This is a genomic window from Nocardioides immobilis (genome assembly GCF_003515065.1).
Lineage (GTDB): Bacteria > Actinomycetota > Actinomycetes > Propionibacteriales > Nocardioidaceae > Nocardioides > Nocardioides immobilis.
This window is the reverse complement of record NZ_QXGH01000010.1, coordinates 165,855-278,625: the sequence shown is the minus strand read 5'-3', so window position 1 is coordinate 278,625 and position 112,771 is coordinate 165,855. Positions and strand designations below refer to the sequence as shown.

The 112,771-nt window shown below is 68.9% G+C and carries 107 protein-coding genes and 1 pseudogene (2 of these 108 only partly in view); 34 read left to right on the top strand and 74 right to left on the bottom strand.

Annotated features, from left to right (window positions below; all coding sequences use genetic code 11):
- The 3 genes from D0Z08_RS31925 to D0Z08_RS05050 form a co-directional block, all read right to left on the bottom strand.
- Positions 1 to 14, bottom strand: partial view of a hypothetical protein gene (locus D0Z08_RS31925; protein WP_182481156.1) — the beginning only. It extends 160 nt beyond the left edge of the window; only the first 14 of its 174 coding nucleotides appear in the window; its start codon is at positions 12 to 14; its stop codon lies off the left edge, out of view.
- A gap of 94 nt (positions 15 to 108) precedes the next feature.
- Positions 109 to 1,221 (bottom strand): acyl-CoA dehydrogenase family protein, encoded by a 1,113-nt coding sequence (locus D0Z08_RS05055; protein WP_245993653.1) that lies wholly within the window; start codon positions 1,219 to 1,221, stop codon positions 109 to 111.
- A complete protein-coding gene (locus tag D0Z08_RS05050; protein WP_281271707.1) occupies positions 1,218 to 2,423 on the bottom strand; it encodes an acyl-CoA dehydrogenase family protein in 1,206 nt (401 codons plus the stop codon). The genes D0Z08_RS05055 and D0Z08_RS05050 overlap by 4 nt, the downstream gene beginning before the upstream one ends.
- Positions 2,424 to 2,546: 123 nt before the next feature.
- On the opposite strand from D0Z08_RS05050, the gene D0Z08_RS05045 reads away from it, so the two are divergent.
- The 3 genes from D0Z08_RS05045 to D0Z08_RS05035 are packed head-to-tail and all read left to right on the top strand — an operon-like array spanning position 2,547 to position 5,342.
- On the top strand, positions 2,547 to 3,680 hold the full coding sequence (locus D0Z08_RS05045) for a beta-ketoacyl-[acyl-carrier-protein] synthase family protein (RefSeq protein ID WP_118923272.1): 1,134 nt from the start codon (positions 2,547 to 2,549) through the stop codon (positions 3,678 to 3,680).
- Positions 3,680 to 4,861 (top strand): thiolase C-terminal domain-containing protein, encoded by a 1,182-nt coding sequence (locus D0Z08_RS05040; protein WP_118923270.1) that lies wholly within the window; start codon positions 3,680 to 3,682, stop codon positions 4,859 to 4,861. The genes D0Z08_RS05045 and D0Z08_RS05040 overlap by 1 nt, the downstream gene beginning before the upstream one ends.
- 1 nt (position 4,862) lies before the next feature.
- Positions 4,863 to 5,342: a Zn-ribbon domain-containing OB-fold protein gene (locus tag D0Z08_RS05035; RefSeq protein ID WP_118923268.1), complete on the top strand. Its 480-nt coding sequence runs from the start codon at positions 4,863 to 4,865 to the stop codon at positions 5,340 to 5,342.
- 67 nt (positions 5,343 to 5,409) lie between these two features.
- On the opposite strand, the gene D0Z08_RS05030 is transcribed toward D0Z08_RS05035, so the two are convergent.
- The 7 genes from D0Z08_RS05030 to D0Z08_RS05000 form a co-directional block, all read right to left on the bottom strand.
- A complete protein-coding gene (locus D0Z08_RS05030) occupies positions 5,410 to 6,150 on the bottom strand; it encodes an SDR family oxidoreductase (protein WP_118923266.1) in 741 nt (246 codons plus the stop codon).
- Positions 6,147 to 7,334 (bottom strand): thiolase family protein, encoded by a 1,188-nt coding sequence (locus D0Z08_RS05025; protein ID WP_118923264.1) that lies wholly within the window; start codon positions 7,332 to 7,334, stop codon positions 6,147 to 6,149. Before D0Z08_RS05025 ends, D0Z08_RS05030 begins: the two co-directional genes overlap by 4 nt.
- Positions 7,335 to 7,432: 98 nt before the next feature.
- Positions 7,433 to 8,167, bottom strand: coding sequence for an SDR family NAD(P)-dependent oxidoreductase (locus D0Z08_RS05020; RefSeq protein WP_118923262.1), 735 nt, complete (start codon positions 8,165 to 8,167; stop codon positions 7,433 to 7,435).
- Positions 8,164 to 8,928 carry an SDR family NAD(P)-dependent oxidoreductase gene (locus D0Z08_RS05015; protein WP_118923260.1) on the bottom strand — a complete coding sequence of 255 codons (765 nt, stop codon included), beginning with the start codon at positions 8,926 to 8,928 and terminating at the stop codon, positions 8,164 to 8,166. Before D0Z08_RS05015 ends, D0Z08_RS05020 begins: the two co-directional genes overlap by 4 nt.
- 481 nt (positions 8,929 to 9,409) lie before the next feature.
- Positions 9,410 to 9,724: a putative quinol monooxygenase gene (locus D0Z08_RS05010; RefSeq protein ID WP_182481155.1), complete on the bottom strand. Its 315-nt coding sequence runs from the start codon at positions 9,722 to 9,724 to the stop codon at positions 9,410 to 9,412.
- 161 nt (positions 9,725 to 9,885) lie between these two features.
- Complete coding sequence (locus D0Z08_RS05005; RefSeq protein ID WP_118923256.1) at positions 9,886 to 10,992, bottom strand: acyl-CoA dehydrogenase family protein; 1,107 nt, start codon at positions 10,990 to 10,992, stop codon at positions 9,886 to 9,888.
- Positions 10,989 to 12,218 (bottom strand): acyl-CoA dehydrogenase family protein, encoded by a 1,230-nt coding sequence (locus D0Z08_RS05000; protein ID WP_118923518.1) that lies wholly within the window; start codon positions 12,216 to 12,218, stop codon positions 10,989 to 10,991. Before D0Z08_RS05000 ends, D0Z08_RS05005 begins: the two co-directional genes overlap by 4 nt.
- Positions 12,219 to 12,700: 482 nt before the next feature.
- Here D0Z08_RS05000 and D0Z08_RS04995 point away from each other — a divergent pair, with 482 nt between their 5' ends.
- The 7 genes and pseudogenes from D0Z08_RS04995 to D0Z08_RS04970 all read left to right on the top strand — a co-directional run bounded on the left by D0Z08_RS04995 (position 12,701) and on the right by D0Z08_RS04970 (position 21,302).
- On the top strand, positions 12,701 to 14,239 hold the full coding sequence (locus tag D0Z08_RS04995) for an AMP-binding protein (protein ID WP_118923254.1): 1,539 nt from the start codon (positions 12,701 to 12,703) through the stop codon (positions 14,237 to 14,239).
- 61 nt (positions 14,240 to 14,300) lie between these two features.
- Positions 14,301 to 15,203, top strand: coding sequence for an enoyl-CoA hydratase (locus D0Z08_RS04990; RefSeq protein ID WP_118923252.1), 903 nt, complete (start codon positions 14,301 to 14,303; stop codon positions 15,201 to 15,203).
- 289 nt (positions 15,204 to 15,492) lie between these two features.
- Complete coding sequence (locus tag D0Z08_RS04985; protein ID WP_118923250.1) at positions 15,493 to 17,283, top strand: sigma-54-dependent Fis family transcriptional regulator; 1,791 nt, start codon at positions 15,493 to 15,495, stop codon at positions 17,281 to 17,283.
- A 33-nt stretch (positions 17,284 to 17,316) separates the two neighbouring features.
- The gene (locus D0Z08_RS04980) at positions 17,317 to 18,252 is read left to right on the top strand and encodes an NADP-dependent oxidoreductase (protein WP_118923248.1); all 936 of its coding nucleotides are present in this window, start codon (positions 17,317 to 17,319) and stop codon (positions 18,250 to 18,252) included.
- Positions 18,253 to 18,314: 62 nt separating this feature from the next.
- Entirely contained in the window at positions 18,315 to 18,911 is a 597-nt protein-coding gene (locus tag D0Z08_RS04975; RefSeq protein ID WP_220454045.1) for a TetR/AcrR family transcriptional regulator, read from the top strand.
- 117 nt (positions 18,912 to 19,028) lie between these two features.
- A pseudogene (locus D0Z08_RS33820) lies at positions 19,029 to 19,403 on the top strand (AAA family ATPase); the annotation flags it as partial.
- Between the two features lie 141 nt (positions 19,404 to 19,544).
- Positions 19,545 to 21,302 carry an ATP-binding protein gene (locus tag D0Z08_RS04970; RefSeq protein ID WP_484203134.1) on the top strand — a complete coding sequence of 586 codons (1,758 nt, stop codon included), beginning with the start codon at positions 19,545 to 19,547 and terminating at the stop codon, positions 21,300 to 21,302.
- A gap of 162 nt (positions 21,303 to 21,464) precedes the next feature.
- Here D0Z08_RS04970 and D0Z08_RS33655 read toward each other — a convergent pair whose 3' ends face one another.
- Positions 21,465 to 21,935 carry a group II intron maturase-specific domain-containing protein gene (locus D0Z08_RS33655; protein WP_220454043.1) on the bottom strand — a complete coding sequence of 157 codons (471 nt, stop codon included), beginning with the start codon at positions 21,933 to 21,935 and terminating at the stop codon, positions 21,465 to 21,467.
- Positions 21,936 to 22,341: 406 nt separating this feature from the next.
- Between D0Z08_RS33655 and D0Z08_RS04960 the strand changes: the two genes are divergently transcribed.
- Both D0Z08_RS04960 and D0Z08_RS04955 read left to right on the top strand, forming a co-directional pair.
- Positions 22,342 to 23,286, top strand: coding sequence for a mycofactocin-coupled SDR family oxidoreductase (locus D0Z08_RS04960; RefSeq protein WP_281271706.1), 945 nt, complete (start codon positions 22,342 to 22,344; stop codon positions 23,284 to 23,286).
- Between the two features lie 110 nt (positions 23,287 to 23,396).
- Positions 23,397 to 24,470: an alkene reductase gene (locus D0Z08_RS04955; RefSeq protein ID WP_118923242.1), complete on the top strand. Its 1,074-nt coding sequence runs from the start codon at positions 23,397 to 23,399 to the stop codon at positions 24,468 to 24,470.
- 1,454 nt (positions 24,471 to 25,924) lie between these two features.
- Here D0Z08_RS04955 and D0Z08_RS33355 read toward each other — a convergent pair.
- From D0Z08_RS33355 to D0Z08_RS04925, 7 genes are all read right to left on the bottom strand, one after another.
- On the bottom strand, positions 25,925 to 26,047 hold the full coding sequence (locus D0Z08_RS33355; protein WP_281271705.1) for a hypothetical protein: 123 nt from the start codon (positions 26,045 to 26,047) through the stop codon (positions 25,925 to 25,927).
- 57 nt (positions 26,048 to 26,104) lie between these two features.
- A complete protein-coding gene (locus D0Z08_RS04945) occupies positions 26,105 to 26,287 on the bottom strand; it encodes a hypothetical protein (protein WP_118923238.1) in 183 nt (60 codons plus the stop codon).
- A 31-nt stretch (positions 26,288 to 26,318) separates the two neighbouring features.
- Positions 26,319 to 27,419: a DUF4192 domain-containing protein gene (locus D0Z08_RS04940; RefSeq protein WP_147381323.1), complete on the bottom strand. Its 1,101-nt coding sequence runs from the start codon at positions 27,417 to 27,419 to the stop codon at positions 26,319 to 26,321.
- Positions 27,420 to 27,483: 64 nt separating this feature from the next.
- Positions 27,484 to 27,927: a hypothetical protein gene (locus D0Z08_RS04935; RefSeq protein WP_245993651.1), complete on the bottom strand. Its 444-nt coding sequence runs from the start codon at positions 27,925 to 27,927 to the stop codon at positions 27,484 to 27,486.
- 100 nt (positions 27,928 to 28,027) lie between these two features.
- Entirely contained in the window at positions 28,028 to 28,159 is a 132-nt protein-coding gene (locus D0Z08_RS33350; RefSeq protein ID WP_281271704.1) for a hypothetical protein, read from the bottom strand.
- Between the two features lie 107 nt (positions 28,160 to 28,266).
- A complete protein-coding gene (locus D0Z08_RS04930; protein WP_118923234.1) occupies positions 28,267 to 28,632 on the bottom strand; it encodes a hypothetical protein in 366 nt (121 codons plus the stop codon).
- Positions 28,629 to 29,006 carry an IS110 family transposase gene (locus D0Z08_RS04925; protein ID WP_220454042.1) on the bottom strand — a complete coding sequence of 126 codons (378 nt, stop codon included), beginning with the start codon at positions 29,004 to 29,006 and terminating at the stop codon, positions 28,629 to 28,631. The genes D0Z08_RS04930 and D0Z08_RS04925 overlap by 4 nt, the downstream gene beginning before the upstream one ends.
- Before the next feature lie 331 nt (positions 29,007 to 29,337).
- Between D0Z08_RS04925 and mobF the strand changes: the two genes are divergently transcribed.
- Entirely contained in the window at positions 29,338 to 35,178 is a 5,841-nt protein-coding gene (mobF, locus tag D0Z08_RS04920; RefSeq protein WP_118923512.1) for a MobF family relaxase, read from the top strand.
- 829 nt (positions 35,179 to 36,007) lie between these two features.
- Here mobF and D0Z08_RS04915 read toward each other — a convergent pair.
- Complete coding sequence (locus tag D0Z08_RS04915) at positions 36,008 to 36,481, bottom strand: hypothetical protein (protein ID WP_118923232.1); 474 nt, start codon at positions 36,479 to 36,481, stop codon at positions 36,008 to 36,010.
- 107 nt (positions 36,482 to 36,588) lie between these two features.
- Here D0Z08_RS04915 and D0Z08_RS04910 point away from each other — a divergent pair, with 107 nt between their 5' ends.
- Together D0Z08_RS04910 and D0Z08_RS04905 are read left to right on the top strand one after the other, a co-directional pair.
- Positions 36,589 to 37,722 (top strand): sensor histidine kinase, encoded by a 1,134-nt coding sequence (locus D0Z08_RS04910; protein WP_118923231.1) that lies wholly within the window; start codon positions 36,589 to 36,591, stop codon positions 37,720 to 37,722.
- Positions 37,723 to 37,732: 10 nt separating this feature from the next.
- Positions 37,733 to 38,386, top strand: coding sequence for a response regulator (locus tag D0Z08_RS04905; protein WP_118923229.1), 654 nt, complete (start codon positions 37,733 to 37,735; stop codon positions 38,384 to 38,386).
- A 264-nt stretch (positions 38,387 to 38,650) separates the two neighbouring features.
- Here the strand turns inward: D0Z08_RS04905 and D0Z08_RS04900 are convergent, their stop codons facing one another.
- Entirely contained in the window at positions 38,651 to 39,547 is an 897-nt protein-coding gene (locus tag D0Z08_RS04900) for an HIRAN domain-containing protein (RefSeq protein WP_118923227.1), read from the bottom strand.
- A gap of 683 nt (positions 39,548 to 40,230) precedes the next feature.
- Between D0Z08_RS04900 and D0Z08_RS04890 the strand changes: the two genes are divergently transcribed.
- Entirely contained in the window at positions 40,231 to 40,671 is a 441-nt protein-coding gene (locus tag D0Z08_RS04890) for an ester cyclase (RefSeq protein WP_118923223.1), read from the top strand.
- Positions 40,672 to 41,029: 358 nt separating this feature from the next.
- Here D0Z08_RS04890 and D0Z08_RS04885 read toward each other — a convergent pair whose 3' ends face one another.
- The 8 genes from D0Z08_RS04885 to D0Z08_RS04855 form a co-directional block, all read right to left on the bottom strand.
- The gene (locus D0Z08_RS04885) at positions 41,030 to 41,527 is read right to left on the bottom strand and encodes a P-loop nucleotide/nucleoside kinase family protein (protein WP_118923221.1); all 498 of its coding nucleotides are present in this window, start codon (positions 41,525 to 41,527) and stop codon (positions 41,030 to 41,032) included.
- Positions 41,528 to 41,775: 248 nt separating this feature from the next.
- Positions 41,776 to 42,156, bottom strand: coding sequence for an ACT domain-containing protein (locus D0Z08_RS04880; protein WP_118923219.1), 381 nt, complete (start codon positions 42,154 to 42,156; stop codon positions 41,776 to 41,778).
- Positions 42,157 to 42,333: 177 nt separating this feature from the next.
- Positions 42,334 to 43,854 (bottom strand): FAD-dependent monooxygenase, encoded by a 1,521-nt coding sequence (locus D0Z08_RS04875; protein ID WP_118923217.1) that lies wholly within the window; start codon positions 43,852 to 43,854, stop codon positions 42,334 to 42,336.
- Between the two features lie 328 nt (positions 43,855 to 44,182).
- Positions 44,183 to 44,437 carry a DUF1272 domain-containing protein gene (locus tag D0Z08_RS33650; protein ID WP_118923215.1) on the bottom strand — a complete coding sequence of 85 codons (255 nt, stop codon included), beginning with the start codon at positions 44,435 to 44,437 and terminating at the stop codon, positions 44,183 to 44,185.
- 204 nt (positions 44,438 to 44,641) lie between these two features.
- Positions 44,642 to 46,234, bottom strand: a complete 1,593-nt coding sequence (locus tag D0Z08_RS04865) for an AlbA family DNA-binding domain-containing protein (protein ID WP_182481154.1) — start codon at positions 46,232 to 46,234, stop codon at positions 44,642 to 44,644.
- 173 nt (positions 46,235 to 46,407) lie between these two features.
- Positions 46,408 to 46,764: a hypothetical protein gene (locus D0Z08_RS04860; RefSeq protein WP_147381322.1), complete on the bottom strand. Its 357-nt coding sequence runs from the start codon at positions 46,762 to 46,764 to the stop codon at positions 46,408 to 46,410.
- Positions 46,765 to 46,863: 99 nt separating this feature from the next.
- Entirely contained in the window at positions 46,864 to 47,040 is a 177-nt protein-coding gene (locus D0Z08_RS31915) for a hypothetical protein (protein ID WP_182481153.1), read from the bottom strand.
- Positions 47,041 to 47,525: 485 nt separating this feature from the next.
- The gene (locus D0Z08_RS04855) at positions 47,526 to 47,861 is read right to left on the bottom strand and encodes a hypothetical protein (RefSeq protein WP_147381321.1); all 336 of its coding nucleotides are present in this window, start codon (positions 47,859 to 47,861) and stop codon (positions 47,526 to 47,528) included.
- Positions 47,862 to 48,188: 327 nt separating this feature from the next.
- Here D0Z08_RS04855 and D0Z08_RS04850 point away from each other — a divergent pair, with 327 nt between their 5' ends.
- Positions 48,189 to 49,157, top strand: a complete 969-nt coding sequence (locus D0Z08_RS04850; protein WP_118923207.1) for a hypothetical protein — start codon at positions 48,189 to 48,191, stop codon at positions 49,155 to 49,157.
- Positions 49,158 to 49,319: 162 nt separating this feature from the next.
- Here D0Z08_RS04850 and D0Z08_RS04845 read toward each other — a convergent pair whose 3' ends face one another.
- Positions 49,320 to 50,324: a hypothetical protein gene (locus tag D0Z08_RS04845; RefSeq protein WP_147381320.1), complete on the bottom strand. Its 1,005-nt coding sequence runs from the start codon at positions 50,322 to 50,324 to the stop codon at positions 49,320 to 49,322.
- Positions 50,325 to 50,682: 358 nt separating this feature from the next.
- Here D0Z08_RS04845 and D0Z08_RS04835 point away from each other — a divergent pair, with 358 nt between their 5' ends.
- Together D0Z08_RS04835 and D0Z08_RS04830 are read left to right on the top strand one after the other, a co-directional pair.
- On the top strand, positions 50,683 to 51,438 hold the full coding sequence (locus D0Z08_RS04835) for a hypothetical protein (protein WP_147381319.1): 756 nt from the start codon (positions 50,683 to 50,685) through the stop codon (positions 51,436 to 51,438).
- A gap of 158 nt (positions 51,439 to 51,596) precedes the next feature.
- On the top strand, positions 51,597 to 52,976 hold the full coding sequence (locus tag D0Z08_RS04830; RefSeq protein ID WP_118923199.1) for an IS110 family RNA-guided transposase: 1,380 nt from the start codon (positions 51,597 to 51,599) through the stop codon (positions 52,974 to 52,976).
- A gap of 340 nt (positions 52,977 to 53,316) precedes the next feature.
- Here D0Z08_RS04830 and D0Z08_RS31610 read toward each other — a convergent pair whose 3' ends face one another.
- Both D0Z08_RS31610 and D0Z08_RS04820 read right to left on the bottom strand, forming a co-directional pair.
- The gene (locus tag D0Z08_RS31610; protein ID WP_147381318.1) at positions 53,317 to 53,874 is read right to left on the bottom strand and encodes a hypothetical protein; all 558 of its coding nucleotides are present in this window, start codon (positions 53,872 to 53,874) and stop codon (positions 53,317 to 53,319) included.
- A gap of 410 nt (positions 53,875 to 54,284) precedes the next feature.
- Complete coding sequence (locus tag D0Z08_RS04820; RefSeq protein ID WP_182481152.1) at positions 54,285 to 54,686, bottom strand: Lsr2 family DNA-binding protein; 402 nt, start codon at positions 54,684 to 54,686, stop codon at positions 54,285 to 54,287.
- 300 nt (positions 54,687 to 54,986) lie between these two features.
- Here D0Z08_RS04820 and D0Z08_RS04815 point away from each other — a divergent pair, with 300 nt between their 5' ends.
- Complete coding sequence (locus tag D0Z08_RS04815) at positions 54,987 to 55,370, top strand: VOC family protein (protein ID WP_220454040.1); 384 nt, start codon at positions 54,987 to 54,989, stop codon at positions 55,368 to 55,370.
- A gap of 969 nt (positions 55,371 to 56,339) precedes the next feature.
- On the opposite strand, the gene D0Z08_RS04810 is transcribed toward D0Z08_RS04815, so the two are convergent.
- The 28 genes from D0Z08_RS04810 to D0Z08_RS04675 all read right to left on the bottom strand — a co-directional run bounded on the left by D0Z08_RS04810 (position 56,340) and on the right by D0Z08_RS04675 (position 85,393).
- A complete protein-coding gene (locus D0Z08_RS04810; protein WP_118923193.1) occupies positions 56,340 to 57,041 on the bottom strand; it encodes a hypothetical protein in 702 nt (233 codons plus the stop codon).
- Positions 57,038 to 58,504 carry a type IV secretory system conjugative DNA transfer family protein gene (locus tag D0Z08_RS04805; protein WP_118923191.1) on the bottom strand — a complete coding sequence of 489 codons (1,467 nt, stop codon included), beginning with the start codon at positions 58,502 to 58,504 and terminating at the stop codon, positions 57,038 to 57,040. The genes D0Z08_RS04810 and D0Z08_RS04805 overlap by 4 nt, the downstream gene beginning before the upstream one ends.
- A complete protein-coding gene (locus tag D0Z08_RS04800) occupies positions 58,501 to 59,121 on the bottom strand; it encodes a hypothetical protein (RefSeq protein WP_118923189.1) in 621 nt (206 codons plus the stop codon). The genes D0Z08_RS04805 and D0Z08_RS04800 overlap by 4 nt, the downstream gene beginning before the upstream one ends.
- A gap of 47 nt (positions 59,122 to 59,168) precedes the next feature.
- Entirely contained in the window at positions 59,169 to 61,571 is a 2,403-nt protein-coding gene (locus tag D0Z08_RS04795) for a VldE C-terminal domain-containing protein (RefSeq protein ID WP_118923187.1), read from the bottom strand.
- A 16-nt stretch (positions 61,572 to 61,587) separates the two neighbouring features.
- Positions 61,588 to 63,081 carry an ATP-binding protein gene (locus D0Z08_RS04790; protein WP_245993649.1) on the bottom strand — a complete coding sequence of 498 codons (1,494 nt, stop codon included), beginning with the start codon at positions 63,079 to 63,081 and terminating at the stop codon, positions 61,588 to 61,590.
- Between the two features lie 56 nt (positions 63,082 to 63,137).
- Entirely contained in the window at positions 63,138 to 64,646 is a 1,509-nt protein-coding gene (locus tag D0Z08_RS04785) for an SCO6880 family protein (protein WP_118923183.1), read from the bottom strand.
- A 24-nt stretch (positions 64,647 to 64,670) separates the two neighbouring features.
- Entirely contained in the window at positions 64,671 to 66,635 is a 1,965-nt protein-coding gene (locus D0Z08_RS04780) for a type IV secretion system protein (RefSeq protein WP_118923181.1), read from the bottom strand.
- Positions 66,632 to 67,393: a hypothetical protein gene (locus D0Z08_RS04775; protein ID WP_118923179.1), complete on the bottom strand. Its 762-nt coding sequence runs from the start codon at positions 67,391 to 67,393 to the stop codon at positions 66,632 to 66,634. Before D0Z08_RS04775 ends, D0Z08_RS04780 begins: the two co-directional genes overlap by 4 nt.
- 1 nt (position 67,394) lies before the next feature.
- On the bottom strand, positions 67,395 to 68,261 hold the full coding sequence (locus D0Z08_RS04770; protein WP_118923177.1) for a hypothetical protein: 867 nt from the start codon (positions 68,259 to 68,261) through the stop codon (positions 67,395 to 67,397).
- A 1-nt stretch (position 68,262) separates the two neighbouring features.
- On the bottom strand, positions 68,263 to 68,541 hold the full coding sequence (locus D0Z08_RS04765; protein WP_245993670.1) for a hypothetical protein: 279 nt from the start codon (positions 68,539 to 68,541) through the stop codon (positions 68,263 to 68,265).
- A gap of 40 nt (positions 68,542 to 68,581) precedes the next feature.
- Positions 68,582 to 69,199, bottom strand: a complete 618-nt coding sequence (locus D0Z08_RS04760) for a hypothetical protein (protein ID WP_118923173.1) — start codon at positions 69,197 to 69,199, stop codon at positions 68,582 to 68,584.
- Between the two features lie 233 nt (positions 69,200 to 69,432).
- Positions 69,433 to 69,663 carry a hypothetical protein gene (locus tag D0Z08_RS04755; RefSeq protein WP_147381317.1) on the bottom strand — a complete coding sequence of 77 codons (231 nt, stop codon included), beginning with the start codon at positions 69,661 to 69,663 and terminating at the stop codon, positions 69,433 to 69,435.
- Positions 69,664 to 69,712: 49 nt separating this feature from the next.
- Positions 69,713 to 70,708 carry a hypothetical protein gene (locus tag D0Z08_RS04750; protein ID WP_147381316.1) on the bottom strand — a complete coding sequence of 332 codons (996 nt, stop codon included), beginning with the start codon at positions 70,706 to 70,708 and terminating at the stop codon, positions 69,713 to 69,715.
- 432 nt (positions 70,709 to 71,140) lie between these two features.
- Complete coding sequence (locus tag D0Z08_RS04745; RefSeq protein WP_118923167.1) at positions 71,141 to 72,295, bottom strand: hypothetical protein; 1,155 nt, start codon at positions 72,293 to 72,295, stop codon at positions 71,141 to 71,143.
- Between the two features lie 306 nt (positions 72,296 to 72,601).
- A complete protein-coding gene (locus tag D0Z08_RS33645; RefSeq protein ID WP_425454039.1) occupies positions 72,602 to 72,847 on the bottom strand; it encodes a phospholipase D-like domain-containing protein in 246 nt (81 codons plus the stop codon).
- Positions 72,848 to 73,009: 162 nt separating this feature from the next.
- Positions 73,010 to 76,219, bottom strand: coding sequence for a LysM peptidoglycan-binding domain-containing protein (locus D0Z08_RS04735; protein WP_118923163.1), 3,210 nt, complete (start codon positions 76,217 to 76,219; stop codon positions 73,010 to 73,012).
- Between the two features lie 17 nt (positions 76,220 to 76,236).
- On the bottom strand, positions 76,237 to 76,698 hold the full coding sequence (locus D0Z08_RS04730) for a hypothetical protein (RefSeq protein ID WP_220454038.1): 462 nt from the start codon (positions 76,696 to 76,698) through the stop codon (positions 76,237 to 76,239).
- Positions 76,695 to 77,165, bottom strand: a complete 471-nt coding sequence (locus D0Z08_RS04725) for an ATP/GTP-binding protein (RefSeq protein ID WP_182481151.1) — start codon at positions 77,163 to 77,165, stop codon at positions 76,695 to 76,697. The genes D0Z08_RS04730 and D0Z08_RS04725 overlap by 4 nt, the downstream gene beginning before the upstream one ends.
- On the bottom strand, positions 77,155 to 77,613 hold the full coding sequence (locus D0Z08_RS04720) for a TadE family protein (protein ID WP_118923161.1): 459 nt from the start codon (positions 77,611 to 77,613) through the stop codon (positions 77,155 to 77,157). The genes D0Z08_RS04725 and D0Z08_RS04720 overlap by 11 nt, the downstream gene beginning before the upstream one ends.
- A 49-nt stretch (positions 77,614 to 77,662) precedes the next feature.
- Complete coding sequence (locus D0Z08_RS04715; RefSeq protein WP_118923159.1) at positions 77,663 to 77,857, bottom strand: hypothetical protein; 195 nt, start codon at positions 77,855 to 77,857, stop codon at positions 77,663 to 77,665.
- A gap of 33 nt (positions 77,858 to 77,890) precedes the next feature.
- Complete coding sequence (locus D0Z08_RS04710; RefSeq protein ID WP_118923157.1) at positions 77,891 to 78,796, bottom strand: hypothetical protein; 906 nt, start codon at positions 78,794 to 78,796, stop codon at positions 77,891 to 77,893.
- Entirely contained in the window at positions 78,793 to 79,674 is an 882-nt protein-coding gene (locus D0Z08_RS04705) for a type II secretion system F family protein (RefSeq protein WP_220454037.1), read from the bottom strand. The genes D0Z08_RS04710 and D0Z08_RS04705 overlap by 4 nt, the downstream gene beginning before the upstream one ends.
- Before the next feature lies 1 nt (position 79,675).
- Complete coding sequence (locus D0Z08_RS04700; RefSeq protein ID WP_220454036.1) at positions 79,676 to 80,896, bottom strand: TadA family conjugal transfer-associated ATPase; 1,221 nt, start codon at positions 80,894 to 80,896, stop codon at positions 79,676 to 79,678.
- A 101-nt stretch (positions 80,897 to 80,997) separates the two neighbouring features.
- The gene (locus D0Z08_RS04695) at positions 80,998 to 82,074 is read right to left on the bottom strand and encodes a hypothetical protein (protein ID WP_118923153.1); all 1,077 of its coding nucleotides are present in this window, start codon (positions 82,072 to 82,074) and stop codon (positions 80,998 to 81,000) included.
- Positions 82,075 to 82,078: 4 nt separating this feature from the next.
- Positions 82,079 to 82,774 (bottom strand): SAF domain-containing protein, encoded by a 696-nt coding sequence (locus D0Z08_RS04690; protein ID WP_118923151.1) that lies wholly within the window; start codon positions 82,772 to 82,774, stop codon positions 82,079 to 82,081.
- Entirely contained in the window at positions 82,771 to 83,700 is a 930-nt protein-coding gene (locus D0Z08_RS04685; protein ID WP_147381315.1) for a hypothetical protein, read from the bottom strand. The genes D0Z08_RS04690 and D0Z08_RS04685 overlap by 4 nt, the downstream gene beginning before the upstream one ends.
- Positions 83,688 to 84,275 carry a hypothetical protein gene (locus D0Z08_RS04680; protein ID WP_220454035.1) on the bottom strand — a complete coding sequence of 196 codons (588 nt, stop codon included), beginning with the start codon at positions 84,273 to 84,275 and terminating at the stop codon, positions 83,688 to 83,690. The genes D0Z08_RS04685 and D0Z08_RS04680 overlap by 13 nt, the downstream gene beginning before the upstream one ends.
- A 935-nt stretch (positions 84,276 to 85,210) precedes the next feature.
- Entirely contained in the window at positions 85,211 to 85,393 is a 183-nt protein-coding gene (locus D0Z08_RS04675) for a hypothetical protein (RefSeq protein WP_118923145.1), read from the bottom strand.
- A gap of 583 nt (positions 85,394 to 85,976) precedes the next feature.
- Here D0Z08_RS04675 and D0Z08_RS04670 point away from each other — a divergent pair.
- A complete protein-coding gene (locus D0Z08_RS04670) occupies positions 85,977 to 86,393 on the top strand; it encodes a DUF5994 family protein (RefSeq protein WP_118923143.1) in 417 nt (138 codons plus the stop codon).
- Entirely contained in the window at positions 86,390 to 86,845 is a 456-nt protein-coding gene (locus D0Z08_RS04665; protein ID WP_118923141.1) for a DUF5994 family protein, read from the top strand. The genes D0Z08_RS04670 and D0Z08_RS04665 overlap by 4 nt, the downstream gene beginning before the upstream one ends.
- Here the strand turns inward: D0Z08_RS04665 and D0Z08_RS04660 are convergent, their stop codons facing one another.
- Positions 86,846 to 88,030, bottom strand: coding sequence for a saccharopine dehydrogenase family protein (locus tag D0Z08_RS04660; RefSeq protein ID WP_118923139.1), 1,185 nt, complete (start codon positions 88,028 to 88,030; stop codon positions 86,846 to 86,848).
- A gap of 101 nt (positions 88,031 to 88,131) precedes the next feature.
- Between D0Z08_RS04660 and D0Z08_RS04655 the strand changes: the two genes are divergently transcribed.
- The 4 genes from D0Z08_RS04655 to D0Z08_RS04640 are packed head-to-tail and all read left to right on the top strand — an operon-like array spanning position 88,132 to position 91,691.
- Positions 88,132 to 88,668, top strand: a complete 537-nt coding sequence (locus D0Z08_RS04655; protein WP_220454034.1) for a SigE family RNA polymerase sigma factor — start codon at positions 88,132 to 88,134, stop codon at positions 88,666 to 88,668.
- On the top strand, positions 88,665 to 90,776 hold the full coding sequence (locus D0Z08_RS04650) for a beta-propeller domain-containing protein (protein ID WP_118923137.1): 2,112 nt from the start codon (positions 88,665 to 88,667) through the stop codon (positions 90,774 to 90,776). Before D0Z08_RS04655 ends, D0Z08_RS04650 begins: the two co-directional genes overlap by 4 nt.
- A gap of 19 nt (positions 90,777 to 90,795) precedes the next feature.
- Positions 90,796 to 91,062 (top strand): DUF2277 domain-containing protein, encoded by a 267-nt coding sequence (locus D0Z08_RS04645; protein WP_118923135.1) that lies wholly within the window; start codon positions 90,796 to 90,798, stop codon positions 91,060 to 91,062.
- A gap of 2 nt (positions 91,063 to 91,064) precedes the next feature.
- Positions 91,065 to 91,691 carry a protein-L-isoaspartate O-methyltransferase family protein gene (locus D0Z08_RS04640; protein WP_118923133.1) on the top strand — a complete coding sequence of 209 codons (627 nt, stop codon included), beginning with the start codon at positions 91,065 to 91,067 and terminating at the stop codon, positions 91,689 to 91,691.
- Between the two features lie 5 nt (positions 91,692 to 91,696).
- Here D0Z08_RS04640 and D0Z08_RS04635 read toward each other — a convergent pair whose 3' ends face one another.
- Positions 91,697 to 92,347, bottom strand: a complete 651-nt coding sequence (locus tag D0Z08_RS04635; RefSeq protein WP_118923131.1) for a hypothetical protein — start codon at positions 92,345 to 92,347, stop codon at positions 91,697 to 91,699.
- Positions 92,344 to 92,856, bottom strand: coding sequence for a SigE family RNA polymerase sigma factor (locus D0Z08_RS04630; RefSeq protein WP_245993648.1), 513 nt, complete (start codon positions 92,854 to 92,856; stop codon positions 92,344 to 92,346). The genes D0Z08_RS04635 and D0Z08_RS04630 overlap by 4 nt, the downstream gene beginning before the upstream one ends.
- Positions 92,857 to 92,929: 73 nt before the next feature.
- Between D0Z08_RS04630 and D0Z08_RS04625 the strand changes: the two genes are divergently transcribed.
- A complete protein-coding gene (locus tag D0Z08_RS04625) occupies positions 92,930 to 93,757 on the top strand; it encodes a Sir2 family NAD-dependent protein deacetylase (protein WP_118923129.1) in 828 nt (275 codons plus the stop codon).
- 74 nt (positions 93,758 to 93,831) lie between these two features.
- Here the strand turns inward: D0Z08_RS04625 and D0Z08_RS04620 are convergent, their stop codons facing one another.
- Entirely contained in the window at positions 93,832 to 94,518 is a 687-nt protein-coding gene (locus D0Z08_RS04620) for an iron-dependent transcriptional repressor DtxR (RefSeq protein ID WP_118923127.1), read from the bottom strand.
- 68 nt (positions 94,519 to 94,586) lie between these two features.
- Here D0Z08_RS04620 and D0Z08_RS04615 point away from each other — a divergent pair, with 68 nt between their 5' ends.
- Positions 94,587 to 95,297 (top strand): hypothetical protein, encoded by a 711-nt coding sequence (locus D0Z08_RS04615; RefSeq protein WP_118923125.1) that lies wholly within the window; start codon positions 94,587 to 94,589, stop codon positions 95,295 to 95,297.
- On the top strand, positions 95,294 to 96,862 hold the full coding sequence (locus tag D0Z08_RS04610) for a glycoside hydrolase family 13 protein (RefSeq protein ID WP_118923123.1): 1,569 nt from the start codon (positions 95,294 to 95,296) through the stop codon (positions 96,860 to 96,862). Before D0Z08_RS04615 ends, D0Z08_RS04610 begins: the two co-directional genes overlap by 4 nt.
- A 52-nt stretch (positions 96,863 to 96,914) precedes the next feature.
- Here the strand turns inward: D0Z08_RS04610 and D0Z08_RS04605 are convergent, their stop codons facing one another.
- The 6 genes from D0Z08_RS04605 to D0Z08_RS04580 form a co-directional block, all read right to left on the bottom strand.
- Complete coding sequence (locus D0Z08_RS04605) at positions 96,915 to 97,355, bottom strand: MarR family winged helix-turn-helix transcriptional regulator (RefSeq protein ID WP_245993647.1); 441 nt, start codon at positions 97,353 to 97,355, stop codon at positions 96,915 to 96,917.
- Positions 97,352 to 98,890: an MFS transporter gene (locus D0Z08_RS04600; protein ID WP_245993644.1), complete on the bottom strand. Its 1,539-nt coding sequence runs from the start codon at positions 98,888 to 98,890 to the stop codon at positions 97,352 to 97,354. Before D0Z08_RS04600 ends, D0Z08_RS04605 begins: the two co-directional genes overlap by 4 nt.
- Before the next feature lie 78 nt (positions 98,891 to 98,968).
- Complete coding sequence (locus D0Z08_RS04595; RefSeq protein ID WP_182481150.1) at positions 98,969 to 99,685, bottom strand: class I SAM-dependent methyltransferase; 717 nt, start codon at positions 99,683 to 99,685, stop codon at positions 98,969 to 98,971.
- A 309-nt stretch (positions 99,686 to 99,994) separates the two neighbouring features.
- A complete protein-coding gene (locus D0Z08_RS04590) occupies positions 99,995 to 102,010 on the bottom strand; it encodes an ABC transporter ATP-binding protein (RefSeq protein ID WP_118923119.1) in 2,016 nt (671 codons plus the stop codon).
- Positions 102,007 to 103,752, bottom strand: a complete 1,746-nt coding sequence (locus tag D0Z08_RS04585) for an ABC transporter ATP-binding protein (protein ID WP_118923117.1) — start codon at positions 103,750 to 103,752, stop codon at positions 102,007 to 102,009. The genes D0Z08_RS04590 and D0Z08_RS04585 overlap by 4 nt, the downstream gene beginning before the upstream one ends.
- A complete protein-coding gene (locus D0Z08_RS04580; protein WP_118923115.1) occupies positions 103,752 to 104,357 on the bottom strand; it encodes a TetR/AcrR family transcriptional regulator in 606 nt (201 codons plus the stop codon). Before D0Z08_RS04580 ends, D0Z08_RS04585 begins: the two co-directional genes overlap by 1 nt.
- Positions 104,358 to 104,441: 84 nt before the next feature.
- On the opposite strand from D0Z08_RS04580, the gene D0Z08_RS04575 reads away from it, so the two are divergent.
- Together D0Z08_RS04575 and D0Z08_RS04570 are read left to right on the top strand one after the other, a co-directional pair.
- Positions 104,442 to 105,329 carry a GNAT family N-acetyltransferase gene (locus D0Z08_RS04575; RefSeq protein ID WP_118923113.1) on the top strand — a complete coding sequence of 296 codons (888 nt, stop codon included), beginning with the start codon at positions 104,442 to 104,444 and terminating at the stop codon, positions 105,327 to 105,329.
- A gap of 239 nt (positions 105,330 to 105,568) precedes the next feature.
- Positions 105,569 to 106,813, top strand: a complete 1,245-nt coding sequence (locus tag D0Z08_RS04570; RefSeq protein WP_118923111.1) for a serine/threonine-protein kinase — start codon at positions 105,569 to 105,571, stop codon at positions 106,811 to 106,813.
- Positions 106,814 to 106,816: 3 nt separating this feature from the next.
- On the opposite strand, the gene pdxH is transcribed toward D0Z08_RS04570, so the two are convergent.
- Complete coding sequence (pdxH, locus tag D0Z08_RS04565) at positions 106,817 to 107,479, bottom strand: pyridoxamine 5'-phosphate oxidase (RefSeq protein ID WP_118923109.1); 663 nt, start codon at positions 107,477 to 107,479, stop codon at positions 106,817 to 106,819.
- Positions 107,480 to 107,540: 61 nt separating this feature from the next.
- Between pdxH and D0Z08_RS04560 the strand changes: the two genes are divergently transcribed.
- Positions 107,541 to 108,644 carry a citrate synthase 2 gene (locus D0Z08_RS04560; protein WP_118923107.1) on the top strand — a complete coding sequence of 368 codons (1,104 nt, stop codon included), beginning with the start codon at positions 107,541 to 107,543 and terminating at the stop codon, positions 108,642 to 108,644.
- A 31-nt stretch (positions 108,645 to 108,675) separates the two neighbouring features.
- On the opposite strand, the gene D0Z08_RS04555 is transcribed toward D0Z08_RS04560, so the two are convergent.
- Together D0Z08_RS04555 and D0Z08_RS04550 are read right to left on the bottom strand one after the other, a co-directional pair.
- Complete coding sequence (locus D0Z08_RS04555; protein ID WP_118923105.1) at positions 108,676 to 109,056, bottom strand: type II toxin-antitoxin system VapC family toxin; 381 nt, start codon at positions 109,054 to 109,056, stop codon at positions 108,676 to 108,678.
- Positions 109,053 to 109,313 (bottom strand): hypothetical protein, encoded by a 261-nt coding sequence (locus D0Z08_RS04550; RefSeq protein ID WP_118923103.1) that lies wholly within the window; start codon positions 109,311 to 109,313, stop codon positions 109,053 to 109,055. The genes D0Z08_RS04555 and D0Z08_RS04550 overlap by 4 nt, the downstream gene beginning before the upstream one ends.
- A 70-nt stretch (positions 109,314 to 109,383) precedes the next feature.
- On the opposite strand from D0Z08_RS04550, the gene D0Z08_RS04545 reads away from it, so the two are divergent.
- Complete coding sequence (locus D0Z08_RS04545; protein WP_118923101.1) at positions 109,384 to 110,028, top strand: class I SAM-dependent methyltransferase; 645 nt, start codon at positions 109,384 to 109,386, stop codon at positions 110,026 to 110,028.
- On the opposite strand, the gene D0Z08_RS04540 is transcribed toward D0Z08_RS04545, so the two are convergent.
- Entirely contained in the window at positions 109,961 to 110,626 is a 666-nt protein-coding gene (locus D0Z08_RS04540; protein ID WP_245993641.1) for a response regulator, read from the bottom strand. The genes D0Z08_RS04545 and D0Z08_RS04540 overlap by 68 nt on opposite strands.
- Entirely contained in the window at positions 110,623 to 111,741 is a 1,119-nt protein-coding gene (locus D0Z08_RS04535) for a sensor histidine kinase (RefSeq protein ID WP_118923099.1), read from the bottom strand. Before D0Z08_RS04535 ends, D0Z08_RS04540 begins: the two co-directional genes overlap by 4 nt.
- A 131-nt stretch (positions 111,742 to 111,872) precedes the next feature.
- On the opposite strand from D0Z08_RS04535, the gene D0Z08_RS04530 reads away from it, so the two are divergent.
- Positions 111,873 to 112,771: the 5' portion of an ABC transporter ATP-binding protein gene (locus D0Z08_RS04530; protein WP_118923097.1), read on the top strand. It continues 28 nt past the right edge of the window; 899 of the gene's 927 nt are visible here — the first part of the coding sequence; its start codon is at positions 111,873 to 111,875; its stop codon lies off the right edge, out of view.

Genomic DNA, 112,771 nt, shown 5'->3' with positions numbered 1-112,771 from the left:
CCGCGCTCCCCCACGCTCGGCTCCTCGCGCACCACAAGCTCACGCGCCGTGAGTCCACGTGTTGTCATCGAGTGCCTTTCGTCACAGGTCGACCGGGTCGGCGGGCGCTCAGGCCGGATGGGGAAGGCCTGCAAGGTCGGCGAGGCGCCGGCGGTGCCATGAGGGAGTGCCGAGCGCCAACGCGTCCGTACGGGCTCGCTTGACGTAAAGATGGGCAGGGTGCTCCCAGGTGAAGCCGATGCCGCCGTGGAGCTGAAGGCACTCTTCGGCTGCTCGAAGAGCCACCTCGCCACAGACCGCTTGGGCGAGTGACGCCGCGACCGACAGGTCGCTCGCGTCCGGGCCGTCCGTGGCCGAGGCGCAGGCTGCGGCGTACCGGGCGACAGCACGCGCTTGGGTCACGGATGTCCACAGATCGGCAAGGCGGTGCTTGAGCGCCTGGTAGGAGCCCAGAACGCGGCCGAACTGGCGACGTTGCTTGAGGTAGTCGACTGTCAGTTCAAGCACCCGCTCGGCAAGGCCGAGCTGCTCCGAGGCGAGCAGAGCCGCGGCCAGGTCAGCGCTGCGGGCCAGCGCGACGACGACCTCGGGCCCCTCGGCCACGACCGCGGCTTCGACGCCCTCGAACGTCACGTCCGCGACCCTACGAGTCATGTCGAGGGACGGCACAGCGAGGGCATCGGCCTGCTCGGCGGCAACGACGAGCAATGCGTCGGCGACCGGGACGAGCAGATGGGTCGCCTCCGCGACGCCAGCCACGGTGCGTACCGTCCCCGACACCACACGGCCGTCCCACGTCAGCCCCTCGGGAGGCACGAGCGGGGCAGCAAACGACGCAACGACGGCGCCAACGGCCTCACCGGTGGCCAGCTCACCCAGCAGGTCGATCGCTCCCGCCTCGTGGGCGAGCGAGGTCGCCAGCACAGCACTGGTGAAGAACGGGACATCGACGACGCCGCGCCCCAGCTCTTCGAGCACAACCGCCACCTCGCGCCAGGAAGCACCGGCACCGCCGAGCTCCGCAGGGACAGCCAACGCGGCGACACCGAGCTCTTCGACCAGCCCCGACCAGATCTGGCGAGCGCCCTTGCCGTACGCGTCCTCCTGGTCGCTGCGATCGAGGATCTCCTCGATCGGCGCCCGGTCGGCCAGCATGACACGCACGGCCCTGCGCAGATCGTCCTCCACATCGGCGTAGAGCAATGACGGTATCTGGCTCACTTCGGCAGATCCTTCCACGGGATGTCCGTGTCGACACGCGGCTCGGATGGCAGCCCGAGGACCCGCTCGGAGATGATGTTGCGCATGATCTCCGAGGTCCCGCCCTCGATGGAGTTGGCGCGATTGCGCAGGTACCAGTAGCCAGCGACCCGGTCGGGCGGGCTCGAGAAGTCCGGCCGACGCAGTGACCAGTCGTCGTACCTCAGCGCCTCGGACCCCAGGAGGTCGAGCTGCAGAGAGGCGGCTGCCTGCGCCAGCTCCGCGAACGCGAGCTTGAGGCCCGACCCCTCCGGGCCGGGCGCGCCGACTTCGAGCTGCTGCCCGAGCCGTGCCCCGGTCAGCCGCAGGGCCTCGGCATCCGTCCACAGCCGCAACAGCGCGTCGAAGTTCTCGGGACGTCTGGCTTGCGGGCTCTCCCGCCACAGGCGGACCACGTCGCCGATCGGTCCCGACTCTCGAGTCCCGGCACCACCACCGATAGCGACCCGCTCGTTCATGAGCGTCGCCTGGGTGACCTTCCAGCCCTCGCCGATCTCTCCGAGGCGGTTCTCGTCGGGCACGCGAACGTCATCGAGGAAGACCTCGTTGAACTCGGCCTCACCCGTCAGCTGGCGCAGGGAGCGGACGTCGACACCTGGGGTCGTCAGGTCGAGCACGAAGTAGGACAGTCCTTGATGCTTCGGGAGCGTCGGGCCCGTGCGGACCAACAGCAGTGCCCAGCGGGCGTCGTGTGCCAGGGACGTCCAGACCTTCTGGCCGTTCACGACCCACGCGTCGCCGTCACGTCTGGCCGATGCGCCTGCGGCAGCGAGGTCGGAGCCCGCCCCGGGCTCGCTGAAGAGCTGGCACCAGATCTCCTCGCCGGTCCACAGTGGCGGGATCCAACGCTGCTGCTGCTCGGGCGTGGCATAGCGAAGCACGGTCGGCGCGGCCATACCGAGGCCGATCACGTTGCCGTGCGGGCGATTGTCAGGAGCGCCGGCGGCCGCGAACACGGCATCGACATCAGGCTGGTACCGGGCGTCGAGGCCGAGCCCGCCGAGGCCCTCCGGATAGTGCACCCAGGCCAGGCCCGCCGCGAACCGCGCCCGTAGAAACTCCAGTCGATCGGTTGTTTCGGGAGGGTGCGCCGTCAGGACGCCCTCGATCCGCCGAGCCAGGTCGACTGCAACATCCGTCATGCGTCTGAGGCTCGCACGCACCTCGCGTGCTCGGGTGTCGCACTCTCGGTCACCACCGCAAACCCTCCCGCGCTGTCGCGCGATGGGACACCCGCGGCCCCGCCGCGCGGCCTACCTTTGCATCACCAGGACAAGGAAGGTCACATGAAGCCACCTATCGGTCGAGGTGCCGCACAACGCGCGGTTGCCCCGGTCCACGTCGTCGGCGCTGCCTCGACGAGGTTCCTGCCGGAGCACGATGCGATGCTCGACGAGCTGGTCTTCGAGGCGGTGTACAAGGCGCTGCGTGAGTGCGGACTGCGCAAGCAGGATCTAGGGCTCTCCGTGCTCGCCTCAATGGACGTCCTCGACGGGCGCAGCATCTCGAGCGGTCTCACGAACTCCGCCGCCGGCGGCTATCTCGGCGACTCCTTCCGGGTCGAGGGTGACGCGGGGCTCGCGATCGTCTGCGCCGCCCAGGCCATCGCCTCGGGCGACGTCGAGGTCGCTGTGGCGGTTGGCGTCTACAACCCCGAGAGGTCCGGCGGCGCGGCCACGCGACGGGCGTTCGTCGAGCAGGTCTCGAACCTCGGCTTCGAGCCCCATTTCGACCGACCCATCGCGATGACGGCGAACGCGAGCTACGCACTCCAGGCGGGCTACGGACTCGTCGACCGGACCGTCGCGGACTACGCAACGCTCGCTGCCGACGAGATCAGCCGGGGCGGGGGCCTCGAGCGTTCACTGCGGCGCTTCGCCGCAACGCAGGACGACGTGCTCGCCTCCGTCCCGATCGCCTGGCCGCTGCACGAGCTGATGCTCCCGGCCTACTCCACCGGCGCGGTCGCCATCGTCCTGGCCTCGCCTGCTCGGGCGGGCCGGTGCCTGGGCCGCGACGCGCGGTTGACGGGCCTCGGACATGCGACCGGTGGCTACACCTGGCCAGGCGAGTGGCTCACCGACCCCGGTGCGACCAGCCGACGAGCAGCCCGGATGGCGCTCGCCCAGGCCGCCGTCAGCCCTGACCAGATCGAGCTGGCCGAGATCTCCGCACCCACGCCAGCCCTGCACCGGCCCTACGTTGATGCGCTGGGCGTCGGTGGCGAGACCACCATCAACGCGAGCGGTGGGCTTCGCAGCAACTTTCCCGGCCTGGCCAACGGCGCCCTGCGCTTGCTGGAAGTGGTCGACCTGCTCAGTGTCCGCCCGCGAGGGACGACCGCGGTCAGTCACTCCGTGGATACCGAGACAGGCATCGTCTCGGAGGACGTGACCCTTCTTGTGGCGGAGGCGATTTGATGGCGTATCGAGCAGCGGTCGCGGGGGTCGGCCTGACCGAGGCGACCTCGCCGCGCAAGCAGACACGATCCACGATCGAGCTGTGTCAGCAGGCGGTCCAGGCGACACTTGCGCACAGCGGGGCGTCTCCCGACAGCATCGACGCGATCGTCACCGGCAACATCGACGGCTTCGAGGGAACCGTGCTCGGTGCCAAGCACGTGACCCGCCTGCTCGGCATTGGCGCGGACTTGCCGGTGACGATCGTCAACACCGGCGGCACCACTGGAGGCAACCTGATGCAGGTGGCCGCGCGGATGGTCCGCTCTGGCACGCACCGCCGGGTACTTGTCCTCGGCGGCCCGACCTTCTTCGGGTCGACCGACCTGCAGAGCGCCATCAACACCAACTCGCCGATGATCATTGAGCAGCCGCTCGGGATGGGCGGCTATCACATGGGTGCGTTCGCAGCGAGCGCCTACCAGGAGCGATACGGCCTCACAGCAGATGATCTCGCCGCGGTCGCCGTCGCCGACCACGCGAAGGCCTCGCGCAACCCGTTCGCACACCTGCGCTACGAGATGACCCCTGAGGAGGTGCTCGCAGGCAGGCCCTTGTCGTCGCCACTGACGCAGCCGATGGTGTGCCCGATCTCGACCTCTGCTGTCGCGATGCTGGTAGCGGACCCGGAAGATGTCGCCGACCTCGCGACAACGCCGGCACTCATCAAGGCGATGGGCATGTCGGCCGACCCCTACTTGGGCGGCGGCAAGGGCGACTTCTCACGGATGCAGAACCTCGCGAACCTTGCCCGGCGGGTCTACGCACTCGCCGACATCCGCGACCCGCTCGGCGAGTTCGACGCGGTGGAGATCTTCGCCCCGTACGCCCACATGCAGCCGATGCAGCTCGAGGCCCTCGGCTTCGCGCCTCCCGGCGGCGGAATCGACCTGATCCGCAGCGGCGCGACCGACGCCGGTGGCACATTGCCGACGAACATGTCAGGCGGCCCGAAATGCACCAATGCCGGCGTTGCCGGCGAGCTCGCCCCGTATGCCTACGCCGCTCTGCAGGTCATGGGCGACGCCCCCGCCTCGATCCAGATACCGGGAGCGCGCCGTTCCCTGGGTCACGGCACCGGGGGGTCCTTCTTCCAGTTCGAGAACCTCGCCATCTTCGAGTCCCTTGCAAGGAGCAACTGACATGACGACCACAGCCAACACTGAGACCGCCGCGCCGACGCAGGCTGTGCACTGGGACCTCCACTACGACATCCACCTCGGGGAGACGTGGAGCCAGTTCATGGAGGGCCTGCGGCAGAAGAAGATCCTCGCCACCGGATGCAGCTCATGCGTGCGGGTGTTCGTCCCACCGCAGGCCTACTGCGAGTCGTGCTTTGAGCCGACCGACGGCTGGCGGGAGCTGCCCCACGAAGGCACCCTCGAAGTCTTCACCGTGGCCTGGCACGGCTTCACCGGGGGTCCTCAGGCGCCGTACGCCATCGGCGCAATCCGTCTCGATGGGGCCAGCACCCTGCTCATGCACTGGGTCGTCGGCGTCGACTTCACACCGGGCGCCGACGTGCGCGAGCAGCTTCCCTTCGGCACCCGGGTGCGAGCCGTCTGGGCCGAGGAGCGCACCGGTCAGATCCTCGACATCGCCCACTTCGAGCCGGTGGGCTGAGTGTGTGCCGGCGCCATGTGACGTGGCCGGCCCGCGTCCTCACGACGGCCGGGCCGGCCATCTCGCGTCACATCGCCAATCCGCCGTCGACCGGCAGGACCACACCGGTGACGTATGCGCTCTCCTCAGCGGCCAGATAGCCGACGGCTGTGGCCATCTCGGACGGCTTCGCGAAGCGTCCGAGGGGGACGGTCGCGGTCATTTCTGCGAGCCGCTCTTTGCTGACGGCAGCGACCATGGCTGTCTCGGCGTTGGGCGAGATCGCGTTGACCGTGATGCCGAAGCCGGCGGTCTCCTTCGCGGTGGTCTTGGTGAAGGCGATGATGCCGCCCTTCGCGGCCGCGTAGTTCGCTTGCCCGATGGCGCCGTGCATGCCGGTGTACGACGTCACGTTGATGATGCGTCCGTAGCCCGCGGCACGCATGACCGGAACCACCGCGCGAGTGACGGCGAACGTGCCGCCCAAGTGGACCGCGAGCACGTCGGTCCACTGCTCGTCGGTCATCTTCCAGACGACGGTGTCTCGGGTGATGCCGGCGTTGTTCACCGCGATTTCGATGCCGCCCGCCCCGTGCGCGATGTCGCCGATCGCCGCGTCGACGGCGGCAGTGTCACTGACGTCGAGCGCGTAGGTCGTCACGTTCTCAGTGGTGTCTGGCCACACCTCGCCGAGCACGGCCTCGTCGCGGTCCAGGACGGCCACTCTCGCGCCCGCCCGTTGGAACATCGAGGCGATCTCGAAGCCGATCCCTTGTGCACCGCCGGTGACCAGTGCCGTGCGACCGGTGAAGTCGAAGGAGATGCTCACGCCGTGAGCCTCTCGATGATCGTCGCGTTGGCCATCCCGCCGCCCTCGCACATCGTCTGCAGCCCGTAGCGACCGCCGGACGCCTCGAGGTTGGTGAGCATCGTGGTCAGCAGGCGCGTGCCCGAGGCACCCAGGGCGTGGCCGAGAGCGATCGCGCCGCCGGCCGGGTTGAGCCGGTCTGGAGCGGCACCCGTTTCGGCGAGCCAGCACAACGGAACGGGCGCGAAGGCCTCGTTGATCTCGAAGGTGTCGATCTCATCGATCGTCAAGCCGGCTCGCTTGAGAACCTTCTCGGTCGCCGGGATCACGCCGGTGAGCATGTAGAGCGGATCGCTGCCGGTGACTGCGAAGGAATGAAACCGCGCCCGCGGCGTCAGCCCGAGCTCGACGGCCTTGTCTTCGCTCATGATGAGAACCGCGGAGGCGGCATCGGTGAGCGGCGAGGAGTTGCCCGCGGTGATGCTCCACTGGATCTGGGGGAACCGGGCAGAGAACTCCTCGGACTCGAAGGATGCGCGCAGCCCGCCGAGACCCTCGGCGGTCGTCGAGGCGCGCAGGGTCTCGTTGACGGTGTGGAGGCTGCCGTCAGGAAGCGTGATCGGCACTGTCTCGTTGTCGAGCAGGCCCGAAGCGACCGCCGCCGCCGCGAGCCCATGGGAGCGCGCGGAGAACTCGTCGAGGTCGGCGCGCGAGAGCTTCCAATCGGCAGCGATCAGCTCCGCAGAGATCCCCTGGCCCACCAGCCCCTCGGGGTAGCGCCCCGCAAGCGGGGCACCGTTCGGGTCTTGGCCCTGCGAGCTGGCGCCCATCGGGATGCGGCTCATCGACTCGACGCCACAGGCGATGGCGACGTCGTACGCGCCGGCCATGATGCCTTGGGCGGCGAAGTGGGCAGCCTGCTGGCTCGACCCGCACTGGCGATCCACGCTGGTGCCAGGCACCGATTCCGGCAAGCCGGCGGCGAGCAGCGCAGTCCGAGCGATGTTGAGCGCCTGCTCGCCGGTCTGGGACACACAGCCGGCGATGACGTCGTCGATGAGCGCCGGGTCCAGGTCGTTGCGGTCGAGCAGACCCCTGAGGGTCTGCTGAAGAAGGTCCACCGGGTGCACGCCGGAGAGGGCGCCGCCGGGCTTGCCCTTGCCGGACGCGGTACGGACGGCGTCGACGATCACAGCACTGCGCATGGTTCTTCTCTCTTCGGATTCTTTAGGGGGTCACCAGCACGCTACGTCGACTGACCCGGCCGCGGATGTCTCGTTCTGCTACGGCCCGTGGCCACCGGTCAGGCCCGCCACAGGTGCGGACCGGGTCGGGTCAACACCAGCGACGGCACAACGGTGCCCTTGCTCAGCCGGGCCAGGGAGACGACCGCCTCGGCGACGTCAGCGACGGGGATCATCTCCTCGGGCGGCACTTGTTCGGAGAGGCTCTCGGTCATCGCCGTGGCGACGTATCCCGGGCACACGGCTGTCGCCGAGACCCCGCGTCCGGACTCCTCGGTGCTGACGGCCTCGCACCACGAGATCAGCGCCGCCTTGGTGGCCCCGTAGGCCGAGTTCAGCGGCTCGCCGACGACACCGGTCGTCGAAGCCACCGCGATGACCCGCCCGCCGAGCCGGCTGCGCCGGCCAGCCTGTCGAAGGAGCGGCAGGAGCTCCTGGGTGAGCACGAAGGCCGAGCGCATGTTGACGGCGAAGAGGGTGTCGAAGCGGTGCACCGGGTAGTCAGCGAACGCACCTATCGATCCCATGCCCGCATTCAGGACGAGGAGGTCGAGCGCGCCGTGGGCGCTGCGGTGTGCTTCCGCGAGCTGGCGCACATCGGTCTCGTCGGCCATGTTGGCGACCACGGTCTGGACCCGTACGCGGTGCTTGCTGCGCAGCTCACCGGCGAGGGTGTCGAGGGCTTCGAGGCTCCGTGCACTGATCGTGAGGTCGTAGCCGTGCTCGGCCAGCCGGCAGGCGACCGCCTCACCTATTCCACGGGAGGCGCCGGTGACGAGTGCTGCGCGACTCACTCTGGCGCCATCCGGATCGCGCCGTCGAGGCGTATCACCTCGCCGTTGAGCATCGCGTTGGTCACGATGTGCATCGCAAGGTCGGCGTACTCCCGCGGCTCACCGAGGCGGGCAGGATGCGGCACTTGGGCTGCGATCGAGACGCGCATCCTTTCCGACAGGCCAGCCAGGATCGGCGTCTCGAACATGCCCGGCGCGATGGCCATCACGCGAATTTGGTGCCGGGCCAGGTCCCGGGCGACCGGAAGAGTCATGCCGGCGATGCCGGCCTTGGAGGCAGAGTACGACGCCTGACCGATCTGCCCGTCGAAAGCAGCGACCGACGCCGTGTTGACGATGACGCCACGCTCGCCGTCGATGACCGGCGTGTTGCTCACCATCGCGGAGGCGGCCAGCCGGATCACGTTGAACGTGCCGACGAGATTGATCTCCACCACCCGGCGGAACCGCTCCAGATCGAGGGCACCGTCGCGACCTACAGTGCGCGCCGGGTCACCGACGCCCGCACAGTTGACGATGACCCGCAGCGGCCCGCGCCCGGTGGCGACATCGACCGCCGCCGCGACCTGGTCGGGGTCTCGTACGTCGGCCGGTGCGAACACGGCAGTCGAGCCGAGATCGGCCGCCACCTGACCGCCCGCAGACGACGGCAGGTCGACGAGGACGACCTGTGCATCCCGGTCGACGAGGGCCCGGGCCGTCGCGAGCCCCAACCCTGATGCCGCTCCCGTCACCACTGCGACCGATCCAGCCGGATCCACCACCTTGCTCCTCACCACATCGTGAACGCTTCGCCACCGGCGCATCGACCGGGTGTTCGCAGGTTACGGCGGCGGATGCGGGCACGGCTGTCGCGATTCAGGACAACCGCTCGAACACTGGTGGCGTGGAGATCGCCGTGCGACGACGATGCAGGCGCCCACCGGGGCGAGGTCGGGCACTGCCGGCGCTCGTCCACGTGCCGCGACCGTCAGAGGCCACGGCCAGGTGCTCATCCGCCTGACCGACGCCGGCCGGTGCCGCTCCGACCCGGGCATCGTGCCCCACCACCAGAGGCAGTCGCCGACCGGGCTGACCAGGGGTACGCGGCGGTCACGCTGACCGCCTTCGCGGTCGACCGTCGTTTGTCGTGGCTGGCGCGGACTCCACAAGGCCCCGACGAGGGCGCTTCGGGCCATGTTCAGCGCCTGGCCAGCCGGCGCGCGGAAATCAGCTCCGATCACATCGTCGATGCTCGCCCGCTCACGGCCGGACGGCTCCCTTGGCCGGATCACCGGCGGGCAGCGCCTGCAACAGCTGCAACTCGGGGGAACGAGCCAGCTTGCCCGCCATCATCGCTGCTCCGGATCGGGCGGCGTCGCCGCCCTGGTGCGCCCGGAACGCGTCGGCATCCCGCCAGCGCTCGATCGCCACGATCTGGTCCTCGGTCCGGTGCAACGCGTAGAGATCACATCCCGGCTCGGCATGGAAAGCAGAGATCGCCGATTGGAGCTTCTCCGTCAACTCATCGAGGCACTCCGGTTTGGGTGTGATCGTGACCATGACTAGGACAGACATGCCATTCCTTCCTTGTGATGAATGTGCGTCGAGCGCGCGACGGTGGGCGCGCGGCTGGTGCGCGGCGCTGCTGCCACCCCCGACCAGAGCAGGGACCCGTTCCGCTTCCGAAGCGGCGCCCCGAGACACGGTGCGTGGTGCTTCAGGTGGTGTCGGTGAGCTCATCCGCCGAACGCCTTGGCGGCGAGCGCCTCGCGGTACTCCGAGGGAGAGCCGAGGAACGCCTTCGACACCGTGGCGCGCCGGAAGAACAGGTGAGCCGGGTGCTCCCAGGTGAATCCGATGCCGCCATGCACCTGCACGTTCGCCCCCGCAGCCGCGGTATAGGCCTCCGACGCGAGGATCTGGGCGACCGAGATCGCTTCGGCGCGCTCGTCGAGATCTTCCCGCTCGACGGCGTGGGCAGCATGCTGGGCGGCCGTCGACGCCGATTCGACTGCGACCAGGACGTCGGCCAGCAGATGCTTGATGGCTTGGAAGGAGCCGATCGGGCGCCCGAACTGCGTGCGGGACAGGGCGTACTCCGTCGCCATCTCCACACACCGAGCGGCGCCGCCGAGCTGCTCGAATGCCAGCGCGACGGCCGCCTGGCCGCGCACCTCGGCGATGATGTGATCACCTCGCCCAGCATCGCCGACCGGAACTCCGACGGCACCGATCAGCCGCACCTCGACGAGCGGCCGAGTCAGGTCCAGGCACGGAGGAATTTCGAGGGTCACACCGTCACCGGCCAGGTCGACCGCGAACAGGCGTGACCCCTGATCGGTTCGCGCGGCGAGAAGCATGAGCTCCACGTCGGCCGCGTCGGTGACATGGGTCATATGTCCGGATACTCGCCACGTCCCGTCGACCAGCTCCGCGGAGGGCGTCGACCCCTCACCGGCTGCCTCCTGCAGTGCGACAGTGCCCGAGAGCGACCCCTCAGCCAGCTTCGGCAGGAAGTCCGCGCACCGCTCGCGGTCGCCGGACAGCAGAATCGCCGGGGCTGCCAGTGCGGTCGTCGAGAACAGCCCCCGCGGGGCGAGCGCCCTGCCGGTCTCGGCGAACACCACCGCCTTTTCGTGAAAGCTGGAACCTACTCCTCCGAACTCCTCCGGAATCCCGATGGCGTGGACCCCGATCTCTGCGGCAAGGCGTGTCCAGACCTGCCCGCCTGCCGCAGTCGAGGGTCCCGTGAGCGCCTCGACGGTCGGCTCGATGTTCTTGGCGAGTAGGGCGCGCAGCGCCGAGGCGAGTGCATCCTGCTCCTCCGTCCAGACCCAGCTCATGACGCGCGAGCCTCCTGCACCCGCGGTTCACGCGGAAGCCCCAACACCTGCTCGGCAAGCGTGTTTCGTTGGATCTGGCTGGACCCTCCGTAGATCGTCGCACCGCGAGCCATGAGATACGCCGTGGACCACGCGTCAGGCGAGTTGGGGGTGCCGACCGGGTCCGGACCGAGCTCGGGAATCGGCTCGCTGACCCCTCCGACGGCGCCGGCGACTCCCAGCACGTCCATGACGAACGTGGTCAGGTCCCGGTGGTACTCGGTCTCGTACAACTTGGTCACGGACGATGCCGCGCTGGGTGGTTCGCCCGATGCCGCGGAGGCGAGCGACCGGGCTGCCAGGTGCCGCATCGCCGCCACAGTTGCGGTGAATTCGCCGATGCGTTGCCGAACAACCGGGTCGTGCTGCAGCCGGGCGTCCCGGATCAGCTGGATCACGCGCCCGAGCTCCTGCTCGTAGAGGGCGTGCAGCGCTCCTCCTCCTGTTCGCTCGTGGCCGAGCAGGGTCAGGGCGACCGTTGCCCCCTCTCCACGCCCGCCGACGAGGTGTTCCGGGGCCGCAACGGCTCCGGAGAAGAAGACCTCGCTGAGCTCGTCGGTTCCCGTCATGGTGCGGATCGGCCGCACGGTCACGCCTGGCTGGTCGAGTGGGATCAGGAGCATGGAGATGCCCGCCGCGCCGCGCACGCCCGGCTCGGTCCGGACCAGCGTGAAGATCCAATTGGCCTCCATGCCGCCTGTCTGCCACACCTTCTGACCGTCCACCCGCCAGCGGCCGTGCTCGTCGAGCACAGCCGTCGTTCGTAGGCTGAACAGATCACTGCCCGCCTCGGGCTCGGAGTAGCCCTGGGCCCAGCGGTGCTCCGCGCTGATGATCCGAGGCAGGAAGTACTCCTTCTGCTCTGGGCTGCCGCACGCGAGCAGGGTGGGGCCCAACAGGCTGATCCCGATGCGGTCGCTCAGGTAGGGCGTGAGTGTCGCACCGGCGCGCACGAACTCTTCCTGGAGCACGGACTGCTCCCACACACCGACTCCTCGGCCCCCGTACTCCGTGGGCCACGCCGCCGCGAGGAGCCGGTTCTCGAGCAAGAGTGTGCGCCATCGCGGAAGGAAGGCGCCGCGTTCCTCGACGGTGAGGGCACCCAGACCGGACCAGCCGTCGGGGAGCGCCCGGGCGAGGAAGTCGATCACCTCCGACCGGAACACCTCAGCCGACTCCGGATACATCTGCTCCACAGGATCTCCTCGGGGAATGGGTCCTACGTACACGTGGTCGAGCGCCACAGAGGCTCACGCAGGCTTTGGGCAGCAATGCCCCTCGTCTGAGCGGCAGCCCGCGGCCGATCGAGCACTCAACACGACCATTGCAGGACCGGAAGTGTCCCGGCGGAACCGTTCAAGCCTCGTCGGCCGGCAAAGGTCACACGGTGCACCTTGGATTCCGCGGACTCCGTCCGCAAGTCCCGTGCGCGGAATGCCTCAGCTGCGAATTGCACGTGCCACTCGTGCCGACACCGCCTGCGACCTGCGACTGTCGCGCGCAGGGCCGCCGTTTGAAGGGCCGTTGCAGACGCCGCTCGGGCGTCCTGTCTTGCGACACATGAGCCGCTCGCGGCCACCCTAGGGTCGACCTCGGCGCAACCGCGGATGTCACACGATGCGGGAACGTGCCCTCCTGTTCACGGAATCCGAGATGATTGGTGGGGCCGATGAAGGCGGCGGAAGAACTGGAAAGACCTGTTGCCTCGTTGGCGGAGCTGCTTCGTCGGCGTGCCACCGAGTCTCAGTCGGCGACCGCACTCCGCACCGATGCTGGCGCGATCACGTATGCCGAGCTGGATGCCCGGGCGGATCGGGTAGCGGCGGCTCTGTGTGCATCAGGACTTCCCGCCGGAGCGCGGGTCGGCTTCCTGGACCGGAATTCGCCGATCTGCGTCGAGCTGCTGTTCGGCGTCGCCAGGGCAGGGATGGTGCTGGTTCCGCTGAACTGGCGCCTCAGCCCCTCGGAGCTCGCCGAGATAGTCACCGATGCGGGCATCTCCCTTCTCGTCGCCGGACGGGAGTTCCTGTCCCTGGTCGCCGGTCACGACGGCACCGACGAGTCGCAGACGCTCGGCGACTGGCTGGATGGACGTGGGGATGCGCCGCCGTGCCTGTCACCGGATCCGGAGCGCGTGGTGGTTCAGATCTACACCTCGGGCACCACCGGAAGGTTCAAAGGCGTCATGCTGGCCGACGCCGCGATGACTGCCCATCTCGGCGAGCTGGCCACCGTGCTGGGTTACAACTCTTCCTCCGTGAATCTCACCGCGACGCCGATGTTTCACGTGGCGGGCATCTGCAGTGTCCTGCTCGGGCTCGTCCACGGCGGCCAGACCGTGCTGCTGCGGGATGTCGATCTCGACGTCCTGGCTCGGGCCTTGCCGCTGTACCGCATCACGCACGCGTTTCTCGTCCCGACGGTGGTGGCAGGGCTCCTCGACCGACAGCCGGCCATCGACTGGACGCACCTGGAAACCGTGATGTACGGCGCTTCGGTGATCTCCACTCCGCTTCTCCAGCGGGCACTCCGCGAGATCGGTTGCTCATTCATCCAGGTCTACGGCTTGACCGAGTCCCGTGGATCCTCCACGGTGCTGCCTCCGGAAGCTCACGACCCGGACCGCCCGGCGCTCCTCGGATCCTGCGGGCGACCGCTGCCGTGGGTGGAGATTCGGGTCGTCGACCCGGAGACGGGCGAGGACGTGACTCCGGGCCGCACCGGGGAGCTGTGGATCCGGTCGCCGCACAACATGGCCGGCTACTGGAACGCGCCCGAGGCCACGAACGAGGTGATCGTCGACGACGGTTGGCTACGGACGGGCGATGCGGGCCACGTCGACGATGAGGGCTGGTACTACATCGACGACCGACTCAAGGACTTGATCGTCTCGGGTGGGGAGAACATCTACCCCGCCGAGATCGAGCGCCTTCTCGATGGTCGTGAGGACGTCGCCAGCGTCGCGGTCATCGGTATCCCCCACGAGCGCTGGGGCGAGACTCCGGCTGCCCTCATCGTCCCCCGCGATGTCGGGTCCCCTCCGTCCGCCGAGGAACTCATCGGCTTCTGTAGGACCCACCTCGCCCACTACAAGTGCCCGACGGTCATCGAGTTCGTCGCCGAGCTACCGCGGAACTCGATTGGCAAGGTCCTCAAAGGTGAGCTGCGGAAGCACTACTGGCAGGGCTACGACCGGCGGATCAATTGATACCCGAAGTGGAAACAGGGCCGTCCGGATCGACGCCCTCCGAGCGATTGACAGAAGGCCCATGGTGAACGAGAAGTACAACTGGCTGACCTACGACGCGCCAGAGGACGGCGTCGCGGTCATCACCCTCAACCGGCCGCGGCAGCGCAACGCGCAACACCGGGGCCTGCTCGTCGAGCTCGGCGAGGCCTTCGAGCGCGCAGAGTCAGACGATGAGATCCGCGTGGTCGTGCTTCGCGGCGCCGGGTCGACCTTCTCCTCCGGGCACGACATGGGTTCCGCCGACGACCGTCGCGAGCGGGAGCCGGGCCCCGGCCAGCATCCGACGTACCGCCTCAACGGTGGCACCATGCCGGGCGCCGTCGAGAACACCTGGCTCCAAGAGTGGCACTACTACTTCGCCAACACCCGGCGATGGCGCGACCTGCGCAAGGTCACCATCGCTTCCGTGAGCGGACCGGTCTACTCCGCCGGCCTGATGCTCATGTGGGCATGCGACCTCATCGTCGCCGACGAGACGGCAGAGTTCGCAGATGTCGTGGCCACCCGCATGGGGATGGCCGGTGTCGAGTACTTCGCCCACCCATGGGAGTTCGGAGCGCGTCGGGCCAAGGAGCTGCTACTGACCGGCGACTCCCTGACCGCGGACGAGGGGTACCGAATCGGCATGGTGAGCAAGATCTTCCCGGCCGAGCGCCTCGCCGAGGACACGCTGGCCTTCGCCCGACGGATAGCGAAGGTGCCCTCCGCGGCCTCCCTGATGATCAAGGAAGCAGTCAACCAGACGCAGGACCACCAGGGCTTCTACACCTCGCTCAACGCGGCGTTCACCCTGCACGAGCTGAACCACGCCCACTGGGCCGCGATGTCCAGGGGCGCCTCGCTGATCCAGACACCGGAGCTGGGTGGGACGCATTGGACGGACGCCGAACCGGTCCGGCCCGCAGAGCGCGATCGCCCGTGATCGATGTCGAGCTCGACCCGGGGCGACCGTCATCTCCTCGGCGGAGTCGGGCTCACTTGGAGGCCAGAACACCGCCGCGCGGACGGACCGGGGCACCGCTTGGAGGTCAGTGAGGCACCTCGACGGACGACCGGCACGAGCTGCTCACAGCATCGAGCCCAGCGCTATAGACATCGACGTCAGTAGCGGTGACAATCTCCACACAACTCAGCAGGATGAGCCCCCATCGCTGCGCCCCGCCGAACCACAGGCTCGGAAGGCTCCGTGACGAGCCAGAAAGTAGGTTCCCATGCTGCTTGACGAGCGCGCACGCACCGTGCTCTCGGCCAAAGAGGCGATCCTTGCCGGGAGGAGCGTGGATCAGCTGCCGGTGCGCCGGGAGATCGCCGACTCCTGGCGGCGTTCGGCCGGCTTCGGCCTCGACCCCGCCAACTGCTCTCCGCCGGCGGTCCGCACCACGGAGACCCACCGGCAGCTGCGCCGCGCCGCCTCGCTGATCATGACCCGTAAGTCCGCAGCACTGGCACAGTCGACGTGCTGTGTCACTCTCACCTCCGCGGACGGAGTCGTGCTGGACCGCTGGCTCGAAGATCGCGAGTTCCGCGCCGTCCTGGATCGCATGAACTGCGCCGGCACCGGCGTCTCGATCGCGGAGTCTGCCATGGGGACATCGAGCTTTCCGATCGCGCTGGAGGCCGAGCGGCCCTACAGCGTTTCGGGCCCGGAGCACTTCAGTGAGCATTGGACCTCATACACGAGCACCAGCGCCCCGATCTGGCACCCGCTGACCCGGCAGATGATCGGTACCATGAACCTGTCCGCCCGCTACGAGCACAGCAGCCCCATGCTGCTGTCATGGATCATGGACATCGCCACGCTTGTCGAGCAAGCGATCCTCGACGACGCAACCGGTCGCGAGCGACTGCTGCTCGAGTCCTTCCTCTCCGTCCACCGGGACTCGCGCCATCCGGTGGTCTGTCTCGACGACGGCACCGTGATCGCCAACGCCGCCGCGGCCCGCCTCCTGGCCCCCTCCGACCAGGCGCTCCTGTGGGAGTACGCATCACGCTGCATTCGGCAGAACACGAAATCGGCGGAGGTGACCCTTGCCGACGGTCGCTCCGCAATGCTCGACCTCAGGGCCATCTTCGACGGCGAGCGGGCGTTCGCCGCAGTGGTTCAGGTCCGTCCCGGGCTCGACGGGAAGCACCACGAGACCATCAAGAGGGACGCGGTCGCCCCTCCTCCGAAGCTTCACGGCCTGGTCGGACGAAGCTCGGCCTGGCGCCAGCTCTGTGTCGACGTCGGCGCGGCTGGACGCGGTTCCCGACTCATCGTCGGAGGGCCAGGAGTTGGCAAGATGGCCGTCTGCGCTGCCGCCGGGCATGGACACGCTCCGCTGGTTCTCGATGCCGCCGCTCCCGAGCATCAAGGTCCGGGCGGGTGGGAGGCTGCGCTCCGACGGGCGTCGCAGATCGACCGGGGGCACATCGTTCTGCGCCACGTGGACCTGCTCACCAAGGCCCGGCTGCGGCTGTCGGGCCAGTTCGCGACAGAGGCCGGCAAGCGTGGGGTGCACGTCGACGCCACGGCGACCGGCGACCGTAGCTCCGACGTCGCCGCAGCGCTCGGCGACTGGTTCGACCACGTGATCGTCGTACCCGACCTCTCGGAGCGATTCGAGGACCTCCCTCTACTGCTGGACGCGCTGACCGCCCGCGTGGCCGCTGCCCAGGGGGGCAACAAGACGCTTCGGTGGCTCCCGGACGCAGTGCAGGCCCTGTCGCGCATCGACTGGAGTCGCAACGTGCGCTCACTCGAGCATCTGGTCGCTCGGGTCTTTGCCGAACGTCGGTTCCCCGCGGTGGGCGCGCGGGACCTGCCCGCTGACGTGAGGGCGCGGGCCGCACGACGGGCTCTCGTGGGTCTGGAGCGCGTGGAGGCCCAAGCGATCATCACAGCGCTCCGCAACGCAGACGGCAACAAGCGGGAGGCCGCTGCAAGCCTGGGCATCGCGCGCTCGACGCTCTACCGCAAGGTGCGGGCCCTGGGCATCGACCTCGGCACATGGAACTTCTGACATCAACATCCGGTTTGAGAGGAAAGGCGTGAGATGAGAGCGGTCGCTCTAATGGAGTTCGACGGTCCTGAAGGGCTGCAGGTCATCGATCGTGAATTGCCGGATCCGGCGCCGGGGGCTGTGCGAATCAGGGTTCGGGCCGCGACCGTGAACCCGGCGGACACCGGCTTCGCGCGGGGTGTGCTTCGCGCCATGCTTCGTCATGAGCCACCCCACGTTCCCGGCATGGAAGCCGCCGGGGTCGTCGACGCTGTCGGCGAGGGGGTCGACGACCTGGCGATAGGCGACCGGGTCATGGCCGTCGTCCTTCCGCTCGGCAGGAACGGTGGCGCACAATCGGAGCGCATCGTGGTACCTCGGGCATCCGTCGCCCGCACACCCGACCACCTCAGCGACGCCGAGGCAGCGACAGTGCCGATGAACGGCCTGACCGCGATCGCCGCGCTCGACGTCTTGAACCTCGCTCCCGGAGAGTGGCTGTGGGTCACGGGAGCGCCGGGTGCGCTGGGGGGCTACACGGTGCAGCTGGCCAAGGACAGGGGCCTGCGGGTCGTGGCCGATGCCTCCGATGCCGACGAGCAGCTTGTCTACGATCTGGGGGCTGATCTCGTGGTGTCCCGTGGGGCCGACTCCGCCGATCGCGTTCGGCTGGCGGTGGACGGCGGGGTAGCCGGGGTCGTCGACGGGGCCTTGCTGAACTCCGCCGTCGCGCCGGCGGTCCGCCCAGGCGGCACGATCGTCGCTGTCCGACCGTTCGAAGGACCGGCCCCCAGCGGGATCAAGGTGGAACTGGTCATGGTTGCGGACTACATCCGGGATGCCGAGCGCATCGAGCGTCTCCGAGATGCTGCCGCGCGGGGCGTCATCACACCCCGGATCGCCGAGCTGCTCCCGTTCGAGATGGCTTCCGCGGCCTACCGAGCTGTCGAAGCAGGTGGGACCAGGGGCCGGATCGTCCTGACATTCTGACTCTATGATCGCAGCTCGGCGCCACGCTCGTGGCGGCACAACGACGGAGAGGCACATCAGTCATGTCCCCCGCGCTCTCGCCGAGCCGCGTTCGCCTGGAAGCGGACGACCGCCGCGAACGGATGATCGAGGCAGCGCTGCGCCTCTTCGCCGAAAGACCTTTCGAGTCGGTGTCGACGGCGGATCTCGCGCGGGCCGCCGGCACCACTCGAACGAATCTGAACTATCACTTCGGTAACAAGAGGAACCTCTACCTGGCGGCGATCGACCGGTTCGCAACGGTGCCGCTCGGATTGTCACGAGAACTCGCCATTCAATCCGGCACCGTCGACTCATCCGGATTCCACTCGATCTTCGACCGATGGCTCACCCTGGTCGAGCAACACCGGGAGACCTTCAAGGTTCTGAGCCACGCCCGCCGGGAAAGCAACGACCAGGAAGTCGTCGAGCTCCTGGACGCCGCCTTGTCCACATGGGAGGACTACCTCCTCCGACTGACCAGACAGCCAGCGGGCGACCGCGCTGCGCGCGCGCGGATCCGCTCCTTCCAGGCGATGATCGGGGCCGCGACGGACGAGTGGCTCGAGCACGGCGTACTGACGAAGAACGAGGTGTGCGACCTTCTCGTGCGCACTCTGCAGGCGATGATTCCCGAGTAGCACCGACGCCTGCAACAGAACCGCGGCAGATCTGAACTCTGCCGTGGACGGGCTCCGGCTGAGAACCAGTCCCCCGGCGACGTGGCGCCTCGGCGCACAAGGTGACATCTTTGGTGCATGAGTGCGCTCGCGACCGGCACTCTACCCGCTGAGTTGACCAGCTTCGTCGGCAGACGCGAGGACCTGAGGCGCGCGAAGAACCTGTTGGCATCCGTGCGCCTACTGACACTGACCGGCATGGGCGGCGTCGGAAAGACCCGCTTCGCACGGCGGCTCGCGAGCGAGGTTCGAGGTACCTTCCCCGACGGCGTCTGGCTCGTCGAGCTCGCGGACCTGCGCCAGGGGAGCCTGTTGGCCCAGACCATCGGCGGCGCGCTGGGCATCCGTGACGAGTCGAGCGACCCGATCGGCACACTCGCCGACCACCTCCAGGAGCGACGCCTTCTCCTCCTCCTGGACAACTGCGAGCACCTGACCGAGTCCTGCGCCATGCTCATCGGCAACCTCCTTCAGTCGGCACCCACGCTGAAGATCGTCGCCACCAGCAGGCACGTCCTCGGCGTGGAGGGCGAGCAGGTCTTTTCGGTCGCTGCGCTGACCCACGAGTCTGCCGACGAGGGACCGAGCGAGGCGATGGAGCTGTTCGAGCAGCGAGCCGCGGCAGCCAGTCCGACATTCCGGATCACGAAGGACAACCAGGCTGTCGTGGCCGAGATCTGCCGCGCACTCGAAGGCGTCCCGCTGGCCGTGGAACTCGCCGCAGCCAACGCGCGAACGTTCGAGCCGAGCGAGATCCTGGAACGCCTGCAGGACGACGAGGTGCTGACAGCCGGCGAATGGACGCGCCCATTGCGCCACCGGACGATGCACGCTGCGGTCGAATGGAGCTATCGGCTGTGCACACCCCAGGAGCAGCAGACCTGGCAGCAGCTCTCGGTCTTCGCCGGCGGCTTCACCGCCGCGTCCGCTGAGTCGGTCTGTTCGACGACCGATCCCGATTCCACCGTGATCGGCGCGCTGATGGGTCTCGTCGACAAGTCGATCATCATCCGAATCAGCGGGACGCACGGAGCCCCGGCTCGTTACCGCATGCTCGAGCCGGTGCGCCAGTACGCCGCGGACAGGCTCACCGAGTCGTCTAATGCACACCAGGTACGGCGCCGTCACCGTGACTACTTCCTCGAGCTCGCGCGGCGTGGCGTCACCGACTACTGCAGCAGGAGGGATGTCGAGTGGTTCGCGACGACACGCCAGGAGCAGGCAAACATCCGGGAGGCATTGGAGTTCAGCCTGACGGACCTTCACAATCCGGAAGTCGCGGCGGAGATGGCGACCGCGCTCCGTTCGTTCTGGCAACAATCCGGGTCCATCCTCGAGGGATATCGGTGGCTGCGCCGAGCCCTGACGACGACCAACAAGCCCACGCAGCGGCGTGCTGCTGCCCTCGTCGCGGCCGCGATCCTCGGCTTCCTCCTGGAGGACAGCGAAGAGGCGCACCAGCTTCTTCGCGAGCACTTGGACCTGACCGCAACGCGCGGATGGGACGCGTTCGGCGCCGTCGCGCGGTTCGCCTCGGCATTCGGAGCCTTCGCGGACGGAGACCTTGGAAAGGCATTCGAGGAGGCGGAGAAGTCGGTGGAGCTGGGGCTCGGCTACGAGTCTCCTGGTGTCGTCGCAGACGCGATGTCGGTGTCCGCGCTCTACGCGTTCCTCATCGAGCACAGGCAGGCGGAGGAACTGGCGACGCGTTTCGCTGAGTACACCGAAAGCCACGGTTCGCACCTGTTGAAGGCGGTAGCCCTGTACTTGCTCGGTGCCGTTCGTTGGCGTAAGGGGGACACTGCGTCGGCCACCGCGCTCATGCAGGACGCGATTCGCCTCTACCGGCTCTTCGAACATCCCGCTGTTGTCGCCGTGTGCATCGAGGGCCTGGCTTGGTGTGCGGCCGACAGTGAGCCTGTTCGCGCCGCGGCGTTGCTCGGCGCGGCAAACGCGATCTGGAAGTACAGCCAGATGCGCCTCACCCAGAGGGCAGTGCACGGAGTCGGTGGCGCGATAGAGGTTCGGCTACGTCAACAGCTCGGCGACCTTGGATTCGAGCAAGCGGTGGCTCGCGGCGGGGCGCTGGACTTCGAGCAGGCAGTGGCGCTTGCGCTCGGATCGACGACCGGCTCGAACCCGAAGCCCGGGGATGCCGCCGGTCCCGCCGGCCTGACTCGGCGCGAGCGGCAGATCGCTGCCTTAGTCGCGGAAGGGCTTACGAACAAGGAGATCGCCGCCAAGTTGGTGATCTCCCCTCGGACCGCCGAGGCTCACGTCGAGCACATCTTTGCGAAACTCGGCTTCCGCTCCCGAGCCCAGATCGTCCGCTGGTTCAGCACCCACGAGTGACGCGACCGATCTAGACTCGCGATATCACGTCGCCGGGGTGAGCACGGCGCGTAACGCACTGAAGTGCCTATCTGAAGCCGACTTCTTGGCTTATCGAAGGTCAAGATCCACCGCGTAAATCGTTGATCTCCTCCTCGGGCGCGCTGCTGATCAAAGAGGCGATCAGGGTCGCGGTCTGGACCGGGGCCTGTCGCGGGCGTTGTCGCCGTGGCGGTCTGACCGGGCGGTCCATGATCCGGGGAAGGTGGTGCTCCACGTCGCCACCGCGGTCGCGCTCGGCGGTAACTGCCTGGTCGACGTCCACAGCTGCGGTCCGCGCCCAGCCGTCTTGTTCGGTTCGGTTGCCAACTGTGTGTACCGGTTGATCTTGCAGAACTGGGTTGCGGAGTTGGCGTTGCGGAAGTACGCGGACCAGCCGCGTAGGAACCGGTTCAGGTCCTCCACGATCCAGTCGGTCCGACGCAGTTGCCTGCGCCTGGCCGTGATCTCGCGGACCCGGTCGCGGGCATGCTGGACCGCCTTCTTCGAGGGCCAGCGGGCCAGGAAGATGACGCCTTTGGCCCGACACGTCCGCGGCTGCGCTCCAGCCGGTGATGGAACCGGAGGAAGTCGAAGCCTTCCCCGCCGCGCCACGCCAAACCGGGATGGACCTATAACGACGCCGCAGGCTTCGCTTGATGCTACGGACCGCTCAGTTGTTGCCCCTGAAGTGCTCTTGACGCTGGGCTTCTGTCGACGCCGACGTTTCCCTCCGACGCCGCCAGCCTGCTGCCGGGCCTCCTGGCAGCTACCCGAACCGGACTCACACCGCAGGCGACAACGAGCTTGTCAACAATAGATCACCTATCCACGATGACCTCCTGTCTGCTGGTCGCACGAAACATCGAGGCTGGGGCTGGCTCTCGGCGGTCGAGTCCAGGTACCCGAGCGCCCGCGCCCCGCGGTTCACGCCGTTGGGCTCCTTGAGCTGTGCGGTCCAGTACTCCCCCGGCAGCCACCGACGAGAAAGGGCCGAGATCCGCTGAGGGGTAGCCGTCCCATGCGTGTCGCGGATCGCGACATCGCTCATGGCCCATCTCCGATTAGCGTCGTTGCACCAGGGCCGGGCATCACGCCACCATACCCACACGATCGGACTGAACAGATGGGACGCCTCGACGGCAAAGTCGCCTTCGTCACCGGAGCCGCTCGCGGACAGGGACGAAGCCACGCCATTGAACTCGCCCGCGAGGGCGCGGACATCATCGCGCTGGACGTCGCGCACGACCTTCCCGAGCTCGGTTTGGCCTACCCGATGGGAAGTGCCGAGGATCTTGCGCAGACCGCCGCGGAGGTCGAAAGGCTCGGCCGGCGCGTCGTGACGGCGGAGGTCGATGTCCGAGACGGTTCGGAACTCACGGAGGCGCTCGGCTCCGCGGTTGCTGAGCTCGGCCGACTCGACGTGGTCGTTGCGAACGCGGGCATCGCAGCCAACCTCGCGCTCGCCCACGAGATCACGGAGCAAGCCTGGGAGCAGATTCTGTCCATCAACCTCACCGGCGTATGGAAGACGTGCAAGGCTGCCGTTCCGCACGTCGTCGAGGGCGGGCGCGGCGGCTCCGTGATCATCACAAGCTCGATGGCGGGCTTGCGCGGCTACCAACGGGTCGCCGCCTACGCGTCCACCAAGCATGGTCTCGTCGGACTGATGCGGGTCCTCGCGGCGGAGCTGGCCCCTCACTCCATCCGGGTCAACAGCGTGCATCCGACTCAGGTGAACACTCCGATGATCATGAACGACGAGACCTACAAGGTCTTCCGACCGGACCTCGACAGCCCCACGGTGGAGGAATTCACCGAGGCCTCCGCGGCTATGCACGCCCTGCCCGTCCCGTGGGTCGAGTCAGTAGACATCAGCCGAGCCCTGGTGTTTCTCGCCTCGGAGGACGCCCGGTTCATCACCGGCGTCACGCTCCCGATCGACGCAGGGCTGATGATCAAATGAGCCAGGACACGGAAGAAGCCCTAGCGGGGCCACGGCGAGCACTTCGACCGACCCCTCACACCCACTTGGGGCGCAGCTGCCGCCTGTCTATGGAGGAGGACCACCCCAGGATGTTGGACACCTATGAACTCGGCAGTCTCACTCTGCCGAACCGCATCGTGATGGCTCCGATGACCCGGGCTCGGGCAACCGAGGATGGGCTGCCGGTCGCGTCGATGGCGACCTATTACGCCCAGCGCGCCACGGCGGGTCTGATCGTCAGCGAAGGCATGTATCCCAGCGCGGCGAGCCAGTCGAATCCCAATGCGCCTGGGATTCACAGTGACGCACAAGTTGCGGCATGGCGCCCGGTGACCGCAGCCGTGCACGCCAACGGTGGAAGGATCTTCGCGCAGATCATGCACGGCGGCCGTGTCGTGCATCCAGAGACGGCCGGTCACCACCCGGTCGGTCCGTCCGCGATCGCCCTGGACGCCGAGGTGTTCACCCCTCAGGGGCTCAAGCCTGCAGTGGTACCGCGTGCCCTCACCACCGAAGAGGTACGTGGCGAGGTGGCCGTGTTCGCCGACGCCGCACGCCGTGCAGTCGATGCTGGGTTCGACGGCGTCGAGCTCCATGGGGCCAACGGCTACCTGATCCAGCAGTTCCTCTCCTCCACCGCCAACCAGCGCACCGATGCCTACGGTGGCTCGATCGCCGGCCGTATCCGGTTCGCCGTCGAGGTGGCCGAGGCCTGCGCGGCCGCGATCGGCGCCGACTTGGTCGGCATCCGCCTCTCCCCGGGCGGCCCCACCTGGGGTATGGCCGAAGACGACGTACCCGACCTGTACGGGGCTTTGATCGCTGCGCTCGCGCCCCTCGGTCTCGGCTACGTTCACGTGATGGAGACGGCCGAGGAAGATGTGTTGTTGGCGATGCGCAAGATGTGGCCCGGCGCGTTCATGGTGAATCCCGGCGGACAGATGTTGGCTGCGAAGCAGGCCGAACAAACCGGTCGCGAAGCCGGCGACTACTGGCTCTGGCAGGGAGCGGACCTTATCAGCTACGGCCGCGCCTACCTTGCCAACCCCGACCTTGTGGAAAGATTCCGCCTCGGACTGCCTTTGCGCCCTGCTCCCGACAGGGAAACCTGGTACGCAGGGGGCGACGCCGACTTCGTCACCTATCCCACGCACCAGCACTGACTTTCGCCGCGGAGGGGTCCGACGTCGTCGCCAATTGTCTATCCGGTCTTCTGCGGCGGCCGCACGTGAGCTGCCGGACCCTCACGGTCATCGCACCGTCCTGAGTCGCGTCCTTGTCATGTTCGGTCCAGCTTTCGGCGAAGGTAGTACGGCGATTCCTCGTGGTCGGCGGCAGAGGCATCCTGCATCTCCGGAACTTCTTGACGCACCGTCAAGACCGCGCCTAACCAACGCCTAACCAACCCGGATCCTCCAATCTGGACGGGCTGATCTCGGCTGGCACCACGCGACGTGTCGAACGTCAGGCGAGAGCACCGAGTGTCGACGACGCTTGAAAACGAGGCCATAGCGACGGGGGTGGATCGGCCTCATTTTCGAGCGTTGCCGACACCGAGATGACGGTGCAGCTCCGAGCCTGTCTCCGGTCTCACCAACCAGCGCGTCTCCCCTTGCGCGCCAACTGCCTACGCCATGCCCCTGACGCCGGCTCAGAGTCCGCTGGCGGGCGCGACGGCTTGAGAGAGCGAAGCCCCTTCAGCGCCGGCTGACTTGACAGTCACCCGGACTCGCGGTTCTGCCCGGATCCGCGAGTAGGGGTCGTGTGATCGGCGCGTGAGACGTGCGCGGACGAGCAGCATGGTCTGGCAGACCGCCGACGCGACCCAGAAGCTGCATCTTCACCCCGGCATGCGCACCATCGTGCTAACCGGCGGCAGGGAGCGAGCGATCTCAAAGACTGCGATCTCGGTGAGATTCATCCCCGGCTGACCCACGCCGACCTATTGATGCTCGTCCCAGACTCCGGCAAACACTCCTCTCCGACCTTCACACGCCAAACCGTGGCCGCCGTCAACGCGCTGTGTCTGGCCTGCGGGGCTGAAGTTGTTGCTGAGCGCCGACGTCGCACCGCCTCCTCAACTGAGACCTTCGGCCCCTGAGGTCCTGTGAAGCCTGATCCCTGGTGGTGGCGGTCACTTCCGGCTACCCCAGCAGATCGGAGAGCGCGGCTGCCAAGCAGCGGCCTTCACCGGCGAGCCGATCGACGAGACGGCGCAGCGCGGCGGACTGATCTTCGAGGTCGTCGCCCCGGAGGAGGTGGTGCGCAGCCGCGGCAAAAGCCGCCCCTGACCTTCAGAAGTAGCTCCCGCGCTGCAACAGGCAGGGCGAGGTGTTGCACCGCTACGAGTAGCGGGTGGCCGTGACAGCCTGACTTGGCCCCGGTGTGACGGGGCCCGTCACCCTGGGGCCACTTCGGGTTGACACAGCCAACCGCCGGCTGCTCATCGCGCGTGCGGCCTTGATCCAATACACCGATCCAGTGGCCGCTGGGGGTGCGGCCGCTAAGAGGATGCCGGTCGGCTCGGACCAGTATCTGGCGACGGCCGAGCAGGCGTCGTTCCAGGAGTGCGCGAGGCCGGGGCCGAGGATGGCGTGGGTGTGGAGGTAGACCGCGATCATGCCGATGGTCCACAGAAGTAGACCAGGTCGAGCCAGTCGTCCAACTCCTCCCCCAGCCCCGTCATCCCCCACTGGAGCACGGCGACCACATGGTCTTGCAGCAAGTAGTCGTCGAGCATGGGCGCAACCGCCGTCCAAGGCGGCCCGACAACCGGCATTCACGCTGTCGATCATGGTCATCCCGCCTCCCCGACCGCCAGGTCGGGGTAGACGACGTCGGGCCGGAATCGGCCGGCGTCGGGCGTGTCGTCGACGAGCCTGGCGAGCTGGTCCTCGATGAAGCTGCCGGACTCGCTCCTGCGGGTGACGCGGCCCCAGGCGAGGTCAGCGCGAGCGGTCGGGCCGGGTGTCTCGTTCATCGCGTTTTCCTCCTCTCACGTACGTCGGGATTCAGCGGACAGGGCCCGCCGACGGCCGGCCCTCCCCCATGGTCGGCGGTTCGGTACGTGACCCACGGGCGCCGGGGCCCTCCACGCCCTCGACCGGCAGGGCGTCGAGGGCAGACCGAGCTCGGTCCCACTCGCGCGGGTGCACACCGCCTTGCAGCGCCGCCGCGACGATGGTGGCCAGCGGGTAGGACTGCCGCTGGTCGGCCGGAATGCGGTCCAGCGCGGACCAGGCGCGCGCACCGTCGCCCTGGCACCAGCTGGCCAGCGCCGAGAGGGTCGCGGCCGGAGCGACAAGCTCGTCGGGAGAACGGCGGGTGAGGTCGTCCCACAGCGGTCCCCAGGTCGGGGCGCTCTCGCACCTGATCCGGACGGCCATCTGGTCGCGCACGGTGACCGACTGCAAGCAGGCGAGCATCCGCGCGGCCTGCGGATCGGTCAGAGCGCGGCCGTCCTCGAAGAAGGCCTCCGCGCGCCCGATGGCCCACTGCCGCTCGCGCGCGGGTGTGCTGTTCTCCATGTCGCCTGCGACTCCGGGCAGGTAGCGCGTCACCGGCTCAGGGTCACCGGTGAACGACCGCGCCACAGCCTCCCTCGAGAACGCCGGCATCCGGCGGCCGCCCAGGACCATCTCGGTGTCGACCCGACTCGCAGCTTCGGCCGTACGAGGCCCGCCGTGGCCAGTGTCGAGGTCGGTCCAGCGTTGCTCGCCGGCCCACAGTCGGCCGCGGACCTGAACGCCGGCCTCGGCCAGCGACTCGCGCAGCTGGCGGCTGGCCGGGTCGACCTTGCTCGGGTCGTCGGCGAACCCGATCAGCATGACCTCGCCTCGGCCGGCGCGGCCGTAGGCGCTCATCAGGCTGTCGACCATCTCGGTGCGCTCGGCCGCGTTCACCGGTAGATCGACCCGCGCGAACGGCAGCCCCTCGCCAACGGGGACCACGACCATCGAGGTCTCGACGCGGAATCCCATCAGGTGGGGAACAGCAGCTATCAGCTCGTCGGGGGTATTGACCCTCAGCTCCATCACATCGCCTCCTGTCCAGATCAGCGGGCACACGCCCGCTGCCGACAAGAAGGCATCTCCACGCTGCCTCGTGCTCACGTCTTCGACGCTAGAGCTCGAAACGTTCCTCGAGCGCGTTCTCCACAAGCCAGTTCGAACCAAGTCAGGGGTAGCGGCGCGGCCGCCGATTGGGCAGCTGGTTGGGCGGCGGCAGGGTCCCGCCGCGGCGCCGGCGGGCCGCTTCGACGGCGACCAGGACGGCCTCGCGGGCGAACGCCGAGCGCGAGGAGGCTCGGCCGAGTTGCTTGCGGTCCTCCGTGATCGCCTCCTTGACCTGCTCGAGCAGGCCGGCGGGCAGCGGGTACATCTGGTTGAAGCCGCAACCGGCGGTGACCTCAGGCAGGTTCGCCGCGCGATCAGCTCGCGCCTCCGGTGTGCGGGCGGCGTGCTCGTCGAGGGCGCAGCGCAGCCAGTCGACGAAGAACGCCGGGCCCGCAGGGGTGGCATCGAGATCGGCGACGTACGCCGAGCGCGCCAGGTCGTAGACCTCGCGCTGCCAGTAGATCCCGGTCCTGATCATCTCGAGGCCGGCCGAGCTCTCATTCATGCGACCACCCGGCTAACACCAACACCGCCGCATTCCCGGTGCAGGTCCTGCTTCCCCTCTCCCCGCCACCGTGCCATTCCAGCCACGGCGTACGCGAACCTCAGTGGGCGATGATCACCCGACCGGGCGCGAACCAGAACCGCGCGTGCCCGCCACCGCTCTGCGCCTCCCGGCGCGACCGGCCTGCCACCGCGCCGGTCCACCACAGGCAGTCGTTTCCGGGCACGGTCACGCCCTTCGATCGGTACAGCGTCAGGCGAGCCGGATCGGCCAGCACCGGGCGAGCACGGCGACACCAGCCTCATCCATCCGACGTACCGGCACCTACACTCCCCCGCCTCAGACCGACGCAGTGACCGTGTCTCGGGTCGGCTCCGCCGACGCCGCCACGGCCTGCTTCTCTTCGAGCTGCACGATCCGACGCAACCGGGTCGCCTCGCGCTCATCGAGCCTGCCGCCACACGACTCCAACGTCTCGCGCACGCTCAGCCCCTCGACGTCGACCAACTCCCGCAGTGCCTCACCCGCGCGCCGCTCGGTCCGCTCGACCACCAGGTCACGCTCATCGATCGCGGCGATCACCGTCGTCGCAAGGTCCAAGACCCGCCGCTCTCGCGCGCGAGCCGCCTCGCGCTGCTTGGTCTGCGCATCACGGGCGGCCTTCCGCGCCTCCGCGAGCAGCGCTCGCTGGCTCTTCTCGCTCATCGTGGGTTCCTTCCAGCATCCAGTCGGGACTCTGTCACCCACATACGACATTTCCGGCCGCCCTCCGCATCCCGCACATCGGTCTTCCGACCCGGGACGGCCTTCATGTGCGCGGCGTTGAGCAACCAGACCTCCATCACGTCCTCGAGGCAGTAGAACGGCGCCTTCCAGTACGTCGAGGTCGACTCGATCGCGGCGATCGTCACCCCTTGGTCCAGCAGCCAGTCGCGCATCACCTGCAGCGACCCGGTCGTGGTCTTGAACGTGCGCGTCTCGCTGTGCCGACCCCGTCGCGCACCCGGCGTGCGCACGCACACAGACACCGACGCCTTCCCGACATCCAGACCAGCGACCCGTTCGAACAGCACTTCCATCACGTGCCCTCCTCCCGTCCGGCGGCCGCGGCCATCGCGGCCACGCGTCACCCGGAGGGCTCTCTGCCAGGACACAGACCCACGTGCTCGCAGCAACAATCCACCGACTCCCGAGAACCCCGCGTCATACACCTCTACGGGCTCACCCGCACCAGTGTGTGCCGACGTCGCCGAGCGACGCCCACGATTCTCATCCACCGCCACGTTCAGCCGAAGGCTGAAGTCGGATACACCTCTTGCATCCCTGGTGCGTTGACTACGTTGAATACCTCTGAATTTGGCTCGAAAGTGATCGCAGCCGGGCCCCGGTCAGCCCTTGTTGGTTGTGACGTTGAGCATCCACAAGCTGACGGCGGGGTCGGGGTATGACTACCTGACCCGTCAGGTCGCGGCGATGGATGCCACGGACAAGGGTCACGTGGGGCTCTCGAGCTACTACACCGAGAAGGGCGAGACCCCCGGGGTATGGGTCGGTGCGGGCATGGAGGGGATCGACGGCCTGGACGTCGGCGACATCGTGACGGCCGACCACATGCAGTCGCTGTTCGGCGCCGGGCACCACCCCTTGGCCAACCAGCGCGTCAAGGAGCTGGATCTGCGGATCGGCCGACCGGATCAGTCTTCGCCGACCGAGACGGACTACAAAGCCGCAACCCGGCTGGGAATGCCGTACAAGGTCTACCCCGGCGACGTCTCGCCGTTCCGGGTCGAGGTCGCCAGGCGACTCGCAGAGTTCAACGAGGCCGCGGGGGTGCCCGGTGACTGGCCGGTGCCAGCTGCCGACCGGGCCAAGATCCGCACCGAGGTCGCACAGGAGTTCTTCTGCGCCGAGCACGGACGCGAGGCGGCCGATGCCCGCGAGCTCGCCACGACCATCGCCAAACACTCACGCCCGCGCACCAACGCGGTTGCGGGCTACGACCTGACGTTCTCCCCCGTGAAGAGCGTCTCGACGCTGTGGTCGGTGGCCGACCAGCAGACCGCCGCCGTCATCGAGCGGGCGCACCAGGCGGCGGTCGGGAACGCGCTGGCGTTCATCGAAGACACGGCCCTGTTCACCCGCCAGGGCGCCAACGGGGTGCGGCAGGTCAACGTCCGCGGGCTGGTGGCCACCGGTTTCACCCACCGGGACTCGCGTGCCGGCGACCCTGATCTGCATACGCACGTCGCGGTCGCGAACAAGGTCCAGACGCTCGACGGGAAGTGGCTGGCCATCGACGGACGGGTCCTGTTCAAGGCGATCGTTGCCGCCTCGGAGACCTACAACACCGCGCTCGAGCGGCACCTGGTCGACGCGCTCGGCGTGCGGTTCGAGGCGCGCCCGAACAACGACACCCGGAAGCGGCCGGTGCGGGAGATCGTCGGTGTCGATCCCGGCCTCAACACTCGTTTCTCCAAGCGCCGGCTGAGCGTGGAGGACCGTCGCAAGGTCCTCGCCGCCGACTTCCAGCGCACCCACGGACGTCCCCCGACGCCGGTCGAGACGCTCCAACTGGCGCAGCAGGCGACGCTGGAGACCCGCGAGGCCAAACACGAACCACGGTCGCTGGACAAGCAGCGCGAGGCCTGGAACCGCGAGGCGATCGAGGTTCTCGGCTCGCCGCAGCGGCTCAAGCAGATGATCCACGGGGCCCTAAACCCGGAGGCGTCGGCCCGCTCGCTGCCGGACTCCAAGTGGTTCGCAGAGACCACCGACCGGATCGTTTCGACGATGGAGGGCAGCCGCGCCACCTGGCAGTACTGGCACGTCTACGCCGAAGCGCAGCGTCAGGTCCGCGGGGTGAACCTGCCCACCAACCAGGTCAACCAGGTCGTCGACCTGCTCGTCAGCGAGGTCCTCGAGGGCCACTCGATCAGCCTCGCCCGGCCCTCCGACGGCATCAGCGAACCGGCCGCGCTGCGCCGCGCCGACGGCACCTCGGTCTACACAGTGGCCGGCACCGACCTGTTCACGTCAACCAAGGTTATCGACGCCGAAGCACGGCTGGTCGCAGCCGCCGGCCGCCGCGATGGCTGCGCCGTAGAGGAGTCCTGTGTCGACCTGGCGCTGCTGGAGTCGACCGCGAACGGGGTCACCCTCAACGCCGGGCAGGCCACGCTGGTGCGCGAGATGGTCACCTCCGGTGCCAGGCTGCAGCTCGCGATCGCACCGGCCGGGGCGGGCAAGACCACCGCGATGCGTGCTCTGGCCGGCGCCTGGACCGAAGGTGGTGGCACCGTCATCGGCCTCGCGCCCTCAGCCGCGGCCGCCGACGCCCTTCGCTCCCAGATCGACAACCAGACCGACACCCTGGCCAAGCTCGTGTACACGCTGGCCCACCCGCTCGGGAAGGACAGCCCGCCCGCGTGGCTCAAGACCATCGGCCCCTCGACCCTCGTCGTGATCGACGAGGCCGGCATGGCCGACACCCTCTCCCTGGACGTCGCGGTGCAACACATCCTCGAGAAGGGCGGCAGCGTACGGCTAATCGGTGATGACCAGCAGCTCTCCGCGATCGGCGCCGGCGGCGTGCTCCGCGACATCCGCGCCACCCACGGCGCGCTGCAACTGACCGAGCTGATCCGCTTCCGCGACCCCGCGGAAGGAGCCGCGTCGCTGGCGTTGCGCGAAGGCAAGAACGAGGCCCTCGGCTTCTACCTCGACCGCGACCGCGTCCACGTAGGCGACCTCGCCACAATGACCGACGACGTCTTCGATGCCTGGCAAGCCGACCGCGCAACCGGACTCGACTCGATCATGCTCGCCCCCACTCGCGACCTGGTCAGTGAGCTCAACCAGCGCGCCCGCGCCCACCGCCTCGACGGCGCCGCCCCCACCACCATCGGCCCGGCCCGGCGTCTCGCAGACGGCAACGAGGCGTCGACCGACGATCTGATCATCACCCGCGTCAACAACCGCAAACTTAAGGTGTCGCCAACCGACTGGGTCAAGAACGGCGATCGATGGACCGTGGTCGCGGTCCACCCAAAGGGCGACCTGACCGTCCAGCACACCCAGCACGGCCGCAAGATTCGGTTGCCTAGCGAGTACGTCAGTGACGCCACCGAACTCGGCTACGCGTGCACGGTGCACACCGCCCAAGGCGTCACTGCCGACACCATGCACGGCCTGGCAACCGGCCAGGAGTCGCGCCAGCAACTCTACACGATGCTGACCCGCGGCGCGTCCGCCAACCACGTCTACCTCGAGGTCGTGGGCGACGGCGACCCGCACTCGGTGATTCACCCGACGCTGGTCCGGCCGCTCACGCCGACCGACATCCTCGAGTCGATGCTGGCCCGCGACGACGCGCAGCGGTCCGCGACCAGTCTCCTACGCGAGCAGGCCGACCCCGCCACCCGGCTGGGTGAGGCTGCCCAGCGGTACCTCGACAGCCTCTACAAGGCAGCCGAGCACACCGTCGGCGCCGACGTTGCCGACGCACTCGACACCACCGTGGAAGCCCTGCTCCCCGGCCTTTCGGAGGAGGCCGCGTGGCCTACCCTGCGCGCGCATCTGCTGCTGCTGGGAGCAGGTGGCGAGAACCCGGTGCAGACGCTGCGCGCCGCCGCCACCGACCGTGAGCTCGCCACCGCCGAGGACCGCGCCGCAGTGCTCGACTGGCGTCTGGACGCCTCCGGGCTGCGCAACGCCGGCGCCGGTCCCCTGCCGTGGATGCCCGGGATCCCCTCTCAGCTGGTCGAGGACCCAACGTGGGGCCACTATCTCGCGCAACGCGCCCAGCTGGTTGACCAGCTCGCCGGCGAGGTGCGCGACCGAGCAACCACCGCCGCCGAAGCGGGCACGCTGCCGACCTGGACGCAGAACGGGATCCGGCCTGACGACGGCACCATGGCCGACGTCGAGGTCTGGCGCGCAGCCATGCAGGTGCCCTCTGAGGACCGTCGTCCCACCGGCGCACCACAACTGCAGAAGGCCTCAGCCACCTACCAGCGGCGCCTCAACCGCGGCGTCACCGGTGACCACACGCCCGCGCTGAAGGAATGGCGGCAGCTGCTCCACACCTCCGCGCCGCAGGTCCGCGAAGACGAGTTCACCCCACTGCTGGCCGAGCGGCTAGCCGCGATGTCGCGCGTCGGGCTGACCGCACACCAGGTGCTGCGCAACGCCGTCGAGGCAGGTCCGCTGCCCGACGAGCACGCCGCCGCGGCGCTGTGGTGGAGGATGGCCCGCCACGTCACGCCCGCGGTCGCCGCCCAGATTGGGGACGGCTCCCACGGCGAGGTCGTCACCACCGACTGGACGCCACGACTCGCGGAACTGTTCGGTGTCGAGCGGGCCGCACGCATCCAGGCCAGTGCCTGGTGGCCCGCTCTGGTCGCCAACGTCGACCACGGTCTGCAGCGCGGCTGGCAGCTAGAGCAACTCCTGGCCGCCGGACGGGCCCTGCCCACCGACGACGTCGACGAATGCCAAGCCTTGGTGTGGCGAACCTCGATCGCCCTCGACCCGCTCCCCGACGAACACACCACCGATCGCCACTACGACGAGCCGCCAGAGGACATGTGGGAGGGCGTCGCTCCCCCGGACGACGCCCACTTCGTAGACCTCACCGGTGACCTGGACGGGTCCACATGGTCCGAACCCGACGACCCCTGGAGCGTCCCCACCGACGGTGAGGCACCCGAAGTCACGCCCCTGGAGGTACCGGCCTCGGGCGAGGTCGACGAGGAGCGCGAGGTCGACCGCGACCTGCTGTTCGCGAAGCTGATCCGCGACACCGGCACACACTTGGAGCCGACCGACGCCGACATCCGGCGCATGTTCGAGCGCGCCGAGGCGTGGGAGCTCTCCCCCGTCACGCGGGAACGGATGCTCGAGGTCAACGGGCTCACCCAGGAGCTTTTCGAGAGCAAGTTCGCCGGGTCGTGGGGCTGCGCTCACCTGGTCGAGCGGCTCGGCGTCGACCTAACCGGGCACGACCACTTCCGGCCAGGGCAGGCCCCGGCTGGGTGGGACAACCTCGTGCGTCACCTTCGCCGCCACGGCGTCAGCGACGAGGAGATGCTCGCGTCAGGGGTGGCCAGAACGTCCTCCAGGGGCAATCTGATCGACCGGTTCCGCGACCGGGTGATGTTCCCGATCGTCCACCGCGGCGAGATTCTCGGGTTCGTCGGACGCCGGCATCCCGACCTCACCGACAAAGACAAGGGCGGCCCGAAGTACCTCAACACCGGCGACACCCCGTTGTTCCATAAGGGCGCCCAACTGTTCGGCGTTGTCGACGAACTCATCGACGACGCCGCGATCCCGGTCTGCGTTGAGGGCCCGATCGACGCGATCGCAGTCACCCTCGCCAGCGCCGGACGATTCGTCGGCGTCGCCCCACTCGGCACGTCCCTAACCGGCGAGCAGGCCGCCCAGCTCGCGGCCATGGAGCGCGACCCGATCGTGGCCACCGACGCCGACCTGGCCGGCGAAGTCGCGGCCGAGCGCGACTTCTGGATGCTCACCCCGCACGGACTCGACCCCGGTTACGCACGGTTCCCCGACGGCCTCGACCCCGCCGACCTGCTCCGGCAGCGCGGCCCGGCCGCACTCGTCGCTGCGCTCACAACCAGCGAGCCCCTTGGCGATCACCTGCTCACCGAGCGTCTGGACAACCTCGTCCCGGACAAGGCGTGCGTGGCCGCGATGAAGATCCTCGCGGCGCGGCCCGGCAAGGCCTGGGACGCCGGCACCCGGCTGGTCCATGCCCGCCTGCAACTCTCCCAGATGCAGGCACGACGCGACCTGCGCGACGCGGTCACGATCTGGGACGCCGACCCTCGCCGCGCAGCGCAGGGCGAGCTCACCAACACTCACGAGGTCCGCGCCCGGCTCCAGGCGGCCGCCAACAAGCCCCCGGCCGAGCGGTGGACCCAGCTCGCCAACGAACTCGACCCGCGCCTGGTCGAGCAGGCCGACTGGCCAGCCACCGCCGCACTCATCCAGCAAGCCCACGAGCAAGGCCACGACGTGGCCGTAGCGACCCGCACCATGGTCGCCCAAGCGCCCTTGGACGACAGCCCCGCCCGCGACCTGCGCTACCGGATCGTCTCCCTCCTCGACGTCACCTTCGACACCAACGAGAGCCACGACACCGGCTCCCCATCCCCGTCCGGTGCCGCACGAGACCGGCAACAGGGCCGCGACCTCAACGCGCCGCGCCACCGCGGCCGGCGCCGCTGACCTTCGCCCGCACGTCGACCCTCCGGACGGGATGTTCGCGGCCACCGACGCCGTCGTAAGACACATGGCCGCCCACGACGCCGTCGCGGCGTGCGGCCAACCGCTCGGAAGCGCACGGACGTGCCAATGTGCCGGAGTTGTTTCGGGCTGCGACATCGAAGCCCGCGCCGTCAGGTGATGGACCGGTGTCAGCGCCCTGCGGCATACCGCTATGGGCGCTGCATTCCGCCCACTATGACGCTGCCACCCGACGCACGACCCGGTCGCGTCCCGCGGCTGTGCGCGAGCGTCAGTCTGGAGACCTGCCCCTCCCGACTCCTCGATACGGGCCAGAACCTCGAGCCGCAGGCGACGTACATCGGCGCGAACTCGGGTGGCTGCCGCTGGGTGCTGCCTCCGAGTCCTGTGCCTTGCCCGTAGGCACGAGTCCGTGACGATCTGCGGCGTGGATGGCTTCCTCGTAGAGGGACCAAGTTCTCATCCCCGTAGTGAACTCACAGGGTCCTTGGGAGTGCAGGTGCGTCATGAGCAACAAGATCCAAGGGCTCCCACGAGGGAACGCCATGGCTCTCACGGCCATCTCCGTTGCGGTGATCGCTCTCGTGATCTCGCTGACCGGGTCGGCCGGCGCCAAGCCCAAGCCGGGCGGCCCAGGACCGGAGGAGGTAGAGATCCTGACTGTCGCGACCGCGCCACTGCGCAGACCTCGCCGCGGATCCCACGATGAAGAACCGGTTCACGTGGTACCCGTACTCGGCCGGCCGGGTGAAGTTCGGCAACCTCGTGCCGAACCTCGTCGCCGGACGCGGCATCCGGCAGCGGCTCGACCTCAAGAAGTCGCCGGGGTGGCCTTGCGCTGACGCCACAACCGGTCGCGGGCAATCGCGACCGACAGCGCCAAGGCCCCGGCAGCGACCACGAGCAGCGTGGCGCTGCCGATGATCGCGGCGACGAAGTCGTGGACCGCGAAGTCGCCGTCCTCGGTGAGGCCGGTGGCCCAGACGATCGCGGCGCCGCCCGACTCGAGAAGCTGCGCGCCGGCCTCGAGGAACAGGCCGACCAGGAGGAGCGTGGACGCCCTCCGGTGCGTGAACTCGTCGCGCTGTCGCCAGAACCACAGCGCGACGGCCGCGATCACCGCGGCCCAGGTGATGTGAGCGATGACGTGGCCTGGTCCCTCACCGTGGCTGTCGTTGCCGGGAAAGTTCCAGAACAGGAGCAGGGACGTCGGGATCCACACCGGGATGGCCAGTGCGACGAGGATTCGGCGCGAGAGCGGCGCGACGGGTTTGGTGGTTGTCATGGCTCCAGCGAACGCGCCCGCGGTGTCGCCGTGCCTCTGCCGACCGGCCAGGATGTCCGGCCACGCGGCAGAGTCCGAGAGCGCCGCGCGCTGAGTAGCCTGACGCTGTGCAGGCTGACCGACGGGCCCTCGTGCTCGACGTCATCATCACCACCGTTGTGCTCGCAGTCGTCGCGGTGGACACCGTCAGCGCCGAGTCCCACGCGCTGCGCGTGGCCGCTGCGGAGGGCCTCCAGGCGTCGGCGCTCGCGTTCCGGCGTACCCGGGTCGCGGCTGCCGGGCTGCTCTTCCTCGCGGGCACCGCGGTCGAACTTGCGCCACCCGAAGCTCCGACCGGCGACGCTGGTGTCCTGGCCCTGCTCCTGCTGCTCTTCTCCCTGGGGCGCTACGACGCGTGGCAACGGAGCGCCGCTCGTGTGCTCGTGTGGGCGTCGTTGGCCGCCCTCGTCGGCGCAGAGACCGCGACCAGCGACGGCGCCGACCTGGTGTCCGACCTCCTCGTCATCGCGCTGACCAGCACCGGTGCGTACGCCGTGGGCGCGACCCGGCGTCGGCAGGTGCAACGCGAGTCGGAGTTCTCCGAGTCGCTCGAGCTGCGCGACCGCTCCTGGGAGGCGCGCAGCCGCGAGATCGTCGAGGCCGAGCGGCGGCGGATCGCGGTCGAGCTGCACGACATCGTCGGCCACGCGCTGGCCGGCATCGCTGTCTCGGCCGGCGCGGCGCGGAGCCGGCCTGGCACCCCGCCGGAGGTGGCCGAGTCGCTCAACCACATCCTCACCGCGAGCCAGGAAGCCGCCGCAGATGTACGCCGACTCGTCGGCCTCGTGCGCGCCGACGCCGACCTGGACATCCGCGAACCGCAGCCGACGCTGGCCTCGATCGAGGGGCTGGTAGCCCAAGTCAGGCGGGCCGGTGTCGACGTCGACGTGGTGGAGGAGGGCACACCGATCCACGCTGCCCGGAGCACCCAACTGGTCGCCTACCGGTTGGTCCAGGAGGGCCTGACCAACGCGATGCGCCACAGACCCGGCGCACCGGTTAAGGTGCACGTCCGCTGGCAGCCCGACCGGCTGGACGTCGGGGTCGTGGATGCGGGCACCGGCCCGACGTCCTCCGGACCCGGCGACGGCCATGGTCTGACCGGCCTCCGGGAGCGGGTGCTGGTGCACGGCGGGACCTTCGAGGCAGGAGCCACGCCGTCGGGCGGGTTCCGCCTGGCGGCGTCGCTCCCGCTGACATGAAGGGCACGAGATGACGATTAGGGTGGTGATCGCAGACGACGAGGCGATCGTGCGCCACGGGCTCCGGTTGATCCTCGACAGCCAGGACGATCTCGAGGTCGTCGGTGAGGCCGCCGACGGCGTCGAAGCAGTGCGCCTGGTCCGCCAGGGCGACGTAGACGTCGTCCTCATGGACCTGCGCATGCCGCATCTGGGCGGCATCGAAGCCACCAGGCTGGTAGCAGACCATGCGCGAGTCCTCGTGCTGACGACCTACGACCTGGACGACAACCTCTACCGTGCCGTCCAGGCCGGCGCCTGCGGGTTCCTTCTCAAGACCTCCCCCCCGGAGGACCTGGTGCACGCCGTGCGGGTGGTGGCCCGTGGCGACGCGCTCCTCGAGCCGATCATGCTCACGCGTCTGCTGCAAGAGTTCGTGCGCCAGCCCCCGCCGGGGACGGCGGTTCCGGAGCCCTTCCTGACGCTGTCGGATCGGGAGCTCGACGTACTCCGACTCGTGGCAGTCGGCCTCACCAACGCCGAGATCGCAGCACGGCTCCACGTCAGCGCTGGCACCGTGAAGACGCACGTCGCGAGCATCCTGGCCAAGCTCGGTGTGCGCGACCGGATCCAGGCGGTGGTGGCCTGTTACGAGTCGGGCTTCGTGCGGCCCGGTTTGCAGTGAGCGCCGGCCGCCCTCTGTGGCCTCCGGCCTTGCTCAGACCGAAGATGAGTCGCCCAGCTGTTGCCCCAAACTCGCTCGTGGTCCGACGCGGACGTCGCGACGACGGCACCCTGAGCGAAAGACCGAAGGCTCGATCTGCGGGCGGGCCGCTTCGACGATCGGCGGATTGGGGTGACGATTCCGGGGCTGCGTCTTAGCCGCGAATCGGAGCGCCCACCGGCCGACCGGCTCAAGTTGGAATACTCCGGCTTCGCCGCGCCCGGGTCATTCCGGCGGGCGCATCTTGATCCTGTCGAGGAGAAGGTCCGCCGAGACCATCACCCCGTCCTTGAGCGCCAAGCGGTCTTCCCGGTCCGCCGCGGACCAGTCGCCGACAATGTCCTCCAGCGCTCCTAGGAAGGTGCTGACTTCGTCTGAGAGTTCGTCTAGGTAGGCAGCCGTCACTGGGCCGCTGTGCACTTCGAAGCCGAAGCTCCAAAGCCTCTCGCGGAGCACTTTTCCGGCAGCCTCCTCTCCGATTGTCTTGAGGTCTTCCCTTAGTGCGTTGAGATCGGAGTCGAGCGCGTTGATGGCGCGCTCTAAGGTTTCCGCCTGGGCGAGTGTCACCTTCTCGTCTGCGGCTGCCTGGCATCTCTGGCCGGTCTTTGCGAGCGAAGCAGCCCCGGGGCGCCCGCTGCCTCCTGGCCTCTTGGCAGCCCAGTTCGCTGACCCAGGATTCGCTCCGCTTGGAAGCTTCGTGATCCCGAATGCGGCGGGATCCCAGGTGAGAAAGACCCCGAGCCTCCCCTTGCGTCCGTCGTTGCCGTCAGTGCCCCCGACGACTTCGCCCCGTACCGCGATGTACTCCCCGCGCTGGACCTGCTGATACATGCTCAGAAGGGGCGCGGACAGGACTTGTGCGATGGGTCGGGGAACGTGGCCCACAAGCGCGCCGTCGATGTGTACGGCAACCGCGTTGGGGTCGTACTGGTTCTGCGGATCGGGCCTGAGAACTGCGACCACGGGCAGCCGGATGCGCCCCTGGCGATTCCCGCCCGCGAGGCGCCACAGGTCGGCCTGGTAGTGGCCCTCCCCGACTACCTCAAGAGCCTTGGTGCCTTCCACAACCCGATAGGCCACGTTCTGGACGGGCCTGTGTCGAAACGTGTCGAGGAATCCCATAGGCAATTCACTATCGCGTTGGCGCGACAGAATCCTGGGGTTGGATCAAGAGGGTTGCTTCTGGTTCCGCCTATCCAGGTACGTACCGCGAACTCTACGACGCTTCGGACGCCCGCCGTCATTGGCCAGCCCCGCGGCAGTGGGCGACATTGTCTTACGGCGCGCACCGTCCGACGCATGGCAGCTGGACGAGTCCGACGTCTGTAGTCCGACTTGCTGACTGCACGCTCTTCCTGCTTCGCGGGTGCGTCACACCACCGCGAAGCGGCCGTTCCATACCGCGAACCGCCGTCTACTGCCGAAGACAGTTGGGCCAGTCACTTCTTGCGGCGCACGCGTTGCGCCGCAAGCCAAACCTCGAACCGGCCGTGTGCGCGGTCGAGGTAGTCGCGCAGCTTTTGCTCGAAGCCGGCGATGTCGTGACGCATACCGAAAATCTGATAGTCGGCCAGTCGCTCGGGGTCGCACTCGTGCGTCGTCGCAGCGGTCCTGTCGAGGGACTCACCGCAGTTCTCACAAGGCATGTATCGGGACCGGAACACCGGACGACACCTCCCTTCAGCCGGCCTGCCGAGGCCGGATCGCCACAACCGAGAACAGCCCGAAGGACTCTATTGTCGCCCACTCGCTCCGGGACTAGATTCGACGTTCAGCGGGTGGCAGGTGCCAGAGCGGAGGCTTACATGGCAGACAACACCGAACTCGCAAGAAGTCTCTACGAGGCTTGGAACAACCGCGACTTCGACTACATGTCGGAGCGCATGGCCTCCGACGGCACCATCACCGTCGTGGGCAGCGGGCAGACCCTCCAGGGCCCGGAAGGAGCCCGTCAGTACAACATGTCGTGGGCGGAGGCCTTCCCGGACGGGAGGATCACCGTTGACAACGTCATCTCACAGGGCGACCGCGTGGTCGTCGAATTCACCGGACAGGGGACCCACACCGGAACGCTGAGCTCACCCGCAGGCTCCATCTCGGCCACGGGCCGGTCGGTGACTCTGCACCTGTGCGACGTCCTCGAGTTCGCCGACGGCAAGGTAAACACACAGCGCACCTACTTCGACAGCGGCGCGCTCATGGCACAGCTCGGAATGACTGCCGGACAGGCAGCAACAGCTCAGTAGAACTGATACACCACACCCCCACACGACCGCGGCACCTGCCCACCCCGCACGGTCCCTGCTGGGCGAGGCGAAGCTTCAGGACCGCCTGACCACCTGTGCTTCGCACCGTCCTGGAGTCTGCGTACGCTCCCGAGTTGCTCATGATGACCGCCGCGATCCGGCAGACCCCGCCGGACTTCGGCGGCGGCGCAAGCTGGCGGCGATACGACGAGCGCCGACGCCTGAACTGCACGATGCTGTCGCGATCCCGGCCCCGGGAAGTGCGTCACTTCGCCGCGAAGCGGCATCGTCCCATTCCTCCACCGACCCGGCACCGTCGAAGCGCCTAGCAATCCCAATTTCCGCTCGCGTTGGATCGTCAGGTGGAACCGGCGTCCCCAGGCGAACGGTCAAACAACCTCTGCTCCTCAGCATCGGGCAGTTGGAACAGACCTTCGTATGACTGCAGCACTTCCAGCGTGAGTGGAACTGAGGTGGGACCGGGTGCTGCGTTCCTAGCAGCCAGTCGTAGCCACCGTTCGTCAATCGGAACGTCAAGAACGACCAGCTCGATCCCGACGCCGTGGCCCCTGGCCCAGTCGCGTTTGGCGTCGCGATCCGACTTCAACCAATGGCCCGACTCGATGATCGCTATGCCGCCCGCAAGAGTGATGTCCCCAGCCAACCGCCACTGGAGCTCTTCCACGCGCTCGCGCACAGCGTCGTCGAAGAAGTCACCGCCCAAGAACGCGATCCACTCGTCTGGACACAAGCGAACTGCCCGCCGATCCTGCACCAGGCCCTTGGCCGTCGTCGTCTTGCCCGAGCCTGGAAGGCCGCAAAGCAACACGATCGTGCCTCGCCTCGAGTCCGCCATACCCACGACGGGCAGCCTCGCACGAGAGGAAGGGCCGGGACGACCGACTTTTCGGCCGACACCTGCCGCGGGGCGGATGCGTCATAGCGCCGCGAAGGCGGCAGCGTCCCATTCCGCCTGCGCACGCGTGAGAGATCACGGGCGAACTTGAGCATCGCGGTGGCGGTGATATCCGGCTCGAGGCTGTCGAGTCCGGGTTGCGCGCGGTCGTGACGCTCGTCGCGCCTGCCGACCCGTGGTACCAATCGTCAGTCGGTGCGCAGTGTGGCCACGGTGCCTTCGAAGTTGTCGGTGGCCAACGCAAGGCGGGTGCTGGTGGCCAGGTAGGCGAGGGTGATGTTGACCTCGGCCTCGCCGAGCCGGCGGGCGACCTCGGCGAGGGCACCTGGTCGGTCTTCGAGTGGCACCACGATGACCTCTTGCTCGCCGGCAATCTCGACGCCCGCTCCCTCCAGTGCCTCAAGGGCGGGGGCGAGATCGTCGACGAGCACGTGCACCTCGGCGGCGCCGCCACCGCTGGTCACCGCGCACATACCATCGATGTTGACGTCCGCATCTCCCAGGATCCGGCTCAGGCGGGCCAGCTCCCCAGGCTGGTCATCGAGATAAACGGTGATGTCTGTGGCCATGCCCCGATGATCGTCTCGCCCGCGACGCGCGGCAATGGGTGGATGGCTCCGGGTGGACTGGGCACGTCTCCGATACCGCCCGCCTCTGCGATCCGTGCACTCGCGAGGATGCATTACCCCGCCGCTGCAGACGCACCTCGCTCCCCGGTTGGCCCGACGCACCGATCTGAACCGCACCTAGGTCGACGGGGCGCCGAACCACGTGGTCAATGCTTCCCGCAAAGCGGGCAGCGCGGTCTGGCGTGGTTCGTCGACCGTGGCCGCCCAAGCGATGCGGGCGTCCGGCAGGATCAGGAGTGCGTCGGCGGGTCGCTCGTCGATCGTCGCGCTGGCAACCTCGACGCGGCCACCCCAATCGCTGCCAAGGTCCCGCAGGCCCGCATGGTCAGCGAGGTCGAGGAGCACCGGGCGGCCGTTGCGCAGCAACCCGGCGAACCTGGGGTCCTCATGGTCGACGTGCAGGGCTCGGTCGGTCGCGCAGGTGCCGACGAGCGGTTGCGCTGCTGACACAGCAGACCCCACATCGGTGCCGGCCATGAGCGCACCGAGGCGGCGCAGCGGCTGCTCGTCGGCGGTCAGTTCGAGGAAGAGCGCCCGCAGGGCGTCGCCGCCTGGACCGTACCCCTGGCGCAGCGCGACCTGGGCACGCGTGTGGAGCAAAGTGCGCTCGGCGGCGGTACGACGTTCATCGGAGTACGTGTCAAGCAGACCCGGCGGCGCCCAGCCCTGGACGCTGCCAGCGAGCTTCCACGCAAGGTTGGCTGCGTCGAGCATGCCCGCGTTGACCGCGACTCCGCCCGCGGGGAACAGGTGCGCTGCATCGCCGGCCAGGAAGACGCGGCCGCCGCGGTAGGTGTCCGCCTGTCTCGCCGAGTAGCCGAACCGCGCCATCCGGAGCGGCTCTCCCAGCGGAAGGTCGATGCCGAGCACGCGGCTCACACTCCCGCTCAGCTCCGCGACAGTCATCGGCACGTCGTCGTCGTACTCGGTCGCCTCTACCTCTGCGGTGTAGACGCCCATGGTGCCGCCCATGCCCGAGCAGGCGAACACGCCACGTTCGGTCGCGGTGTAGCCGAACGGGATCTTGCCCACTCCGCGGACGTCGAGACCTCCGTCGTCGAGCACGGTCACCGAGTCGGGCACGGTGACCGAGGCCAGCCGCTCGATCTCAGGGAAGGAAGTGCCCGGGAAAGGGATACCGGCCAGGTCGCGGACCCGGCTGTGGCCGCCGTCGCAGCCCACCAGGAAGTGCGCGGTCACCTCGTACGCTCCATCCGGGCCACACACCCCGACGGTCACCGCGTCGTCGTCTTGGCGCAGGCCGACCACCTCGTGTCCACGGCGTACCTCGACACCACGCTCGATCGCGCGTTCGGCGAGGAGACCTTCGAGCCGTGGCTGGGGTACCAACATCGCCCGCATCGGAGAGTCCTCGAGCTGGGTGAAGTCCAGATGCAGCCCACCGAACGGGAACCGCGGAACCGGCTCGGGCCCGATGCTCGCCTCGCGGAATCGGTCCAGCTCGCCCCGGTAGTGCAGCAGCTGCAGAATCTGTCCCGCCAGACCGCCTGCCTTCGCCATCTCCGACGGCTCCGGCCGCCGTTCCAGCAACAGCGTTCGCATCCCGGCCTGACCGAGCTCACCAACGAGCATGAGACCGGTCGGCCCAGCGCCCACCACGACTACGTCCACGTCCACCAACTGGCATCCCCCGTAGTTCCTCGACTGAATCCGACTTCGGCCGTCGATTGTGCGCGAGGGCAGGGGTCTTGCCGCAAGCCCCCTACTGCCGTATACGTTGAAAGCGGAAGGGCATTCATGCCCCTTCCCTTCTCATCACCGAACTACGCGGGCACCTCGCCTCCGGCCTCAGCGTCCAGGACAGGGGCGTTGAACCCTCGTGTCACCCAGGGCGTCAACACCCACCCCGATGTCATGCTCGAGGTGCGTCACGTCGCCGCCTGAGCAGTTCGTTGATATCGGTCGATGCAAAATCACCGTGCGCGGGCGTGACCTCAGCGACTGACTAGCCCGGGGCGCGCTCCGCCAAGCAGTCGGGGTTCACAATCCGGGTCGTCGATGGTGGCTTTGACGCGAGCAGGTGCGCCGGGCGGATCGGTCGCGGCTGCAGGTTGCCGCCACAGTTGACGCAGACGCCGTGGAGGCGATCGCGAGCGCAGTCGCCGCACCAGGTGCACTCGAAAGTGCAAATGAAGGCGTCGCCGGAGTCCGGTGGCAGGTCCCGGCCGCAGCATTCGCAATTGGGCCTCAACTCGAGCATGCAGTCAGCATCCGCTGACTGCGCGATCGGGGCAAGGCTGCTTGAACCTGAGCCCGGCGACTGGGTGGGCCAAGCTATCGACACGTGTGTGATGCCGGTGGTCGCAGGGCGCGTCTTTGCGCCGCATAGCGGCGCCACAGAGAACCTCGAACTGCCAACCGGCGGGAGGCGACTCTCTCGTTGGCGGCCTGGCAACCAGCCCAGCTACTCGGAACCTCGACGCTCGGCGTCTTCGCGTCGCCAATCTTGGATGAACTTCATCACGGTGTTGTCCTCGACGTCCCAGAGTCCCCACCCTCCCTGTACGACGGTGTGTGCCACCCGAGCGACGGTGGACATCGCGCGCCCAAGCATCTCGTCATCCACGTCTGGTAGTAGCACATCTCGCATCGTTGGGTCTTTCAACACGCGGGCCCAGTAGGGCTCCGAGCGCGTCGAGTAGTAATGGCCGAACGATGGGTAGTAGTGGTGGTCATCGAATCGATCCGACGGCAGGTCGGCCATAACCACGAGCGCCGCGAGCGCGTCGAAGGCACATAAGGAGTCCAGGACCGGGTCGATCGGGGCGATGTCGGCGCCTGGCGTTGGGTCGTACCGATCATCGTCCGGCGCGTAGGGACGTAATGCGGGCAGCCTGTGCGCAACGCGACGAGCGAGTGGTATGAGCGCACCTTGTTCCGGCTTTCCACTCGCCGTTGTCGGAAAGATGTTCGCGCGTGCCGCGTGGGTGAGGCCGTGACGGAGCCAGGACGCGTACGAATTGTCGGGTGCCGACTGGAGGGCGAGCGCGCGCACCGTGCCCCATTCCTTCATGACGACGGCGAGTCCTCCAAGGGCAACAACGCGGGCCAAGACGTCAAGCCACACGAACTGTGACCGCACTGGCTCGGCGTCGCTCACTGGATACGAAACGATGGCCGAAGCTTCGTAGATGTTGGCGAGTGCTTCGGTCACATCGTGTTCGAGCTCGGCGTGTCCGAGCGTGAGAGCGATCGCAGCGAGCGAGACGAGCCGATCGAGAATGGTGTTGAGTTCGTCGCGGTCTCCTCGGTTAGCGCTGGCCCGCGCCTCACCGGGGGTCCGTACTAAGAAGAGTCGGATCGGCACTAGGTCGGCACGGCGAAGCAGTTCAACCACCGCTCCGTCGAATGACGCTTGATCGAGTTGCCAGACCAGCGACTGGACTGGACCTGAGGCGATTGACTGTCCCTGAGCACCCGATTGGATTGCGGCCACCGTGGCAGCGAACTCAGCGCGATGTGATTCGCGGAGGGCATTATCACGAGGACGGAGAAGCGCCTCGACGTCGCCCTCTGCCCATCGCTCACTCGACGTGCCATGGCGAACGAAGACGTCACCGGGCCGCAAGACGATCTTCTGACCTCCCCCAGGTTTCGTGTACTCGCCGAGAACCTTCACGACGGTAAAGCCCAAGGGGTGACGGGGGACATAGATCAGTACGACGTGCTTGCCGTCGGTCTTGTGCCTGGCGGCGATCAAGTTAGTTGGGTGAAGAAACTTCTCGAGTTTCTGGCGCAGGTTCGCTTCATCGAACTTGGCCGCCGATACCTCGTCGAGACCGATTGCCTCACCCTCGTCATTCACGCCGATCGCCAGGTACCCGCCGCATGACCGAAGGGCCGCTACATCCTTGGCGAGCTCAACCAGTTCAGAGTGTTCGTCTAAGTCGACAACTTGTTTGAAGTCGAGCATCGGCAACTCGCAGCCCACGGCCAGAAGGGATGCCAGCTTCTCGGCCGTCACGACCGGCTCGACCACAATCGCGTCCTCGTTCACGACAGCAAAATTAGACCCGCGTGTGTTTGCCGACCGGAACATCGAACTGAAGCGCGTCAGGCATTGCTCCACGGTCCAGCCTTCCGGGCCGACTCCTCGGCCGATCACACACTTCGAGGTTCGTCATTTTGGCCGCCCGCCGTGCAGGACCCGATGTCCCCGCCATCGCACCTTCATCGGCTGAACAACTCGACGACGCGAGCAGCAAGAGCCTCCTCGGCGAGTCGCGCGGCCTGGCCGTGGTCATTGACGGTATCCGTGCGCAGCACGGTGGTGCTGTTGAAACGCACTTCTCCATGCCAGCGCTCGGGCTGGGACTGCTCGCAGACCGACCACACCTGGAAGGCCAACGACCTCGGCGGGCCGTGAGAGACCTGGGCGCCGGGGACGACCTCGACGCCTCCGATGAACTTGCGGCTGCTCATGTGCATGGCGTCACGGTAAGGCCGAGTTCCGACATTCACGTTGTTGAAGCTGGATCCCAGGTCTCCGGGACGGGACAGTCGTTCCGCCGCCTGCCGGGCGCGCATCTGCTGAAAGTCTGACCCGGCCACGGGCGTCGTCCGCCGCGATCAGACGGAGAGGCCCCAACCAGTCAACTCGAGAACACTGGAGCCGAGGTGTTCCCATCAGCTCGACGATTTCAGCCAGGTCGCCTCAGCCTGGGCGATCTGCGCGGCGGCTAGTGCCATAGTGGCAAGAGCCTGTTGCTTCACGGGCTCACTCTCGTTGGCCGCCGCGTTGAAGTAGCCCTTGGCGGCGTCGAGGTCTGCGGAGAATTGTTGAACGGTGACAGGCAGTGGCATGAGAAGCGTTTTACCGTTCCCACCGCTTGAGCGCCACCGTCGCGAACGATGTCGCCGGCGCGGGAGCGGGAGCGGGAGCGGCAACCAGGGAACCTCGTCCGGCGTCGGACGGCGGGTAGGATCGCACCGCGATCAGTGATGCATTGCTTGTCGAGCAAACTCCACGACCGCTTCGCAGTTGGAACCGATAGAACGACGATCTCACCCGTCGAGGCGTATCCGTTCCAGATCGTGCCTCTGGACCACCCTCGATCCGCGCGCCGACGAGGCGCGAAGGGGACATCGCACGAGTCGATGCACGTTAGGCGCGAGATGACGTCTCAGAAGGACGCCATCCGAAGGTGAGCCCGAAGGCCCCGGAGGCCGGTCATGCGGTTGGGCCGAACGCGCGCTTTGTCGCGATCGGCGAGTTGAGACCCGCGTCTTTCCACCGCGAAGCGGCAGCCTCACATCGCGCTATTCGGTGCCTCGGGGTGCGCTCCGACTCATTCGCTGTCTTCGTCGGCGGCGGACCTGTTACGAGCACGAAGGCCCCAGAGTTCGACCTCGCGGGGAGTGCCCAGATCTCGGTAGAAGCGCACCGCGCCCGACCTCACCAGCAGTTGTCGCAGGTCGTTGTCCGAGAACCCTCCGACCCGCCGGCGGATCACGTCGAAGCTGCGCATGTCGTGGTCGCCGTCTAAAAGTTCGCCGATGGCCGCTTCGGCCATGTACTGAGTCCTCAGACCCTCTTTGAATTGCTGAAACTGGTGACGCTGCGCCAGTAGGGCGACGGCGATGGCAATCAGACCTGCAATTGCGGCCGCGAGAATTTCGCTCATGAACCGCATGCTCCCAGCCCACACGACACGATGCTAGAACCGCACACAGTCGATCAGGCAGACGCGCCCGCCAGTGAGGAGCGTGTGCTGCGGGTCGATGCCACTCTGCCCGGAGGCACCGATTGCGACACGGGGCCGCCTACAGCGCGTCGGCGTTGCTGCGTTTGGTCGCGGTTCGGTAACCGTCGTGCGAAACTCGCCGACACGTATTACAACATCCGATGTGCCGGGATTGTCCGAGCACGACAAAGGCGATGGGAGACCCATGGGGCAGACCACTCCTCATCCCGAGGCCGGTGGACATCACGGCTCGACCCCAAGCCCGGCATGCTGACCATGACGGCGACTTCCTCGACCGCTCCGCCGATGGCACTACGGACCTACCGCTTCCTCCGGTTCGGCGTTGTCGGCGTGATCTTGGCTCTTGCCATCTCGTTGATCATCGAGGCCGCCGAAACGCGCTGCTGGCAAGGCTCTATCAGTGCCTACTACTACACGCCCGCCCGGACGATGTTCGTCGGGACGCTCCTCATCCTGGGTCTCGTCATGATCGTTCTGTGGGGGAAGACGGTCGTGGAAGACAGCTTCTTCAACCTGGCCGGCCTCCTTGCCCCAGTAGTCGCCTTCGTCCCTACCGTCGAAACCGACGACACCCGCACCTGCGCGTTCAGAGGCACGCTGGGGGACGAACTGCCGGACCAGAACGCCACGGAGAAGGGCCTGATCACCGCAGCGAGCAGAGCCGCCGTAGAGAACAACATGCGGACCTACCTGATCGTCGTGCTGGTCGTGCTCCTCGTCTTCCTGTTCGTCCATATCAAGGGGGCGCACACCGACTCTCCGGTCGCGTTCTGGGTGACCTGGGGAACGGCAGCGCTCCTCTTCGCCTTCGGCGCCGTGGCCTACGTCGTGGACAGCGAATGGTTGCGCACCCACGCCCACAACCCATCGGCATACGCGCTGTTTGGCTGTATCGGAGTTGCCGTCATCGGGGTTGCCCGCGACAAGTGGCGCGGCAACAACCAGCTCGTGCCGCCGGAGGACCCTAGCCGGTTTTGGGCTGTCATCTACGCCTCGATCGCAGGAAGTATGGTCCTGGGCCTAGCAGCCGTGTTCCTCCTCGCCTGGGCATTCGAGAAGCAGCTCGGCGATCACAAGATTTTCCTCCTGGAAGCGGTGGAAATCGCTCTGGTCGCCGCGTTCTGGATTGCTCAGACCATCGACAGGTGGGGGGACGGCGCGCCTCGCCCAATGCCCGGAGCGACAGCCGAGCAAACCGCTGGCGCAATCGAATAGGCGGCGAAACTGAAACCCGAGCATTCGGCGTTCTGACATCATGGGCCGCGTTCTGGTCCTGAAGACAGATCGAGCTCCACCCTCATCTTGCAGGGTGTCCGAGCGGAAAGCGAGCGCCAGAGGTGTGTCATATCGCCGCGACTGGACGTACGGACGACCGTGTCAAGCCCTCGGCACCAGCGGCATCAACGCCGACGTAAGCGATTCGCGTAAGGCCTTGTAGTCGCCGGTCGGGTACGTCAGGACCTCGAGGTTGTTGATGTCAGTAGGTAGGCCACCGATCTGCTCCTGCGCGGCAACAAGGATGATGTCCTTCCCTAACGCGCGGGCGACGCCAAGTTCGTAGTACACGTTCAGGTTCTGAACATCGACCTTCGCGACGATCACCCGGGATCGCTCGATGTACTTCGTCACCTTGGTCAGTAGAGCTCCAGGCTGGTAGGAGTCGTCCGCACGCGTGCAGGTGAAACCGGCCGCCTCAATCCCTGCTTTGACGCCGTATTCATACGCGTTCGCATTTTCGTCAAACGCAGAAAATCGCATGACGACGAACGCGGACAGCGGGTCGAGCGGCCGTGGCGTTCCAAGAGCCTCATCTCGCACGAGAGCGAGCATCCGTCGGACCGCCGCAACCTGTTCATCGCTCATGCCGTACTGCGTCATGACAGCCGCGCACTCGGGGCACAGGCTTCCAGCAAGCATTCCGAACCGGATGTTGGCCTTATTCGCCGACAGATCATTCGCGCATCCACGTGGAGGTTCGTGCGCAATGTTCTCAAGCATCTCCTCGCTCAAATCTGCCGCAAAGATCGTGCACGTCTGAGCCAACTGGTAGATGACGTAGGAACGCAGACTTGGCGGCGCGAAGTACCGCTCCCAGTCCGCGGTTGTGATCACCGACGTCGCGCGGTCCTCATGACTGAACCAATTGTCTGCAAACGGAGCATCGGTGACCCACACCTTGTGCTCCTGCTCGCCAAATCTCGATGCCGCCTTGAGCGCGGTCCCCGGTTCTAGCACCCCGGCATTTCCCAGCGCCGCTGTGTCGACGGGCGCTACGCGAACAGCCAGTCTGAATTCTGACTGCACTCCGTTGAGTAGCGACACGGCAGTCGCAATCCTGGACTTGTCATGACTTCCGCTAGCAACAAAAACGTCGATGTCCACGGGAGGCTCCGATCGCGAGGTCGAGAGGAGTCTAGGGGCCCGAGCGGGCGCCCCGTCCACGGACGCAGAGACCCCGAGGGAAGAATGTGTAACTGCGTCTATCCGCCGCGTCAGACTCGTCCCCTGAGGCGCCGGTTCGGCTCGAACACCGCCCACTGCGTGCCGTCCTCGATCGAGTGGTCGATGTAGATGAAGTCCAGCCGCACGTTGACGTACTTCATCACGGGCCAGGCCTTGGTCGGGGTGCGGCATTGCGCCCCATTCGATCGGCTCGCAGGGTGCGCCAACCCCTCGGGCGTTGGTCTCGACGCAGTGTAGGTAGGTGACAGGGGTTTTAGGTTCTGCGTACGCTCCCCCCGTGGATGCCGATGCCGTCAGCAATCTGGTGTCGGCGGGGATTGGTCTGCTGGCGGGCCTTGTCGTTGCGCTCGTGCAACTGATGGCTAGTCGCAAGAACCACCGAGATCAGTTGGCAGCTGCGGCGGAGAACTTTCGAACCCAAAGTGCGGGTGAGAACGAACGCCTCGCGCAGCAACTCGAAGCCGAAAGGGAGCGTCTTCGTCAGCAACTTGAGGCACAGTCAATGGAATCGGACGCCAGCCGCAGCCAAGCGGACCTGCTCGATTGGCGCGACCGCCGGCTCGAGGCGTATCAAGCTGTCTCGAACACCGCCTTCCGGTCCTTTGACGTGGCCCGGCGAATGGCCGAGTCTGACCCAGGAGGGTTGTTTTTCGCACCCGAGCGGCCAGGATCCGAATTCGATGAGGCCTTCGCTGAACTGCGCTCGGCGATCGATGCGGTCGAACTGATCAGCGCAAGCGAACTCCGCTTCGTGGCGGATGTGCTCTGGTTAGAGGCGTCGAAAGCGCAGGGAGCTTCGAGGGAACTGGCAGACGCGTTCAGCACGCGACATCGGGCACTGGAGGAGGCGAAGTCGGGTAGTCCGCCTCCCCAGGACGGCACGATTGCGGCGTTCTTCCACGTGACCCCAGATCAGGCGCAAGAGCGCGTGGACGCGGCACAGGTTGGTTGGGCGGAGGCTTCTCAAGATTTCGAGAAAGCGCGCAACGACTGGGCCGACAAGAGCAGGGCCAGCCTGGGTCTTCCTGACTGAGACTCTGTTACGGCAGCATCCGCGAACTGGTTCCCGACCGCGATGCGGGCGCGATCGTGGTGCGTAGTAACTACCTGAGCGTGTTGTTCCGGGAGACAAGGCATCCCCCTGATGGGGTTGACGGGCTTGGTGTCCCAGACCACTCATCAGGAGGATGCATGTCCAACCCTAGTCGTCGGCTCTCACGCGGAGATCGCCGTCGCAACGACAGGCTTGCGGCGCTGCGTGCGGTCGTCACCCGGGAGACCGCGGTGCTCGCGTTCGATCTTGCCGCGGACAAGCAGGTGTGCGCGTTGACCGACCAGGACTCCCGGGTGTTGGCCCGCCGCACGGTGAAGGCCAAGGCGTGGCAGCTGCGTGAGGCGGTGGGGTGGGGGCTGGCCCAGGCCGCGGCGGCGGGGTTCTCATCGGTCGTGGTCGCCTGCGAGCCGACCGGGCACCGCTGGCGGGTGCTGGACCAGATCGCCGCGGAGGCCCGGCTGGTGTGCGTGCAGCCGCTGCTGGTGCGCCGGGCTCGGGAGAGCGAGGACTTCACTCACAACAAGAGCGATGAGACCGACGCGATGATCATCGCCCGGCTGGTCACCGAGCTGCGCTGCTACCTGCCCGAGCGCGCCGAGCCGGCGTGGGCGCGGCTGCGGCACCTCGGCGCCCGCCGGGGAGCTCTGGTCACCGATGCCACCGCGGCGCGCCTGCAAGTCACCGACCTGCTCGAGTGCGCCTGGCCGGCGGCACTGCAGGCCGCCGGCGAGCCGTTCAAGTCCAAGAGCTGGCTGGCCGCGATCACGGTGGTCTTGGACCGGGTCGGCGCCACCGGCGACCTGACCGTGATCCGCCGCTGGGGCTGGACCCGGTTCGCGACGGCGGTGCGCCGCGAGCTGCCCCGCCACGGCACCACCCGCTGGCACTCGGGGATCGTGCGGGCCGTCTTCGACGCCGCGGCCGACCCGGCCCGGGCAGAAGCCGGCGTGGCCAGCCAGCGCGCCGGCGCTCTGGAGCGGACCCGGTTCGCGCTGGCCGACCTGGCCCACGCCCGCGCCGAAAAGGCCGTGGTTGAGGCCCGGATGGTCGAGGTGCTCGACGAGCTGGGCCTGACCACGCTGGTGACCAGCATCCCCGGGCTGTCCGCGGTCGGCGCCGCCGCCATCCTCGCCGAGACCGGCGACCCCACCCGGTTCACCAGCGCGAGGGCGCTGGTAAAGCACGCCGGGCTGTGTCCTCGCGACAACGCCTCGGGCGCCTACCAGGGCAAGACCGGCATCAGCGGCCGCGGCCGTCCGCAGCTGCGGCTGGCGGCCTGGCGGGCGGTGTGGGCCGCGTTGCGGAACAACCCCGTGCTTGCCGCCCGGTACGCGCACCTGACCGGCCGGGCCGACAACAAGCTCACCAAGACCCAGGCCCGGGTCGCGGTCGCCGGCAGTCTGCTGCGCCAGCTGCACGCGGTGATCACCACCGGCACCGCCTGGGACCCCGCCATCGCCAGCGGCTTCAAGCCCCAGTCCCGTGAATGCGCGAAGGGGGCCGCCGCTGCCGCCTGACCCCCACGCGTCGTAGCCGACCGGACGGGGCGAGCCCGCACGTGCGTCGGGATCACATCCCGCAAGTGACCATGGGCAGCCCCGCCCGTCCCCAGCAAAGCCCGGATGAAGGCTGTCGGGAACGAACCCGCTTGCACGCTACGTAGGGCAGGAGACGGGCGCGAGGCCCCCGCCAACGCCAACGGCGCACCACAACCAAGACCAGCAGCCCGCCGGCGAACCTGGCGAGCCGATCAGCCCTGCACAACTCAACAAAGCCAAGCCCGTTGACTTCGTCCCCATAGGCTGGTCACTACGCCGCGAAGCGGCAGGTCTCGTTGGGCAGGGAGGACAACGCGCACTACGGGCGCATCTGTCGGAGCAGTCGCTCGGCCTTTCCGATTGCCTTGGTCGCCTTCGCCCAGCCAGCCTGCGCCTTGTCATTTGGGACGCCCTCTGAGAAGTCGCAGTAGTAGTCGTCGATGCAGTTGCCCCAAACGTCGTAGACGTTGACGTACGCGTTGAACGCGCTTTCCAGAGCAACTGCGGCGTCTATGCATTCAGGGGTCTGCTTGCGGATTGCCTTGACTGTGCGGTCGTAGGCGACCTGAGTGTCTCCCAATCGGTCGCCGTACTCGTCGTAGTTCATGCCTACGTTCAGCCGCGAATCGATCTCGCTCAGTGAATCCGCGAGACCCGACAACGTTCGGCGACAACGATCGAAATCGGCTTGTGCTTGGGCCTGGGCGCTGGCCGACGCCTCTGCCTCTGCGCTCACTGAAGCTTCGACCTCAGCCGAGACCGAAGACGCCGAGGCCTCGGCAGCAGATGCGCTGGCGTCGGCCGCCGCGTCGTTCTTGTCTTCGCCGCAACCGGCAAGCAGACCGGCGACAAACACAGTCCCGAGGAGGCGCTTCATGCCGTCCGACCCTAGACCTGGATCGTCATCGCGTCTCCCGAATCGACAGCGCCCCTCACCCTGCGAGGTTTCGGTGGCTTCTCGCCAGCCGGCTCAGGGGTGCGTCCTTCCGCCGCCAGTGGACCGATGCGGTCTCCTCTGTGTTGCCCGTGGTCACGGCGCTGGCCGGAGCTTGTCGGCCGAAGTTGGATTCCCCGAGTTGGCATCACTTGAGGTTGCTATTTCAAGCATCGTTGTGACCTGGGCGAACCTTCGCTAGACATGGATCTGACGAGGCGCCCGGAGGTACTCGCTTACGCAGCCGAGTGCTCCCGCGCGCCTCGTCGTTCCGCGGAGGCGACGGCCCGCGCCGCGCACGCGCCGAGATGTGCACCGGACCGGTGTTGAAGGTCGGCGCCGGTGTGGACGGCTCAGGCGCTTTGAGCGTTGCGATATGCCGTCACGACCGAGGCAGGCAGCCTCCCGCGGTCACTGACGGTGAATCCATTTTGGCGTGCCCAGGAACGGACCTCGGCATTGCGGGAGGCGCTAACAGAGCGTTGAGCGGTCTTCTGCTTCGACCGGGGTTTCGCGGCTTTGGTGGAGGACGCGACGACAGGGGTCTTCTTCTTCGCCGACGGCGCGCCGTTCACCGTCTTCTTGCTGGCGGCCACCTTGTTCGCGCTCTTCCTGGCGGGCTTGGACGCGGTCTTCCGAGCGGACCGAGTCCGGTCTTGCTCATCGGGGGAAACGACGAGCGTGACGCCGTACAGCGCGCCGAGAACACGCATCGCGTCCTCAAGCGGTTCGGTGGAATCAAGTGTGAGCTTCAAAACAATCACCTTTCGACATGTCCGCGGCACGGCAGCCAAGCCGACACAGGTCGGCAACGCTAAGCAACGAACCGGTCAGGCGCAAAACAGGGCTCTGCCATCAGGAATTCATCGCATTTCGACGACGGGCCCTCCGGTCCGGATCCGCGGTCGCCCAGCTATTTGCACCTCACAGTGAAGACACGTCACTCCCTGCCTCGCCCTCGGACAGACAGGGCGACAAGGGCGGCGCCGGCGGGTCCCAATCCCTCGAAGGCGCGTCCTGTCTCCGCGAGCCAGCTTGCTTGGGTTGAGGAGGCCATGCCGCTGGCCGGGCAAGATGACCTCATGGAGGTCCTCAGCAGCCGAATTCTCCTACGCCCCTCAGACCTTCTACGCAGTCACCGGTCCTACCGAGACGCGCTGGGTCTGGCCATCTATCGGGAGTTCGGCAGCCCGGACGCACCCGGCCTGGTGTTCTTCCTCGGCAACAGCCTCCTCGAGGTCAGCGGTCAGACAACTGACCCACGCGGAGACGGAATCGCGTTGTGGATGCAGGTTCGTGATGTGTACGCGCAGCATCGGCGTCTGGTGGATGCCGGTGTATCCATTCTCCGCGAACCTCGGCGAGAGCCATGGGGACTCCTGGAGCTGTGGATCGAGGACCCGGACCAGATTCCTATCGTCATGGTAGAGATCCCCTAGGACCATCCGCTCCGGCGAGACCAACGCAGCATTCCCGCCCACGAGGAATGAAAGCTCCTCAAGGTGCAGCCTCCTGTCCCACGTCCCGCGTCCGGATCGATTCGCTGTTCTGATCCCTCTCAAGCAATAGCGGTCCGTAACCGACTAACGCACCGATAGTTGATGTGGCTGTGAGCACATCGCCTCGGGGCTGTGAGACGTGCGGCGCGTGGGTTGCGCCCAGGCTCATGGCGTTCCACCGCGAGTGGCACGCGACGCAGCAGGGGCGGGGCAGGCCATTTTGGGAAACCGTCCCCGACCCATCCCTGGACCAACTGGCCCGCGTCATCGCAGTCTTGGAAGCCATGCGACCGATCTCGGCGCGCCCGGAGTTCGTGGCTGACCTTCGTGCCCGACTCATGGCAGACGCAACGGCGAACAATGCCTCGACCCGCCGAGCGGCGGCCGTGGCGCCTTTATCCGAGTGGGGTCACGTCTCGACGGCTTGGCCAAGCACGCGAGGCTCAAACCCTTCCTAAGGAGCCACGATTGACGACCAGGACCAGATGCCGATGAGGCACACCAGTCGTGGGTGCAGCGGATCCGTTCGGAGGCCCTCGGAGGCGGTAAGACCTCAGCGTGGGGTGGCCGGCTCGATCTGCGCGAACTGCTGGCTCAGGTAGCGGCGCATACGTTCCCGATGATCCTGTTGCGACCCCACACATCGGGCGCCTGGCGGCCTGGAATCTGGCAAGGAGAACCCACTGAGGATCTTCGGTCAGGTGCTAGCGCGGGCACCTCGACGTGCGGCGTTGGCCTCGGTCGTCTCTACCGCCTCCCAGACCCATGAACTCTCGGGGAGGCTGTAGCAGTTCGGTCAGCTGCTCCCGGGCGAGACCCAGCTGCCGCTTGCTCGTTCGCGGATGCTCGCCGAGCGCCCTGAGTGCTCGCTGGACACGGTTGATTGCCTTCGCTGCTCGGTGATCGGGATCATGAGCGAGGTCCCTTCTCGGTGCGCGTCCGCGGCGGGCGATCGGGCGGCAAGTCGTCGTGGACTTCGCCGGTGTCGAGGTCAACCAGGCCCAGGCGTGCAGGCCCGGCCGGCTGTTGCTGCTCGCGCGCGCGCCGGCGGCCCGGGAGGGCGTCGATGTCGAGGGCGTAGGTGTCCTCTCGCTGCTCGATGTGTTTCTCGGAGAGGTGCTCGCTGTGGCGCGGGCGTCCCGGCCACTGCTTGTGTTCGTCCTCGCAGTGGGACTTGAGCCGGGTGCGCATGCGGTCGAGGAACGCTGGCAGGCAGTAGCGGTGCCACTCCTCGAGCGCGTCGCTGGTCATCGCCAGTCCCGCGCGGCGTCGTTGGTCGGCCAGTACGGCGATCTCGTGTACCAGGTGGGGATGGGAAGGCCAGCAGGTCGGGATGAGGCCGGTGACCTCCCACGTGTACTCGCGGTTGAGCCAGCTCACGATTTGCTCGAGCCACTGCCACACCTCGTGACGCAGACCCGGGGCTAGGCAGGTGGCTGGTTCCCACGGCCGTGGGAGAAGCGCGTGGTTGCCGAGGGCCTTCTGCTCCTCCTTGGTGCCGTTGATCGCGATGTGGAGCTCGTGGTAGGCGTGTCGGACCAAGTTGCCTGGCACCGGGAACGGCCAGACCATCGGCGCCCGCGGGCGGACGGGATCGGAGTGGAGGGTCATCGGAGCTCGCTCCTGTCGTCGTCGACGAAGCCGAGGCGGCGGGCTTCGAGGAGGGCTGCGGTGGCGCGGGCTTCGGGGGTGATGACCATCCGGCGGTCGTTGGTCAGCTGTTCGCGCAGGGCGCGCTGGTCAGTGAGCAAGCGCTCGCCGGCCTTGCCCTCCACGCAGCGGTGGAGCTTGGCGATGATCGGCTTGGCGTTCTCGGCGATCACCAGAGCCCTCCGCTCAGGCAGTTGGCGGACCTCCTCCGGTCGGAGGATCGCGATGTCGTCACCCTCGTAGCCGCCACCGCTGAACCGATGCGTGCGGCGGCCGATGCGCACCTGGCCGAGAAGGTCTGAGATCTCCTGGTTGAACGCGACGTCCTTGGATCCGCCGAACATCACGAGGGTGTTGGTCAGGCCGAGCAGAGCCCGGGCTTCGTGCTCACCAAAGATGCTGGTCAGCTGCGGCCTGGTCTGCGCGGCCCAAATGAACGAGAGCCCTTGTGCCCGCTCGTTGGCCATCCGGGTGCGCAGCGTGGGCAGCGGAGCGGTCGAGGGAAGCTCGTCGAGCACCGAGAGCAGCGGCGGGCACAGGCGGCCACCCCAGGGCGAGCTGTTGGCCAGGAGGAGACCGGTGTCGAGCACGTGCTCGGCGACCGCGGTCATCAGGGGGCTGGCGGAGGCGTAGGGGTCCTCCCGGCCGAGGAGGTAGATGGTGCCGCGGCGGCGGATCACGTCGGCCAGGTCGGTGGCCGACTGCCCGGGTGTGGGCGCGCAGCGGCGGCGGGTATCGGCTTGGAAGAAGAGGCTGACGGCCTGCTGCACGGTGGTGATGGTGTTGCCGGCGGTGCGGTCGTCGCCGTTGAGTGCGCCGTGCAGCAGTCCGTGCCAGAACGGCTCGGCGTGCGGGTGGCGGCGCAGGATCTCCATGGGTTGGCTGGCCGCTGCGGGGTTGGCCACCCACTGCAGGACGTCGTCGAGCCTCTTGCCGGTCAGCGCGGCAGCGTGGAAGTAACCCTGGAGCACCTTGGCCGACTCCGCGGCGTAGAACCGGGCGGCCTCGTCTCCGGTGCCGCCGTTGGTGGCGCCCTTGACGGTGCCGGCGGTAAACGCTTTGGCACGGCGCTCGGCGACCTTGGGGTCAACGCATCCGGCGATGGGGTCCCAGATCAGCTCGTCGACCCCGTCACCTGCCACGCCCTCGGCCAGCCCGAACGGGTCGAGGACCACACAGGGCCGGTCGTCGCGGGATCGCTCGGTGAGGCTGAGCAGCAGGTCCTCAACCTTGGTCAAGGTGACCAGCGCTGCGCCCGGTGCGCCGAGCAGCGCCGGGGTGAGCAGGTCGAGGGTCTTGCCGCTGCCTTGAGGGCCGATGACGCCGGCCGTGCGGTCCCAGGGGACCCATAGCTCGCCACCGCGCGGTTCGTGCGCCTTGCCGATGCGCCAGCCGACGTCCCAGGGGTCGAATCGCAGCTTCATCCGGGACGTCCGTCCGTGTCGCCGGCTGATGTCCCCGATCTGCCCTTGACCAACCAGGGGCTCATACCGCAGCCAATCTCGACATCGGCTGCGCCGGTGTCGCCGGCATCCCGGGCCACCGGCGCTGGCTTCGGGACGTGCTTTCCGTACAGGTCGGGGCGGACGATCCATGAGACCTTCCGCAGCCGGGTGATGCCGAGCAGCTTCGCGGCCTCGGCCGAGGTGGCCATGCCGCGCATCCGGCCGGGTCCCCACCGCTGGTAGGCATGCGCGCCGATCCAGGTGGTGGCCGTCAGTAGCACAGCCTCGGTGAGCGCCAGGCTCGTCCACACCAGCGACGGGCCGGCCAAGGGGACGGGGACCGGGGTGGGCAAGCCGGCCTCAGCGTGGCCGGTCACGACGCCGGGCAGGCTGGTCCAGAACGCGGTGCCCAGCGGCGAGGAGAACCCGGGCCCGGCGCTGGTGTCGGGCCAGGTCCAGCCCGCACCGGCGAGCAGGTTCGCAGTCGAGCGGCCCATCTGGATCCCGATAACCATCACCAGGAGGGTCATCCCGATCACCAGGACGGGGATCTCCCAGGTCCACGGGTAAGGGTCCCGTCGTCGTTCACGCTGCATGTGCTTGCACCTCCTGACCTACTAGGTCGGTCAGAGCGCCGCGGCGATCACGCCGCCGCTTTCTGGATGTGCTCGGCCAGCCACGTTGAGGGGTCGACGTTGTCGGAGCCGTAGATGGAGCCGTTGCGCTCGTGGACCTCGAAGTGGAGGTGGCAGCCGGAGACGTTGCCCTCTTGGCCAACCTCGCCGATCTGCTGGCCTGCGGCGACGCGCTGGCCGCGGCTGACCGTGACCTCCTGCATGTGCGCGTACCACGTGGTCAGAGAGCCGGGACCGGTGCTCACCTTGACCAGCCACGGCCCGGCCCACGGCTTCTGGGTGGTGTCGATCTCAATCGTGCCGGCGTGCGCGGCGTAGACCGGAGTGCTGCACGAAACCGAGTAGTCGGTGCCCGCGTGCCACCGCGACCAGTAGGGCCCGGTCTCGTGCCAGTTGTGGTTGTCGGTCCCGACCAGGCTTGCTGGCACGGGATAGACGACCTCGCCGGCGCCGGCGCCGCAGTCGGCGTTCCCTGCAGTGCCGTAGACCGAGACGTGTAGGTGGTCCATGTGGTCGAGGGTGGGGTCGCTTCCCCCAGAGGGGTGCGAGTAGGACCTCCAGTCCCTATCGCCGACCGACCACATCCTGGCCCGCCAGATCACGTAGCTGACGCCGAACTCCTCGGCGTGGACGCGGACCCAGTCGGCGATCCGGTCGCCCTCGTCGATCCCGCTCTGGCTTTGCCAGTCCTCGATCATCACGTCGACCGCGCGGCCGGAGGAGTGGTCGCTGTCAGGGTTGCTGGCCCGCTCCCCCACCCCAAGATAGGTGTGCGCCCCGAACTGCGCGTCGATCGAGCGCAGCACCAGGAGCGCATCCCGGCTAAGCCCCTGCTCCGCTGGCGAACCGGTCGGCGGGCAGCCGTTGCTGCCGACGGTGGACGCCACCACCAACGGGTGGTCGCTGATCCTTTTGGCTCGAGTGCTTGCGTCGACCCGCGACTGTGCCCAGGTGACGTTACCGCCGTAGATGTGGTCGATCGGCGCGCCAGACTTCGGCGATCTGCACGGGTTGACCGATCCACCGAACGCGTTGCTCATCGCCGGTGTCAACTGGCAGTGGGAGGAGTTCTGCCCGTCCTTGCCGTCGTTGAAGTCACCGACGATGAAGACCGGAGCGCCGGTCGCATTGAGGTCGGTGAGAGTGTCGAGCTGACGCCGCAGTGCTTCCTTGCGCTTCTCGAGGAAGAACGCCGGGTTGTGGATGCTCCACACCCAAATCTGCTGAGCTCCGCCAGTCGAAGTGAGCTGGACCAGCGGCATCCCGACCGTGCCGCTGAAGTACGGGATGGGCACCAGGCGGGCGTCGGTCATCTCCCACACGCCGGGGTCCCAGACAACCTTGTTCTGCTTGCCGTCGGTCGGCCACATGTCCCACTGGCTGTTGCGGGCCAGGGCATTCTCCTGCGGAGCGTGCACCTCCTGAAGGCCGGCCACGGTGACGCCTTCCTGTTCGAGCAGGTCCAGCGCCCGGGGAAGTCGGACGTTCCAGGCCGGATAGCCCTGGTACTCCTGGCCGCCCGGGCCGCCGTGGCCAGCGTCGCCGTCGGTGTGGCTGGCACCGAGCACGTTGAAAGTGCCGATGGTGACCTGGGTCGTGCCGCTCTCGGGCTGGCAGTTCTCCTCGGTCGCCGCCGCGTCTTCGGGAAGATCCGGCAGGTCGCCGCCGACAAGGTCGGCGACGTCGGCGGCGACGGTCTCCCACTCTGCGTAGCCGCCGGGGAAGCCCGACCGCTGTACCGCTTGGGCCGCCTCGGTCAGGCTCATGTCCCCCCAGCCGGGGATGTCCAGCAGGCCGGCGTTGTTGGTGTGCTCGGCCTCGCCGAAGAATGCTTCCGCCGCGAGCCGCGGCATGGCGATCTGCTCACGGGTGCCCCAACCGGTTGAGGGCCGTTGCTGGAACAGACCGAGGGAGTCGCGGTCTCCGTAGTCGCGGTTAACCAGCTTGGACTCCTGGATCGCGGCCGCGATCGCGACCTCGAGGCCGTACCGCGGCACCTCCAGGTCCCGGGCAACCTGAGCGATGGTGACCGCGTTGCGTGCCTGCTCCGCGGTCATCGTCGGATAGGAGTCGGCGAACCGCAGCCGCATCAGCGCCGCCTGAACATCAGAGGCGGGCGCGGCCGCGGGCAAGGTGTCGGCCGCCATGGAAGTGGTCTCGGCGCGGGTCGTGGTGGGCTTGCGGGCGTCGGCGGGGCCGGCAGCGACCCCGACTTTGCCCTTGACCGGGCCCCCGACCGGTCCGTCGACAACACCGAGATCGATGGGATCGCCCAGCGGGCTGGTGGTGGTCTCCGGCTGCTGGTCACAGGCCGTGCCTTGGGTGCTCATGGTGACCATGACCGCGGCGATGATCGGCAGGCCCATGAGTACCACCAGGGCAGGCAGCGCGAGGGCCAGCAGCTTCTTCACAACAGCATGCCCAGCGCTACGACGCTGTCTCTATGGCCTCGTTTGTCCACGTCAGGTCCCTCTCGAGCGGGTGGAGCACCGTTCGGACCTTGTAGGTGGCCTCCCCGACGCACCACAGCGCGCGACCCTTGTCCTGGCGGGCCCAGCCGGTGACAAGGGTTTGGGTGACCGGCCCCAGGCCGAGCATCGAGTCGAGCTCGCGGGCGACCTTCGGGTTCTGCCCGCCGAGGATCTTCACGTCCGCCAGGTCCAGTAGGTCCTTGGCGATGGTGGCGGCCTGCGAGCCCGCGTCACCGGCGGCAAGCAGGTCAGAGGGCTTGTGGGCGATCGCGAACTGGATGTCGCCGCCCCGGCCGGCCACGCCGCGCGAGAGCCGCAGATCCGCGTCGAAGGACTTCACCGCATCCGGGCCGAGGCGCAACTGGCGCCACGATTCGTCGCGCACCACGATCCGCAGGTCCCCGGGCTCCGCGGTCTCCCGCATTCCGCGACCCCAGGAGTTCAGGCACAACAGTGCGATGCCGACCGCCTCGTCGCCGAGGTCGTCGAGACGGGACAGGCTCAGCGACTGGATCGGTGCCCGCCAGTCGACCTCGATGTTGGAGTGATCGTCGAACAGGCCGGCCAGAGCACCCTTGACCAGCTGGCCGAGTGCGTCGCGCAGCAGCCGTGTCTCGTCGAGGAACTGCTGCATGGTGGCGTACCGAGAGCGCGAGACGAGCTCCCGGGTCGGGTTGTGCAGCAGGTGCCACAGCTCGGGGATAGTGGTCTCGCGCAACTGGGTGCTCCCCTGCCCGTATCCGGTGAGGTACTCCAGCGCGGTGTGCACCACATCGGCGTCGGTTGGTCCGAACGGGACGTGGTTCGTGCCGATGCGCATCGAGCCAACCAGGCCACGGACCAGGGTGAGCCAGCGGCCGAAGATGATCGTGGCGCGGCGGCGTGCCTCCTCGGCCGGCAACTCGTCCCAGCCCTGCCCCAACGGCCCCTTGGCGAGCGGATTGATCCGCGTCCGCATCCCGGGGCCGATCGCGAACGGCTCGACGCCGAGCGCCCGGCACAACTTCTCGTACTCGTCCTTGGGGTCACCCAAGATGAGGACGCGGTAGCCGAACGGCATCATTCGCAGGCAGAACGCCTTGGTCGTTGCGCTCTTCCCGAGTCCGGGCTTGGCGAAGAAGAAGACGTTTGGGTTGGTCACCGGAACGTCATCGCGCAGCACCCAGCCCAACGGGTCAGCGTAGAACGAGCCGCCGGAGAGCTGGTCGATGCCCATCTGCGCGCCGGTTGGCGGCAGCGCCGGAGCGGAGATGAACGGCCAGAACACCGGCGCCTGGTCCGAGGTCATCCGCCATGCCAGTGCGGGCGCCTTCGCGGCCGACCAGCCACGGCGCGGCTTCGCGGCACCGCGGCGCCCTGCGTACTTGAACAGGCGTGGGTCCTTGCCCAGGGGAGCGGGCGCAGGCACCAGCGGCAGGTCGTGCCCGAAGTCCGAGAGGAGCGCGGCCATGTCACGGCCACCGCGGCGACGTGCAGGGCGACGTGCAGGGCGCTTGGTCTGGCTCATCAGGCGTTGCCCTTCCGAGTGAGGCTGATTCCGAGCGGGATGGTGGAGGCGGCGAACCCGGCGTCCTGGGAGAGGTCGAGTCGAAGCGGCGCGAAGCCAGCGCGGCGCACCGAGGCGTCGAGCCGGCGCCCGAACTCGCTGATGCGAGCGGTCTTGGGAACGGTGACGGTGCACACGGCGTAAGGGCGGGTCAGGTAGTTGCCGCGGGCGAGTTTCTGGTCCAGACCTCGGGCCTTGGCGGCGTCCTCGGCCTGTTTGGCTCGGATCTTCATCCCGACCTTGGATCGCATGCCCTCGGCCAGGTCTGCGGCCCACTCGGCGTTCCCGGACTGCCGGTCGGCCTTCGACTGGGGAACGATTGGGTAGGCGACCGCGAACGAGCGCCGCTCGCCGGACTCACTCGGAGTCAGGACCGGCGCCAGCGCACCCATCACCACGCCCCGTGCGGGCAGCTTGATCGTGGAGCTCACCGAGTTCCACGCGTCGTGGCTGTAATGCCGAACGACCGAGTCTGCGCCGGAGGGACCCGCCATCGCCCACGGGACCTCGGCGTTCACCCCGGAGTCCTTCTCGCGCATCGCCAGGGCCTCGACGATTCCGGCGCGGTCCCCGGGGGCGAACCCCGTGCGGCAGGCGAGCGCGAGCTCGGGCGAGGTCAGCCAGTTGACCGTGGTCGTGCGCATCGGGCCGCGCAGCTGGGCCTCGATCTCGGCCATCAGCAGATACAGTTCCCGGCACCGGCCCTCGAGCCCGCCGCCGGATTCCTTGGCGGCCTTCGCGATCCGGGTTTCGGGGACCACGATCGTCACGAACTGCTCGGTGCGCACCGATGCCTGGGTGAGCCCGTGGGCCAGGTCGCCGTTGACGCGCTCGGAGAGTGCCGGCGCGTTCGGCCGCCGGTGGCTGCTGACCCACAGCGCTCGTTCAGCGCCATCCTCGGGCACGGTGCGGACCGTGAACAGGATCTCCTCGATCTTCTCGGTCCTGCCCGCGACGTCGATCAGCCCCGTCAGCGCCTCTCCGTATCGGTGCCGCTCGTCGGCGTCCTCCATCCCGATGCCGGGGTGCACCACCGCGGCGGTCACCGCCCAGGTCTTGGTGGCGTGGTCCTGAATGATCGCGACCCGCTGCAGGTTCGACCCAAGCGGCGGCCCGTCGTGGACCTGGACTCCTTGCAGGACGCCCGGCAGGTCCGGGGTGTCGAGGTCCTCGGCCTGGCCGGTCGACGCCTTCGACCGGAACGAGGTCCAGCCCAGGAGGCCACCAACGGCGTACGCCGTGCAGGCGAACATCCACCCGGTGGCCGACCGGCCCCGCACCGGCACGATCGTCACGAACAGGACTGCGATCCAGATGAGGGCCAGGAGCAACGCTGAGAGCCAGGCTGCCTTGTTGATCGCCCAGAGCATCGGCAGGCTGGCCGCCGCCAGGACGATCAGCTGGCCACCGGAGATACCGAAGAACCAGCCAATGCGGTCCCGCTGATACTCGGCGTACGTCGTCGCCATGATCGGTGTTCCTTTCCGTGCTCGTTAGACCGGGACCGGGGGGACTGCGCCCGCTGCCCCGGCTCCGCCCGCGCCGCCGGCTCCGCCAGCACCGCCAGCGCCGCCGGGAGGCTTCGGTGCTGCCCCGCGCGAGCCGCCGCCCTGACCGCCTGAGCCGGATCCACCACCGGGGAGGGTCGGCGGGGTCGGCGGGTCGTCGCCGCCGCAGCTGTCTTGCTGCGGCTTCCGTCCGCTGGACTGGCCGCCATCAATGGACTGGCCCCCGCTGTTGGTGTTGTTGCTGCGAAGACTGCTGAAGTCGGGCCCGTAGGTGTTCTGTCCGACGCCGGCCTGGTTGGTCTCGTCGAACATGAGTGAGGTGGCCTTCGCTCCGGCGCTGCTGACCATGCCCATGCCGGTCGACAGCGCCTGACCGACCGGACCGAGGCTGCCGAGGAAACCCTGGGTGGACTTGCTGAACCGGTCACCCGTGGAGCTCTCCGCGCTTTGCTCGCCCGACGAGCGGCCGCTGGAGTCGAACGAGGACGCGGCCGAGGAGCCGCCGCTGGCGCCGCCGCCGGACAACAGCCCCTGGATGCCGCCCTGGATCGCCATGCCCTGACGAAACGACGCGCCCGACGGGGTGCCCGGGTCGACGAAGGCCAGCAGCTTGAACAGGGCCAGCGGCGCCACCACGCTGACGCAGATCAACATCACTGCCGGAAGGGCTGTACCGATCGCCTTCTGGGTGTCGTCGGCAAGGTGCGCGGCCACTCCGTTGGCGAACTGCACGCCGATGCCCAGCACCATGACCATCAGCACCGGCGTGAACGCGGCGGCGTGGAACCAGCGCAGGCTCTTCCAGAACCACGAGCGGGTGGCGTCGGCGACCAGGCCTGCAGCCGCCAGCGGTCCGGTCGCAGTGAGCACCAGCAGTGATGCGGCGCGGGCGAGGTAGACCAAGATGTGCCCGATCGCGGCCAGCCAGAGGAACACTCCGAGGAAGGCGAGCACAGTGGCGACCGTTCCGTCGGCGATCGTGTCGGTGCCCAGCTCGCCGAGCGGGTCCCATTTGGGCCAGCTGTTCACCCCCAGCAGCGATTTCATCAGCGCGTGGGTGATCGCCCCGCATGCGGCGACGATCACGACGCAGTACCCGAACCAGCAGGCGCAGACGATCACGAACTGGCCGGCGCCGATGAAGGCCCGGGCGAGGCTCTTTCCCTCCCGTTTGAAGGCCGCGGCGCCCAGTTGGATCATCGCCAGGATCACCACCATCGCCAGTGCTAGCCAGAGCGTGAAGGCATAGACGTCCTTGCCCGGCCCGTCCGCACTCAGATCGGGGGTGAGGAAGAGCTCGGAGTACGTGAGGACAATCCGCAGGATGAACAGGCCTGAGTTCCAGATCGCCAGCATTGCGGCGGTCCAGGCGTCCGCAGCTGCCTCGGCGATGATCTCGCCGAGTCCCTCGAACGGGTTCGGAATGTCGTCCAGGCCCGGGATTCCGCCGCCGAAGATGGAAGCGACATCGGGGACTCCAGGCAGGCCGGGCAGGCCAGGGATGCCGGGAAGGCCGCCGTCGCAGATGGCGTCGAGAATCCCGCAGCCACCGAGCCCTGGCACCCCGCCGGGTAGGTTCAGGCCGGGGAGGTCGCTGAGGTCGCCGGCGATCCCGCCGAGGCCGTCGAGCCCGTTATCGACGCCGTTCTCTACGCCGTCTTTGATGTCGCCGGCGCAGTCCTTGGGGTTCGTGGCGCAGTCGAGCGCCCCTCCGCCGAGATCGCACAGCTCGTCGGGGCCGATGCAGCCCATCTTCAGGACGCGGGCCGGAAGGCCGCTGCCGGGACTCGCCTGCGCGCTGAGCGAGGCTGTGCTCATGGGCGTCTCAGCGGCTGCCGCGGCCAGCTGCACGCGCGGCACGGCGCACAGTAGGCCGGTGACCAGGGTCGCGCCCAGGGCGGCAAGGAGGAGTCGCTCCAGGTGTCGGGCCAGCAGGCTGTGGGCGCTCACTGGGGCGCCCCGTTGATCCGGATCCAGCCCGCCTGATCGAACGCCGGGGTGTCCGGCGCGACCGCCCGTGGCTGGCCCGCGTCGACCAGGCGCTGGATGTCCTCGCTGCTGCCCTGAACCAGCTTCCAGTCGCCGTCGATCCACTGCAGCAGTTGGGTACCGGCGTACAGGCCATCCTTGATTCTGCCGTCGGTACCGGTGAGCGTGACGTAGCTGAGGAGGTTAACCGCGTAGTAGTCGGTCGCGAGTTCCTCGACCGTGAACGCGACGGGCGTGACGGCGTACGAGGCGGGTGCGGGCACGTCGCCGTACACGGGCACGCCGGCCTGTTGGCGACGCAGAGCGACAGACTCGCGGGAGCGGGTCTCGAACACCTCCCGGTACTCGGGGGCGGAGTAGACGCCGGCGACTGCGACCGCCTGGTCATAGTCGAAGCCGACCTGGGCCTTGGCTACTTCCGCCTGTGCGGCGACCGCGCCGAGATCGGAGTAGGGGAACTCGACCGGGTAGCCGTCAACGTGGCTGGCTCCCTCCGGGAGAGTGACGCCGTCCTTGGGCGCCGTTTCCGCGGCCGGGGCCTCCTGAGTGCTGACCGCGGTCGGCTCTCCGCTCGAGGACGGCGCCTGGCCGCTCGCCTCGGCGTCGCCTCCCTTGGTCGGGAACCAGACGACCGCCGCGAAAAGGCAGGCGACGCCCGCCAAGACGACGATCGACAGCGCGCGACCCTGGTGGTTGAGACGGTGCTCGAGCGCAGGCATGTCACTGCTCCCCTTCAGGGTGGATCGAGTGGTCGGAGTGCTCGGTGACCCAGTTACGCCAGCCGGCTTGGAGGGCCGCATCGGTGCCGGGCCAGGTCGAGGGGGCGGGGGCCGGGGGGATGCCGGGCGCGATCATCCAGCGGCCGCCCGCCCACTGCATGCGCTCGCAGTGACCGAACGCGATCTGCCCTTCCTGCCGGTAGGTCGCGGTCACTTTCATCAGCACGCAGACCGTGACCCAGTCCGAACCGTCGGTGCCCTTGACCAGCGCGGCGGCAGGTTCCACCGTCACCGAGGAGTCGGGGTCCTTGACGTCGCCCATCTGGGTGCTCGACAGGAACGCCCGCACGCTGGCGGTGATCCACCAGTCCTCCGGTGCGACCCCTCCGGGCAGCGCCCAGCTGCGGTACACCTCATCAGCGGTGTGCAGGCTCATCGCCTGCAGCACCGCGACGTCGATCTGAGCCAGCTGTCCGATCGCGCCTTCAGGTGTGTGCGGGAAGCCGGTCATGACCAACCCCGGCCCGGGGATCCCGCTGCCGGTGGGGATCTGGATGCTCGGTGCGTCCTCGCTCGAAGGGTCGGCCGGGAAGGCGGCCTTCTCGGGAACCTGGAGCATCGGCTCCGCTGCGATCTCGTCCCGCCGGTCGGCGCCCTCGGCGACCGTGGAGTGCTCGGTCTCGCCAAGGGCGACGCCTGGTGCCGCGGTGGTGTCATCACCGATGCCGGCGAGCGCCAGGTGGACCGCGTAGACCATGCCGGCCAGGACGAGCCCAGCCACGAGGACCGCCGTCACGAAGATGCCGAGCAGCCGACGCCGGCCCCACTCGCCTGAGTCATCGACGGCTCTCGTGGCTGCGCGGCGCACCTCAAATGCACCCCCTACCGAGGATCCCATTGAGCATCCCGGGCAGCACCAGGTAGGCGATCGCGCAGGCGAACACGACCACAACCGAGATGACACCGACCTTGGAGGCGTGTGGGAGGGAGAAGACGCGGCCGGCAATGATCGCGCCGATGGCGATGATGATGCCCAGGCCGAACAGGATGATGACGCCCCACAGCACGTAGCCGGTGATCTCGTTCGTGGGGCCGACAGCGCCGGGCGGCGCCTTGGGACATACCTTCGCGGCCAGCACTACGGTCATGGCTTCCACTGGGCTGATTCCCTTCGGGGGTTGTTGTTGATCAGGAGGTTGGGCAGGTGTCGGCTTGGTGATGCAGCTCCAGCAGATGCCGGCCTGCCGAGACCAGGACTGCGGGGATGGGTAGGGAGTCCAGTCCGGTGACGGCGAGCTCGCGGACCTCGGGGATCTCCACGCAGCGCTCTCCCGCCAGCGCGCTACGGACAGCCGCGCCGCCGGAGTGCTCCACGGCCTTGGGCCACTTCTTGCGGCGGGGTCCCACCACCGCCACGACGATCTGCTCGGACTGCCGGCCGCCGGTGAGCAGGTGCAGGGCACCATCAAGGCGCCGCATGCAGGGGACGGTCGCCCTGGTCACGAGGACAACCTGGTCGGCTCCGCGGACGGCGTGGGCGAGCCAGCAGTCGGTGGCGAGCAGCTGGCCTGCCTCCCACCCGATGTCGAGAATCGTCAGCTGGTCCTCGTGCTCGGTCTCGATCGGCGCGGGGACCTCGTCGACGCCGGCGAGGACCTCGCTGGTGCGCTCGAGCAGGACGTGGTCCCGCTTGCCCCGCCTCCAGCCGGACGGATGCATGCCGAGTTCCGCGGTGGTCGCCGCGGCGAGCCCTGAGGCGGTCACCGAGCAGCACTCGACGACCCGGACCGGCCCGGTCGCGCTCATGGCAGTTGCCAGTGCGACGGTGCTGGCGCCGACTGATCCGGAGCACCCGAGGACAGCCACGGTCCGCTCCCCCGCCCCCGGGGTCCATTCAGCCGCTCGGGTGCCCGAGCCCCCCGAACAAGTGCTGCCGGTCACGGGCGGTGAGGCCCGGAACTCGCCAGCCTCTAGGGCCCGCCAGGCGCGTTTCAACTCGTCCAGGGACACCGGTCGCCGGCCGGTGGATGCGGTGGTGGTCACTTGCCCTCACCGACTCGCAGGCGCCGCAGTTCGAGGGCGCCTCGGATCTCGGCCGGGGTGAGGGTCGAGAGCATGTGCTTGGCCTCTTGGGCCCGCTGGAGCTGTTGGACGCAGCCGGTCAGCTGGCGGATCGCGACAGTTTCTCGACCGGCGATCTCGAACAACTCCGCGATCTGCTCGGGGCTGTGCTCCACGGTCGGCTGCCCGTCGTCCCGGTTGCTCGTCATCGGCTTCACCACCTTCAACCGACTAGGTCGGTTGCTGCTGCCGGAGCGATCACTCCTCATGACCGAACTTGCCGGGTGCCGCGGCGGCCAAGGCGCGCATGCTGCGGGCTGCGTGACGGCGGACGGTGGCCTCGGACTTCCCGACCCGAGGCGCGACCCTGATGGAGACTTCCGTGGCTAGCAGCCCGCCGTAGCCGCGGCCGGTGTTGCGGATCTCGACGCGCGACGCCTCGTCGACCAGACACAGGAGCAGGTGCCGGTCGGCCCGACTGATCACCTCCGTGTCGCACGCCCAAGTCAGCAGCTCGAGCAACTCGACGTCGGCCGACGGCTCGGTAGCGACCTCGCCGCTCTCGACGGCTAGAAGGAGCGGTCGATGGAACGCCGCGGCGGCTACGCGCTCGGTGGGCGGATGGTCATCGCCGGACCACTCGCTGGCACTCAGGGTCGGGCGGTCACCGTAGGAGAAGGCTTCGATCAGCGTGGTGTTCGCCCAAGTGCGATCGGAACGCGCGACCTGGAAGTAGTCACCGACCTCGCGCAGGACACCCACCTTGGTGTTCATCAGGATGTTGGCCGCGACCTTGGTCAGCCGCCGCCAGGGGAAGGTGCGGACCTCGATCCACAACTGGGAGGCGACCAGCTCGTTGATTCGGGTCGACAGCGACCCGGGCCCGTCAACGACGGGCTGGCTGTCTCGCGGTGCCCAGCCCCTGGGCGGCAGCGAGAGAAACCAGCCGGCAAGGTTGCAGGCACCGGGCAGCAGACACTTGGCCAGCGCCGCCGCCGCGGCAACATCGTCGCCACCGTCGGGAGCAGCCAGCATCGCCAGCGCCAGAAGAACCTCGTCAGCCGATTCCCGCTCGACGGTAGGCAGCCAGCCGCGGAGGTCGTCGAATCGGTCAACCACCCCGAGACGGGCATCTGCGACCACCCATGCCGCCCACCGCTCACTGGCTAGGTCAAGCAGTTCACTGTTCTCCTCGATCCCGAGCTGATCCCCAACGCTCATCGTCCTGCGCTCCTGTCCGTCGTGGCTGTCCACGCCGGGAAAGGTCGCGCTCGGGCGTCCCCCTAGCCGTCCCCCCTAGGCCCGATTTCGTGGGGGGACGCAACCCCTGCGATACGTGTTTTCGCAGGTCAGCGGTGCGTCCCCCCAAAAGTTGAGAAAGATTTCGCCGACCTCGTTGAACCCCCGACTCGTCGAGATGCAGCGAACTGTCTCGAACGTGTCGGTTCTTTCTGAATCGGTGCACATTGAGTCAGCGCGAGCGTCCTTGCGAACGAGCGACCGTCAGCTGGCGATGCGCCAGCTAGTCGGCGGACGCTCAGCTGAGGCCTACTGGCGGTCGCCTACGTAGTCGGCCGCGCCGTGGCGGGGCGGTGGGCGACCCATGGCGTCCGCGTCCCTCTCGGCCCATTCCTGGTCATTGGACCGCGGATCGGTCTAGTCATCGGCACGGTCTAGGCACTGCGCTCACAGGCTCATCCGGTCGGTGCGAACGGCGACGGCAGCCACTGCTGCGGCGAAGGCCTCGCGCAGGCGTGGGTCGTTGTCCGGTTCGATCTCTTCGAGGTCTTGGTCGTCTTCGCAGTCGTCGACGACGGGGTCCTCGACCAGAATCTCGGCGCGCCACAGCAAGAAGCAGCCGAAGATGGCCGTGTGCAAGGCTTCGAGAAGCGACGGAGCTGGGCGTAGCGGATCTAGGACGCAGACACGGACCTCGTCGAGGATCCTGCTCATTGTCTGCTGGTCGACCTTCTCGGTCAGATCGTCGAGACCAAGGAGCCGGTCTCGCAACCCGTCGAGGCCCGGCATCTGCCCGGCCGCGACTCGGTGCGCATTGCGGACGAGACGTTCCACGGTCGCACGCGGACTCAGGCCGTCGGCCAGCGAGCGGAAGACGACAGCGATAGTGTCGATCGGCATCGCCTCGATGTCGTCGGCTCGCGCGACCGCCCTCGTCCATCGGTCCGGGCTCGGGTCGCCTGGATCCGATGCGGTCGCAACGATCGCGGCAGCGCGCAACCAGACGGTCGTCGCGACACAGGCAGCGGTCGGATCCACGGAAGCTTCATGCACGTCATGCGCTCCGAGGAGGTCGCGCTCCAAGATCGCCCAAGCGGCCTGGATCTGGACGGGGGAGGCGGAAAGGCGTGAGAGCGTGACGGCCTGCTGTGCCAGCCCGGCGAAGTCACCCATGTCGGCCGCGACGACGGCGTCGAGCTCGCGGTCCACGGCGCGGGCAATCTGGATGCGCAGCCTGGCGTCGCCGATTTCATCCAGAACGAGCCCGAGCCGCTTGGCTGCGCTCAGCAGCGGCGAGTAGGGCCATCTGTCCCGCTCGCCCGGCTCGATGGTCAACACGCGGGCCTTGTCGAAGTCAGCGCGCTCTTCTCGCAGATGCCACTGCTCGGTGTTGGTCTCGTCCGGGTCAGCGGACTCGTCGATGTCGGCGTACGTGGCCCAAGCGGCCTCGGACAGGCCGCAAAGCGCTGCGACGAGCAGGTCGGCGCCTTCTTCCTCGCACGATTCCGGAACCCCCGCGACAGGCTCGGCTCGCCGGGGAGCGCCGATGCGCCACGAAGCGATGATCTGACGGCTCGATGGCGCGTAGGAGAAGGCGGTCACGGTCGATAACGCTACGGGCAAGAAGGTCCCGTACGCCTCCCATCCAGGCCTACCCGCCGATAACGCCGAGAACCGGCCTTCGAATGTCGGCCCATGGTCGTAGTTTCCGGCCGTGGAGAGTCCGGCCGCACGACAGTCCGCCTCACCCTCAACGGCCGCCAATATGAGCTATCACGCGAGGACGTGGAGATCCGCCTGGCCAACGTCGCCCCCGACGCGGTCCGCAAGCACGCCGTGAGGATCGACGACACTGGTTCCAGGTCATCCAGGCGTTTGAGACCGTTACCGGGATCCCTCGATCGGAGTTCATGTCCAACACCTCCCGCCGGCACCAGTCGGCTCTAACGCTGGTTGGTCGTCTCGCGCGTGTTGCTTCACCCCACCATTGCGTCGCGTCGACACGCCGCCTTCCACCTGGTGGTGGTGCACCTTGCTCCGCCCGCCTCGCACGAGTAGGCCGCATTCGAGGTTCCGTTCGAGCGCGTGACCTGTGAGGTTGGCGCTGCCGACGAGTGCGGTGCGGCGGTCGACGACGAGCACCTTCGCGTGCATGGAGGCATCTGCGGGGCGTGCGTCTGCTGGCCATGCCAGCCGGCGGGCGGCAAGACCGGGGAAAGAGTCGCCATGTCCGTTGAAATTGGGATTGTCTGCGTTGCGCTCGAGCAGGGGCATGGCCTCGCTCGCAGATCGCGGCATCCGACGCGACAGCTTGGGTCAACTGGCCAGCCACTCGTGGTTGCGGATGATCTCGGCGGTGCGCTCGGGGAGATCGGTGGGCGCCTCTCCGTCGTCTGAGCGATTGCACACGTCCTGGATGAGGATCCGTTCGGCCTCGGTCCGGTTTCCCTCAGCGTGCTCGACGCGCACCATGCACAGCTGCGCGACCTCCTCCTCGGGGACAGCGATCCGCGCGACTTCGGCGGCCGCGCGAGCCTGCCGAAGGTCGCCCTTCTCGAGACAGCCGGTGACAACGGTGAGGGCGACGTCGGCGATCGCCTTGGTCACGTAGTGATCGTGCCGCTCGCCCTTGAAGAGCCAAGACCAGCCACCCTCGCGGAGGTGGGTGAAGGGGTGCCCGGAGATGAGCTCGAGCGCGCGGGCGAGGTCCGCCAAGCCTTGTGCCCCACCGCGGGCCTGGCCGCGCAACACCTGCCGCTTGAAAAGATCAAGGTCGACCAGCAGCCCCGGCCCTGCCTGGTACACCTTGATCCCGCGGGCCTTCGCAGCCGGTGTCTTGTCGGCGTGGGGAAGGTAGGGGTCCCCGGTCTCGGGGTCGCTGCCGAGCCATTCGCGAACCAGGTTGACGTACTTGCGTACCTTGGCCGGGTCGTTCCAGCCGATCGCATCCTGCAGTTCGTCGCGAGTCGCGCCGCTGCGGCGTCGCAGGGCCAGGAACGCCGCGATTTCGATGCACAGCGCCTGGTACTTGTCCCGGGGCTTGCCGTGGGTGCGCAGGGTGACCGCACCGAGTAGGGAGAGCTTGGGGCGGGGCGAGGACCGGTCGAACCAGTCCGTCAGGTCCTGATCCAGCGTGGGATCGGCCCCCTCGACCTCGGCGCGAACCCGGGCCGGGACCTTCGGCGCGATCGCCTCGAGGTCCTCCCGAACCACGGGCGCTTCTCGCAGATAGTCCTCATCGGATGCTTCGAGGAGCGTGGTGACGGGCTCGCCGACGACGTGACGGGGTGCGTTGCGGGGCAGTGTGTGCTCACGGCGCAGGCTGCCGGCCTGGTCGGCGTAGGCCTCCCAGCCCTCGGTGGCGGTCTCGTCGACGGGCACGTCGACGTCCTCGAGGTTCTCGCTCTGCGCGTACAGCAACCCGCAGCCAGTGGCCTCGTCGCTGGTGAGCCTGACCGCGACCAGGTCGAGCCCCTGCTGCTCGAGCCCGACCCGCCCAGTCGGCGTGACGGCCAGCACCGGGCCGGGGGTGCCCGCACGGTCGCCGGTGACGACGATCGAGGTGCCGGTCCGACCGCGCTGCTCGTCCACCAGCCTCAGCAGTTCGGTCAGCGCCTCCGGGTCCTCACTAGCGGCGTCGACCAGCAGCATGCGAGCCGGCCAGACGTCGTCGTCGACCTGGCCAGTCCGACCGGTGGTCACATCGGTGTCGTGGCCGTTGACGCGGTCGACCATCGCAACCGCTTCGGCCAACACTTCCGCGGTCACTCGGGTGCCCGGCTGGCCCGAAGTGTGGTAGCGGATCCGCTCGCCTAGCGGCGCGGCTTCCTCAGCGACTCCGATGCAGTCGACGGTGACCGATCGGGACCAGGGGTTGACGGCGAGCTGAGCGGCGAGGTGGCGTGCGAAGTCGCGGCCCCGGGTCTGGTCGCCGATGATATTGAGCGTCCCGAGCTCCTCGCAGTTGAGCAGCCAGAGGTCACCGGCATCGCTCTGGCCGATCGTGACGAGCACTTGGTAGGGCGCCTCGACCCAACCGGTTGCCGGGCCGAGGTCTTCGGCCTCGGTGGCGGTAGAGCACGACCAGTGCGCCCGGTCTGGGGTGCCATGCCACGGCGCCGGCAGGTCGGTCGGCGCGCTCAGGTGCAGGGTCAGCATGTCGTCGTGCAGCTCGACCGCGGCGAGCGGCGGCATCAGGGTGTCGCTGGCTTGTGCGTAGGCGGCCAGTCGTCGCAGCGCCTCGTCCATGAACTCCACCGTTGCTGCCGCGGGCCAGCCGGCGGCGGTGATGGTCATCTCGGCCGGGGCGAGCTCCGGGGCGGGTGCGGCGATCGACCGTCCGGGGCGTCGGGTACGGAACTGGGCACGCCGACGTTGCTGGAGGCCGATGAACAGGGCGCCGGCGAGCAGTACGCCCCCACCGGTCAGGCCAGGCAGCACCCAGGGCGCGTCGAGCACGCTGTCGTCACCAGCGTCCGCCTCGTCGACGTCAGCGACCGGCGGTGTCTCCGGGGTCGTCTCGGCCGGCGGAGCGACCCCGGGCTGGGTCACGGGCGGGCTCTCCGGGAGCTGGCCGCGGTCCTCGCCCTCACCGTGCTGGGGCGCCTGCTGGTTCTCCGAGGGCGCGTGGTCGCGACCGCCACCGCGGTGCCCAGGCTTCTCATCCGGCTGGTGGTCGGGCTGCGGGGAAACTTCGTCGACGCCGCCCGGGACCGTGATGGTCCAGCCGGGCTCGATGTGGTCTGGGTCGACCAGGTGCGCTCCCCCGGGCTGGACGACACCCTTGCTGGCCTCGAAGAGCTCCATGTAGCGGGTGGGGTCGTCGAGCTCCCTGCCCGCGATGTCCCAGAGGGTGTCGTTCGGCTTGACGGTGTAGTCACCACCGGCGGGCGCCGTCTCGGCTTGCAGCTGCGCACCGGCTGGGAGCCGGAAGGTGGTACCCGTGGGAATGGTCTGGGTTGCCTGTGTGAAGGTCGAGCCGTCGGACATGACCAACCCGCGGTTCAGGTCGATCAACTCCTGCCAGCGGCCGCCATCACCGAGATGGGTCTCGGCGAGCTTCCAAACGGTAGTCGGCGCCTCGGCGGTGATCTGCGATCCACGCTCGAGGGCGCGATCGGTCTGGTCATGCACCTGGGCGTGGCCGACGGGGGCGTGCGGGGCGGCGACGGCCGCGGTGTGGTCCTGGGCGAGGGTGCTGGCGCCGATGCCCAGCGCGGCGACGGAGGTCACCAGGATCCGTGCGAGGTCCTGCTGGCCCCCGAGGGCGAAGCGCACGCGGTCAGCGCTAATCCCGCGGACGGTGGCGACCGCCTCGATGAGGATGCAGGCCACCATCTGGACCCACAGAGCCCACCCGAGCGCGGCCAGGCCGCCGATCATCGTGCGGTTGGTCAGCAGCTGGACCTCTGCCCATCCGCCGTGCGGCCACGGGTTCCCGACCCAGGAGAGGAGGGCCAGCGGCGTTCCGACGACCAGGGCGATGAGCGCCAAGAGCGCACCGATCCCGCGCACGAGCCTCGACATGTTGTGTTCCTCTCTCCCTACCCGTCCGGAGTCGAGATCGCGTCAGCGGTCCCGGTCTCGCGGATGTTGACCGACCCGACACCGAGCAGCCCGAGGAACTGCGGGTGACGGGTGCCGGCCGCGGTGACAATGACGGTGCTGCCCTGGACGCGGACGGTGCCGGACCAGCCAGCCTGGTGCAGGACGTTTCGCGCACGGGCGATTGCGTCGCCAGCGTCGACGCGGTCGCTGCCGGACCGGACGGCGGACGCGGACAACTCGTCTGCCCCAGCCCGAGCTGCCTGTTCGGCGGCCCGGCGGGCGTCGACCTGGTGGTTGATGAGCTCGCCGCCCCCGCCGACCAGGCCGAGCAGCGCCACGAACGCGGTGGTGGTGATGATCAGCGTCCACACCGCGGCGGCGCCACGCTCATCTCGGGTCCGGCGCGCCCCGCTGCGTCGACGATGGGCGCGCATCCGGTCGAGGAGGCGGCCCGTCACTGCTCGCTCCGGTAGGTCTCGATCGCGACGACCGCACGCTCTACGAAGACCCGCTTGGGCGCCAGGCCCAGCGAGGCACCCAGGGCTCCGGTGTCGACCAGGCTGACGGTGCACTCGACCTCCGCGACAACCTGGCCACCTGGGCTGATGTCGCTGCCAGCGAAGGAGACCGAGATGTCTTGGCATGCCTTGCCGCGATCGGAGAGCGCATCGACCGCAGCCTGCCGGCCCGCCGTCATCGCACTCTCCTCACTCGACTGCAGAGATGCGGCCCGGGCCGCGGCATAGGCGGCGTCGTTGGCCTGTGCCGAGCCATCGACATAGCGGCCAGCAGCGACCACGACGATCACCAGCGACATGGCGGCGGTGGTCATGATCAACGTCTCGATGGCCAGAGAGCCGCGCTCGTCCCGCGAAACACGGATTCGTTGCCATGCGCGACGCAGGCGTGGCGCGTCAGTTCCCACCGCCGGACCCTTCGAAATTGGTGAACTCGCGGGAGGGTTCGACGAACCTCTCCACCGGGACGGTCGCGGTCTGAGTGATCGGGTCGTCGAGCCAGGGCATCAGCGAGACGATCTGGACGGTCACGGTGACCGTCGCCTGGGTGCTGGATCGGCTGGAGGTGACGGTTGACCCGCTCACAGCCGGGTTGCCGGCCTCGTCCACGTAGCCGTCGGCTGTTTGCCGACCATCGTCGGCGGTACCGTCGAATCGGGCGCTGGTGTGCGCACCCTCTTGGGCCGCGGCCTCCGCGACGCGGTTGGCGTGCATCCTGATGCCGTACTGCACCAGCATGGTGAAGCCGAGGAACAGGACCATCGCCATGATGAGGAACTCCGGTCCGGACGCGCCGCGCTCATCACGCGGTCGATGCCGACGGCGCCGCTGGCGCCACAGTTTCCACCTGCTCATCGGGTTTCCTCCTCTCCGGCCTGCTCAATGCTCACATCCGCCGCTTGGGTTACTGGCCGCCCAGGCTGCCGGCCAGCCCCCTGGCGAACGTCCAGACCGAGTCGCCGGCGAAATATGCGATGCCGATGCCGGCGCCCAGGATGATCAGCCATTCCACCGCCGAGGCTCCGCGCTCGTCTCGCCTCCGGGGCTGAGCCATGACCTGGCCCATCACCATTGCGAGCATCAGATAGATCCGAATCACTTGATTCCCTCCTCCCGAGATGTGTTGATCCACCTAGCCGGCCGCACCGCGGAGAGCCAGGATGTACGGGCCGCAGATATAGATCGCGGCGAGCATGGCGGCGACCAGGGTCAGCTGGCGCATCGACTGAGTTGCGTTGTTGGCGCGCTCGACCGCCGCCGCCAGCCGGGTGGAGCGCATCGTGTCGGCGCGCGCGATAAGGGATGCCTTCACACGCGCGCCGTCGTCCTGGGCAAGCTCGATGCTCGAGCGCAGGCTGACGAGCTCGGGGATCCGGTAGCGCTCCCCCAGCTGACCCAAGGCCTCCCACGCGCTGATGCCCTTCGACGGCGCCAGCTCGATGGAGGTCCGCATCTCACCAAAGGCCTGGCCGGTTCCGATCTGGGCGGCCGCGGGCAGCGCTTGTGCGTGGCCTTGCCCGGCCTCCATGCTCATAGCGACCAGGTCCATGTATATCGACAGCGCGCGCGTGAACTCCTCACGTCGCTTGTTCGCTTCCGTGCGCAGATCCCTCACCGACAGCAGCACCGCGGCGGCCGCGAGCACGACGCCCAACACCGGTCCCCATTGCAATGAGACGTCGTTCCCGCCCAGGCGTCGGCCGAGCATGATCAGGGTCGGGCCGAGTCCGAACGCCAGTGTGAGCGCGGTGACCTTCGAGAGCCAGGCTTGGAGGTCGCGGCCAGTGATGGCCAGGTCGGGCGCGATGTTGTCGAGGAACTCAGGGCGGTTGGCCCGCAGCGTCTCGGCTACCCAGCGGGTGATTCGGCCCAGCGGGGAGATCGGCTCATCGGTGCCGGCGCGGCGAGTGGCCACCTCACGGCTGTGCCGCCACTGCTCGATCTCGGCGACCAGGTCGGGAGAGGGCGGGAAAGCCATGTGGCGCAGCTGCAGCAGCCCGAGCGCCAGCGCCACTCCTAGGAGCACGACGAGGGTCATAGGTTCACCCCCTTGGGTCGGTAGCTGGCGGCCTCGAGGACCTCGCTGGCACTGGAGAGGAACCGCGGCTCGGGCTCGGGCTCGGCGAGTTTGCGCACCCGGCTGAACACGAACACGTACGCGGTGGCCAGCAGCAGCGGAAGCACCTCGGCCGCACCACTACTGGCCTCCGGGAGACCCTGTGGGCTGAAGAGGCTCGCGGCGACGACCAGGGCCGCCGTCAAGACCGCGACCTGGCCCGCCTCCCAGCGGACCGTGTTCCGCTCCCGCATCACTTTGGTGCGCTGCTCGAGCTCGTCGCGAAGTGACGTCGACAGCGCGGTGAGGACGCGGGACAACTGGCCCTTGCGCTGCCGAGCAGCCAGCGCCAGCGCGGCCACGACCAAGTCCGCGCTGGAGTCGTTGACCTCGTCAGCGAACAGGCTCAGCGCCTCGGGGAGCGGGACTCGGACACTGAGCCGGAACGACAGGTGCCGCAGTGGGGGCGCAAGCACGTCGGCGGCAGTGTCCACGGTGCGCGGGATGACTGACTCCAGCCCCGCGCCCTTTTGGGCGAGGTCGCGCAGCGACTCGGTCCAGGCCGCGAGCGCCTCAAGCTTGGCCAGTGCCGCGCGTTCGGCTTTCCCTCCCCCGGTCACCAGCGGCCACAGGACCGCGCCGGCGGCCGCGATAACCGCGAACACCGCATTGCGGCTCACAGCGAGCACCCCGACGCCGACGACGGCGGCCAGGACCATGGTCCGCTGCTCGCGCTTCGACATCGCGGCCCGGCGACGGGTGAACCTGGTCAGGTCCACCGGTAGCAGCGGGAGACCGCGGGCGAGCCGCACAAGGCCAATGAGGCCGACCGCCAGAAGCACCCCGAGAACAGCAACCATGTCAGGCCCACCCTCCAGGCTCACCGGGGTCGCGGTAGCCGACCTCGCGCAGCGCCTCCACACAGCGGATCGCCGTGGGACGATGGCGCAACGCCAGGCCATCCGGCCCGGGCTTGAAGATCTCGTTGGTCACCAGCATCTCGCCCTCGTGACCCACGACCTCGCGAACGGAAGCGACGACACGTCGCTGCTGGCCGTCGCCGCGGTAGCGCTTGATGAAGACCAGGAAATCCAGGCCGTTGGCGATCATGCTGATCGTGGCCGCCCGCGGCAGCCGCTCGGGGGCCTGGACCGCATAGGAGCAGATGTTCTCCACGATGCCGTCGCTGGAGTTGGCGTGGATCGTGGACAGTGACCCGTCGTTGCCCTGCATCATCGCGTTGAGCATCACCAGGATCTCGTCGCCCAGCACCTCACCGACGATGACCCGGTCGGGACGCATGCGCTTGGAGACCGTGAGCAGCTCGCGCATCGGCACCGCGCCTTCCCCTTCGGCGTTGGGCAGCCGCTCCTCCATCACCACGATGTCGGGATGGGCGTCTTCGTCGTCCTCGAGGCCGAGCTCCAGGGCCCGCTCGATCGTGAGCAGCCGTTCCTCCGGCGAGATCTCCGCGGCCAGCGCGCGGAGCAGCACTGTCTTCCCAGCGCTCGTCTCGCCCCCGATGATGATGTTCTTCTTCGCCCGAACCGCCGCGCGGAAGAAGTCCGCAAGCTTCTCGTCGATGGTTCCGCCCTGGATCAGGTCCTTGAGCGTGTACCGCATGTGCCGGTGATGTAGTCGGATCGCGACGGCGGGCGCGGTAGCGACCGACATGACGGCCTGCACACGAGCGGACCCGAGGCGAAAGTTCACGTGTGGGTTTGCGCTATCGAACGCGCGACCAGACAGGCCTTCGTGCGCGGCCAGGGTCTGGATCGTCTCGATCAGCTCCTCGTTCGAGGCGAATACCGGCGGCACCTTCGCCCTAACACCATTGGTGTAGTCGACGAAGACCTTCTGCCAGCAGTTGATGTCGATCTCCTCGATGCGCTCATCACGCAGCAGCGCCTCGAGCGAACCGGCGCCATAGAGCCGGTTCTTCAGTCCCTGGATGAGGTCCTGCATGTCCTCCCAGGACATCGTCGGGTGGCCAGCCTCGGCCAACTCGCGGGCATAGGTCTCCACGACCCGGTGCGCCAGTTCCGCCTTGAGCGCGTCGACGCCCTCCTCGGTCAGAGGCACCTGGCCATGCCGGGAGCGGTCGGCCAATTGCGCCTCGAGCAAATCACCGACCCGTACCTGCAGCCGCCGCAACAGCGTGTGGTCAGCACCCCGGACCTCCATCAACTGCCCTCCCCCGTCGTACGACCGGCGGCCCAGCCGGTGTGCCGCTCTTCAAGCAGCATTTCGCGGTCGCCGGTTGCGGACGCCGCCCTCGTCGGCCCCGACGTCGGCTGGGTGTTATGCGACCAACTCGGCTGCATGCCGGCCGGCATCCACTCGCCGGCGCCATCGGCCATAGCCGGCCTCATGGGCTGCTGAGCTTCACCACTGACCGACGCCCGACGGCGTCCCTTCTTCATCTCCTCCGGCGTCGCGTGGTCGATGCCCGTCGCCAACCCGAGGTGCCACATCGCCTTACGGGCCGACTGCATCAGCTTCGAACGCCGCAACGGCTTGGCCCAGGGGTCTCCGCCTTCGACCAGAGCGTCCACCGCGGCGGGGTCCCATGCGATCCAGCCCACGCCGCGAATCGTGGGAGCCGCCGCCGTATCCGCCAGCAACTCGGCAATCTGGCCGGCGTGCCGAGCACCGCTGCGGTGTCCGGTAACCACCACAGGCAACACCAACGGCGGCTGACCGTTCTTCTCCGCGATCGCAGGCGCAAGTTGCTCGAGCCGCCAGATCATGTGCTGCACCGATCCGAGGTCGCCCCGGCACACCATGATCAGCGCGTCGGCGGCGGCCGCGATCGGCATTGAGGGAGAGCCAGCGTGGATGCGGCCAATGTCGGCGAACACCGGAACAGATTGCGAAGCCAACGTCGCGGTCACTGCACCCCACGACAACGACGAGCCCTGCTCAGCGGTCAGGAAGCCGGGAACCACCCGGACGGTGTCGCTGAGCTGGTGGGACCCCGAGCGCCACAGGTCAAGGTGGCGCGGCTCACCCGGCCGCTGCGCCCCCGCCTGCACCAGTGGCCGTTCGGCGAGCTGTTGGGTTGAGCGCCCTGCGCCCATGCCCAGCACGGTCGGGGTGGCCGCGAGAGCACGGCCCTCGGGCCGGAGCCGCAGTGCGAGGTCGCCGCCGTACGGGTCGGCCTCAACCACAACGGCGGGCTTGCCGCGAGCAGCGGCGAGCGCCAACGCGGTGGTTGTGGCGCCTGGAGCCCCGCGGTCGCAGCAGACGGCGAACAGCATCGACTCACTCCTCGCCCGAGAGCGGAGCCTGGACGATGGTCACCTGTCCAGCTGCGCTGTGCGCGGCGATCACATCCGCAAGACCGTCCTCGACCAGGACCGTCACGACCACAGCCCCTTCGGGCGTCTTCCCGACCGAGTCAACGCGAGCCCCAGTCGCCAGCACCTTGGGTGCTTCCAACTCGGCCTTGGTGCCCGGGTCACCCTCCGGCGGAGCCGCGAGGACGTCCACGAGGTCTCCGGCGATCAGGCCTCCAGGAACGCGACCCTTGTCCAGCCGGATCGCGACGAGCCGTTCGCCGTCGGCGGGGACCTCCTCCTCGCTGAGGGCCGCGTCGGTGAGGACCTGCCCGTCAACGAGACCCGCGGCGGCGCGCTTCCCGACGATCGACTCGATATCTGAGGCATGAACAGCGCCATCAACTCCGGCGACCTGCGCCGGACGGACATCGTCCTTGTCGATCACCTGGCCGGCTGCGACCGGGTTGGTGACCACGAGGACCTCAACGCGGTCGCTCTGCGACTGGAACAGCGTCACCAGACCTAGCACCACGACGAGAACGAACAGCATCGTCGCGACCCACTGGCCCAGCCTGCGCGGCCGCTTCTTCGTGACCTGTCCCAGAGTGGAGCGCAGCCCGAGACCCTGGTCCCGAGACGATCCGTCGGCCATGCGCTCGGTGTTGGTTGAGAGCGTCAATTGGTCACCACCGTCTGGCGCTGCCGCACCTCGATCGTCGTCGTCTCCCCTGATGGGGCCGTGATCTCGCCGAGATCCCCGGAGGGGCTCACGCATGCGCCCGAGCACGTCCAGGTCGCGCCGTAGACGATCTGCGCCGACACGTCGTGGGTGTCGCCGATCGGGTTGTCGATCGCTTCGTAGGCATGCGAGCACGTGGTCTTCGCGGCGTCGGTCATGCCCTTCACCCAGGCACGGCCGGCGTCATAGCAGATCTTCGTCTCAGGGCCTAGGTCCCACTCCACCCGGGCAGGAGCAGCGGTCACCGTGACCGATGTAGGGCCAGCGCTCACTGTTTCGCGAAGGGCGCGCCACTGATCGGCGGGAACCCACAGCCAGTTATCGATATGCACGTAGGTGTGGAATTCAGGACCAGGCGCGATCTCTGCGTCTGCACGCTCCAGCTTCATGCGGCCGAGCGCAGTCTGAGCGAGTACGGCCGGGTCGACTAGCGGCTCAGCGCCGTTGGCAACGAACCAGGTGTTCTCAAGCACCGAGACCGTGTGGTCACAACTCCAGATGCTCCCCTCAGACGGGTCGTGCCCTCTCCAAAGAGGCGAATTCGCAGGCGGCTGTGGATCGAGGCGGAACCCGTAGCAGCCGTGCCCAGCGTCCCAGGTCCCGCCGTGCTCGTCAGTGCAGGGCACTACCTTGTCGCCGTCCTGGCATTGGGTCGGCTCGCCGCCGCCAGGGGTGCCGTTGCCCGGATCCTCGGTGTCGGGGTCGCCCGGATTCTGCACGGGGATGCAGATCCAGCCGCCAGGGATCTCGGACGGCGTCTCGCCGGTCGGACAGGACGGTGGATCGGCGGCCGCGGTCGACGAGAGACCGAACGGCAGCGCAGCTGCCAGCATGACGGCACCAACCAGCATCCTCACGGCTTGCATGGCCGCGCCTTACCGCCTGTTGCGTCAACCACGCCGTAGATCAGCCAGTCGTGGCCCTCCGGCTTCTCGAGGGTGATCGTGCGGAGGTTCGGCTTCTGCTGCCAGGCAACTGGCTGGGCCGGCTTGCCGCGCTGTGTGGTCTTGATCGTCGTGTAGTCAAGGCACTGGTCGACCACGACCGAGAGTCCGTCCTTGCTGATCGTCTTGGGCTTGGACCAGTACACGTCTGCAAGGCCCTCGATCTGGACATCGACCTGTTCATAGGTCTCGAGTCGCTGATAGAAGCCTTGCCAGATCGGCGACGGGAAGTACTGCTTGAAGAACGCCTCTGCGCGGTCAGTGGCCTTCCCTTCAGCCCAAATCGCCTCGGAGCGACTCTCGTAGATCTCCCAACGACCGAAGGCTGCGTCGTACGCGGCAAGCTGCTTCTCCGTGTACTCCTTCTCCCAGGCCGGAGGGGTGGTGATCGGCTCGGTCGGTTCGGTGGGGCTCTCCGAGGTCTCGCTGTCCGGCGACGTCGTCGGCGGGTCGTCGCCCCCTCCGCATGCCGCGGCGACCATAAGGGCCCCCAGCACAGCTGCGACGGATGTAGCGCGACGGAGCATCATTAGCACCGACCTCCCGAGTGATCGTCCGTGCGTTTTCCTCCTGAGGGTATGCCGCTTCGTGGGCGAAAGGCAGTTATCCACAGGCATGAATCCTGAGGTGAGTCGGTCCACCTCCCGTTCGAAATGAACCGACTCGCTGAGATGCCGACGGCGCTCCGCGTATTCCTGGCGGTGGTCGCGCCGTCGCGACTCTCAGGTTTGAGGGGGATCTCGCGTTGGACGCGGCGATGCCCTCGGCTGTCCCTAACCGTTGACGCGCCGCGCCTGCCTTCCATGGACGCTGGGGTGGCTGCGGCCACGGCCGACACTTCTCTGGTTCTAATGGAGCGCGGCTCAGACGGGTGCGTTGCAGTCACCGTCTGTTCCTCCCGTTGCAGGGTCCGAGGCGAACCCGCACGAGGCCCGCTGTCCTACAAGGTCGAGGAGGGCGTCCTGTGCGATCACTGCGACCGATACTTGTTGGAACTGAACTGGTCGCATGGCACACGTCAACCGAGCCAGCCCTGGAGCGCTCACTCGATCGGCTCAGCTCTTGTCGTTGGAGTGCTTGCTCTAAGCCTCTTGGGATCACCGTGAGGGCCGTCGGACCGACATCGGTGGGTCGGTGGCAAGCGGCGTCGCAAGTCACCTCGTCGGTGGCCCCGAACGGCCCGCGAGTCAGTCGGCGCCTGGTTTCGTTGCGTTCCGACGGACTCTGAAGCCACTCGAACTGTCGGGCGCCACAACGCGTTCACACCAGCGGAAGCCAGACCAGGATCTATCGCGCAAGGAGGGTGGCGTGACCGTGCGATCACCGAAGCTGGTCATACCGCCAACGACGCACGGGCCTCAGTGCGCGACGCTCGGCACCCTGATCGGCGGCGCGCTCGAACCACAAAGTCGGTCGTAGCCGGCTACTTCACTCAGGAGGCGTGGTCGACCCACTCGTGCGCGACAGGAAGGAACCCGACAGTCTCGACGACGCGGTATCCGACCGGTCCGTCCGGCGCCCATCCGTCGCCGCTGGCAGCTCGTTTGGCGAGCACCACCGCGTGAGCTTCGTCGGTCGCGTGACCGGCCCAGGTGTAGGTCTCGTCGTCGGCCATCGGAGTGCCCTCCCGGTGGTGACGAAGACGCACCTCAAACGGCCTGACTGGCGGAAGCTTACGAGTCAGCACAGCAGCAACCTACCGCGCTCGTGGTCCGACGAGCTGGATCACGGTCCCCTCGGGCCCGCGGGTGAGCCAGGCGCGGTGCCCGCGACCTCCTCGACATCTTGGCCGTCGGCGGCGAGACTTTCAGAATGTTGCACGTGGCGGCCTCGAGCGATCCGGTGGCATCGATCCCGGGGACGTGCGTCGGCCTGCACCGTCTCCAGAGCCCGGCTTGTGCGAAAGCTGTGCGAATCCGGGGCCTCGGGGTGTGTCTCTGCAGGTCAGCGCGATTTGAGTGCCAGCCTCCTAAGCGAAAGGTCGCCAGTTCGACTCTGGCCGGGGGCACAAGAGGACAGCTGAACGGCTGCGAGCAGCCGACTCCCCGCCTAGGCGAAAGGCCCGCCAGTTCGACTCTGGCCGGGGGAACCCAACGAAGGCTGGCGACAGCCCCTGCGGTGCTACCTTGGAAGTACGGTCGGCTCCAGCAGCCCGACATTGGTGGCAGCGGTTTATCGCCGACCGGGGAGAGGCCGTCATGGCCGCCATCGCATCGCCCGATCTCCGCCTCCAGAAGGACCACACGAACCGTCCCTACGGTGGCGGCTGGTGGCCGGACGGACACGAGCTGTCCCACGAGCTGCTCGACCTGGTCAGCCGCTGGCCGGCCGACCGGCCGTCGATCGTCAGCTACGCCTTCCTGCACGACGACTGGGACCGGAGCGAGGCAGCCGTCCCGACCGAGTACCGCACCCGCACGCTGATCCTGAACCTCAGCGATCGATCGAGCTGCCGGCTGCTGCTGGTCCCCCACGGCACCGACCCCGACGTCGCCGACGAGCTCCTCCTCGAGGCCAGCAACCCGCACACCACCTGGCGGCGGATGGACTTCATGAGCACGTTCCGGGGACCGCAGCGGGTCCCGGCGCTCCCGGTCGACGGGACGCTCCGATGACGGGCCTACGGCTCAGCCTGGGGTCGACCGGTGTCGGCCAGGACAAGCTGGACGGCGGGTGGTGGCCGCGCAGCCGCGACTTCGCCACCGAGTTCGCCGAGCTCGTCGACGGGTTCCCGGCCGAGCACGGGCGCGTCGTACGGGCGCTCTACTCGGCCCCGGACTGGGACGACGCGCCACGGCCGAGGCGGGTCGCCGTACGCCGCGGCTACGTGAAGGTCGGGCACTTCCCCCGGGACGACACCAAGGTCATCTACCTGACCACGTCGAACCGGGTCGTCTACTGCCTCCTCGTCATCCCCTCCTCCTTCAACGAGTCGCAGGGCTCCGAAGCGATGCTGGCCGCCTCCACCGGGGGCAACCACCACTCTGCTCAGGACCTGCTCGACGTCGTCACCAACGAGCGCGCGGTGGATCCGGCCGGTCTGTGGGCGGCCGAAGGCGTCCGGTGATCAGGAGATCCGCTCGAAGGTGATACCTGCCGCCTGCAGCCGCGCCAGCAGCGCGTCGCCCATGGCCTGCGCGGTGGTCACCTGGCCGGCCGTGGGCGGGTTGTCGTCCAGCGCCAGGCACAGCGCCGCCTCGGCCAGCATCTTCGCGGTCTCGGTGTAGCCCGGGTCGCCTCCGCTCACCTTGGTGCGGACGGTGGTTCCGTCGGTCTCGCCGACGAACTCGACGGTGAACCACGACTTCTCGCGGCGCCCCGCCGACGGACCGCTGCCCTGCGGCACCCGCTTCTTCAGCAGGTTGCGGACGGGCGGGATCTGCGCGGCGACCGCGATCGCGCCGGCGCCCGCCATACCGCCGCCGGCGTACCGGAGCGTCTTGGTGCCGGCGAAGTGTGAGTAGCGGAAGTCCGGTCCGTACCACGGCAGCGCCGCGCCGCTGCGGGCCACGACGAACGGGTCGATCGTCGGCAGCGGCAGCAGCCAGTAGCCGAGGGTCTTGTCGCGCCCCGGCTTGCCCGCGACCGCCTTCGAGCGCCGGCCCTCAGGTCGCGGCTCGACCCGCTTGCGGGCCTGCATCGCGTCGCGCATCTGCTTCGCCCGCGCGAACGCGTTGAGCGCCGAGTGGAAGGTGCCGCCGGAGAACGTCCCGTTGGAGCGGACCACGCCCCGCATCGTCACCGGTGCCGTGATCTCGCCACCCGCCGCGTCGGCGAGCTGCTGGATCGTGAAGTACGCGCCGATGTCGTGCGGGATCGAGTCGAAGCCGCAGGCGTGCACGAGCCGGGCGCCGCTGGCCTCGGCGGTCGCCTGGTGGTCGACGTACATCCGGTCGACGAACTCCGGCTCGCCGGTGAGGTCGAGGTAGTCGGTGCCCTCCTGAGCGCAGGCTGCGACGAGCGGGCCGCCGTACTCGAGGTAGGGGCCGACGGTGGTCGCGACCACCTTGGTCGACGCGGCCATGTCGCGCAGCCCGGCCTCGTCGGAGGAGTCCACGACGACGAGGTCGACATCAGCGCCGAGCCGGTCGCGCACCTGCTCCAGCTTCTCCTTGCTGCGGCCGGCGATCGCCCAGCGCAGGCCGTCCGGCGCGTGGGCGGCCAGGTAGTCGGCGGTCAGCCCGCCGGTGAAGCCGGTGGCTCCGAGGAGGACGAGGTCGTAGGTGCGCGGGGAGTCAGATGACTGAGCCATCCGCGCATCGTTGCACCGACCCGGATCCCGATGGAACCTCCCTGGGTCGTAGTTCCGTCATACGGTCAGCAACCAAGCAACATCCGGGCATCGGAGAGTTCGTGGATCGAGACACCGAGGCGGAGTACGCCGCCTACGTGGAGCAGGCATGGCGCACGTTGGTCCGGGCCGCCGTGTTCCTCGGGGCCCTGCCGCACGAGGCGGAGGACCTCGCCCAGACCACGCTCGTCCGGTGCTACACGGGCTGGGACAAGGTGAGCAGCGCGGACAACCGGGACGCCTACGTCTACCGGATGCTCCTCAACTGCCTGCGGGACAACCGCCGCAGCCGGTGGTGGAAGGACCGGGCGGCGACCGGTGAGCTCGCGGACGGCGGTCCTGGGTCACTGCAGACCTCGGTGGGTGACGGCACCGACGCCGTTGCGACCGCCGACGCCGTGCACCGCGCGCTCGGCTGCCTCACCAAGCCGAACCGCGACGTCGTGGTTCTGCGCTACTTCGTGCAGCTCACCGAGCGACAGACCGCCGACGTTCTGGGGGTGCCGGCGGGCACCGTGAAGAGCCGGTTGTCCCGGTCCCTGGCCCAGCTGGCTGCGAACGACCACATCCTCGACCTGAGTGGAGGGGCGTCGCGATGACCGACCTCGAAGACCTGTGGGACGACCTGCCCGTCGGCAAGGCGCCCACCCACGACATCCTGCGCGCGGGCCGCAAGGCCGAGCGCGCCGCCGGCGGCGGCTCCGGGAAGCGGCGCTTCCTGCTGAAGCCGCTGCTGACCGCGGGCATCGCCACCGGCATCGTCGGCGCGTTCCTGGCCGGCACCCTCGTCGAGGGCGGCGGCGGGTCCGACGCGGACAACGGCGCCGATGGCGGCGCCGACCCGACGCACGTCGCGTTCCAGGCCGACCTGGAGGCGGCGGCGTCGTGCGACGAGCTGCTCGACGCCTACGTCGACCGCGGGCTCGGGCTGGTCACGGCGTGGGGCTGGGAGTCGCCCTACAACCCGTACTGGGGGAACGCTCTCCACACCCTCGACCGGGACCTGGGGGACTTCAACGGCATCGACGAGCTGAGCGGCGCGCTGGTGAACCAGCGAGGCGCGATCGACGGGGCGCCCGGGAGGACTGAGGGACTCAGCACCTACAAGATGGCACCGACGACGACGCGCCAGGAGAACAGCGACACCGGCACCAACGTCCAGGAGCTCGGCGTCGATGAGCCCGACCTGGTCAAGACCGACGGCGAGCTGCTGCTGCGGCTCGACGACGACGAGCTCGTCGTCTACGACGTCACCGGCGACCAGACCGACCGCCTCTCCTCGGTCGACCTGCCCGGCCTGGAGGAGGGCGAGATCATGCTCGCCGGCGACACGGTGGTCGCGGTCGGGATCGACGAGAAGGCGGCGCGCGAGCGCACGTCGTACGGCGTCGGCCCGCGGCTCGGCACCCGCGTCATGACCGTGTCGCTCGCTGACCGGGCGGCGCCGGAGGTCGTCGACGACGTGGCGTACGACGCGCGGCTGCTGTCGGCGCGGCAGCACGGCGACGCCGTACGACTGGTGCTGTCCAGCGGACTGCCGGACCTCGGGTTCGTGCACCCCGGCAAGGGGCGTGGCCAGCGCGCGGCGCTCCAGCAGAATCGCGACAAGGTCGAGAAGTCGTCGATCGAGGACTGGCTGCCGACGATCGCCGCGGACAGCGAGGACCCCGCACAGCTGCTCGACTGCACCAACGTGGCGATCCCGTCGGACGAGCTCGCGCTCGACACGGTGAGCGTGGTCGGCTTCGACGCCGCCGCGCCCGCCGACGTCGACGCGATCGGGCTGGCCGGCGCGACCGACATCGCCTACGAGTCGGTCGACCACCTCTACCTCGCCGCGAGCCCGAGCTGGGGCAACGGCTTCGAGTGCTGGGAGTGCATCGGCTCGCGCATCCTGCCGAGCGTCAAGGGCGGCGAGACCTACCTGTTCGACTTCAAGCTCGACGGCACCCGCGCCACCCACGTCGCCTCCGGCGAGGTCGAGGGCGCGATCGAGGACCGGTGGGCGATGGACGAGGCCGGCGGCGTGCTGCGGACCGCGGTCACCCCCACCTCGGAGACCGGGAACTTCAACTCGGTCGTCACCCTCGAGCGGGACGGGCAGGACCTGGTCGAGATCGGCCGGCTCGACGGGCTCGGGCACAACGAGGACCTCACGTCCGTGCGCTGGTTCGACGGGCTCGCGATCCTGGTGACCTTCCGTCAGCGGGACCCGCTGTGGGCCGTCGACCTGACCAACGTCAAGAAGCCGAGCCTGATCGCGAAGCTCGAGATCCCGGGCTTCTCGTCGTACCTCCACCCGCTCGGGCCGAAGCGCCTCGTCGGCATCGGCGAGGGTCCCGTGGGCGGCGGTCACTGGGGCGCCCAGGCCGGCCTGTTCAACGTCGCGGACCTGAAGAACGTGCACCGGATGGACGTCCAGCACTACGCCCCCGGCACCGAGGCGCTGGCCGGCGCCGACCCGCGGACGTTCACCTTCATCAACGACCACCGCACCTTCCTCACCGTCGTCCAGGATCACCGCCGCAGCCGGGTCGGCTACCTGTCGGTGGTGCGGATCGAGGACGGCGAGCTGCGCAACCGGATGGTCCAGGTGGAGTACGGCGACGACGTCGACGAGGTGCGCGCCGTGCCCCTGCCGGACGGGCGGGTCGTGCTGGTCACCGGGGAGGACGTGGAGTTCTTCGACCTGCGCGACCGTCGGTAGTGCGGCGTACGCTCGACGTATGTGTCGCAACATCCGGGTCCTCCACAACTTCGAGCCGCCGGCGACGACGGACGAGGTCACCGCGGCCGCGCTGCAGTACGTGCGGAAGGTGAGCGGGACGACCAAGCCGTCGCAGGCCAACCAGGAAGCGTTCGACCGGGCCGTCCACGAGGTCGCGCACGCGACGCAACACCTGTTGGAGGCGCTGGTGACCGCCGCGCCACCGAAGGACCGCGAGGTCGAGGCCGCCAAGGCGCGGGAGCGGGCCAAGCTCCGCTACGGCTGATCATGGATCCTCGGGTCGACGAGGCGTTCGCGGCGGTCCCCCGCCGCGACTTCCTCCCCGCCCGGCAGCACCGCTTCGCGCACCTCGACCAGGCGCTCGACATCGGGTACGGCGTGACCAACAGCCAGCCCACCACGGTCCGCAACATGCTCGCGCTGCTCGAGCCCCGGCCGGGCGACCGGGTCCTCGACGTGGGGTCCGGCTCCGGCTGGACCACCGCCCTGCTCGCCTACCTCGTCGGCCCCACCGGCTCCGTGGTCGGCGTCGAACGGATCCCCGAGCTCGTGGAGCTCAGTCGGGCGTCGCTCGCCGGGATAGTCCCTGACGAATCTGTCGCCGATCGGCTCGATCCACGACAGGAACGTCAGGGACTATCGCAATTTTCGCCCGTCAGCGTGTTCGAGGCCGAGCCGGGGGTCCTCGGGTGGCCGGCGGGTGCGCCGTACGACCGGGTGCTGGTGTCGGCGACGGCGGAGACGGTGCCGCACCGGCTGCTCGAGCAGCTCACAATCGGCGGGGTGCTGGTGGCGCCGGTCGAGGGCGTCATGCACCGGGTGGTGCTCACGCCGGAGGGGCCGGTCGTGGAGAAGCACGGGCGCTACCTGTTCGTGCCCCTCATCGAGGACTGACCGGCTCAGCCGACGCCGGCCTCGACGTCGCCGGAGACGGTGATGCCCTCAGCGAGCTCGACGACCTGGTCGTCGGCGAGGTCGATGCCTTCCCAGACCTGGACCATCACCAGGTGCTCGCCCTGGAACCAGCGCAGGATGCGGGTCCCCTCCCCGTTCGTCTCGAGCACGCCCGGCTCACCGTTGATGGTGACGTCCTGGCCAGCACCGAGCTCCTGGGCGGCGTCCTGCGACTCGAGCATGATGACGACCTTGTTCTCGAAGTCGAGCGGGTGGGTGTCGTCGCCGGAGGCCGCGAGCGTGAGCACGTAGGCGTCGGAGCCCTGCAGGACGTAGCCCGCTGGCACCTTGGCGAGCTCGAAGCCTTCCGGCTGCTTCCCGGTGTAGTCGACCAGATCGAGGGAGCCCGCCTCCTGACGACCGGAGTCCGACGGCGTCGTCGCCGGCCGGGGGTCGGCGTCGTTGTCGATGACGGTCACCACGCCCAGCGCCGCGCCGAGGCCGAGGGTGAGTCCGGTGCCGGCCATGGCCGCGCGGGTACGGCGGCGCCGGCCCAGCGCGGAGTGGGCCCGCGCGAGGTCGCCGGAGACGACGCTCTCGCTCGGGGTCGAGGCGGTGCCGTCGAGGCGGGCGAGGCGGTCGATCAGGTCGTTCATCGGGGGTCTCCTTCGAGGGTGGGTACGGCGAGGGCGGCGCGGAGCTTGTCGAGGCCGCGGGCGGTCTGGCTCTTGACGGTGCCGGTGGTGCAGCCGAGAGCGTGGGCGGTGTCGTCGACGGACAGGTCGTGGACGTGCCGCAGCACGACGGCGGCGCGCATCCGCGGCGGCAGGTCCCCGAGGGCGGCCACGAGGGCAGCGTCGAGCGCGTCGGTCCCCGGGTCCGGGGCGACCGTCTCCGGCACCGCAGCGGCGCTCCGCTCCCGGCGGGTGAAGCCGCGCCGGTGGTGGTCGGCGTGGCAGTTGACGAGGGTCCGGCGGGCGTAGGCGACCACGTTGCCGGCCTTCGCCCGTCCCCAGGCGAGGTAGACGCGCACCAGCGCGTTCTGCACCAGGTCCTCCGCCAGGTGGGCGTCGCCGGCGGCGAGCAGCCGCGCGGTCGTCACCAGACCTGCTCGGTGGGTGCGGACGAAGTCGGCGAACTCGCGGTCCCGGTCCCTGCTGCTCACTCGGCGTCCCTCATGCCCCTTCAACGGATCGAGAGGCCTCCGGGGTTGCACGCGTCGCCGTACTCTTGCTGCCGTGACCACGGCACCCACCCTCAGCGTGTCGACCGCGGCGCTGGAGCTGTGCGCCGACCGCCCGCTGGTGGTGCTCACCGGGGCGGGGCTGTCGACCGACTCGGGCATCCCGGACTACCGCGGGCCGGGTGCGCCGGCGCGGATGCCGATGACCTACCAGGAGTTCGTGTCGGGCGGGACGGCGCAGCAGCGCTACTGGGCGCGGTCGCACCTCGGCTGGTCGCGGATGCGGCAGGCGGCGCCCAACGAAGGTCACCGCGCCGTCGCGACCCTCGGCGCGGACCTCGTGATCACGCAGAACGTCGACGGGCTCCACGAAGCCGTCGGCACCCCGCGGCTGGTGGCGCTGCACGGCCGGATCGCCGACGTGGTCTGCCTGTCCTGCAGGAGTACGACGACGCGCGCCTCCCTGCAGCAGCAGCTGGGCGAGCTCAACCCCGGGTGGGTCGAGCGGCACGCGGCCGTCGCGGACCGGCCCGACGGCGACGTCGACCTCGACGACACCTCCGACTTCGTGGTGCCGGCCTGCTCCTGCGGCGGCGCCCTCAAGCCGGATGTCGTGTTCTTCGGCGAGAACGTCCCCGCCGCGCGGGTCGAGCGGTGCTACGCGGCGGTCGACGCCCTGGCCGGCTCGGACGGCGTGCTGCTCGCCGCCGGGTCCAGCCTCACCGTGATGAGCGGGCTCCGGTTCGTGAAGCGCGCGGCCAAGCTCGGCGTCCCGGTCGTGATCGTCAACCGCGGGGCCACGCGGGGGGACGAGGTGGCGTCGTACCGGGTCGATGCGGGGACCTCGGACTGGCTGCCGGAGCTGGCGCTCCGTCGTACCTGAAGTTTCGGCCCTGAATTGCCCCGAAACGGGGCCGAAAGTTCAGGTACGACGCGCGCGTGGCGGGCGAGCTCGCGTCACAGCCGCTTGACGAAGATGTGGTCCGCGGCCTCGGGGAAGATCTCGGCGGTCTCGCCACCGGAGCCGACGAGCACGCCGTCGGCGGTCGCCTGGATGGTGATCGTCTTGTCGGGCAGGGCGCCGACCCGGCGCATGGCGCTCATCAGCGCCTCGTCCTTCTGCATCTCCTCGGAGATCCGGCGCACCAGGGCCCGGCTCGACTCCACGCCGGCGGCCTTCGACAGCGGCTCGACGTCGGACATGAACGCCTCGCCGACCCTCTCCTGGCCGAGCTCGGCGAGGCCGGGGATCGGGTTGCCGTAGGGCGACTCGGTCGGGTGGTCGAGCAGCTCGAGCAGGCGGCGCTCGACGGTCTCGGAGATGACGTGCTCCCAGCGGCACGCCTCCTCGTGGACGAGCTCCCAGTCGAGGCCGATGACGTCGGTGAGCAGCCGCTCGGCGAGCCGATGCTTGCGCATCACCCGGGTGGCGAGCCGCTGGCCCTCCTCGGTGAACTCGAGGTGCCGATCGCCCTCGACGGTCAGCAGTCCGTCGCGCTCCATCCGCGCCACGGTCTGCGACACCGTCGGGCCGCTCTGGTGCAGGCGCTCGGCGATCCGTGCCCGCAGCGGCACGATGCCCTCCTCGACCAGCTCGTAGATCGTGCGGAGGTACATCTCGGTGGTGTCGATGAGATCGCTCACCCGCCCATCTTCTCCCATCGCACCAGCCGCGCGCACGCTCGCCCACCCGCGTTTGGCAGGCTCTACGCATGACCTCGCTCGAGCCCCTGACCGTGCCGGAGCGCTTCCACGGCCCGATTCGATCCGGAAACGGAGGCTGGACCGCCGGCGCGCTGGCCGAACGGCTGGCGACACCACACCCGGGCGACGCCGTCACGGTCGCCCTGCGGCTGCCGCCGCCGCTGGAGACGCCGCTCGCCGTGAGACCGACCGACACCGGTCTCGCCGCCGTCGTGGACGGTCGGACGGTGGCCGAGGCCAGGCCCGCCGACGCCGACCCGACGCCGGTCCCGCCGGTGTCGATCGCCGCGGCAACCGATGCGGAGACCCGCTACCGCGGCTTCGAGCGCCACCCGTTCCCGTCGTGCTTCACCTGCGGCCCGGAGCGCCGCCCGGGCACCGGGCTCCGGATCTTCGCCGGCCCGCTGGCCGACGACCCGACGCGCGTGGCCGCCACCTGGACGCCGTACGACGTCAGCGTGCCCATCACCTGGGCGGCGCTCGACTGTCCTGGCGGTTGGTCGAGCGACATCGAGGAGCGCCCGATGGTGCTCGGGACCATGACGCTCCGGTACGACCACCTGCCGGTCACCGGCGAGCACTACGCCATCGTCGGCGAGGTCCGCGGGCGTGAGGGCCGCAAGACGTTCACCGCCTCGTCGCTCTACGACTACGACGGCGGACTCCGTGCCACCGCCGAGCACGTCTGGATCGCCATCAACCCGGAGGACTTCGCATGAGCTGGTGGCAGGAAGCCGTCGTCTATCAGGTCTACGTCCGCAGCTTCGCCGACGCCGACGGCGACGGGGTCGGCGACCTCCCCGGCATCACGTCGCGGCTCCCCTACCTGCGCGACCTCGGCGTCGACGCGCTCTGGATCACGCCGTTCTACCGGTCGCCGCAGAAGGACCACGGGTACGACGTCGCCGACTACACCGACATCGACCCGCTCTTCGGCACCCTCGACGACGCCGACGCGCTGATCACCCGCGCCCACGAGCTCGGACTGCGGGTGATCGTCGACCTGGTGCCCAACCACACGTCCGACCAGCACGAGTGGTTCCAGGCGGCGCTGGCCGCCGCACCCGGCTCGCCGGAGCGCGCCCGCTACCTGTTCCGGGACGGCAAGGGCCGCAAGGGCACCAAGCCGCCCAACAACTGGAACTCCATCTTCGGCGGCCCGGCCTGGACCCGGGTCCCCGACGGCCAGTGGTACCTCCACCTCTTCGACACCTCCCAGCCCGACCTCGACTGGCGAAACCCCGAGGTCGGCGACATGTTCGAGGGCGTGCTGCGGTTCTGGCTCGACCGCGGGGTCGACGGCTTCCGCGTCGACGTCGCCCACGGCCTCTACAAGGAGGCCAGCCTCCGCGACCAGAAGCGGTCGGAGCTGGCCGACAGCCCGACCGGGTCGATGGTCGAGCGGGTGCTCCGCGACGAGCCGATGTGGGAGCAGCCCGAGGTCCACGACGTCTACCGCCGCTGGCGCAAGGTGCTCGAGGAGTACGGCGACGGCGAGGGTGAGCGGATCGGCGTCGCCGAGGCCTGGACCCAGACCGCGGAGTCGATGGCGGAGTTCGTGCGCCCCGACGAGCTGCACCAGGCGTTCAACTTCGGCTGGCTCGGCACCGACTGGTCCGCCCGCGACTTCGCCCAGGTCATCAACAGCTCGATCGCCGCGCTCGCGACCGCCGACGCGTCACCGCCGACCTGGGTGCTCAGCAACCACGACGTCGTACGCCATCCGACCCGGTACGGCGGCGGCACGGTCGGGCTCGACCGCGCCCGCGCGGCGACGCTCGTGATGCTCGCCCTGCCCGGCTCGGCGTACCTCTACCAGGGCGAGGAGCTCGGGCTCGAGCAGGTCGACGTGCCGCCCGAAGCACGGCAGGACCCGTCGTGGTTCCGCACCGGCGAGCCAGGGCGGGACGGCTGCCGGGTGCCGCTCCCGTGGGGCGGCGATGCGCCGCCGTACGGCTTCGGGCCGAGCAGCGCACAGCCCTGGATCCCGCAGCCCGACGACTGGGCGGACCTCACGGTCGCGGCCCAGGAGGCCGACGACACCTCGATGCTCGCCTTCTACCGGCGGGTGCTGGCGGCGCGCCGTACCTGGGTGCGGGGCGCCGACGAGGCGTGCGTCGCGCAGGCGAAGCGCAACGTCCTCGTCGTACGACGCGGCGGGGTCACCGTGCTCCTCAACGCCGGGCAGCGCCCGGTGCAGCTGCCGGAGGGCGAGGTCATCATCAGCAGCGCGCCGGTCGGCGACCGGCTGCCGCCGAACACGGCGGTCTGGCTGCGGACCTGATGGTGCTCCTGTGCATGGGTCGGGTGACCCATGCACAGGAGCAGAGCGCTGCTCAGCGCCCGAGGGCCTCGTTGTAGCGGCTGAGCATGGTGGCGAAGGCCAGCAGCTCGTCGGCGGACCACTCCCCCAGCCGGTCGTCGAACCACTTGCGCCGGTGGTCGACCACGTCCTTGAACCGGCTGGCGCCGTCGTCGGTGACGCTGATCAGCGTCGCGCGACCGTCGTCGGGGTCGGGCGTGCGGTCGACCAGGCCCAGGTCGACGAGGTGCTGCACCTGGCGGCTGATCGCGCCCTTGTCGATGTCGAAGGCCGTGCACAGCGCCGACGCCCGGAGCGGACCGTTGTCGAGCAGGTAGCCGAACATCAGGTACGCCGCCGGCTGCAGGTCGGGGTGCACCGCCCGCGCCCGCTCGTCGATGACGCGGCGGACCCGGCGGACCATCACCCCGACCTCGCGCTCGAGCTCGCGGAGGGCGTCGGGACGAGTGGTCACGAGAGGACATCCTCCCGGACCGGATCGGGCTGCGCGAGCCCGGTCGTCGTGCGCAGCGGGACCTCTTCGATGAGCGCGACGCAGATCAGGGCGATCACGGCGAGCGGCACCGCGAGCAGGAAGATGTGGCCGGTGGCGTCGCCGAACGCGGTCTCGTAGAGCGCCCGCACTGGTTCGGGCAGCGTGCCGAGGTCGGGGATCGAGCCGTGGTCGTGGTCGGACGCGCCCACGTCGGCCGCGACCTGGTGGGCCAGCACGGCGCCGAACGTCGAGACGCCCACGGAGGCGCCGATCGTACGGAACGCGGCGACCATCGAGCTCGCGGCGCCCAGGTCGGCGGCGGGTGCGCTGTTCTGCACGGCGAGGACGAGGTTCTGCATGCTGGTGCCGAGGCCCAGGCCGAGGATCGCCATGAACGCCGCTACCACCACGAGCGGCGTGCGCGCGTCGATCGTCGCCAGCAGCGCGAGCCCGAGCACGACGAGCGCCGTACCGCCGACCAGCCACCGCTTCCAGAGCCCGGTACGAGTGATCACCCGTCCGCTCACGATGCTGGTCGCGAGCAGGCCGCCGACCATGGCGATCGACATCAGGCCGGCCGCGGTGGGGGTCATGCCGCGGGCGAGCTGGAAGTACTGGCTCAGGTAGACGGTGCCCCCGAACATGACCACGCCGATCATCACCGAGGCGACGGTGGCGAGCGCCGTCGTCCGGTCGCGGAACAGGCGGAGCGGGATCACCGGCTCGGAGGCGATCCGCCCCTCGACGTACGTCGCCAGCGCGAGCACCGCGACGCCGCCGGCGACCAGTGCCGCGCTGGTGCCGGACAGCCAGGCGAACTGGTTGCCGACCAGGCTGACCCACACCAGCAGCAGGCTGATGCCGGCCATGATCAGGGTCGCGCCGGCGTAGTCGATCCGTACGTCCCGCTTGTAGGTGGGCAGGTGCAGCTTCTTCTGGAGTACGACGAACGCCAGCGCCGCGATCGGCAGGCTCACGAAGAAGCAGCCCCGCCAGCCCAGCGCGCTGTCCACGATCACCCCGCCGAGCAGCGGGCCGCTGACCGTCGCCGTGGCGAACACCGCGCCGATGTAGCCGCTGTAGCGGCCGCGCTCCCGCGGCGAGACCATCGTCGCGATCACGACCTGGACGAGCGCGGTGAGGCCACCGACGCCGAGGCCCTGGAAGGCACGGGCGCCGATCAGCACCTCCATGTTCGGGGCGAAGGCGGCCACGAGCGAGCCGGTCGAGTAGATGACGAGCGCTGCCTGGACCAGCAGCTTCTGGCTGAACAGGTCGGCGAGCTTGCCCCACAGCGGCGTGGTCGCCGTCATCGTCAGCAAGGTGGCGACGACCACCCAGGTGTAGCCGGTCTGGCTGCCGTGCAGGTCGGTGACGATGGCGGGCAGCGCGTTGGTGACGACCGTGCTCGAGAGCATCGCCACGAACATCGCGAGCAGCAGCCCGGTCAGCGCCTCCATCACCTCGCGGTGCGACATCTGGCCGGCCTGCTCGGCGATGGCGGCCTGGGTCATGCGGTTGCCTCGGATCACTCATCGGAAGATTGGTTGTCGAGGTCAACCTTATTGGAAACTAGTTGCGCAGGTCAACTTTCATGCGGCACCCCGCCGCGACCGGCAGCGCAGCGTCACCCGGTTGCCGGTGGCGTAGCCACGCACGGCCCGCAGCGGCTCGGGAAGGGTGGTCAGCAGGCCGGCCCAGTCGAACTGCTCCTCGACGTCGAAGTCGTAGACGTCGAGCATCACCTCCAGCGCCGGCACCGACGGATAGCCGGCCAGCGCCCGGCCGCCCTGGGAGAGGTCGTCCTTGGCGGCGTGCCCCTGCACCGCTGTCCGGTTGGTGAGGATCCGCACGACGGGCTCGTCGCTCGGCAGGACCTTGGTGTCGAGGATGCAGTGCTTCGCGCCCGCGTCGGCGATCCCGCGGAACAGCTCGCCGTACCGGAGCGTGTGGTAGACGAACCCGAGGCAGAGCACCACGTCGACGTCGAACTCGCGCTCCTGCAGGACGCGGAACATGTCGCCCTGGCGGAACTCGTAGCTCTCCGGCGGGACGCCGTACTGCTCGAACAGCCGGTTCGCGTGGTCGACCAACGACGAGCGAGCCTCGACGCCGATCACGTGCTTCGCACCCGCCTTCAACGCCGCGAAGGACCAGCGGCCGTCATGGCTGGCGAGATCGAGGACGCGAGCGCCGGCCAGGATGTCGCGGTTCGCCTCGATCATGGCCTGGTGGCGAAGGTCGAGCCGGCGGGGGAACGCCGCCGTCCGGCTGGACTCGTAGAAGGCGGGGTAGTCGTCGAAGAACATACCCATCCAGACGCACGGGTGGCCCCGAGGTTGCGTCCTGGCCGGCCGGCAGCCCATCCAAAACCGAAGCGACCCGCAGGTGTGGTCCGAGAGGACCGCCCGGGGGACGTGCCCGGTTCACCTGCGGGTCGGGTGGCTGCGTTGAATTGGCCGGCAGCCCGGCTTCAGAGATCGGGGTGACCCCACCCCGTCGCTGGGGTCGCCTAACCGGCAACCACCTCACGCGTCCTATAGGAATTCATTCCTCGGATCACCTCCTTTCTCGTGTCCGACAACGGTAGGTCGGAGCACCCCGCGCGCACAACGGGTTTAGACGGCGGCGGCAGCGAACTGCGCCGCGTGCAGCCGGGCGAAGGGACCACCGCGCTCGAGGAGGTCGGCGTGCGAGCCCTGCTCGACGATCCGGCCGTGCTCCATGACGAGGATCAGGTCCGCGTCCCGGATGGTCGAGAGCCGGTGGGCGATCACGAACGACGTCCGGTCGGTCCGCAGCGCCGCCATCGCGTGCTGCAGGAGCAGCTCGGTGCGGGTGTCGACCGACGACGTCGCCTCGTCGAGGATCAGCAGCGCGGGCTGGGCCAGGAACGCCCGGGCGATGGTGACCAGCTGCCGCTCACCGGCCGACAGGTTGGAGCCCTCGTCGTCCACGCGGGTGTCGTAGCCCTCGGGCAGCGAGTGGACGAAGCGATCGACGTACGTCGCCCGCGCCGCCGCGCGGATCTCCTCCTCGGTCGCGTCCGGCCGGCCGTAGGCGATGTTGTCGCGGATCGTGCCCTCGAACAGCCAGGTGTCCTGCAGCACCATGCCGATCCGGCTCCGGAGGTCGGCACGCGGCATGGCCGTGATGTCGACGCCGTCGAGGGTGATCCGGCCGGCGTCGAGCTCGTAGAACCGCATGATCAGGTTGACCAGCGTGGTCTTGCCCGCGCCGGTGGGCCCGACGATCGCGACGGTCTCGCCCGGTCGCGCGACCAGCGAGAGGTCCTCGATCAGCGGCTCGTCGGGCTCGTACGAGAACGACACCGCTTCGAACGCGACCTCGCCGCGCGTCGTACCCGGCAATCCGGTCGTGGACCCGTCCGGTTCCGGACCGGAATGCCGGGTGCGAGGCATCCCGGCGACCTCCTCCTCGGCGTCGAGCAGCTCGAAGACCCGCTCGGCCGAGGCGACACCCGACTGCAGCAGGTTGGCCATCGAGGCGATCTGGGTGATCGGCTGGGTGTACATCCGCGAGTACTGGATGAACGCCTGCACCTCGCCCAGGCTCAGCGAGCCGCTGGTCACCCGGAGGCCGCCGATCACCGCGATCACCACGTAGTTGAGGTTGCCGATGAACATCATCAGCGGCATCACCAGGCCGCTGACGAACTGCGCCCGGTACGACGACTCGTAGAGCTCCTCGTTGGCCGAGGCGAACTCCGCCTCGACCGCCCGCCGGCGCCCGAAGACGGTCACCAGGGCGTGGCCGGAGATGGCCTCCTCGACCTCGCCGTTGAGGCGCCCGGTCTGGCGCCACTGGTTGATGAACTGCTTCTGCGAGCGCTTCATGACCCGGCTGGTGACGACCATCGCGATCGGGACCGTCACCAGGGCGATCACCGCGAGGAGCGGCGAGACCCAGAACATCATCCCGAGCACGCCGGCGACCATCATCACCGACGTCAGCAGCTGGCTCATCGTCTGCTGCAGGTTCTGCGCGACGTTGTCGATGTCGTTGGTGACCCGGCTGAGGAGCTCGCCGCGCGGCTGCCGGTCGAAGTACGACAGCGGCAGCCGGTGGATCTTGTCCTCGACGTCGGACCGCATCCGCCGGACCGTCTCCTGCACGACGTCGTTGACGAGCCAGCCCTGCAGCCAGCCGAGCACCTGCCCCACGACGTAGATCGCGACCACGAGCAGCAGCACCCGGCCGACCGCGCCGAAGTCGACGCCCTGGCCCGGCACCAGGTCGAGCCCGCTCAGGAAGTCCGCGAACTGGTGGTCGCCACGGGCCTCTGCGGCGTCGACCGCCTCGGCCTTGGTGGTCCCCTCCGGCAGCTGCTTGCCGACGAAGCCGTTGAAGACGATGTCGGTGGCCTTGCCGAGCAGCCACGGCCCGACCACGACAGAGGCGACGCTCCCCGCCGCGAGCAGGAGTACGGCGACCGCGCGCCACCGCGCCGGCCGTAGCAGCCCGAGCAGCCGCCGCCCCGAGGCCCGGAAGTCGTGGGCCTTCTGACCCACCATGCCGCCACCCATCGGCCCCCGACCGAAGCCCGGCCCCTGGACGACCCGCTCGGTCTGCTTCATCGTGGCGGGCTTCGCCGCCTCGGTGGGCGCGCTCATGCGGCGGCTCCTTCGGTGATCCCCTGGCTGGCCGCGATCTCCCGGTACGTCGGGTTGTCGCTCAGGAGCTGGTCATGGGTGCCGCGGCCGACGACCTTGCCGTCCTCGAGCACGAGGATCTCGTCGGCGTCGCGGATCGTGGCGATGCGCTGCGCGACGATCACGACGGCCGCGTCACCGGTCGCGATCACCTCCGCGCGGAGCGCGGCGCGCAGCCGGGCGTCGGTGGCCACGTCGAGGGCCGAGAAGGCATCGTCGAAGAGATAGATCTCCGGGCGTCGTACCAACGCCCGGGCGATCGCGAGCCGCTGCCGCTGGCCTCCGGAGACGTTCGTGCCGCCCTGCACGATCGGGGCGTCGAGCAGCGAAGGCATGGCGCGGACGAAGTCGGCGCCCTGGGCGATCTCCAACGCCCGCCACAGCTCCTCGTCGGTCGCGTCCGGGCGGCCGTAGCGGAGGTTCGACGCGACGGTGCCGGTGAAGAGGAACGCGCGTTGCGGCACCAGCCCGATCCGCGACCAGAGCAGCTCCGGGTCGAGGTCGCGCACGTCCACCCCGTCGACCACGACCCGCCCCGCGGTGGCGTCGAGCAGGCGTGGCACCAGGTTGATCAGCGTCGTCTTGCCGGCGCCGGTCGAGCCGATCACCGCGATGGTGCGGCCGGGCCGCACGGACAGGCTGACCCCGTCGAGCACCGGCGCCTCGGCGCCGGGATAGGTGAAGCCGACGTCCTCGAGATCGAGGTGGCCGGCGAGGGAGACCGAGGTGACCGGGTCGGCCGGCGGCACGATCGACGAGTCGGTGTCGAGCACCTCGGCGATCCGGTCGGCGCTGACGGACGCCCGCGGCACCATCATCAGCATGAAGGTGCCCATCATCACCGACATCAGGATCTGCATCAGGTAGGACAGGAACGCCGTCAGCGCCCCCACCTCCATCTGCCCGTTGTCGACCCGGTGGCCGCCGAACCAGATCACGCCGACGCTGGCGACGTTCGACACGACCATCACCAGTGGGAACATCGCGGCCATCCACCGTCCGGCACGCAGCGACATGTCGGTGAGGTCGTCGTTCGAGGCGGCGAACCGTGCCGTCTCCTGCGGCTCCCGGACGAACGCGCGGACCACCCGGATGCCGGTGATCTGCTCACGGAGCACGCGGTTGACGTCGTCGAGCCGCTCCTGGACCAGGCGGAACGCCGGCACCATCTGCGAGACGACGATCCCGATGCAGAGGAACAGCACGGGTACGACCGCGACGACCAGCCAGGACAGGCCGAAGTCCTCGCGCATCGCCATCACGATGCCGCCGACCATCATGATCGGGATGGTCACCGCCATCAGGCAGGTCATCATCGCCAGCATCTGCACCTGCTGGACGTCGTTGGTGGCGCGGGTGATGAGCGAGGGAGCGCCGTACGACGCCACCTCGCGGCTGGAGAACGTGCCGATCCGCTCGAACACCGCCGCCCTCAGGTCACGGCCGGAGGCCATCGCCGCCTGGCTGCCGAACCACGCGGACGCCATCGAGCAGGCCGCCTGGACCAGGGCGATCGCCAGCATGATCCCGCCCAGGCGGACGATGTAGCCCGTGTCGCCCTGCGCGACGCCGTTGTCGATGATGTCGGCGTTGAGGCTGGGCAGGAGCAGCATCGCGACGGTCGAGGTGAACTGCAGGACGACGATGGCGGCGAGCCAGCCGCGGTACGGCGAGAGGTACTCCCGCATCAGGCGTAGCAGCATCAGGCCTCCACCTTGTCGCGGGCGACCGCGCCGTAGAGCACGGTGTCGACGATCTGCTCGGCGGTCAGGGTCTTGCCGCCGGTGAACTTCGGATGGGTGCCGGAGAAGGTCAGCAGCCGGAGCATCGTGACCACCTCCTCGGCGGGCATCCGGAGGTCGTCCTCGTCGCCCGCGATGACGTCGACCATCGCCTGCTGCGTCGACTCGATGGCCCGCGCGCGGGCGGGGTCGTCGGGCGGCGGCTCGGGCGGTCCGGCCATGCCGAGCTTGCGCATGAGGACGAACACCCCGGAGAACCGGCGCTGCATCAGCCGGACCAGTGCGAGCGCCCGGTCGCGCAGCGGCTGGTCGAGCGGGATCTTCTGGAGGTCGGCGAGCATCCGTCCGGGCTCGAAGACCTTGGCCACCGCCGCGTCGATCAGCTCGTCCTTTGACGCGAACACCCGGAAGATAGTGCCCTCCGCGACACCAGCCGCCTCGGCGATCAGCCGGGTCGTGACTCCGCGACCGTGGTCGTGGAGCAGCGGCACGGTGACCGCGATCAGCGCCTCGCGGCGCTCCTCCGGCGACATCGGCCGCGCCCGCTCCCGGCGTTGCTCGTCCATGCCGACGAGTGTAAGTGAGTGAGCACTCACTCACAAGGGAGTATCTCGCTTGCCCCGCCCCCCCGCGTCAGCGGACGATCGGGCATGGCCGTCGAGATCCGGGAACCCGACCTGTCGTCGTACGAACCGCTGGTCCGGCTGCGGCTGGACCGCCTGCCGCGCCAACGGCGATCCCAGGCCGAGTGGCCGTTCGTCCACGCCGACGAGCTCGACGTGTTCGCGGTGCGCGCGGCGTACGTCGACGGCGTTCTCGCCGGGTGGGGCACCGCGGTGCGGGGCAAGTGGTTCCCGGCCGGCATCGGCATGGTCAACGTGACCGTGGCGCGCGAGCACGAGCGGAAGGGCGTCGGCGGGGCGCTCTACCGGGCGCTGGTCGCGACGCTGCCGAGCCGGCTCGGGACGATCGGGACGGCGGTCGACGACAGCGAACCCGAGTCGCTCGAGATCGCCCGCGGCTACGGCTTCGAGGTCACGCAGCACGGCATCGAGTCGGAGCTCGCCCTGGTGGACCTGCCGGAGCCGGCTGTCGGCCCCGGCATCACGTTCGAGGACGTCTCGTCCCTGGAGTTCGACGACGAGGAGGCGGTCGAGGAGATGCTCCGCGACAGCCAGACCAACCCGGAGGCCGCCGAGGGATTCGTCAGCACCCTCAGCACCTTCCGCGAGATCGGGGCCAAGGTGGAGGTGGAGGTCGCGGCGATCGCCCGCGTGGACGGCGACCCGGCCGCGATCGTGATCGGCGAGATCGACAACGGCGTCCTCGGGATCGCCTACACCGGCGTCGGCCGGTCGTTCCGCGGCCGCGGCCTCGCCTTCGCGCTCAAGCAGTACGCCCACCGGCTCGCCGCCGACGCCGGCGCCACCGTCTGCCTCACCATGAACGAGGAGAGCAACGCCGGCATCCGCCACGTCAACGCGAAGCTCGGCTACCAGATCACCGGCGGGGCCTACCGGCTGCGGCGCGCGCGATAGTCCCTGACGTTTCTGTCCTCAGTTCGCGGAAATCGCGACAGAAACGTCAGGGACTATGCCGATTTCAGCCGCCCAGCGCGGTCGGCCCCGGTCGGGCAACGAGAAGGCCCAACCTGAGGTTGGTCGATGGGATGAATTGCAATACCGATCCGGTAAAGAACCCGGAATTCATCTCCCGCGTGTCGGGCCCCGGTCCTAACGTTGGCGCACGGGAGGGGCCCGAGACCAAGGCGCGCCCGATGACCGTCCTCGAGATCACCACCTACGGCCGTAACACCCTGCGGCGATTGCGCCGGGAGGCGCGCATCGTCGACCCGAGCCTGGTGCCCGGCCTGGCGCCCGCCTACGAGATCGACCGGTTGTCGCCGACCCCCGTCCTGGTGACCGAGGACCTGCCGGACATCACCCTCGACGACCTGGTCAGCATGTCTCCGCTGCCGGCGGCCGCCGCGCTGCACGCCCTGCAGGACGTCGCCGCGACCCTCGAGGCCATGCACGCGAACGGTGTCGTGCACGGCGATCTCCGGCCGTCGACCGTCTTCATCCTTCCCGACGGCCGGGCCGCGCTCGCCCGTCCCGACACCGCCCCGCCCGTCACCGAGGAAGCGCTCGGGGCGGCTCGGCTGGTCGACGCCCACGCGTTCGCGATCCTCGCGTTCGAGCTCCTCACGGGCGTCCATCCGCTCGCGCCCCCCGACGCGGTCGCCATGACGTCCTCGCTGCCGGTGCTGCCCCGGTCTGCCGCCACCGTGCTCGAGCTGGCGCTGACCCTCGACGGTGGCCGGCGCCCGCTCCCCCACGCCGTGATGGCGGCGCTCGACGCGATCCCGCCCGAGGAGTGGCCGACCAACCACCTGCGGCGCCCGCCGCGTCCGCTCGCACCGCCGATCGCCGTACCTTCGCTGCGCGTGCAGACGATCCCGCGACCGAAGCCGGAGCCGCCGGAGCAGCAGGAGCAGCCAGAGCCGCCGGTTCCAGCAACGGTCGTCGAAACCCCCAGCCGCAGCCTCTTCCGGAGGGTCCTCGGCCCGCTCGTCATCACCCTCGGGCTGCTGACCGTCGCCGCGGGCGGCGGCGCCGGCGCGTGGCTGCTCTTCACCCCCGACGCGTCGGCCGACGACCCGGCCGCGGCACCGCCGCTGCAGGTACGCCGCGTCGCGCTGTCGGTCACCCCACCGCAGGCGCACTGCCCGCGCGCCGCCCTCCGGCTCACCGCGACCGTCGTCGCCGACGGCGGGCCGGGCCGGCTCGAGCTCGAGTGGCGGCTGCCCGACGGCAGTACGGCGGACCCCCACTCGTTCCTGGTGGACGGCGGGCGGACCAGGCTGCGCGCAGCCCTCGACGTGACCCTGACCGGCACCAACCAGCTGCGGGGGAAGGTCGTCGCCGTCGTCGTCGGGCACGACGGGGCGCGCGCCACGGCGCCGATCCGCTACCTCTGCCGGCGGGAGGACGGGGCGCCTCGACAAGCCCGGCGGGCGTAGGCGCTAGGGCGCCAGGCGCTCGAGCACCCAGCCGGACGCCGTACGGCGATAGCGCAGCCGGTCGTGCATCCTCCCCTGCCGGCCCTGCCAGAACTCGAACGTCTCCGGCCGCACCCGGTAGCCGCCCCAGTCCTGGGGCACGGGGACGTCGCCGCCGGCGTACCGCGCCTCCGCCTCGGCATAGCGCGCGTCGAGCTCCTCCCGCCCCGCTACCACCTGCGACTGCGGCGAGGCGTGCGCGCCGAGCTGGCTGCCCCGCGGCCGCCCGGTGAAGTACGACGTCACCTCGGCGTCGGTCAGCCGGGACGCCACCCCCTCGACCCGCACCTGCCGCTCGAGGGGGTGCCAGGGGAAGAGCAGCGCGCAGCGCGGCTCGGCCGCCAGGTCGGCGCCCTTCCGCGAGGTCGTGTTGGTGAAGAACGCGAACCCCCCGTCGGCACCGTCCGTCAGGCCCTTGAGCAGCACCGTCCGGGCAGCCGGTTGGCCATCGGCCGAGACCGTCGCGACGATCATCGCGTTCGGCTCGTGCAGGTGGGCCGCCTGCGCGTCGCTGAACCAGCGGCGGAACATGACCAGCGGATCGGGGTCGGCCATGGACTCGGCCAGCCCCACCTCGCCGTACTCCCTACGGAGCGTTGCCAGATCTGGCTCGTCAGCACCGGGCATAGGCCGAACCTAGTCGGTGCGGCAGAATGCCGGTGTTTGTCATATGCGAAGGAGACAACGGATGCCTGAGGTACACCACGGACTGGAAGGCGTCATCGCCTTCGAGACGCAGATCGCCGAGCCGGACAAGGAGGGCTCCGCGCTCCGCTACCGCGGTGTCGACATCGAGGACCTGGTCGGCCGGGTGCCGTTCGAGAACGTCTGGGGCCTGCTCATCGACGGCTCCTACACCCCCGGTCTGCCGCCGGCCGAGCCGTTCTCCCTCCCCGTCCACACCGGCGACGTCCGGGTCGACCTGCAGGCTGCGATCGCGATGCTCGCGCCGGCCTTCGGGATCCGCTACACCTACGACTCCGAGCCCGAGAAGGTGCGCGAGGACCTCGCCCGGGCCGCGGTGATGGTGCTGGCGTACGCCGGCCAGTCCGCCCGCGACCTGCACGAGCCGGTCGTCCCGCAGCGTCTCGTCGACGAGGGCACGACCCTCGCCGAGAAGTTCCTCATCCGCTGGCGCGGCGAGGCCGACCCCAAGCACGCGCACGCGATCGACGCCTACTGGTCCTCGGCCGCCGAGCACGGCATGAACGCGTCGACGTTCACTGCCCGGGTCATCACCTCGACCGGCGCCGACGTCGCCGCCGCGCTGTCCGGCGCGATCGGCGCGATGAGCGGCCCGCTGCACGGCGGTGCGCCCTCGCGCGTCCTCGGCATGATCGAGGACGTCGAGAAGTCCGGCGACGCCAGCGCCTACGTCAAGAAGCTGCTCGACTCCGGCGAGCGGCTGATGGGCTTCGGCCACCGCGTCTACCGCGCCGAGGACCCGCGCGCTCGCGTGCTCCGTCGTACGGCGAAGGAGCTCGGCGCTCCCCGCTTCGAGGTCGCCGAGGCGCTCGAGAAGGCTGCGCTCGCCGAGCTCCGGGAGCGCCGGCCCGACCGCGTCCTCGAGACCAACGTGGAGTTCTGGGCGGCCATCGTCCTCGACTTCGCCGACGTGCCGGCCCACATGTTCACCTCGATGTTCACCTGTGCCCGCACCGGCGGCTGGTCGGCGCACATCCTCGAGCAGAAGCTCACCGGCCGCCTGATCCGGCCGTCGGCGATCTACACCGGCCCGCCCGCGCGCGGCGCCGACGAGGTCGAGGGCTGGAAGCCGGACTGGGCCGGCTGAGCCGACCCCGGTCGATCTCGGGCGGCTGCGATCAGTAGGGCGCGGCGAGGCCAGGGAACATCGGGAAGTGCTTGAGGTTCAGCGTCATCTGCTCCGCATCGAGCCAGGTTGCCGTCGCTGCAACCAGGTAGTCGCTGGCCCCGATCCCGCGATGGGAGCGCACGAACCGACGCGCCAACTCGCCCGCCAGGTCGGCGAGCTGCTCGTCCACCGGCATCCACTCGACGGCATCGAGCAGCTGATGGGTACGGACCTCCTCACCCACCCGCATCCCGGCGATGATCTCGGTGCGCGTGACGACGGACGCGACCAGCCGATGGCCCTTCCGCGCCTTGTGCACGAGCAGGTCACGCGCCTCCGACCGCCCGCGCAGGTGATCGATCAGGATCACGGTGTCAAGGACGACAGTCACGCCTCGGCCAGGCGGTCACCGAGGTCCGGCCGGAGGCCCTTGAGGTAGGCAGCCCGATCCTCCCCTTCCTCCTCGGACCATGCTCCGAACCCCGCGTCGAGTGCCTCGATCTTGACCTTGATGCTCGCCGGGCTGGGGTAGACGACGTCGACGGCTCGGCGGACCAGCTCGGCAAGTCCGAGCCCGCTGCGCGATCCCTCGGCGAGCAACCGGGCGTACTGCTCGTCCTCGAGGGTGATCTGGGTCCGATGGCTCATGATGTAAGCCTACATCATGCACCTCCTGCCGTCCGGAGCTCGCGCGAGCCACCCGTGAGACCGTGGCCTCATGGATCTCGGGGAGCGGATCGCGGCGTGGGACGCCGAGGCCGAGGCGTACGACGAGCCGGCCGACCACGGACTGACGGACCCGTCAGTCAGGTCGGCGTGGCACGACCTGCTCGTTCACGTGCTGCCTCCGGCACCGGCACGAGTCGCCGACCTCGGCTGCGGCACGGGCACGCTCAGCCTGCTGCTGGCCAAGGCGGGCTACTCCGTCGACGGCCTCGACTTCTCGCCCGCGATGGTGGCGCAGGCGCGCGTCAAGCTCGCCGGCCTCGCGGGAGTGACGGTCACCGAGAGCGACGCCTACGCCCCTCGGCTCGCTCCCTCGTCCTACGACGCGGTGCTGTGCCGGCACGTCCTCTGGGCGATGCCGGACCCTTCCGTCGCATTGGACCGCTGGGTCCGGCTGCTGGTGCCGGGCGGGCGGCTGGTGCTGGTCGAAGGCTCCTGGTCCACGGGCGCCGGACTCACCGCGGCCCAGACGGTCGATCTCGTCCGGGGCACCGACCTCGAGCCAGACCTCACGATGCTCGATGACCCGGCGCTGTGGGGCGGACCGACGTCCGACGAGCGCTACCTCGTCACCGCGACAAGCCCGACTCGATCGCCCACACGACCAGCTGCGCCCGGTCCCGGGCGCCGAGCTTGACCATCGCCCGGCTGACATGGGTGCGCACCGTGTCGGGGCTGACCACGAGCTCCTCGGCGATCTCGGTGTTGGAGCGACCGGTCGAGACCCAGCCGACGATCTCGCGCTCGCGCTCGGTGAGGTCGTCGATCCGCGGGTGCCGCCGGGTGGCGGGCCGGGCACCGAAGTGCTCGATGACGGTGCGGGTGACCGACGGCGCGAGCAGCGATCCGCCGTCGGCGACGACGCGGATCGCGTCGAGGAGGTCGGCCGGCTCGGCGTCCTTGAGCAGGAACCCACTGGCGCCGTGGCGGAGCGCCTCGAAGACGTACTCGTCCAGCTCGAAGGTCGTCAGCATCACCACCCGCACGTCGGCCAGGTCCGGGTCACCGGTGACGTCGGCGAGCAGCTCGAGACCATCGCGGACCGGCATCCGGATGTCGCAGAGCACGACGTCGGGGCGGGTACGACGCAGCATGCCGAGCGCCTCACGCCCGTCCCCCGCCTCGCCGGCCAGCTCGAGGTCGGACTCGGCGTCGATCAGGGTGGCCAGGCCCATCCGCACCAGGGGCTGGTCGTCGACGAGCGCGACTCTGATCATGCGGGTCATGCGGGTCATGCGGGCAGCTCCGCGACGACCTCGAAGCCGCCGCCGTCGCGCGGGCCCGCCCGGAGCGAGCCGCCCAGCCGGGCGACCCGAGCCCGCATCCCGCTGATGCCCATGCCCTCATCCTGCACGGCTCCGCCACGACCGTCGTCGCGCACCGCGAGCACCCACCGATCGTCCGCCCGGGTCCACTCGACCGTCGCGGTCGTAGCCCCGGCGTGCCGCAGCACGTTGGTGAGCGCCTCCTGGACGACCACGTAGGCAGTCTCACCGAGCCGGTCGGGCACGGCTCCTGGATCGCCGACGACCTCCACCCGCAGCCCGGCCGCCCGGACCCGGTCGAGCAGCGCCGGCAGCTCGGCCAGCCCGGGGGCGGGCCGGCGGGTCGCGGCGGCGGCACCGCCCGACATCGCGGCCAGCTCCGAGCGCAGCGCCTCGAGCGACTCCTTGCTGGTCGCCCTGATCGCCTCGAGACTGGCCCGCGCCTTCTCGGGGTCGCGGTCGAGCACGTGCAGCGCAGCGCCGGCCTGCATCGCGATCACCGCGAGCCCGTGGCCGACGCCGTCGTGCAGGTCCTGCGCCATCCGCAGCCGCTCCTCGGTCGCGGCCCGTTCGGCCCGCTCGGCCCGCACCTCGACCCGGTTGCGCGTCGCGGTCGCCACCGCGCCAGCGGCCAGCACGATGCCGAGCATCCCGATCGCCTGCCACAGGCTCTTGTGCGGCTCGTCGGACCACCAGAGCCACCGCAGCCACAGCCCGGTGCCCATCAGCGCGGCGCCGCCGAGCGCGGCCGGCAGCCAGCCGCGGACGGTCACCCCCGTCGCGGCCACGAACGTCACCGTCGGGAGCCCCAGGAAGATCGGCCCGTCGCTGTAGCCGGCCGCGAAGTACAGGCCCGCCATCGCGCCGGAGAACACCAGCGCCGCCGTCGCCCGCCGCCCGGTCAGCTCCGGCAGCACCGCCGGCGCGGCCGCGAGCAGCGCCAGCAGCACGCCGCCGAAGACCGGGTAGTCGAGGTCGGCGCGTCGGTTCGTCGCGGCCGTGCCCAGGAACGTGATCACCAGGACGGCCCACGGCCACCACGTCCGGTGCGCACGGGTCACCGGGGCGGCGGACAGGTGGGACATGGCACCGAGGCTAGACCGGCACGGGCGCACCGTCGTACGGCGCGAGGAGCGGGCGCCGTACGCAGAACCGCGTAGCCCGGTGCCGCGCGACGGCGGACGCGTCAACCACGCGCCGCAGGCACGGTGGAGCCATGGACACGAACCAGACCCCCGTGGTCACCACCGATGCGCTGACGAAGACGTACGGCGACCGCGTCGCCGTCGATCGCGTCAGCATGACCGTGCAGCGTGGCGAGGTGTACGGCTTCCTGGGTCCCAACGGAGCCGGGAAGACCACCACGCTGCGGATGTTGCTCGGGCTGATCCGGCCCACCGCCGGCATGGCGAGCATCCTCGGCCGGCCCGCCGGCCGCCCCCACCCGGACCTGCGCGTCGGCGCCCTGATCGAGGGCCCCGGCTTCCATCCCTACCTCTCCGGCCGCGACAACCTGCGCACCGTGGCACGGTTCCGCGGGTTCACGGACGCCGAGGTCGACCGGGTGCTCGAGCGGGTCGACCTCGCCGGGCGCGGGTCCGACAAGTACAAGGGCTACTCGCTCGGCATGAAGCAGCGCCTCGGCGTCGCCGCCGCGCTGATGGGCGACCCGGAGCTGATCGTGCTCGACGAGCCGACCAACGGCCTCGACCCCGCGGGGATGGCCGACATGCGGGCGCTGGTCGTCGACCTGGCCCGCGGCGGCCAGACGGTGCTGCTGTCCAGCCACCTGCTGGCCGAGGTGCAGGAGATCTGCGACCGGGTCGGCGTCATCAACAGCGGCCGGCTGCTGCTCGAGTCCACGGTCGCCGAGATGCGCGGCGGCTCCTCGCTGCGGGTCCGTGCGACGCCGGAGCCGGCGGCACTGGCGGTCGCGATGCGGCTCGCCGGGGACGACGGCGTACGACGGACGCCGGCCGGCCTGTCGCTCGACCTCTCCGCCGACGCCGCTCCCCACGTCACCCGCGAGCTGGTGAATGCGGGCATCGACGTCCACGAGATCACCCACACCGAGCGGAGCCTCGAAGAGGTCTTCTTCGAGATGACGACCGCCAC

Excerpts from the sequence above, each read along its gene's own strand:
- D0Z08_RS05045 (WP_118923272.1), top strand. The coding sequence starts at position 2,547 with ATGAAGCCACCTATCGGTCGAGGTGCCGCACAACGCGCGGTTGCCCCG.
- D0Z08_RS05040 (WP_118923270.1), top strand. The coding sequence starts at position 3,680 with ATGGCGTATCGAGCAGCGGTCGCGGGGGTCGGCCTGACCGAGGCGACC.
- D0Z08_RS05035 (WP_118923268.1), top strand. The coding sequence starts at position 4,863 with ATGACGACCACAGCCAACACTGAGACCGCCGCGCCGACGCAGGCTGTG.
- D0Z08_RS05025 (WP_118923264.1), bottom strand. The coding sequence starts at position 7,334 with ATGCGCAGTGCTGTGATCGTCGACGCCGTCCGTACCGCGTCCGGCAAG.
- D0Z08_RS05010 (WP_182481155.1), bottom strand. The coding sequence starts at position 9,724 with ATGTCTGTCCTAGTCATGGTCACGATCACACCCAAACCGGAGTGCCTC.
- D0Z08_RS05005 (WP_118923256.1), bottom strand. The coding sequence starts at position 10,992 with ATGAGCTGGGTCTGGACGGAGGAGCAGGATGCACTCGCCTCGGCGCTG.
- D0Z08_RS05000 (WP_118923518.1), bottom strand. The coding sequence starts at position 12,218 with ATGTATCCGGAGTCGGCTGAGGTGTTCCGGTCGGAGGTGATCGACTTC.
- D0Z08_RS04995 (WP_118923254.1), top strand. The coding sequence starts at position 12,701 with ATGAAGGCGGCGGAAGAACTGGAAAGACCTGTTGCCTCGTTGGCGGAG.
- D0Z08_RS04990 (WP_118923252.1), top strand. The coding sequence starts at position 14,301 with ATGGTGAACGAGAAGTACAACTGGCTGACCTACGACGCGCCAGAGGAC.
- D0Z08_RS04985 (WP_118923250.1), top strand. The coding sequence starts at position 15,493 with ATGCTGCTTGACGAGCGCGCACGCACCGTGCTCTCGGCCAAAGAGGCG.
- D0Z08_RS04980 (WP_118923248.1), top strand. The coding sequence starts at position 17,317 with ATGAGAGCGGTCGCTCTAATGGAGTTCGACGGTCCTGAAGGGCTGCAG.
- D0Z08_RS04975 (WP_220454045.1), top strand. The coding sequence starts at position 18,315 with ATGTCCCCCGCGCTCTCGCCGAGCCGCGTTCGCCTGGAAGCGGACGAC.
- D0Z08_RS04970 (WP_484203134.1), top strand. The coding sequence starts at position 19,545 with ATGGAGCTGTTCGAGCAGCGAGCCGCGGCAGCCAGTCCGACATTCCGG.
- D0Z08_RS04960 (WP_281271706.1), top strand. The coding sequence starts at position 22,342 with ATGCGTGTCGCGGATCGCGACATCGCTCATGGCCCATCTCCGATTAGC.
- D0Z08_RS04955 (WP_118923242.1), top strand. The coding sequence starts at position 23,397 with ATGTTGGACACCTATGAACTCGGCAGTCTCACTCTGCCGAACCGCATC.
- D0Z08_RS33355 (WP_281271705.1), bottom strand. The coding sequence starts at position 26,047 with ATGCTCGACGACTACTTGCTGCAAGACCATGTGGTCGCCGTGCTCCAG.
- D0Z08_RS04945 (WP_118923238.1), bottom strand. The coding sequence starts at position 26,287 with ATGAACGAGACACCCGGCCCGACCGCTCGCGCTGACCTCGCCTGGGGC.
- D0Z08_RS04935 (WP_245993651.1), bottom strand. The coding sequence starts at position 27,927 with ATGAATGAGAGCTCGGCCGGCCTCGAGATGATCAGGACCGGGATCTAC.
- D0Z08_RS04930 (WP_118923234.1), bottom strand. The coding sequence starts at position 28,632 with ATGAGCGAGAAGAGCCAGCGAGCGCTGCTCGCGGAGGCGCGGAAGGCC.
- D0Z08_RS04925 (WP_220454042.1), bottom strand. The coding sequence starts at position 29,006 with ATGGAAGTGCTGTTCGAACGGGTCGCTGGTCTGGATGTCGGGAAGGCG.
- D0Z08_RS04915 (WP_118923232.1), bottom strand. The coding sequence starts at position 36,481 with ATGACAACCACCAAACCCGTCGCGCCGCTCTCGCGCCGAATCCTCGTC.
- D0Z08_RS04905 (WP_118923229.1), top strand. The coding sequence starts at position 37,733 with ATGACGATTAGGGTGGTGATCGCAGACGACGAGGCGATCGTGCGCCAC.
- D0Z08_RS04900 (WP_118923227.1), bottom strand. The coding sequence starts at position 39,547 with ATGGGATTCCTCGACACGTTTCGACACAGGCCCGTCCAGAACGTGGCC.
- D0Z08_RS04890 (WP_118923223.1), top strand. The coding sequence starts at position 40,231 with ATGGCAGACAACACCGAACTCGCAAGAAGTCTCTACGAGGCTTGGAAC.
- D0Z08_RS04885 (WP_118923221.1), bottom strand. The coding sequence starts at position 41,527 with ATGGCGGACTCGAGGCGAGGCACGATCGTGTTGCTTTGCGGCCTTCCA.
- D0Z08_RS04880 (WP_118923219.1), bottom strand. The coding sequence starts at position 42,156 with ATGGCCACAGACATCACCGTTTATCTCGATGACCAGCCTGGGGAGCTG.
- D0Z08_RS33650 (WP_118923215.1), bottom strand. The coding sequence starts at position 44,437 with ATGCTCGAGTTGAGGCCCAATTGCGAATGCTGCGGCCGGGACCTGCCA.
- D0Z08_RS04860 (WP_147381322.1), bottom strand. The coding sequence starts at position 46,764 with ATGCGCGCCCGGCAGGCGGCGGAACGACTGTCCCGTCCCGGAGACCTG.
- D0Z08_RS31915 (WP_182481153.1), bottom strand. The coding sequence starts at position 47,040 with ATGCCACTGCCTGTCACCGTTCAACAATTCTCCGCAGACCTCGACGCC.
- D0Z08_RS04855 (WP_147381321.1), bottom strand. The coding sequence starts at position 47,861 with ATGAGCGAAATTCTCGCGGCCGCAATTGCAGGTCTGATTGCCATCGCC.
- D0Z08_RS04850 (WP_118923207.1), top strand. The coding sequence starts at position 48,189 with ATGCTGACCATGACGGCGACTTCCTCGACCGCTCCGCCGATGGCACTA.
- D0Z08_RS04830 (WP_118923199.1), top strand. The coding sequence starts at position 51,597 with ATGTCCAACCCTAGTCGTCGGCTCTCACGCGGAGATCGCCGTCGCAAC.
- D0Z08_RS31610 (WP_147381318.1), bottom strand. The coding sequence starts at position 53,874 with ATGAAGCGCCTCCTCGGGACTGTGTTTGTCGCCGGTCTGCTTGCCGGT.
- D0Z08_RS04815 (WP_220454040.1), top strand. The coding sequence starts at position 54,987 with ATGCCGCTGGCCGGGCAAGATGACCTCATGGAGGTCCTCAGCAGCCGA.
- D0Z08_RS04810 (WP_118923193.1), bottom strand. The coding sequence starts at position 57,041 with ATGACCCTCCACTCCGATCCCGTCCGCCCGCGGGCGCCGATGGTCTGG.
- D0Z08_RS04805 (WP_118923191.1), bottom strand. The coding sequence starts at position 58,504 with ATGAAGCTGCGATTCGACCCCTGGGACGTCGGCTGGCGCATCGGCAAG.
- D0Z08_RS04800 (WP_118923189.1), bottom strand. The coding sequence starts at position 59,121 with ATGCAGCGTGAACGACGACGGGACCCTTACCCGTGGACCTGGGAGATC.
- D0Z08_RS04790 (WP_245993649.1), bottom strand. The coding sequence starts at position 63,081 with ATGGCCGCGCTCCTCTCGGACTTCGGGCACGACCTGCCGCTGGTGCCT.
- D0Z08_RS04785 (WP_118923183.1), bottom strand. The coding sequence starts at position 64,646 with ATGGCGACGACGTACGCCGAGTATCAGCGGGACCGCATTGGCTGGTTC.
- D0Z08_RS04775 (WP_118923179.1), bottom strand. The coding sequence starts at position 67,393 with ATGCCTGCGCTCGAGCACCGTCTCAACCACCAGGGTCGCGCGCTGTCG.
- D0Z08_RS04765 (WP_245993670.1), bottom strand. The coding sequence starts at position 68,541 with ATGACCGTAGTGCTGGCCGCGAAGGTATGTCCCAAGGCGCCGCCCGGC.
- D0Z08_RS04760 (WP_118923173.1), bottom strand. The coding sequence starts at position 69,199 with ATGAGCGCGACCGGGCCGGTCCGGGTCGTCGAGTGCTGCTCGGTGACC.
- D0Z08_RS04755 (WP_147381317.1), bottom strand. The coding sequence starts at position 69,663 with ATGACGAGCAACCGGGACGACGGGCAGCCGACCGTGGAGCACAGCCCC.
- D0Z08_RS33645 (WP_425454039.1), bottom strand. The coding sequence starts at position 72,847 with ATGCACGCGAAGGTGCTCGTCGTCGACCGCCGCACCGCACTCGTCGGC.
- D0Z08_RS04735 (WP_118923163.1), bottom strand. The coding sequence starts at position 76,219 with ATGTCGAGGCTCGTGCGCGGGATCGGTGCGCTCTTGGCGCTCATCGCC.
- D0Z08_RS04720 (WP_118923161.1), bottom strand. The coding sequence starts at position 77,613 with ATGAGCAGGTGGAAACTGTGGCGCCAGCGGCGCCGTCGGCATCGACCG.
- D0Z08_RS04710 (WP_118923157.1), bottom strand. The coding sequence starts at position 78,796 with ATGACCCTCGTCGTGCTCCTAGGAGTGGCGCTGGCGCTCGGGCTGCTG.
- D0Z08_RS04705 (WP_220454037.1), bottom strand. The coding sequence starts at position 79,674 with ATGGTTGCTGTTCTCGGGGTGCTTCTGGCGGTCGGCCTCATTGGCCTT.
- D0Z08_RS04695 (WP_118923153.1), bottom strand. The coding sequence starts at position 82,074 with ATGCTGTTCGCCGTCTGCTGCGACCGCGGGGCTCCAGGCGCCACAACC.
- D0Z08_RS04685 (WP_147381315.1), bottom strand. The coding sequence starts at position 83,700 with ATGCAAGCCGTGAGGATGCTGGTTGGTGCCGTCATGCTGGCAGCTGCG.
- D0Z08_RS04675 (WP_118923145.1), bottom strand. The coding sequence starts at position 85,393 with ATGGCCGACGACGAGACCTACACCTGGGCCGGTCACGCGACCGACGAA.
- D0Z08_RS04670 (WP_118923143.1), top strand. The coding sequence starts at position 85,977 with ATGGCCGCCATCGCATCGCCCGATCTCCGCCTCCAGAAGGACCACACG.
- D0Z08_RS04665 (WP_118923141.1), top strand. The coding sequence starts at position 86,390 with ATGACGGGCCTACGGCTCAGCCTGGGGTCGACCGGTGTCGGCCAGGAC.
- D0Z08_RS04660 (WP_118923139.1), bottom strand. The coding sequence starts at position 88,030 with ATGGCTCAGTCATCTGACTCCCCGCGCACCTACGACCTCGTCCTCCTC.
- D0Z08_RS04650 (WP_118923137.1), top strand. The coding sequence starts at position 88,665 with ATGACCGACCTCGAAGACCTGTGGGACGACCTGCCCGTCGGCAAGGCG.
- D0Z08_RS04645 (WP_118923135.1), top strand. The coding sequence starts at position 90,796 with ATGTGTCGCAACATCCGGGTCCTCCACAACTTCGAGCCGCCGGCGACG.
- D0Z08_RS04640 (WP_118923133.1), top strand. The coding sequence starts at position 91,065 with ATGGATCCTCGGGTCGACGAGGCGTTCGCGGCGGTCCCCCGCCGCGAC.
- D0Z08_RS04635 (WP_118923131.1), bottom strand. The coding sequence starts at position 92,347 with ATGAACGACCTGATCGACCGCCTCGCCCGCCTCGACGGCACCGCCTCG.
- D0Z08_RS04615 (WP_118923125.1), top strand. The coding sequence starts at position 94,587 with ATGACCTCGCTCGAGCCCCTGACCGTGCCGGAGCGCTTCCACGGCCCG.
- D0Z08_RS04610 (WP_118923123.1), top strand. The coding sequence starts at position 95,294 with ATGAGCTGGTGGCAGGAAGCCGTCGTCTATCAGGTCTACGTCCGCAGC.
- D0Z08_RS04600 (WP_245993644.1), bottom strand. The coding sequence starts at position 98,890 with ATGACCCAGGCCGCCATCGCCGAGCAGGCCGGCCAGATGTCGCACCGC.
- D0Z08_RS04595 (WP_182481150.1), bottom strand. The coding sequence starts at position 99,685 with ATGTTCTTCGACGACTACCCCGCCTTCTACGAGTCCAGCCGGACGGCG.
- D0Z08_RS04590 (WP_118923119.1), bottom strand. The coding sequence starts at position 102,010 with ATGAGCGCGCCCACCGAGGCGGCGAAGCCCGCCACGATGAAGCAGACC.
- D0Z08_RS04585 (WP_118923117.1), bottom strand. The coding sequence starts at position 103,752 with ATGCTGCTACGCCTGATGCGGGAGTACCTCTCGCCGTACCGCGGCTGG.
- D0Z08_RS04580 (WP_118923115.1), bottom strand. The coding sequence starts at position 104,357 with ATGGACGAGCAACGCCGGGAGCGGGCGCGGCCGATGTCGCCGGAGGAG.
- D0Z08_RS04575 (WP_118923113.1), top strand. The coding sequence starts at position 104,442 with ATGGCCGTCGAGATCCGGGAACCCGACCTGTCGTCGTACGAACCGCTG.
- D0Z08_RS04570 (WP_118923111.1), top strand. The coding sequence starts at position 105,569 with ATGACCGTCCTCGAGATCACCACCTACGGCCGTAACACCCTGCGGCGA.
- pdxH (WP_118923109.1), bottom strand. The coding sequence starts at position 107,479 with ATGCCCGGTGCTGACGAGCCAGATCTGGCAACGCTCCGTAGGGAGTAC.
- D0Z08_RS04560 (WP_118923107.1), top strand. The coding sequence starts at position 107,541 with ATGCCTGAGGTACACCACGGACTGGAAGGCGTCATCGCCTTCGAGACG.
- D0Z08_RS04550 (WP_118923103.1), bottom strand. The coding sequence starts at position 109,313 with ATGAGCCATCGGACCCAGATCACCCTCGAGGACGAGCAGTACGCCCGG.
- D0Z08_RS04545 (WP_118923101.1), top strand. The coding sequence starts at position 109,384 with ATGGATCTCGGGGAGCGGATCGCGGCGTGGGACGCCGAGGCCGAGGCG.
- D0Z08_RS04540 (WP_245993641.1), bottom strand. The coding sequence starts at position 110,626 with ATGACCCGCATGACCCGCATGATCAGAGTCGCGCTCGTCGACGACCAG.
- D0Z08_RS04535 (WP_118923099.1), bottom strand. The coding sequence starts at position 111,741 with ATGTCCCACCTGTCCGCCGCCCCGGTGACCCGTGCGCACCGGACGTGG.